The organism is Mesohalobacter halotolerans, assembly GCF_006120725.1.
Classification (GTDB): domain Bacteria; phylum Bacteroidota; class Bacteroidia; order Flavobacteriales; family Flavobacteriaceae; genus Psychroflexus; species Psychroflexus halotolerans.
In genome coordinates this window covers 403,699-519,041 of sequence record NZ_SWMU01000002.1, presented here as the reverse complement: position 1 = coordinate 519,041, position 115,343 = coordinate 403,699, and the positions used below count along the sequence as shown (strand labels likewise).

The 115,343-nt window shown below is 34.7% G+C and carries 112 protein-coding genes (2 of these 112 only partly in view); 57 read left to right on the top strand and 55 right to left on the bottom strand.

Annotated features, from left to right (window positions below; all coding sequences use genetic code 11):
• The 4 genes in view from FCN74_RS06940 to FCN74_RS06925 are tightly spaced (at most 5 nt apart) and all read left to right on the top strand, a layout consistent with a single transcriptional unit that may run on beyond the window.
• Nucleotides 1-531, top strand: partial view of a DUF349 domain-containing protein gene (locus tag FCN74_RS06940; RefSeq protein WP_138931859.1) — the end only. Its footprint begins 1,713 nt before the window's first position; the window shows 531 of its 2,244 coding nt (coding positions 1,714-2,244); its start codon lies off the left edge, out of view; it ends in the stop codon at nucleotides 529-531.
• Between the two features lie 5 nt (nucleotides 532-536).
• Complete coding sequence (locus tag FCN74_RS06935; protein ID WP_138931858.1) at nucleotides 537-1,199, top strand: class I SAM-dependent methyltransferase; 663 nt, start codon at nucleotides 537-539, stop codon at nucleotides 1,197-1,199.
• Nucleotides 1,196-1,951 carry a 3-deoxy-manno-octulosonate cytidylyltransferase gene (gene kdsB / locus FCN74_RS06930; protein ID WP_246062579.1) on the top strand — a complete coding sequence of 252 codons (756 nt, stop codon included), beginning with the start codon at nucleotides 1,196-1,198 and terminating at the stop codon, nucleotides 1,949-1,951. The genes FCN74_RS06935 and kdsB overlap by 4 nt, the downstream gene beginning before the upstream one ends.
• Nucleotides 1,952-1,954: 3 nt before the next feature.
• Nucleotides 1,955-3,013, top strand: a complete 1,059-nt coding sequence (locus tag FCN74_RS06925; RefSeq protein WP_138931857.1) for a hypothetical protein — start codon at nucleotides 1,955-1,957, stop codon at nucleotides 3,011-3,013.
• A 103-nt stretch (nucleotides 3,014-3,116) separates the two neighbouring features.
• Here the strand turns inward: FCN74_RS06925 and FCN74_RS06920 are convergent, their stop codons facing one another.
• Together FCN74_RS06920 and FCN74_RS06915 are read right to left on the bottom strand one after the other, a co-directional pair.
• Nucleotides 3,117-4,214, bottom strand: coding sequence for an acyloxyacyl hydrolase (locus FCN74_RS06920; protein ID WP_138931856.1), 1,098 nt, complete (start codon nucleotides 4,212-4,214; stop codon nucleotides 3,117-3,119).
• Between the two features lie 157 nt (nucleotides 4,215-4,371).
• Entirely contained in the window at nucleotides 4,372-6,813 is a 2,442-nt protein-coding gene (locus FCN74_RS06915) for a DUF5916 domain-containing protein (RefSeq protein WP_138931855.1), read from the bottom strand.
• A 160-nt stretch (nucleotides 6,814-6,973) separates the two neighbouring features.
• Between FCN74_RS06915 and FCN74_RS06910 the strand changes: the two genes are divergently transcribed.
• The gene (locus FCN74_RS06910) at nucleotides 6,974-8,752 is read left to right on the top strand and encodes an AMP-dependent synthetase/ligase (RefSeq protein ID WP_138931854.1); all 1,779 of its coding nucleotides are present in this window, start codon (nucleotides 6,974-6,976) and stop codon (nucleotides 8,750-8,752) included.
• A 2-nt stretch (nucleotides 8,753-8,754) separates the two neighbouring features.
• Complete coding sequence (era, locus tag FCN74_RS06905; RefSeq protein ID WP_138931853.1) at nucleotides 8,755-9,639, top strand: GTPase Era; 885 nt, start codon at nucleotides 8,755-8,757, stop codon at nucleotides 9,637-9,639.
• 231 nt (nucleotides 9,640-9,870) lie between these two features.
• Here the strand turns inward: era and FCN74_RS12345 are convergent, their stop codons facing one another.
• Nucleotides 9,871-9,963 carry a hypothetical protein gene (locus FCN74_RS12345; RefSeq protein WP_317128774.1) on the bottom strand — a complete coding sequence of 31 codons (93 nt, stop codon included), beginning with the start codon at nucleotides 9,961-9,963 and terminating at the stop codon, nucleotides 9,871-9,873.
• A gap of 7 nt (nucleotides 9,964-9,970) precedes the next feature.
• The gene (locus tag FCN74_RS12340) at nucleotides 9,971-10,813 is read right to left on the bottom strand and encodes a sugar transferase (protein ID WP_317128771.1); all 843 of its coding nucleotides are present in this window, start codon (nucleotides 10,811-10,813) and stop codon (nucleotides 9,971-9,973) included.
• 466 nt (nucleotides 10,814-11,279) lie between these two features.
• Here FCN74_RS12340 and FCN74_RS06895 point away from each other — a divergent pair, with 466 nt between their 5' ends.
• The 4 genes from FCN74_RS06895 (at nucleotide 11,280) to rpsA (ending at nucleotide 15,240) form a co-directional block, all read left to right on the top strand.
• Nucleotides 11,280-12,479 carry an alanine dehydrogenase gene (locus FCN74_RS06895; RefSeq protein WP_138931852.1) on the top strand — a complete coding sequence of 400 codons (1,200 nt, stop codon included), beginning with the start codon at nucleotides 11,280-11,282 and terminating at the stop codon, nucleotides 12,477-12,479.
• A 3-nt stretch (nucleotides 12,480-12,482) separates the two neighbouring features.
• A complete protein-coding gene (locus FCN74_RS06890) occupies nucleotides 12,483-12,863 on the top strand; it encodes a DUF4258 domain-containing protein (RefSeq protein ID WP_138931851.1) in 381 nt (126 codons plus the stop codon).
• Nucleotides 12,864-12,910: 47 nt separating this feature from the next.
• The gene (locus FCN74_RS06885) at nucleotides 12,911-13,204 is read left to right on the top strand and encodes a hypothetical protein (RefSeq protein ID WP_138931850.1); all 294 of its coding nucleotides are present in this window, start codon (nucleotides 12,911-12,913) and stop codon (nucleotides 13,202-13,204) included.
• Nucleotides 13,205-13,371: 167 nt separating this feature from the next.
• Entirely contained in the window at nucleotides 13,372-15,240 is a 1,869-nt protein-coding gene (gene rpsA, locus FCN74_RS06880; protein WP_138931849.1) for a 30S ribosomal protein S1, read from the top strand.
• Between the two features lie 128 nt (nucleotides 15,241-15,368).
• Here rpsA and dinB read toward each other — a convergent pair whose 3' ends face one another.
• The 3 genes from dinB to FCN74_RS06865 all read right to left on the bottom strand — a co-directional run bounded on the left by dinB (nucleotide 15,369) and on the right by FCN74_RS06865 (nucleotide 20,657).
• Nucleotides 15,369-16,466, bottom strand: coding sequence for a DNA polymerase IV (dinB, locus tag FCN74_RS06875; RefSeq protein ID WP_138931848.1), 1,098 nt, complete (start codon nucleotides 16,464-16,466; stop codon nucleotides 15,369-15,371).
• Nucleotides 16,467-16,537: 71 nt separating this feature from the next.
• Nucleotides 16,538-18,229 carry an energy-dependent translational throttle protein EttA gene (gene ettA, locus FCN74_RS06870; RefSeq protein WP_138931847.1) on the bottom strand — a complete coding sequence of 564 codons (1,692 nt, stop codon included), beginning with the start codon at nucleotides 18,227-18,229 and terminating at the stop codon, nucleotides 16,538-16,540.
• 403 nt (nucleotides 18,230-18,632) lie between these two features.
• Nucleotides 18,633-20,657, bottom strand: coding sequence for a dipeptidyl-peptidase 3 family protein (locus FCN74_RS06865; RefSeq protein WP_138931846.1), 2,025 nt, complete (start codon nucleotides 20,655-20,657; stop codon nucleotides 18,633-18,635).
• 200 nt (nucleotides 20,658-20,857) lie between these two features.
• Here FCN74_RS06865 and prfB point away from each other — a divergent pair.
• The 4 genes from prfB (at nucleotide 20,858) to FCN74_RS06845 (ending at nucleotide 24,210) form a co-directional block, all read left to right on the top strand.
• A protein-coding gene (gene prfB, locus FCN74_RS06860; protein WP_138931944.1) for a peptide chain release factor 2 occupies nucleotides 20,858-21,965 on the top strand; the annotation gives its coding sequence in 2 pieces (ribosomal slippage) (nucleotides 20,858-20,920 and nucleotides 20,922-21,965; 1,107 coding nt in all).
• Nucleotides 21,966-22,203: 238 nt separating this feature from the next.
• Nucleotides 22,204-23,037 (top strand): prolipoprotein diacylglyceryl transferase, encoded by an 834-nt coding sequence (gene lgt, locus FCN74_RS06855; protein WP_138931845.1) that lies wholly within the window; start codon nucleotides 22,204-22,206, stop codon nucleotides 23,035-23,037.
• On the top strand, nucleotides 23,024-23,509 hold the full coding sequence (locus tag FCN74_RS06850) for a DUF192 domain-containing protein (protein ID WP_138931844.1): 486 nt from the start codon (nucleotides 23,024-23,026) through the stop codon (nucleotides 23,507-23,509). Before lgt ends, FCN74_RS06850 begins: the two co-directional genes overlap by 14 nt.
• Nucleotides 23,506-24,210, top strand: a complete 705-nt coding sequence (locus tag FCN74_RS06845; protein WP_138931843.1) for a DUF4197 domain-containing protein — start codon at nucleotides 23,506-23,508, stop codon at nucleotides 24,208-24,210. The genes FCN74_RS06850 and FCN74_RS06845 overlap by 4 nt, the downstream gene beginning before the upstream one ends.
• Nucleotides 24,211-24,274: 64 nt before the next feature.
• Here the strand turns inward: FCN74_RS06845 and mscL are convergent, their stop codons facing one another.
• Together mscL and FCN74_RS06835 are read right to left on the bottom strand one after the other, a co-directional pair.
• Nucleotides 24,275-24,733, bottom strand: a complete 459-nt coding sequence (gene mscL, locus FCN74_RS06840; RefSeq protein WP_138931842.1) for a large conductance mechanosensitive channel protein MscL — start codon at nucleotides 24,731-24,733, stop codon at nucleotides 24,275-24,277.
• Nucleotides 24,734-24,869: 136 nt separating this feature from the next.
• The gene (locus FCN74_RS06835) at nucleotides 24,870-26,396 is read right to left on the bottom strand and encodes a SulP family inorganic anion transporter (RefSeq protein ID WP_138931841.1); all 1,527 of its coding nucleotides are present in this window, start codon (nucleotides 26,394-26,396) and stop codon (nucleotides 24,870-24,872) included.
• A 177-nt stretch (nucleotides 26,397-26,573) separates the two neighbouring features.
• Here FCN74_RS06835 and ileS point away from each other — a divergent pair, with 177 nt between their 5' ends.
• The 3 genes from ileS (at nucleotide 26,574) to FCN74_RS06820 (ending at nucleotide 30,985) form a co-directional block, all read left to right on the top strand.
• Nucleotides 26,574-29,978, top strand: coding sequence for an isoleucine--tRNA ligase (gene ileS / locus FCN74_RS06830; protein WP_138931840.1), 3,405 nt, complete (start codon nucleotides 26,574-26,576; stop codon nucleotides 29,976-29,978).
• 1 nt (nucleotide 29,979) lies between these two features.
• The gene (locus FCN74_RS06825) at nucleotides 29,980-30,369 is read left to right on the top strand and encodes a TraR/DksA family transcriptional regulator (RefSeq protein ID WP_138931839.1); all 390 of its coding nucleotides are present in this window, start codon (nucleotides 29,980-29,982) and stop codon (nucleotides 30,367-30,369) included.
• Between the two features lie 271 nt (nucleotides 30,370-30,640).
• Nucleotides 30,641-30,985 (top strand): GIY-YIG nuclease family protein, encoded by a 345-nt coding sequence (locus FCN74_RS06820; protein ID WP_138931838.1) that lies wholly within the window; start codon nucleotides 30,641-30,643, stop codon nucleotides 30,983-30,985.
• 112 nt (nucleotides 30,986-31,097) lie between these two features.
• On the opposite strand, the gene FCN74_RS06815 is transcribed toward FCN74_RS06820, so the two are convergent.
• Nucleotides 31,098-31,778, bottom strand: coding sequence for a ZIP family metal transporter (locus tag FCN74_RS06815; protein WP_317128770.1), 681 nt, complete (start codon nucleotides 31,776-31,778; stop codon nucleotides 31,098-31,100).
• Complete coding sequence (locus FCN74_RS06810; RefSeq protein WP_138931837.1) at nucleotides 31,775-32,509, bottom strand: SAM-dependent methyltransferase; 735 nt, start codon at nucleotides 32,507-32,509, stop codon at nucleotides 31,775-31,777. The genes FCN74_RS06815 and FCN74_RS06810 overlap by 4 nt, the downstream gene beginning before the upstream one ends.
• 42 nt (nucleotides 32,510-32,551) lie before the next feature.
• Here FCN74_RS06810 and FCN74_RS06805 point away from each other — a divergent pair, with 42 nt between their 5' ends.
• A complete protein-coding gene (locus FCN74_RS06805; protein ID WP_138931836.1) occupies nucleotides 32,552-33,679 on the top strand; it encodes a THUMP domain-containing class I SAM-dependent RNA methyltransferase in 1,128 nt (375 codons plus the stop codon).
• 3 nt (nucleotides 33,680-33,682) lie between these two features.
• Here the strand turns inward: FCN74_RS06805 and FCN74_RS06800 are convergent, their stop codons facing one another.
• Nucleotides 33,683-34,411, bottom strand: coding sequence for a peptidylprolyl isomerase (locus FCN74_RS06800; RefSeq protein WP_138931835.1), 729 nt, complete (start codon nucleotides 34,409-34,411; stop codon nucleotides 33,683-33,685).
• On the opposite strand from FCN74_RS06800, the gene FCN74_RS06795 reads away from it, so the two are divergent.
• Nucleotides 34,399-35,061 carry an NUDIX hydrolase gene (locus FCN74_RS06795; protein ID WP_138931834.1) on the top strand — a complete coding sequence of 221 codons (663 nt, stop codon included), beginning with the start codon at nucleotides 34,399-34,401 and terminating at the stop codon, nucleotides 35,059-35,061. The two genes, FCN74_RS06800 and FCN74_RS06795, sit on opposite strands and share 13 nt — an antisense overlap.
• Nucleotides 35,062-35,108: 47 nt before the next feature.
• Here the strand turns inward: FCN74_RS06795 and FCN74_RS06790 are convergent, their stop codons facing one another.
• The 11 genes from FCN74_RS06790 to gpmI form a co-directional block, all read right to left on the bottom strand.
• Nucleotides 35,109-36,269: a lycopene cyclase family protein gene (locus FCN74_RS06790; RefSeq protein ID WP_138931833.1), complete on the bottom strand. Its 1,161-nt coding sequence runs from the start codon at nucleotides 36,267-36,269 to the stop codon at nucleotides 35,109-35,111.
• Nucleotides 36,259-36,891 (bottom strand): carotenoid biosynthesis protein, encoded by a 633-nt coding sequence (locus FCN74_RS06785; RefSeq protein WP_171047129.1) that lies wholly within the window; start codon nucleotides 36,889-36,891, stop codon nucleotides 36,259-36,261. Before FCN74_RS06785 ends, FCN74_RS06790 begins: the two co-directional genes overlap by 11 nt.
• Nucleotides 36,888-38,354, bottom strand: coding sequence for a 1-hydroxycarotenoid 3,4-desaturase CrtD (crtD, locus tag FCN74_RS06780; protein WP_138931831.1), 1,467 nt, complete (start codon nucleotides 38,352-38,354; stop codon nucleotides 36,888-36,890). Before crtD ends, FCN74_RS06785 begins: the two co-directional genes overlap by 4 nt.
• A gap of 4 nt (nucleotides 38,355-38,358) precedes the next feature.
• Nucleotides 38,359-38,811: a sterol desaturase family protein gene (locus FCN74_RS06775; RefSeq protein ID WP_138931830.1), complete on the bottom strand. Its 453-nt coding sequence runs from the start codon at nucleotides 38,809-38,811 to the stop codon at nucleotides 38,359-38,361.
• Nucleotides 38,812-38,814: 3 nt separating this feature from the next.
• Complete coding sequence (locus FCN74_RS06770; RefSeq protein WP_138931829.1) at nucleotides 38,815-39,654, bottom strand: phytoene/squalene synthase family protein; 840 nt, start codon at nucleotides 39,652-39,654, stop codon at nucleotides 38,815-38,817.
• Nucleotides 39,651-41,120 carry a phytoene desaturase family protein gene (locus FCN74_RS06765; RefSeq protein ID WP_138931828.1) on the bottom strand — a complete coding sequence of 490 codons (1,470 nt, stop codon included), beginning with the start codon at nucleotides 41,118-41,120 and terminating at the stop codon, nucleotides 39,651-39,653. Before FCN74_RS06765 ends, FCN74_RS06770 begins: the two co-directional genes overlap by 4 nt.
• Nucleotides 41,121-41,137: 17 nt before the next feature.
• Nucleotides 41,138-42,037: a MerR family transcriptional regulator gene (locus tag FCN74_RS06760; RefSeq protein WP_138931827.1), complete on the bottom strand. Its 900-nt coding sequence runs from the start codon at nucleotides 42,035-42,037 to the stop codon at nucleotides 41,138-41,140.
• A gap of 102 nt (nucleotides 42,038-42,139) precedes the next feature.
• A complete protein-coding gene (gene map, locus FCN74_RS06755; protein ID WP_138931826.1) occupies nucleotides 42,140-42,946 on the bottom strand; it encodes a type I methionyl aminopeptidase in 807 nt (268 codons plus the stop codon).
• A 9-nt stretch (nucleotides 42,947-42,955) separates the two neighbouring features.
• Nucleotides 42,956-43,372, bottom strand: coding sequence for a BT0820 family HAD-type phosphatase (locus FCN74_RS06750; protein ID WP_138931825.1), 417 nt, complete (start codon nucleotides 43,370-43,372; stop codon nucleotides 42,956-42,958).
• 2 nt (nucleotides 43,373-43,374) lie between these two features.
• Entirely contained in the window at nucleotides 43,375-43,887 is a 513-nt protein-coding gene (locus FCN74_RS06745; protein ID WP_138931824.1) for a TlpA family protein disulfide reductase, read from the bottom strand.
• Between the two features lie 12 nt (nucleotides 43,888-43,899).
• The gene (gpmI, locus tag FCN74_RS06740; protein WP_138931823.1) at nucleotides 43,900-45,414 is read right to left on the bottom strand and encodes a 2,3-bisphosphoglycerate-independent phosphoglycerate mutase; all 1,515 of its coding nucleotides are present in this window, start codon (nucleotides 45,412-45,414) and stop codon (nucleotides 43,900-43,902) included.
• A 145-nt stretch (nucleotides 45,415-45,559) separates the two neighbouring features.
• On the opposite strand from gpmI, the gene FCN74_RS06735 reads away from it, so the two are divergent.
• Entirely contained in the window at nucleotides 45,560-48,070 is a 2,511-nt protein-coding gene (locus tag FCN74_RS06735) for a phosphoenolpyruvate carboxylase (RefSeq protein WP_138931822.1), read from the top strand.
• Between the two features lie 64 nt (nucleotides 48,071-48,134).
• Here FCN74_RS06735 and FCN74_RS06730 read toward each other — a convergent pair whose 3' ends face one another.
• From FCN74_RS06730 to FCN74_RS06695, 8 genes are all read right to left on the bottom strand, one after another.
• Complete coding sequence (locus FCN74_RS06730) at nucleotides 48,135-48,704, bottom strand: type 1 periplasmic binding fold superfamily protein (protein WP_138931821.1); 570 nt, start codon at nucleotides 48,702-48,704, stop codon at nucleotides 48,135-48,137.
• 85 nt (nucleotides 48,705-48,789) lie between these two features.
• Entirely contained in the window at nucleotides 48,790-51,198 is a 2,409-nt protein-coding gene (locus tag FCN74_RS06725; protein ID WP_138931820.1) for a TonB-dependent receptor, read from the bottom strand.
• 76 nt (nucleotides 51,199-51,274) lie between these two features.
• The gene (locus tag FCN74_RS06720; RefSeq protein ID WP_138931819.1) at nucleotides 51,275-51,589 is read right to left on the bottom strand and encodes a hypothetical protein; all 315 of its coding nucleotides are present in this window, start codon (nucleotides 51,587-51,589) and stop codon (nucleotides 51,275-51,277) included.
• 127 nt (nucleotides 51,590-51,716) lie between these two features.
• Nucleotides 51,717-52,142, bottom strand: a complete 426-nt coding sequence (locus FCN74_RS06715; protein WP_138931818.1) for a DUF6146 family protein — start codon at nucleotides 52,140-52,142, stop codon at nucleotides 51,717-51,719.
• Between the two features lie 54 nt (nucleotides 52,143-52,196).
• Nucleotides 52,197-52,823: a septal ring lytic transglycosylase RlpA family protein gene (locus FCN74_RS06710; protein ID WP_138931817.1), complete on the bottom strand. Its 627-nt coding sequence runs from the start codon at nucleotides 52,821-52,823 to the stop codon at nucleotides 52,197-52,199.
• 4 nt (nucleotides 52,824-52,827) lie between these two features.
• Complete coding sequence (locus FCN74_RS06705) at nucleotides 52,828-53,778, bottom strand: D-2-hydroxyacid dehydrogenase (protein ID WP_138931816.1); 951 nt, start codon at nucleotides 53,776-53,778, stop codon at nucleotides 52,828-52,830.
• A gap of 22 nt (nucleotides 53,779-53,800) precedes the next feature.
• Nucleotides 53,801-54,865 (bottom strand): 3-phosphoserine/phosphohydroxythreonine transaminase, encoded by a 1,065-nt coding sequence (gene serC, locus FCN74_RS06700; RefSeq protein ID WP_138931815.1) that lies wholly within the window; start codon nucleotides 54,863-54,865, stop codon nucleotides 53,801-53,803.
• 4 nt (nucleotides 54,866-54,869) lie between these two features.
• Nucleotides 54,870-55,922, bottom strand: coding sequence for an acyl-CoA reductase (locus FCN74_RS06695; protein ID WP_138931814.1), 1,053 nt, complete (start codon nucleotides 55,920-55,922; stop codon nucleotides 54,870-54,872).
• A 60-nt stretch (nucleotides 55,923-55,982) separates the two neighbouring features.
• Here FCN74_RS06695 and FCN74_RS06690 point away from each other — a divergent pair, with 60 nt between their 5' ends.
• The gene (locus FCN74_RS06690; RefSeq protein WP_138931813.1) at nucleotides 55,983-56,333 is read left to right on the top strand and encodes a 4Fe-4S dicluster domain-containing protein; all 351 of its coding nucleotides are present in this window, start codon (nucleotides 55,983-55,985) and stop codon (nucleotides 56,331-56,333) included.
• Nucleotides 56,334-56,464: 131 nt separating this feature from the next.
• On the opposite strand, the gene FCN74_RS06685 is transcribed toward FCN74_RS06690, so the two are convergent.
• The 8 genes from FCN74_RS06685 to FCN74_RS06655 form a co-directional block, all read right to left on the bottom strand.
• Nucleotides 56,465-57,343, bottom strand: coding sequence for a pirin family protein (locus FCN74_RS06685; RefSeq protein ID WP_138931812.1), 879 nt, complete (start codon nucleotides 57,341-57,343; stop codon nucleotides 56,465-56,467).
• 69 nt (nucleotides 57,344-57,412) lie between these two features.
• On the bottom strand, nucleotides 57,413-57,685 hold the full coding sequence (locus tag FCN74_RS12215) for a Crp/Fnr family transcriptional regulator (RefSeq protein ID WP_246062578.1): 273 nt from the start codon (nucleotides 57,683-57,685) through the stop codon (nucleotides 57,413-57,415).
• Nucleotides 57,686-57,748: 63 nt separating this feature from the next.
• Complete coding sequence (locus tag FCN74_RS12210) at nucleotides 57,749-58,000, bottom strand: Crp/Fnr family transcriptional regulator (protein WP_246062577.1); 252 nt, start codon at nucleotides 57,998-58,000, stop codon at nucleotides 57,749-57,751.
• Nucleotides 58,001-58,071: 71 nt separating this feature from the next.
• Nucleotides 58,072-60,081, bottom strand: coding sequence for a protein-disulfide reductase DsbD family protein (locus FCN74_RS06675; RefSeq protein ID WP_138931811.1), 2,010 nt, complete (start codon nucleotides 60,079-60,081; stop codon nucleotides 58,072-58,074).
• The gene (tilS, locus tag FCN74_RS06670) at nucleotides 60,054-61,370 is read right to left on the bottom strand and encodes a tRNA lysidine(34) synthetase TilS (protein ID WP_138931810.1); all 1,317 of its coding nucleotides are present in this window, start codon (nucleotides 61,368-61,370) and stop codon (nucleotides 60,054-60,056) included. Before tilS ends, FCN74_RS06675 begins: the two co-directional genes overlap by 28 nt.
• 48 nt (nucleotides 61,371-61,418) lie before the next feature.
• Nucleotides 61,419-62,750 carry an anthranilate synthase component I family protein gene (locus FCN74_RS06665; RefSeq protein WP_138931809.1) on the bottom strand — a complete coding sequence of 444 codons (1,332 nt, stop codon included), beginning with the start codon at nucleotides 62,748-62,750 and terminating at the stop codon, nucleotides 61,419-61,421.
• 4 nt (nucleotides 62,751-62,754) lie between these two features.
• On the bottom strand, nucleotides 62,755-63,291 hold the full coding sequence (locus tag FCN74_RS06660; RefSeq protein WP_138931808.1) for an NADPH-dependent FMN reductase: 537 nt from the start codon (nucleotides 63,289-63,291) through the stop codon (nucleotides 62,755-62,757).
• Nucleotides 63,292-63,371: 80 nt separating this feature from the next.
• Nucleotides 63,372-63,569, bottom strand: a complete 198-nt coding sequence (locus FCN74_RS06655; RefSeq protein WP_138931807.1) for a hypothetical protein — start codon at nucleotides 63,567-63,569, stop codon at nucleotides 63,372-63,374.
• A 402-nt stretch (nucleotides 63,570-63,971) separates the two neighbouring features.
• On the opposite strand from FCN74_RS06655, the gene FCN74_RS06650 reads away from it, so the two are divergent.
• The 5 genes from FCN74_RS06650 (at nucleotide 63,972) to ctlX (ending at nucleotide 70,525) form a co-directional block, all read left to right on the top strand.
• Nucleotides 63,972-67,403, top strand: a complete 3,432-nt coding sequence (locus tag FCN74_RS06650; protein ID WP_138931806.1) for a methylmalonyl-CoA mutase family protein — start codon at nucleotides 63,972-63,974, stop codon at nucleotides 67,401-67,403.
• A gap of 240 nt (nucleotides 67,404-67,643) precedes the next feature.
• Nucleotides 67,644-67,988, top strand: coding sequence for a hypothetical protein (locus FCN74_RS06645; protein WP_138931805.1), 345 nt, complete (start codon nucleotides 67,644-67,646; stop codon nucleotides 67,986-67,988).
• A gap of 6 nt (nucleotides 67,989-67,994) precedes the next feature.
• Nucleotides 67,995-68,633, top strand: a complete 639-nt coding sequence (locus FCN74_RS06640; RefSeq protein WP_171047128.1) for a peptidoglycan DD-metalloendopeptidase family protein — start codon at nucleotides 67,995-67,997, stop codon at nucleotides 68,631-68,633.
• Nucleotides 68,634-68,672: 39 nt separating this feature from the next.
• Nucleotides 68,673-69,590: a dimethylarginine dimethylaminohydrolase family protein gene (locus tag FCN74_RS06635; RefSeq protein ID WP_138931803.1), complete on the top strand. Its 918-nt coding sequence runs from the start codon at nucleotides 68,673-68,675 to the stop codon at nucleotides 69,588-69,590.
• Nucleotides 69,590-70,525 (top strand): citrulline utilization hydrolase CtlX, encoded by a 936-nt coding sequence (gene ctlX / locus FCN74_RS06630; RefSeq protein ID WP_138931802.1) that lies wholly within the window; start codon nucleotides 69,590-69,592, stop codon nucleotides 70,523-70,525. Before FCN74_RS06635 ends, ctlX begins: the two co-directional genes overlap by 1 nt.
• Before the next feature lie 57 nt (nucleotides 70,526-70,582).
• Here ctlX and FCN74_RS06625 read toward each other — a convergent pair whose 3' ends face one another.
• The 4 genes from FCN74_RS06625 to hemN all read right to left on the bottom strand — a co-directional run bounded on the left by FCN74_RS06625 (nucleotide 70,583) and on the right by hemN (nucleotide 75,380).
• Nucleotides 70,583-71,833 carry an aminotransferase class I/II-fold pyridoxal phosphate-dependent enzyme gene (locus tag FCN74_RS06625; protein WP_138931801.1) on the bottom strand — a complete coding sequence of 417 codons (1,251 nt, stop codon included), beginning with the start codon at nucleotides 71,831-71,833 and terminating at the stop codon, nucleotides 70,583-70,585.
• A gap of 45 nt (nucleotides 71,834-71,878) precedes the next feature.
• On the bottom strand, nucleotides 71,879-72,928 hold the full coding sequence (locus FCN74_RS06620; RefSeq protein WP_138931800.1) for a PLP-dependent cysteine synthase family protein: 1,050 nt from the start codon (nucleotides 72,926-72,928) through the stop codon (nucleotides 71,879-71,881).
• Nucleotides 72,929-73,179: 251 nt separating this feature from the next.
• Nucleotides 73,180-74,010, bottom strand: coding sequence for a universal stress protein (locus FCN74_RS06615; protein ID WP_138931799.1), 831 nt, complete (start codon nucleotides 74,008-74,010; stop codon nucleotides 73,180-73,182).
• 17 nt (nucleotides 74,011-74,027) lie between these two features.
• On the bottom strand, nucleotides 74,028-75,380 hold the full coding sequence (gene hemN / locus FCN74_RS06610) for an oxygen-independent coproporphyrinogen III oxidase (protein ID WP_138931798.1): 1,353 nt from the start codon (nucleotides 75,378-75,380) through the stop codon (nucleotides 74,028-74,030).
• 171 nt (nucleotides 75,381-75,551) lie between these two features.
• Here hemN and FCN74_RS06605 point away from each other — a divergent pair, with 171 nt between their 5' ends.
• From FCN74_RS06605 to FCN74_RS06550, 12 genes are all read left to right on the top strand, one after another.
• A complete protein-coding gene (locus tag FCN74_RS06605; RefSeq protein WP_138931797.1) occupies nucleotides 75,552-76,217 on the top strand; it encodes a hypothetical protein in 666 nt (221 codons plus the stop codon).
• Between the two features lie 59 nt (nucleotides 76,218-76,276).
• The gene (locus FCN74_RS06600; RefSeq protein WP_138931796.1) at nucleotides 76,277-77,107 is read left to right on the top strand and encodes an META domain-containing protein; all 831 of its coding nucleotides are present in this window, start codon (nucleotides 76,277-76,279) and stop codon (nucleotides 77,105-77,107) included.
• Between the two features lie 92 nt (nucleotides 77,108-77,199).
• Nucleotides 77,200-77,823, top strand: coding sequence for a potassium channel family protein (locus FCN74_RS06595; RefSeq protein ID WP_138931795.1), 624 nt, complete (start codon nucleotides 77,200-77,202; stop codon nucleotides 77,821-77,823).
• Nucleotides 77,824-77,944: 121 nt separating this feature from the next.
• The gene (locus tag FCN74_RS06590) at nucleotides 77,945-78,328 is read left to right on the top strand and encodes a hypothetical protein (RefSeq protein ID WP_138931794.1); all 384 of its coding nucleotides are present in this window, start codon (nucleotides 77,945-77,947) and stop codon (nucleotides 78,326-78,328) included.
• A 67-nt stretch (nucleotides 78,329-78,395) separates the two neighbouring features.
• The gene (locus FCN74_RS06585) at nucleotides 78,396-78,995 is read left to right on the top strand and encodes a hypothetical protein (protein ID WP_138931793.1); all 600 of its coding nucleotides are present in this window, start codon (nucleotides 78,396-78,398) and stop codon (nucleotides 78,993-78,995) included.
• 198 nt (nucleotides 78,996-79,193) lie between these two features.
• The gene (locus FCN74_RS06580; RefSeq protein WP_138931792.1) at nucleotides 79,194-79,745 is read left to right on the top strand and encodes a hypothetical protein; all 552 of its coding nucleotides are present in this window, start codon (nucleotides 79,194-79,196) and stop codon (nucleotides 79,743-79,745) included.
• A gap of 505 nt (nucleotides 79,746-80,250) precedes the next feature.
• Nucleotides 80,251-81,075, top strand: a complete 825-nt coding sequence (locus tag FCN74_RS06575) for a mechanosensitive ion channel family protein (RefSeq protein WP_138931791.1) — start codon at nucleotides 80,251-80,253, stop codon at nucleotides 81,073-81,075.
• 84 nt (nucleotides 81,076-81,159) lie between these two features.
• Nucleotides 81,160-82,290: an efflux RND transporter periplasmic adaptor subunit gene (locus FCN74_RS06570; RefSeq protein ID WP_138931790.1), complete on the top strand. Its 1,131-nt coding sequence runs from the start codon at nucleotides 81,160-81,162 to the stop codon at nucleotides 82,288-82,290.
• 2 nt (nucleotides 82,291-82,292) lie between these two features.
• Nucleotides 82,293-85,475, top strand: coding sequence for an efflux RND transporter permease subunit (locus tag FCN74_RS06565; protein ID WP_138931789.1), 3,183 nt, complete (start codon nucleotides 82,293-82,295; stop codon nucleotides 85,473-85,475).
• The gene (locus FCN74_RS06560; RefSeq protein ID WP_138931788.1) at nucleotides 85,426-86,871 is read left to right on the top strand and encodes an efflux transporter outer membrane subunit; all 1,446 of its coding nucleotides are present in this window, start codon (nucleotides 85,426-85,428) and stop codon (nucleotides 86,869-86,871) included. Before FCN74_RS06565 ends, FCN74_RS06560 begins: the two co-directional genes overlap by 50 nt.
• A 301-nt stretch (nucleotides 86,872-87,172) precedes the next feature.
• On the top strand, nucleotides 87,173-87,550 hold the full coding sequence (locus FCN74_RS06555) for a hypothetical protein (RefSeq protein WP_138931787.1): 378 nt from the start codon (nucleotides 87,173-87,175) through the stop codon (nucleotides 87,548-87,550).
• A gap of 189 nt (nucleotides 87,551-87,739) precedes the next feature.
• Complete coding sequence (locus FCN74_RS06550) at nucleotides 87,740-88,612, top strand: sterol desaturase family protein (RefSeq protein ID WP_138931786.1); 873 nt, start codon at nucleotides 87,740-87,742, stop codon at nucleotides 88,610-88,612.
• 59 nt (nucleotides 88,613-88,671) lie between these two features.
• On the opposite strand, the gene FCN74_RS06545 is transcribed toward FCN74_RS06550, so the two are convergent.
• From FCN74_RS06545 to FCN74_RS06530, 4 genes are read right to left on the bottom strand one after another with little or no spacing between them, the layout of a single operon-like run.
• Nucleotides 88,672-89,055 carry a DUF6695 family protein gene (locus FCN74_RS06545; protein WP_138931785.1) on the bottom strand — a complete coding sequence of 128 codons (384 nt, stop codon included), beginning with the start codon at nucleotides 89,053-89,055 and terminating at the stop codon, nucleotides 88,672-88,674.
• Entirely contained in the window at nucleotides 89,034-89,693 is a 660-nt protein-coding gene (locus FCN74_RS06540; protein WP_138931784.1) for a DUF6695 family protein, read from the bottom strand. The genes FCN74_RS06545 and FCN74_RS06540 overlap by 22 nt, the downstream gene beginning before the upstream one ends.
• Nucleotides 89,678-90,406 (bottom strand): NRDE family protein, encoded by a 729-nt coding sequence (locus FCN74_RS06535; protein WP_138931783.1) that lies wholly within the window; start codon nucleotides 90,404-90,406, stop codon nucleotides 89,678-89,680. The genes FCN74_RS06540 and FCN74_RS06535 overlap by 16 nt, the downstream gene beginning before the upstream one ends.
• Nucleotides 90,394-90,897 carry a DinB family protein gene (locus tag FCN74_RS06530; protein WP_138931782.1) on the bottom strand — a complete coding sequence of 168 codons (504 nt, stop codon included), beginning with the start codon at nucleotides 90,895-90,897 and terminating at the stop codon, nucleotides 90,394-90,396. The genes FCN74_RS06535 and FCN74_RS06530 overlap by 13 nt, the downstream gene beginning before the upstream one ends.
• Before the next feature lie 156 nt (nucleotides 90,898-91,053).
• On the opposite strand from FCN74_RS06530, the gene FCN74_RS06525 reads away from it, so the two are divergent.
• A complete protein-coding gene (locus FCN74_RS06525; protein ID WP_138931781.1) occupies nucleotides 91,054-92,679 on the top strand; it encodes an amidohydrolase in 1,626 nt (541 codons plus the stop codon).
• A gap of 39 nt (nucleotides 92,680-92,718) precedes the next feature.
• Nucleotides 92,719-94,209 (top strand): NAD(P)H-hydrate dehydratase, encoded by a 1,491-nt coding sequence (locus FCN74_RS06520; RefSeq protein WP_138931780.1) that lies wholly within the window; start codon nucleotides 92,719-92,721, stop codon nucleotides 94,207-94,209.
• Between the two features lie 48 nt (nucleotides 94,210-94,257).
• Here the strand turns inward: FCN74_RS06520 and lon are convergent, their stop codons facing one another.
• The 5 genes from lon to FCN74_RS06495 form a co-directional block, all read right to left on the bottom strand.
• A complete protein-coding gene (lon, locus tag FCN74_RS06515; protein ID WP_138931779.1) occupies nucleotides 94,258-96,708 on the bottom strand; it encodes an endopeptidase La in 2,451 nt (816 codons plus the stop codon).
• 153 nt (nucleotides 96,709-96,861) lie between these two features.
• Nucleotides 96,862-100,209, bottom strand: coding sequence for a transcription-repair coupling factor (mfd, locus tag FCN74_RS06510; protein WP_138931778.1), 3,348 nt, complete (start codon nucleotides 100,207-100,209; stop codon nucleotides 96,862-96,864).
• A 192-nt stretch (nucleotides 100,210-100,401) separates the two neighbouring features.
• Nucleotides 100,402-101,634: a M48 family metallopeptidase gene (locus tag FCN74_RS06505; protein ID WP_138931777.1), complete on the bottom strand. Its 1,233-nt coding sequence runs from the start codon at nucleotides 101,632-101,634 to the stop codon at nucleotides 100,402-100,404.
• Between the two features lie 6 nt (nucleotides 101,635-101,640).
• Nucleotides 101,641-102,147 (bottom strand): 6,7-dimethyl-8-ribityllumazine synthase, encoded by a 507-nt coding sequence (gene ribH, locus FCN74_RS06500; RefSeq protein WP_138931776.1) that lies wholly within the window; start codon nucleotides 102,145-102,147, stop codon nucleotides 101,641-101,643.
• Nucleotides 102,148-102,150: 3 nt separating this feature from the next.
• The gene (locus tag FCN74_RS06495) at nucleotides 102,151-102,927 is read right to left on the bottom strand and encodes a tetratricopeptide repeat protein (protein WP_138931775.1); all 777 of its coding nucleotides are present in this window, start codon (nucleotides 102,925-102,927) and stop codon (nucleotides 102,151-102,153) included.
• A gap of 132 nt (nucleotides 102,928-103,059) precedes the next feature.
• On the opposite strand from FCN74_RS06495, the gene recF reads away from it, so the two are divergent.
• The 4 genes from recF to FCN74_RS06475 all read left to right on the top strand — a co-directional run bounded on the left by recF (nucleotide 103,060) and on the right by FCN74_RS06475 (nucleotide 105,144).
• A complete protein-coding gene (gene recF, locus FCN74_RS06490) occupies nucleotides 103,060-104,169 on the top strand; it encodes a DNA replication/repair protein RecF (protein WP_138931774.1) in 1,110 nt (369 codons plus the stop codon).
• The gene (locus FCN74_RS06485) at nucleotides 104,156-104,578 is read left to right on the top strand and encodes a hypothetical protein (RefSeq protein ID WP_138931773.1); all 423 of its coding nucleotides are present in this window, start codon (nucleotides 104,156-104,158) and stop codon (nucleotides 104,576-104,578) included. The genes recF and FCN74_RS06485 overlap by 14 nt, the downstream gene beginning before the upstream one ends.
• Nucleotides 104,579-104,580: 2 nt before the next feature.
• Complete coding sequence (locus FCN74_RS06480; protein ID WP_138931772.1) at nucleotides 104,581-104,874, top strand: DUF721 domain-containing protein; 294 nt, start codon at nucleotides 104,581-104,583, stop codon at nucleotides 104,872-104,874.
• A gap of 93 nt (nucleotides 104,875-104,967) precedes the next feature.
• Nucleotides 104,968-105,144, top strand: coding sequence for a CAL67264 family membrane protein (locus FCN74_RS06475; RefSeq protein WP_246062587.1), 177 nt, complete (start codon nucleotides 104,968-104,970; stop codon nucleotides 105,142-105,144).
• A gap of 101 nt (nucleotides 105,145-105,245) precedes the next feature.
• Here FCN74_RS06475 and FCN74_RS06470 read toward each other — a convergent pair whose 3' ends face one another.
• Together FCN74_RS06470 and FCN74_RS06465 are read right to left on the bottom strand one after the other, a co-directional pair.
• The gene (locus FCN74_RS06470; RefSeq protein WP_138931770.1) at nucleotides 105,246-105,692 is read right to left on the bottom strand and encodes a CYTH domain-containing protein; all 447 of its coding nucleotides are present in this window, start codon (nucleotides 105,690-105,692) and stop codon (nucleotides 105,246-105,248) included.
• Nucleotides 105,693-105,694: 2 nt separating this feature from the next.
• The gene (locus FCN74_RS06465) at nucleotides 105,695-105,883 is read right to left on the bottom strand and encodes a hypothetical protein (RefSeq protein ID WP_138931769.1); all 189 of its coding nucleotides are present in this window, start codon (nucleotides 105,881-105,883) and stop codon (nucleotides 105,695-105,697) included.
• Between the two features lie 103 nt (nucleotides 105,884-105,986).
• Here FCN74_RS06465 and FCN74_RS06460 point away from each other — a divergent pair, with 103 nt between their 5' ends.
• The 5 genes from FCN74_RS06460 (at nucleotide 105,987) to FCN74_RS06440 (ending at nucleotide 108,529) form a co-directional block, all read left to right on the top strand.
• Nucleotides 105,987-106,706 (top strand): ion transporter, encoded by a 720-nt coding sequence (locus FCN74_RS06460; RefSeq protein WP_138931768.1) that lies wholly within the window; start codon nucleotides 105,987-105,989, stop codon nucleotides 106,704-106,706.
• Between the two features lie 3 nt (nucleotides 106,707-106,709).
• Nucleotides 106,710-107,108: a hypothetical protein gene (locus FCN74_RS06455; protein WP_138931767.1), complete on the top strand. Its 399-nt coding sequence runs from the start codon at nucleotides 106,710-106,712 to the stop codon at nucleotides 107,106-107,108.
• Nucleotides 107,109-107,753, top strand: a complete 645-nt coding sequence (locus tag FCN74_RS06450) for a hypothetical protein (protein ID WP_246062576.1) — start codon at nucleotides 107,109-107,111, stop codon at nucleotides 107,751-107,753.
• Between the two features lie 145 nt (nucleotides 107,754-107,898).
• Nucleotides 107,899-108,210, top strand: a complete 312-nt coding sequence (locus tag FCN74_RS06445; RefSeq protein WP_138931766.1) for a DoxX family protein — start codon at nucleotides 107,899-107,901, stop codon at nucleotides 108,208-108,210.
• A 37-nt stretch (nucleotides 108,211-108,247) separates the two neighbouring features.
• The gene (locus FCN74_RS06440) at nucleotides 108,248-108,529 is read left to right on the top strand and encodes a TIGR03643 family protein (RefSeq protein WP_138931765.1); all 282 of its coding nucleotides are present in this window, start codon (nucleotides 108,248-108,250) and stop codon (nucleotides 108,527-108,529) included.
• Here the strand turns inward: FCN74_RS06440 and FCN74_RS06435 are convergent.
• On the bottom strand, nucleotides 108,526-109,299 hold the full coding sequence (locus tag FCN74_RS06435; protein WP_138931764.1) for a S1/P1 nuclease: 774 nt from the start codon (nucleotides 109,297-109,299) through the stop codon (nucleotides 108,526-108,528). The two genes, FCN74_RS06440 and FCN74_RS06435, sit on opposite strands and share 4 nt — an antisense overlap.
• Nucleotides 109,300-109,463: 164 nt before the next feature.
• On the opposite strand from FCN74_RS06435, the gene FCN74_RS06430 reads away from it, so the two are divergent.
• The 8 genes from FCN74_RS06430 to FCN74_RS06395 all read left to right on the top strand — a co-directional run.
• Entirely contained in the window at nucleotides 109,464-110,069 is a 606-nt protein-coding gene (locus tag FCN74_RS06430) for a LemA family protein (RefSeq protein WP_138931763.1), read from the top strand.
• Nucleotides 110,070-110,077: 8 nt separating this feature from the next.
• Nucleotides 110,078-110,518, top strand: a complete 441-nt coding sequence (locus tag FCN74_RS06425; protein WP_138931762.1) for a TPM domain-containing protein — start codon at nucleotides 110,078-110,080, stop codon at nucleotides 110,516-110,518.
• 1 nt (nucleotide 110,519) lies between these two features.
• Nucleotides 110,520-111,326, top strand: a complete 807-nt coding sequence (locus FCN74_RS06420) for a TPM domain-containing protein (RefSeq protein ID WP_138931761.1) — start codon at nucleotides 110,520-110,522, stop codon at nucleotides 111,324-111,326.
• A 122-nt stretch (nucleotides 111,327-111,448) separates the two neighbouring features.
• Nucleotides 111,449-112,396 (top strand): alpha/beta hydrolase, encoded by a 948-nt coding sequence (locus FCN74_RS06415; protein WP_138931760.1) that lies wholly within the window; start codon nucleotides 111,449-111,451, stop codon nucleotides 112,394-112,396.
• Nucleotides 112,396-113,205, top strand: a complete 810-nt coding sequence (locus tag FCN74_RS06410) for a Cof-type HAD-IIB family hydrolase (protein ID WP_246062575.1) — start codon at nucleotides 112,396-112,398, stop codon at nucleotides 113,203-113,205. Before FCN74_RS06415 ends, FCN74_RS06410 begins: the two co-directional genes overlap by 1 nt.
• Before the next feature lie 29 nt (nucleotides 113,206-113,234).
• A complete protein-coding gene (locus FCN74_RS06405; protein ID WP_394348024.1) occupies nucleotides 113,235-114,563 on the top strand; it encodes a DUF819 family protein in 1,329 nt (442 codons plus the stop codon).
• Nucleotides 114,564-114,565: 2 nt separating this feature from the next.
• Nucleotides 114,566-115,267 carry a DUF4369 domain-containing protein gene (locus tag FCN74_RS06400; protein ID WP_138931758.1) on the top strand — a complete coding sequence of 234 codons (702 nt, stop codon included), beginning with the start codon at nucleotides 114,566-114,568 and terminating at the stop codon, nucleotides 115,265-115,267.
• A gap of 43 nt (nucleotides 115,268-115,310) precedes the next feature.
• Nucleotides 115,311-115,343, top strand: the beginning of a protein-coding gene (locus FCN74_RS06395; protein ID WP_138931757.1) for a hypothetical protein. The gene runs 669 nt beyond the window's last position; the window shows 33 of its 702 coding nt (coding positions 1-33); it begins with the start codon at nucleotides 115,311-115,313; its stop codon lies off the right edge, out of view.

The window sequence follows — 115,343 nt, the reverse complement described above, 5'->3', positions numbered from 1 at the left end:
AATCATTATTTTGATAGGTATCACGCCTTTAAAAATGAAGAAAATGCAGAGGAATTTGAAGCGTTTAAGACCAAAAAAGATTTACTAGATGAAATCAAAAACTTAAAACTTAAAGGAGAGAAAAAAGATGATCTCAAAACGATAAAAACCTATATCGAAAAATGGAAATCTATAGGTTTAGTGCCAAAACAAAAAAGATATATTGAAGGTAAATTCAATAAAGCTCTAGATCAATTATTTAAGCAAATTCATATAGATAAAACTGAAGCTGAATTACTCAAATATGAAAATCGCCTACAAGATCTTGAAGAATCTGATGATGACCAAAAAATTTACAAAGAAGAACAGTTTTTACGAACCAAAATAAGCGATACCAAAAGCAAAATCAATCAATTTGAAAATAACTTGCAATTTTTCTCAGAAGACGACAAAGAGAGTCCATTGGTTAAAGAAGTTTACGACAATATTGATCAACTTAAAGAAGAGCTTGAAATGTGGCAGACCAAATTAAAAAAAATTAAATCATTGTAAGTTAGATGACAAAGTCTACAAAGACGGTGATATGTCCATTATGTCATGACCAAACCCATTGGTTTTGTGATTACTTCAAAACACCAAAAACATTTTACCGTTGTCCTAACTGTAAAGCCATATTTAAGTCTTCTAATTTTTTTTTAGATCCAGAATTGGAAAAAAACCGGTATCGCTCCCATAATAATGATGTTAAGGATACGCGCTATCAAGATTTTGTAAGTCCTATTACTGATGCTATCAACAAGAATTTTTCAAAAAATGCCTTAGGCTTAGATTATGGATGTGGCACCGGGCCGGTTGCATCACATGTTTTAGAGCAACAAGGATTTTCTGTTAAACTTTACGATCCTTATTTTTATCCTGATACCTCGTATGAAAATAACACCTACGATTTTATCATTTGCTGTGAAGTCATGGAGCATTTCTATATGCCCGATAAAGAATTTAGCAAACTTAATAACTTATTAAACCACAATGGAAAACTATATTGTAAAACCAAAATGATATCAGATGATTTTACAGTAGAAGCCTTTAAAAACTGGCATTATAAAAATGACCCTACACATGTGTTTTTTTACAGTCCAAAAACTTTAAAAGTCATTTGCCAAAAATTTGGCTATAAATCTGTATATTATAATGATAAATTAATTACGTTTAGCGCATGAAAGACACCAAGTTACATACTATAGCTATGATTCCGGCTCGATTACAAGCCACGAGATTTCCCAGAAAACTTTTGCAGGACTTAGGTGGCAAAAGCGTTATTGCTCGGACTTACCTCAATACAAAAGCCACAGGTTTATTTGATGATGTGATGGTAGTAACTGACAGTCAAGAGATTTACGATGATATCAAAAGCCACGATGGTCAAGTTATAATGAGCCAAACCGAACACAGTTGCGGTAGCGATCGTATAGCAGAAGCCGTTCTGGCAATTGATACAGATATTGTCGTCAATGTTCAGGGTGATGAACCTTTTACAGATAAAACAAGTTTAAAACACTTGCTGAATGTATTTTATCAAAAAGATGCCGAGCAAATTGATTTAGCTTCACTTATGACACCACTGCAAGACGAAACTGATATTTTAAATCCCAATTATGTCAAAGTGATTGTTGATAACAATAATTTTGCCTTGTATTTTTCCCGATCTCCAATCCCATACTCAAGAAATCAACAAGCACCTACTCAATATTATCGTCACAAAGGCATTTATGCGTTTAGAAAGCAAGCAATTTTAGATTTTTCTACGTTACCTATGCGAAGCCTTGAAGCTGCAGAACAAATCGAATGTATTCGTTTTTTAGAATACGGCAAAACCATAAAAATGGTTGAAACACAAGAAAATAGTTTTGGCATTGACACACCACAAGATTTAGTTCGTGCTAAAGCCTTTTTAAACCAACAAAATCAATAAAATATGGAGGAGCAAAAGCTCATGTCACAAAAAAAGCCGTCTTTTCCCATCAACGAAACGCTTTCTAATTATTTAAAAACTTATAACCGTGAGACCAAAATACCGGTATTTTATGATGATTTGATGCGATTTTCAGGGTCTGTCGCAGTTTTTGATAAGAATGATGAAGATACTTTATGGGTGAGGTGCTATTATCCAGATTTTGAACGCGATGCAATTGACGAAAGTTTAAAAAAAGTGTATACCATTTTACATTCTGACGGTAAAACTGGTAACCTTGATTTTTTAAATATTGATGCCATTGATTTCTGTACCTTTGGGAATTCTAAACCGTTTCGCATAAAAATTAGAAATATTTTAAACGATAATTTCACTTATTTCTATGTCAAAAAAGCAGATGCTTCAAGAATTTACGGCTTAGATTTTGAACATATATTATCTCCTCACCGAATTAACTTTTTAGTTTACAAAGATACGCTGATTGAAGAGCACATTTCAGGTATTCCTGGCGATGTATTTATCAAAGAATTTTTAGAGGATTGTGATCACCTTGAAAAAACTCAAATCGCCAAGCAATTTGTCAAGTTTAATGAGCGGTGTATACTTAGACTACTTGGCGATATGCGATCTTATAATTATGTGGTCATTCCTACACACGACTTTGACCATGTCGATTACAAAATTAGGGCTATAGACTTTGACCAGCAATGTTATGAAGGCAAGCTTAATGTATATCGCCCGCACTTCTTTAAGGAAAACTATACTATGGTCAAATTGGTTGAAAAACATCTAGAAGAATCATCTATTCTACAATACAAAAAAGAAGAACGCTCACAAGTTGCCAAACGTTTAATCACCTCTGAAAAACGCTTTAGAATGTTGATTAGGAGTATGATAAAAGATCACGTCTCTACAAAAGACAACGTCAAACAATTACGAAATGAGTTGGTGGCTTATACTAGGGATATTAAATTTAAACGTGCTAAAACAATGGGTCATATTTTAAAAACAGCACTCGAATTTGTCAAGCGTAATTATCAAGAATACGATGAGGTGTTTTAAATTTTGCTTAGCTGATTGAAAAATAAACCTAGCAGTTTCCAGCAGTTTTTTTGAAAAATATTTCAAATATCAGATTTAGGTACAATTGAAGTATGAATTAAATTTAAAGCCGATAAGCAACGCGTAAATCAAAAAAATCTGCGACATTAAGGTGAGCTTTAAGACCAAAGCCAGCTTCAAATTTATCCGTAAAGCTATAACTTAAAAAATATCGTTGGTAAATATCATCGTTAATACGATAATCATTAAAGTAATAAACTCCGAGTTGTTGGGCAAACGTCACCTTGCCTAACCAAAACTCATGACCGATTAAGGCGCCAGCCTGGACAAAACTATTACTGTTTCCTTCACTTCCAATGAGTTCGCGTCTAGAATAATCTAAGATAATTTCAGTCCCGGCATTTAAAGCACTTCGTTTTCCAATCCAGCGACTATAATGACCTGTAAACCCAAATACATAAAATTTATCTTTATCACCAACCTGTGCATTACTCCAGCCAGAAAAGTGAGTCAAAGATATTCGCTCTTTATTTTCCGGCGCTTGTCTTGATTCAATTTTTTGATAGTCTGGGTAGGAAACAGGATTTAAACTTTTTGCAACACCTATACTCAAGCTCGGAAAATTTATACCTTTATTTGGCGTATTGATGCCACCGTTTGAAGTGTGATTGTATTTGGCTAACATTCTGAGATTCCACTCATTTGAAATTTGATAGTTTATCCCTATTCCAGCCATAATAACCAAACTTAAGTGCGTACTATAGGTATTGTTCAGTGGATTAGTTTGTTCATCAAACGGCTCGGTGAGATAAGTACCTCCAAGCCCTAATCTAAAAAATAGATTTGTTTTTTTCTGTGTTCTAAAATAGGGTTCAGCGTAGCCTAGAGCAATTATTCCGCTTCCAAGAATATCTCTTTTATCAAAGTCCCAATAGGATAGCTCAACACCTAATCTAGGAAAACAATTACAAAATTCCCATGCTTTTTTATTTAATAATAACTTACTCCAATCCAGGCTAATTCCAGTAGGGTAGGCATCACCTATTTCTCTTAATGAACTCGTGTGTTGTAAAATGTAGGCATAGTCAAGACTTAAGCCGATAAAGGTTGGGTTTTTGATAGTTTTATTATGTTCTGCTTGTCCCCAACTTAAATATACTAAGCCCATAAAGAATAGAAAGAGAAGAAGTTTTTTACTCATTTTTAGTCGGTTAATTAAGTAGATCTTCAGACTAGAACTCTAAATTTCGTATATAATATATAAAACAAAATATTTTGTGTTATCTTTAAGTCATTAGCATTTAAATATTAAAATTAAAGGATTAATATTAATAAACTTAAATGTTATTTAATAATTGTCATTGATTAAAAACACTGTTTTTAAAATCATTTACATCAATAAAATACTGAAGCCTCACCGAAAGAGTATGTTGAAAATTTTGTTCAAATAGATCGCTTAATGTGTTGGTGTAGTTCAGTGTTGCTCTATCATTATTTTGAAAGAGTTGTTGTCTATATAGCACTGTGAGAAAGCTACCAGGTGCAAATTGCCAAACGTAATTCAAATCTACATTCCAGGTGTTGAAATTCACATCAGGGCTATTGTCTAGTGCGGTTTTTGGTAAGTTTTCATTGATAGATATTCTCCCATTAGGGTTTAGCTCATACATCAAATCGTCATATAAAACTGTATCCCAATAGTGTCTAAGCTGAAGTGATAATCCATTATAAGAATTAAAATTATAGTTTGCTCTCAAGCTATTTTCAATGATTTTTCTATCGCGTTCACCAAAAACTGGTTGACTTTCAAAAAACGTTGCAAAACCTCGGTCATTAAGTCTATTGTTAAAATTAAATTCGTAGACCATAAAAAAATAGTCATTAAACCTCACTCTAGGCTCGATGTTAAATCTATAAGAAAAAGAATCTCTATTCTCTTCAATGAAAGTGTTTGCATTAGCACGGATATCGATTGCAAATATTCTATTGTAATTTGTAGAAATAAAGCCTCCAAGACCCAGAAAATTTTCTGTAATAAAAAATTGTCCATCAATTCTGGGTTCAAAATAATCAAATTGTTTACCAGGATTATAATCAAGGTTTAAGCCAAAGCTATCGAGATTGAGGTTGGTAGCAAAAAAATCAACATCTAGCCTTAAGCCTGTATAAGTCGATGGTTGTGCTAGACGTCTATAGTTTGCTCTAAATGAAACATTATAGGTTTGAAGCTTGTCTGTAGGTTCAAAAATTTCGTAAGAAAACCGCCCGGTCAAATTGTTAAAATTATTTCTAAATATCAAGCCTAAGTCATTGATATCGTATTGGTCATCAGCATAATCATGTTCTAGACTATATCTGTAATTCCCAAATATTTTACCAATTCTAAGGTTTGTTCTAAAGCCTGTTTGAGTATCATTATCTAAATTCAGATAACTCATTTTAGCTTCGCCGCTAACTCTGTAGGTGTTTGCCTTAGTGCGCAAATCAAATAAAGCGCCAGTTACATTGGCATCTCTAAAGTTACCTTGACGCGTAGTGTTTGTATTGATAAGGGTTACAGAAGAATTGCGATTAAATTGTTTATCTACTACAACGATATTATAGTTTGTTAAAGGTTCAACCGATACTTGTCTAGAAGTATCAGAAATGGTATCTAGAACTGTAGTATTTGTTTTTTCAGTAATGGCATTAAACACCCCTATACCCAAACCATTTTTAAGTCGTCCAGATATTTTAGTAGCATTGATTAAGTCGACTTTATCTGGTCTATTGGTTTCAACTTCATTTTCATTTAACTCAACTTTTCCTATGGGTGCATTGCCGACACGTCTAGAAAAAAATAAATCTCCTTTGTTAAACAATTCAATGCCTTCTTTAAAGAATTGGCGTTGCTCGGCAAAAGTTTGTTCAAAGGGACCGAGATTCAAAACCACGTTATCAAATCTCGCTTGACTAAAATCTGGTATGAGTGTAGCGTCTAAGGTGATATTATCAGTAATACCATACTTTAAATCCATACCCAATTTAAAATCGGTAGTAGTTTTATCGCCTTCAAGATTACCAATCGCAGTTGTAAATGGAAACAAATTGAGACGAAGAGGTGGCTCCAGATCTTTTACACCTATCAACTCTCCGTGATAAATCCCACTGTAACCCTTGGTAGGATCAATTGGATTCCAAGCATATTCAGAACGTTCACGTCTAAAAAATCGCCTGAATTGAATGCCCCAAGTTTGAATTTTGTTTTTTGGAAATCGCAAACTTCTGTATTGAATCATCATTTCCAACTGCCAACCTCTATCAGTATGTTTTACAGCGCTTTCCCAGACCGCATTCCAGCCAAAATCCCTTCCTAAGCTCGGTGATGATAAAGCATCAGCCTGTGTGCCAGAGCTAAATACAATAAACTCAGTATCATTTTGTGCATCATTATTGGGATTGATAACCACTCTAAAGAAATCGGTTTGTCCAAAATCATCACGCTGTGTGATTTGTTTCATCACTAGACTAGGCTCATCATAAAGTATAGCTGAGATGTAAATGCCTTTGTCGTTGTAAAATAACTTGACATCTGTCTTTATATCTACAGTAGCAGGGATATTAAATCCAGGTTCAAATTGAGTGAAACCAGTTGCTACAGGCAACTTTTTCCATACATTATCTGTTAAATTTCCATCTATGTTAGCTTCATTATTAAGTTTTTGAATTTGATATTGTTTGGGTTTTGAGTTTTGAGCAGTCGATTTTAAATTTAGAATAACACTAAAAACAAAAAATGAAAAAAATATTTTACGCTTCATATATTTATCACATCAACAATCTAAAAGTCTACTAATAAAGACAATCAATTGTATACAAAGTTTAAAAGCAAAGTAAAGAGATTCATGTATATGTTAAATAAAAATTAGTTTTTCATTAATAAAATTTCTATTTTGCCTATCAAATTAAACATTCTTAAAAATGAAAGCTGTTAAACGCCTTTTTGATTTTCCTTATTACCAACTAGAAAATTATCCACTAAAAGATGCTTTAGTCACAAAATATAATGGGCAATGGAAGTCACTTTCTACAAAAGATTATATAGCTCAAGCCAATGCATTAAGTAGAGGTTTGATAAAGCTGGATGTAAAACCTAACGATAAGATTGCAGTCATCTCCACCAACAATCGAACAGAATGGAATATTGTAGATATCGGTGTGATGCAAGTAGGCGCTCAAAACGTGCCTATTTACCCGACAATTTCTGAAGAAGATTATGCTTATGTGTTAAACCATAGCGAATCCACATATTGTTTTGTTTCTGATGATGAAGTATTACAAAAAGTTTTAAAAATTAAAGATGATGTAAAGTCTTTAAAAGCAGTTTATACTTTTGATGGAGTAAAATCAGCGCAGAACTGGAAAGCAGTTTTAGACCAAGGTCAAGATGAGTCACTTCAAGATGAAGTACAAAAACGAATGGAAGCTGTAAGCGAAAAAGATTTAGCCACTTTAATTTATACTTCGGGAACTACAGGCCGCCCAAAAGGGGTAATGCTATCCCATAAAAATATTACCAGTAACGCCATAAACAGCGCGACAAGATTACCCTTAGATTATGGTACAGCTAAGGCGTTGAGTTTTTTGCCTGTTTGTCATGTATATGAAAGAATGTTGCAATACATGTATCAATACAGTGGTGTGAGTATATATTTTGCAGAATCTTTAGAGACCATAAGCGATAATCTTAAAGAAGTTAAGCCCGACGTGATGTCTGCTGTACCGCGATTGCTAGAAAAAGTTTATGATAAAATTATAGCCAAGGGTGCAGATTTAACAGAGATCAAAAAAGCCTTATTCTTTTGGGCAGTCAAGCTTGGATTAAAATACAAACCTTATAAAGCCAATGGTTGGTGGTATGAGAAAAAATTGGGACTGGCCAGAAAACTCATTTTTAGTAAATGGCAAGAAGCACTGGGTGGAAACCTAAAAGTTATTGCATCTGGCAGTGCTGCACTTCAACCAAGATTGGCAAGAGTATTCAACGCCGCCAATATTAAAGTCATGGAAGGTTATGGTCTTACAGAGACCTCTCCAGTAGTGGCTGTTAATGATGAGCGCGATAGAGGCTTTAAAATTGGTACCGTGGGAAAGCCCATTTCAGATACCGAAGTAAAAATTGCTGATGACGGTGAAATTCTAGTGAAAGGACCACAAGTGATGATGGGATATTATAAAGACCAGGAGAAAACAGATGAAGTTTTAAAAAATGGCTATTTCCATACTGGTGATATAGGAGAAATAGATGCAGAAGGCTTTTTGAAAATTACAGACCGTAAAAAGGAAATGTTCAAAACTTCAGGTGGTAAATACATCGCACCTCAAATTATTGAAAACAAAATGAAACAATCCCGTTTTATAGAGCAAATCATGGTCGTTGGTGAAGGCCAGAGAATGCCTGCTGCTTTTATCCAGCCTAATTTTGAATTTTTAGAAGAGTGGGCACATCGTAAAGAAGTCGATTTTAAAGATAGAACTGATTTGGTCAATAATCAACAAGTGATTGACAGATATCAAGAAGAAGTTGATTTTTATAATCAAAGCTTTGGAAAATGGGAAAAAATAAAACGTTTTGAATTAACTGCAGAAGAATGGAGTATTGATAAAGGTCATTTAACACCTACAATGAAACTTAAACGCAGAGAAATCAAAGCCTTTTATAAAGACTTATTTGAAAAAATTTATGGCCCTCAATCTTAAGTATGACTAGACATAAAGCAGGCTTTGTTAATATTATTGGCAATCCTAATGTAGGGAAGTCAACCTTGATGAACGCTTTTGTAGGCGAACAACTCTCTATCATAACCTCCAAAGCACAAACAACTCGCCACCGTATTTTAGGTATTGTCAATGGTGATGATTTTCAGGTTATTTTTAGTGACACACCTGGAATAATTAAACCTGCTTATGAATTGCAAAATGCCATGATGAAGTTTGTCACTTCAGCCATAGACGATGCCGATATTTTGATTTACATGATTGAAATAGGAGAGAAGTCCCCCAAAAACGAAGAAATTTTTGAACATATTAAGCAGACCGATAAACCCATAATTTTACTGCTTAATAAGATTGATAAAAGCACAGAAGATCAAGTTAGAAAATCAGTTGATTCTTGGTCCAAAAAACTACCTCATGCTGAAATTTACGCCATATCAGCTTTAAATAATTTTGGTATCGAAGAGGTTTTTAAAAAAATTCTTGAAAAGTTACCAATTTCACCTGCCTTTTATCCTAAAGATAGTTTGACAGATAAGCCTGAAAGGTTTTTTGTAAACGAACTGGTTAGAGAAAAGATTTTGATGCATTATAAAAAGGAAATTCCCTACAGTGTAGAAGTGCAAACAGAAGCTTTTGAGGAGCTCGACCATATTATCAATATTAATACGACCATTGTGGTAGAGCGCAAAACTCAAAAAGGCATTATAATTGGGCATAAAGGTAAAGCTCTTAACCGAATCGGTCGAGAAGCACGTAAAGATTTGGAACAATTTTTTGGTAAAAAAATATTTTTAGACCTGTATGTCAAGATTGATAAAAACTGGCGCTCTGATGATAGAAAGCTCAAAGGCTATGGCTATCAAGCTTAATCAACCTAAATTGCCTAATTCTCGAATCGTCAAATTCTCCAATCGTCAAATTGTCAAATCGTCAAATTGTCAAATCGTCAAATTGTCAAATCGTCAAATTGTCAAATCGTCAAATTGTCAAATCGTCAAATTGTCAAATCGTCAAATTCTCAAACTAAACTACTGTCCTCTGAAAAATATTACGGTAGAAATCGCTTTGACGAAAATCCTAAAGTCTAAGTAAAGACTCCTTTATTTGATGTAATACAAATCGTATTGTAATTTTTCTAACGCATCATCTTCAGAGCTTGCATATTTGGCATTAACTTGAGCCCAACCTGTCAGACCGGGTTTAATAATATGTCTGGTTTCGTAAAACGGTATTTATCTTTAAGTTTTCTATAAATTCTGGACGCTCAGGTCTTGGACCAATAAGTCCCATGTCACCTTTAAATATATTGATAAACTGAGGTAATTCATCAATTCTGGTTTTCCTTAAAATCTTTCCAAATTTGGTAATGCACGCATCATTTTTTTTAGTCCACTTAGCACCTTCGTTTTCAGCATCTTTTACCATAGTTCTCAATTTAAATATTTTGAAAACTTTAGATTTTTGGTCAACTATATTTTGTGTATAAAACAAAGGACCTCGATTAAAAAACAGATTAATAATCACTATAAAGGGAAGTAAAAGTAACATTATAAGCAGACCAATCAAGCTTAAAGCTACATCAAAAGCTCGACAAAGCATTAGGTATAATTTGTTTTGGTTACTTCTGCTGAATGGGAAATAACAATAAAAATCATTTTCAATATCTTTTAGTAAAATCCAATTAGTGATGTCTTCGTATATTTTTGAATAAGGACGTTTAGGAATACCTTCTTTTAGCAAGGGTGTCAGGCTTTTGTAAAGATCTTGATCCACACCTTTATATGAATTGGCCACAATTATTTCACCAATATTGAGTTCGTTGACTAATGTTTTTATTTGTGAAATTTTATAACGCCTCACCGGTGATGTTTTTTGATCAGCACAAGAGTCTATATAACCTTCGATTCTTAGGTTTTGATCAAATTTTGTAAGCTCTTCAACAATCTGATTAATATCGTAATTGTGACCTACAAATAATACTTTTTTATAAAATCTAGGAGAAGTAATAAAAGAAATATATGAAAATCGCCATAAAGTAAGCAAAACAATACATCCAGCTATTAGATGAAAAATAAGCAGCCGATTGGAAGGCAGCACTGGAGTAATGTATGGCGTTAAAAGATAAAGTAATGTCGTTGTAAAAACACTTAAAATAATACCTTTAAAACGGTAAATCTCGATTCTGACTTCTTTAACACATAAAGTTCAAAAACAGTCCCAAATATTAAAAAATAACTCAAGTAAACGCATACCCATAACCAAAAATAATCGCTAAAGTAAATGTAAGTCTTGTCAAAAATGTAGTTGAGAGAAAAAATATATACACCTATAATCAAGACGCCAAATATCCTGAGCAACAATTTGCGTTCAGACATTTCAAAATGAAAAGGGGTATTATTTGACATTACTTTTTATTTTCAAAAATAACCAATATGTTTATTTCTAATGAATTCAACTTACTTATTGGCTATTTATTGCTAATTTAGTTTGGTATTAAATTATATTACTGATGCAGTCAACTCAGACCCCATTTTCTCAGCAGGAGCTCTTGCCTCAAGAAGAAATGCTTGAAATATCAAGGACTAAAAGTGAAATGCTCATTGGTTTACCCAAAGAAACATCAGATGGTGAAAAACGCATATGTTTGACACCGGATTCTGTACAAGCCCTTACGGCCAATGGTCATAAAGTCTATGTAGAACGTAATGCTGGTGAGTATGCAGGATTTTCAGATCGCGATTATAGTGAGGCTGGCGTCACTATTTGTTCAAAAAAAGAAGATATATTTTCGTGCCCGATTGTTTTAAAAGTCTCACCACCGAGTTTGGATGAAATTAAGATGCTCAATCCACAATCTATTTTAATTTCTGCACTTCAACTGAAAATGCGAAAAAAATCTTATTTTCAAAAATTAGCAGAAAAGCGCGCCACGGCCTTAGCCTTTGAATTTATCAAGGACGAACACGGCGGTTCACCTGCTGTGAGAGCGCTTAGTGAAATCGCAGGAACTTCTTCAATTCTTATAGCTTCCGAAATATTGTCAAGTGCAAAGTTTGGAAATGGACTTATGTTTGGTAATACCAGTGGTGTTCCACCAACAGAAGTAGTAATTTTAGGTGCAGGAACGGTTGGTGAATACGCCGCAAGAGCATCCCTCGGTTTAGGCGCAAATGTCAAAGTTTTTGATAGTTCATTGACTAAATTAAGATGTATTCAAGCTCAACTCAATCAGCAAATTTATACCTCGACTTTACAACCTAAAAATTTAATTAAAGCCCTAAAGCGAACTGATGTTTTAATTGGTGCAGTGAGAGGAATAAATCGCTCACCTGTGCTAGTGACCGAAAATATGGTTAAAAAGATGAAAAAAGGGGCTGTCATCATTGATATCAGTATCGATATGGGAGGATGTGTAGAAACAACTGAAATTACTTCACACGAAAATCCTGTTGTTATAAAACACGATGTTATACATTATGGGGTTCCCAATATTCCATCGCGCTATGCAAGAACATCATCTGTTTCAATAAGTAATATGTTTACACCTTACCTCTTAGATATTGGAGAAAAAGGCGGTCTTGAAAATACCTTAAGATTTGATACAGGTCTCAGAAATGGATTGTATTTTTATCACGGTGTTTTGACCAGTAAATCGGTAGCCAACTGGTTTGATTTGTCATATCGCGACCCCAATCTTTTGATTTTTTAAAATATGAGTCTCAAAAAACGTTTACTATACTTTGCTATAGGTCTATCAATCGGCCTTGTGTTTGTTAAAATTATTTTTGATAAGAAAGATGTGAGTTTTGATTATTTTCCAAATGATAGGGTCTTGAAAACATTACGCACAAAACAAAGAAATTTTGACGATAAGGCTTTAATTTTCTTTCGAGAACACACTATAGACACTTCACTCATAGAAGAATTCTTAACGAGTAGTGATGTTAATTTTAAAAAAAGTCAACAGCGTAAAAAGCCCTGTAGTTTTTATCAAATTGAAGCAAAGCATCAAAACGATCTGCTTGCAATTCAAGTAAAAAATTGTGATACTTTAGTGACAATTCAAAATGCATTTAAAATTAATGAGAAATAATTTAAAAAAATGATTCCTTTGTTTATGTTTGTTTAAAAGTTTGTGTTATGAAACGCATTATCGTTGACTATAAAAAACTCACGCCGGAAATACTTTCGTTGCTGGTAGAAAAATATCCTGACGGATATGATGATAAGCATATCATCAAATTTAAAAATGCAAAAAATGAAAGCATTGAAGCCGTAGAAGTCCGAACTGAAGACACTATTTATCTAGTCAAAATCAGCAAAAAACTAGAAGTCAGTATGGCGGACTTTGATATCGACGATTACGAAGACGATGATTTTAATGAAAATATTGTCGATATTCAAAACAGAGAAGAGGAAAGTCTCGATGATTAACCCCTAAATTTATACTTTCCTATTATATATTGGTTTTCAAAAAAATAATTGTAATTTTGCAATCCTTTAGAGCAAGTGGATTCTAAATGGAAATTTTAATCAATGTATAAATCCTTCTGTTTGAATGCATAAATCCACGACAAACAGGATACAAATTTTAATCAGCAATGGCTGAAGATACTAAACAAGAAACGCAACAAAAAGTTGCAGAAGACACTCAAAACGAAGCCAAACAGGCTTCAACTTCTGAAGACACTCAGACAACAGAAGTAAAACCTAATCCACAACAAGACCAACCTAAAGAATTTTTAGAAAATTTTGATTGGCATCGTTACGAAGAAGGAATAGAAGAAGTTGATGACGAAAAGCTAGAAAAATTTGAACAGCTTGTTGAAGAAAACTTTGTTGAAACTTTAGATAACGAAGTCGTACAAGGAAAGGTCATTAATATCACAGAAGAAGACGCTATTATTGACATCAACGCAAAAAGTGAAGGCGTTATTTCTTTAAACGAATTCCGATACAACCCCGATCTTAAAGTCGGTGACACTGTAGATGTGCTCATCGATGTTAGAGAAGATGCTGAAGGACAATTGATTTTATCTCACCGTAAAGCTCGAGTTATAAGAGCTTGGGAACGCGTGAACAAAGCCCATGAAGACGGTACAATCGTTTCAGGTCATGTTGTATGCAGAACCAAAGGTGGTATGATCGTCGATGTGTTTGGCATTGAAGCGTTCTTACCTGGTTCTCAAATCGATGTTAAGCCAATTAGAGATTACGATGCTTACGTCGGTAAAGAAATGGAATTTAAAGTGGTTAAGATCAACCACGAATTTAAGAACATCGTTGTTTCTCATAAAGCGCTTATCGAAGCTGATATTGAAGAACAAAAGAAAGAAATCATTGGCCAATTAGAAAAAGGTCAAGTCTTAGAAGGTGTCGTCAAAAATATCACCTCTTACGGTGTATTTGTTGATCTCGGTGGTGTAGACGGATTAATCCACATTACTGACTTATCTTGGTCTAGAATTAACCATCCAAATGAAGTTTTAGATCTTGATGAAAAACTCAACGTTGTCATTTTAGATTTTGATGAAGATAAAACAAGAATTCAACTTGGTTTAAAACAATTAAGCAAGCATCCTTGGGAAGCTCTTGATGAAAACCTCAAGGCTGGTGATACCGTAAAGGGTAAAGTTACTGTACTAGCTGATTATGGTGCATTTGTTGAAGTCGAAGAAGGCGTTGAAGGTTTAATTCACGTCTCTGAAATGTCTTGGAGTACACACCTACGCTCTGCTCAGGATTTTGTGAATGTTGGTGATGAAGTTGAAGCCAAAATATTATCTCTAGACAGAGAAGAGCGTAAAATGTCATTGGGAATCAAGCAAATGACACCAGATCCATGGACAGATATTACCTCTAAATATCCTGTAGGTTCTAAACACAAAGGAACTGTTAGAAACTTTACTAACTTTGGTGTATTTGTAGAACTTGAGGAAGGAATCGACGGATTGATTTATATCTCTGATCTGTCTTGGACAGAAAAAATAAAACACCCGTCAGAATTCTGTAAAGTTGGAGACGAACTTGAAGTTGTTGTTTTAGAACTTGATGTTGAAGACCGTAAACTAAGTTTAGGTCATAAACAGACCAAAACAAATCCATGGGATAAATATGCTAAAGATTTTGCAGTAGGGACTAAACACAAAGCAGAATTAACAGAAATCGTAGATAAAGGAGCAACGATAGATTTTAATGATGATGTCACTGCTTTTGTTCCAAACCGTCACCTTGAAAAAGAAGTTGGTTCTAAGTTGAAAAAAGGTGAAGAAGCAGAATTTATCATTATAGAATTCAATAAGGAATTTAAACGTGTAGTCGCTTCTCATACCTCAGTTCATAAAAAAGAAGAAGAGAAAATTGTAAAAGAAGCTGCAGCTAAAGCTAAAGATGAGGATAACAAAACAACTCTTGGTGATGCCAATGCTCAATTACAAGCCTTAAAAGATAAGATGAATGAAGACAAATAATTAGATCTCAATCTTATCATCTTAATTTAACCGCCTCAATCATTGAGGCGGTTTTTTTATAGATGATGATTAAGGTCATAGAATTTACCTTTAAGACATATCTAATCTAAAGCTTTCAATTTTGTATGTTAAAATTTAAGCTTTAATTGAGCAGATATAGGTTTTGATGCATGTAAAGAGTCCTTTTCAGTATTAAGGTTAGATAAGCTTATACCAATTAATCTTACAGAGTCTTTCAATTTTTCTTGATAGAGTAAATCTTTAGTTTTTTCAAAAATTAATTCTTCAGATGAAATATACAATTTTAAAGTTTTACTCCTTGTTTGGACTTCAAAGTTTGAATATTTAATTTTTAATGTAATGGTTTTACCAGCAACATCTTGTTTTTTCATTCGTTTTGCTACTTCATGAGCAATTTGTTTCAAACGCTCAGATAAAAAAACTTCAGAGCTAATATTATCGCTAAAGGTACGCTCTGCACCTAAGGATTTTCGAGTACGTTCAGCTTTTACCGGACTGTTATGAATACCTCTGGACACTAAATAATAGTATTTACCACTTTTGCCAAAATGTTCCTTTAGAAACCCCAATGACTTTTCTTTTAAATCTTTACCCGTAAATATACCAAGCCGATACATTTTTTCCTGAGTAACTTTACCAACACCGTAAAAGAACCTTACATCGAGCTGTTCTATAAATTCCTCTACTTCTTCTGGTAGGATTGTCTTTTGACCATTAGGTTTATTGATATCGCTGGCCACTTTAGCTAAAAACTTATTGATAGAAATACCTGCAGAGGCATTGAGTCCCACTTGAGATTTTATTTTACGACGAATTTCTTCAGCAATTTTGCTCGCACTGGGTTGTCCTTTTTTGTTATGTGTGACATCAAGATAAGCCTCATCTAAAGATAGAGGTTCAACCAAATCGGTATATTCAAAAAAAATGCGTCTGATGCGTTGAGAAAGTTTCTTATAGCGGTCAAACCTTGGTTTGACAAATATGAGGTCAGGACAAAGCTTAGTTGCTTTAAACCCACTCATCGCGCTTTTTACCCCAAATTTTCGGGCTTCATAACTCGCAGCAGCAACAACGCCTCGCTTTGAATTTCCACCCACAGCAATCGCTTTATCTTGTAAATCAGGATTGTCCATTTGCTCTACTGAAGCATAGAACGCATCCATATCGACGTGGATAATTTTGCGATGGGTGAGTTTGAGTGGCATCTAACAAAAATAGTATTTATGCAACGATTATCTCACGCAAAGTCGCAGAGACGCAAAGTTTTTGAAATAATTTAATCTCTCTTCAGCTTCTTGTATTTAATGCGTTTTGGCATGGTGTCGCCCAAACGTTTTGTTTTATTGTCTTCGTATTCACTGTAGCTCCCTTCAAAGAAATAAACTTCAGAATTGCCTTCAAAGGCTAAAATATGCGTACAGATCCGGTCTAAAAACCAACGGTCGTGAGAAATGATCACCGCACAGCCGGCAAAATTTTCCAAGCCTTCTTCAAGGGCACGTAAGGTGTTTACATCCAAATCGTTTGTAGGCTCGTCGAGCAAAAGCACGTTACCTTCTTCTTTTAAAGCCATGGCCAAATGCAATCTATTGCGTTCTCCTCCGGAAAGCTTGCTAACAGTTTTGTTTTGTTCGCTACCTCCAAAATTAAATCGACTTAAGTAAGCTCGAGCGTTCACTTTTTGATTGCCCATCATGATTAAATCCTGTCCATCAGCAAAGTTTTCGTAAATACTTTTATCGGGATTAATATTGGAATGGGCTTGATCTACATAGGCAATTTTTGCGGTTTCACCGACGTTAAACGTACCTGCATCAGGTTTAACTTCGCCCATAATCATTTTGAAAATGGTGGTTTTACCAGCACCATTTGGCCCTACAATCCCAACTATTCCTGCTTGTGGTAATTTAAAATTTAAATCGTCATATAGTAATTTGTCTCCATAAGCTTTTTTGACACCTTTAGCTTCAATCACGTTAGTTCCTAATCGCGGACCATTGGGAATGTAGATTTCCAGTTTTTCATCCAACTTCTTTTGATCCTGACTGGCGAGTTTGTCGTAATTTTTTAAACGGGCTTTTTGTTTAGTTTGTCTGCCTTTAGGTGACATTTTTGCCCATTCTAACTCGCGTTCAAGCGTTTTTTGACGTTTACTGGCTTGCTTTTGTTCGTCGGCCAAACGTTTAGATTTTTGCTCTAACCATGATGAATAATTGCCTTTAAACGGAATGCCTTCGCCACGGTCAAGCTCTAAAATCCAACCCGCGACATTGTCTAAGAAATACCTGTCGTGAGTCACCGCAATGACAGTGCCTTTATATTGTTGCAAATGTTGCTCTAGCCAATGTACCGATTCGGCATCTAAGTGGTTGGTGGGTTCATCGAGAAGCAATACATCAGGCTCTTTTAACAATAATCGGCAAAGCGCAACACGACGTCTTTCACCACCAGATAAGACGCTGATTTTTTTATCAGCATCAGGTGTGCGTAAAGCATCCATAGCGACTTCGAGTTTGTGATCGAGTTCCCAAGCATTTGTTGCATCAATTTTATCTTGTAGTTTGGCTTGTTGACCCATCAACTTTTCCATTTTATCAGGGTCAGAATAGACTTCTTCTAAGCCAAACATATCGTTGATTTTGTTATATTCATCAAGGATTTCAGTGATTTCAGAAACCCCTTCTTTAACGACTTCCATTACGGTCTTGTCTTCGTCAAGTTCGGGTTCTTGTTCGAGAAGACCAACAGAGTAGTCTTGTGAAAACACCACGTCACCAGAAAAGTTTTTGTCTTGGCCCGCTATTATTTTAAGTAATGTAGATTTTCCTGAACCGTTTAGGCCAAGAATACCAATTTTAGCACCATAAAAGAAACTGAGATAAATATTTTTTAGTACAGGGGTTTGTGCACCCTGAAAGGTTTTACTGACTCCAGACATGGAGAAAATCACTTTTTTATCGTCTGACATTTGATGTGTTTTTAAAGTAGAATTCTTATTAATTTAGCCCCACAAATGTAAGGTTTTTTCAGGATTTTTAGATGATTAACTAAACTGTAAAGTGATTTTTTAAACATCAAGCAATTAAGAGAAATAAGAATTCATCCACTTAATAATCCTTAAATTCTTAATGGTTTTTACTCTGAGCTTAGTAAAGCTTAAAAGGGTTCCAAAATAAGCGCAGACCGGCATACTCGCAAAACCATGGGTGCTGAAACGCAAGGTGAATTTTTAAATAATAAGACATTAAGAGAGTTAAGAATTCACGCCACATTTTGCTTCATACCTTAATGGTTTTTTCATATGAGTCAAAAACAAAAAAAGGGCTTTACTCAATTAAAACCCTTTTGATTTGTTCATTTATATAATCTAATTACTTGACTAAAAAACCATAGTTTTTAGCATAGTCCAGCATTTGTGCTGTAAAGCTTTCTGGCTGGGTCACTTTTACTTCAGTAATGTTACCAACATCATCAGTCTCAGGGACTAAAACCGGATTGACGAAACCGCTGTAAGGTTTAGATTTAAATTGACTATTTCTATCTAATACTTCTTTGTGTATATCTTGATCGATTTTCACCCCGTAATTTTCTACTAAATTTTTAGCGGCTTCATAGTCGCCCTCAGACTTAATGCGTTGTGTTTCTCTCAAGAGCTGTCCAAAAAGCGTTCTTAGTTTTTGGTAATCTATAATGTTGTAATAAGTCTTACCATTTTTTGTCAGTTTTTCAATGACATTGTCAGCTTCACCTTTTTCGTAAACCCATGCACTTACCCAAAAACGGTTTCTCATGTGGGCTTCTTCGACATCTTTACCTAAATCGATTCTTACAAATTGTGTCATGAGCCCGTTTCTGATGTAGTCATCATAAGCCGCCATGCCCAATTTTTCAGCATTGTCAGTTAAGCCTATTTCTTCTAATTTTTTATCCATTAAAAAATAAAGTCCAACTAAGTCTGCACGACCTTCTTCAAGGGTTGACGCGTAACTTTTTAAAGTTTCTTTTGTAGTGCCTACACCAGGGTTAAGTTGTCCTGAAGCGTGTCCAACCACTTCGTGAAGTGCAGTGTGGAGTTTGTCTGCCACTGCGCTGTATTGTTTATGTAAAGCAATTTCAGTAGAATCGTGTGCAAACTCTTCTAGTCTTCCTGAAGACCCGGCATTTTCGTATGCACGGATAATATTACCAAGCGATACTGACTTGCTACCATGTTCTTTTCTAATCCAACTGGAATTGGGTAAGTTAACACCTATTGGTGTGGCTGGCGACGCATCACCGGCTTCACCGGCAACATTAACGGTTTTGTAGCTCACGCCAACAACCTTGTCTTTTTTATGCTCATCCATAATGGTAGAATTATCTTCAAACCATTGCACATTGTTCTCCAGAACACTCATTTTTGCAGACATGTCAAAATCCTTAATTTCGACAATAGTTTCATAAGACCCACGATAACCCAAAGGGTCATTATAGACTTCAATGAAGGAGTTGATGTAGTCAATCTCACCTTCAGTAGCTTCTACCCAAGCAACATTGTATTCGTCCCAAGTTTTCAAATCACCGGTTTTGTAATAGTCTATTAAAAGTTCAAGCCCTTTTGCTTGTTTTTCATTTTCGGCTACACCCTTGGCTTTTTCTAACCATTTGATAATTTCTTTGATGGCATTGTGGTACATGCCATTCAGTTTCCAGGTTTTTTCTACTAACTGGCCGTTTTCTTTAACCAGTTTAGAATTTAAACCAAAAGCTAAAGGCTTGTCAGGATTGGGTTGTTGCATGTTTTTATAAAAATTTTCGACTTCCTCGGCAGTCACATCGTCGCCATAAAAGTTAGTTGCAGAGCCTTTCAGCAGTCCTTTAGATTTGTCAAGATTAACTTTTTTAGCATCTTCATCGTTGAATAAAACAGCTACAATCTCTGAATCTAATTTAGTATTGGTTTCATTTAAAAGTGTATTAAAATAATCTTGAGAAAACTCGGGCATCATTTTATCCATAGAGTAGTGGTGATGAATGCCATTGGCAAACCAGACACGTTTGAGGTAAGTTTCAAATGCACTCCAGTTTTCTGAAGTTTTATCACCTTCGTATGTGGTGTAGATTTTTTCAAGCGCTTGTCTAATGTCAAGGTTGTGTTTGTAGTTTTGATCCCAGATGATGTCTCTGCCGCTTAAACCAGCTTGAGTTAAATAATACACAAGTTTTTTATCGTTTAAGCTGAGTTGATCCCAGCCCGGAATTTCATATTTAAGGACTTGAATGTCTGCAAAGTCATCGACTCTTGATGAAGCTTCTTCTGTTTGTGGACTTGTTGTTGCTTCTGCTTGTTTAGGCTCTTTTTTACAACTTAAAAGAAGTGAAAAGCTTAACAAAAGAATCCAATATTTTTTAATCATGATGTATAGATTTTGTTTGTTTCAAAGATAAGGTTTTTGATTTTGGTAAATGTATAATTTTAAATAAGCTGACTTTTGAGTATTTATATAAGTTCAAATTAACACCAATCAATGGCATATAAATTTCTACAGACTAAAACTGATCCTATCTGTTGTTTAAGAATATGAATATATTTAGATTTGTTCAAAACTTTAGAAAAATGATTAATACTGATAAAATCAATAGTTTAAAGCAAAGAGTCACTGCCCTAAAACAATATCTTTGACTTAGACGCTAAAAAAGTTGAAATATCCAATAAAGAAGAAAAAACTTTAGTGCCAGGCTTTTGGGATGATTCTCAGAAAGCACAAGAGTTGATGCAGGAGATCAATGATCTTAAGTTATGGGTTGAAGATTTTAATAAAGTTAAGCTACAGCTCGAAGAGCTTGAAGTTTTGCAAGAGTTTCTCGAAGATGGCGAAACGACTGAAAGTGAAGTAGAGAAGCAGTATGAAAAAGCCATAGACAGTCTTGAAGATTTAGAGTTTAAAAACATGCTTTCCGGTCAGAGTGATAAACTTACAGCGGTTTTACAAATCACAGCTGGTGCAGGTGGTACGGAAAGTTGTGACTGGGCAGAAATGCTTATGCGTATGTATATGCGATGGTCAGAGCGAAAAGGCTTTAAAATGAAAGAGCTCAACTATCAAGAAGGCGATGTTGCAGGCATTAAAACCGTAAGTATAGAAATCCAAGGCGACTACGCATTTGGTTGGCTTAAAGGTGAAAATGGGGTTCACCGTTTAGTCCGTATTTCACCATTTGATAGTAATGCTAAGCGGCATACCTCTTTTGCTTCAGTATACGTGTATCCGCTTGTCGATAAGAGTATTAATATTGACATTAATCCTGCTGATATTAAATGGGATTTTGCACGCTCTAGTGGTGCAGGTGGTCAAAATGTTAATAAGGTAGAGACCAAGGCAATTTTGACACATCACCCCACCGGAATTGTGGTGATTAATTCAGAAACAAGGTCCCAACTTGAAAATCGTGAAAAAGCCATGCAAATGTTGAAATCTCAATTGTATGAAATCGAATTGCAAAAGCAACAAGCTGAGCGTGCTGAAATTGAGTCAGATAAAAAAGCCATAGAATGGGGTTCGCAAATTAGAAACTATGTCATGCATCCCTATAAACTAGTAAAAGACGTAAGAACAAATCATGAAACTGGAAACGTTGATCGCGTGATGGACGGAGAAATTGACGACTTTCTAAAAGCTTACTTAATGATGATGGGACAACCTGAAAAGTCAGATGAGCTTTGATTTATAGTTAATGGGTTTACAGTTTTATGAAAAAAAGAGTTTAAAGTTTATGAGCTTACCAGTCTAAAAATGTAAGATTTCATAAATAAAAATATGAAATCTCGAACAAAAAACCAGAAGTCAAAACCTCAAAAGACATCAAAGGAACAAAGTCTTCATTCGAAAACTTTAAAAAAATAACCAACAATATTCCACCAACACTTAACTTATAAATATCTTTAACCCCAAAATTACAATTATGAATATATTTTCAATAACCTGGGATCCACCATTGGGCATAGATTTAGGTGTTTTTACACTTAGATTTTACAGCTTGATGTTTCTCATTGCCTTTGTATCGGGCTGGTATTTGATGAAAGCCATCTACAAAAACGAAGGTTTGTCTATGGATAAACTAGATAAAGTTTTAATTTATACTGTCATAGGAACTTTGTTAGGCGCAAGATTAGGCCATGTGATTTTTTATCAACCGGAGTTGTTTACTCAGGATTTTTTATCTGTTTTTCTGCCATTTCAATTTGTACCAACTTTCAAGTTTACGGGATTTGCAGGTTTAGCCAGTCATGGCGCTGCTATTGGAATTGCGACTGCCATGTATTTTTATTCAAAAAAAGTACTACAAAAAAATATATTTTGGGTGCTAGATCGTATTGTGATTCCAGTTTCCTTTGGCGGTGTTTTTGTTAGAATTGGTAACTTTTTAAACTCAGAAATTATTGGAAAACCTACCAATTCAGACTACGGGGTGATTTTTAAAAAATTAGGTGAAGATTTTGCTCGGCATCCCTCTCAACTATATGAATCTGGTTGTTATTTGCTATTGTTTGTCTTTCTTTATTACTTGTATTGGAAAACCAATATTTCTAAAAAATTAGGCATGCTTTTCGGTATTTTTTTCACCTTATTGTGGTCGATTCGTTTTGTGGTTGAATATTCTAAAGAACCTCAAGTTGCAGAGCGTGCTGACTGGGTGATTAATACAGGGCAATTGTTGAGTTTACCAATGATTGTTATTGGTATTGTGATCATTTACGTCAGTCAACTAAAAGCAAAATCCAATGAAGATTTTTAAATTTAGCGTTCTGGTTTTTTTATGTCTATTTTTTGCTTGCAAAAACAACAAAGACAAAACCGTAAAACCTATAGAAATTACGTTTGAAAAGGAAGGTGAATTGTATTTTATTGATAAAAATGATACTATAAAAACTATAGCTATTGAACTTGCAAAAAGCGATTACGAACAGCAAACAGGTTTGATGCACCGATCGTCTATGGAAATGGATCAAGGCATGTTGTTTATGTATCAAGATGAACGACCACGTCCGACGTTTTATATGAAGAATACTCAAATTCCTTTAGATTTGATTTATATTAATGCTGAAAAGCAAATCGTTGAAATCAATAAAAATGCTCAACCCTACAATGAAAATCCCATTCGAGCGGAACAACCGGCTCAATATGTTTTGGAAGTCAATGCGGGGTTTGTTAATCAATATAAACTGTCTGACAGTTTAAGTGTAGAGTTTAAAATTTTAAAACAATGAAAAAATTAGTTGTATTAATTTCTGTTTTTTCAGCGCTTTCCTGTGCTGAATTACAAAGTGTTGCTGAAACTGTTCTCGAAGAAAACGCAGAAATTACCGAATCGCAAATTGGTTCGGCTTTGAAAGAAGCTTTATTAAATGGTGTTGAGCATCAGGTCACAAAATTGTCATCTCAAGATGGGTTTTATAACAATGAAATGGTTAAAATATTGTTGCCTGAAGAATTACAAAAGGTAGATAATACCTTGCGTAAGATAGGTTTAGGAGACTTAGCTGATGAAGGATTAAAGTTGATGAACGATGCAGCTTCTGACGCAGTAAAAGAAGCTACACCCATATTTGTCAATGCTGTAAAAGACATGACGTTTCAAGACGCTAAACAGATTTTAATGGGTGATAGTCAAGCCGCTACCCAATATCTTCAGCAAAAGACAACAGATGAGCTTTATCAAAAATTTTATCCCCAAGTAGAACAGTCGCTCGGAAAGGTTGGAGCCAATCAAATATGGACGACAGCCATTAACAAATACAATACTTTACCTTTAACAGAAGATGTTGAGCCTAATTTATCTGAATATGTCACTCAACAAGCCCTTGAAGGCGTATTTACAATGATAGCCGTTGAAGAAACCAAAATACGTAACGATATCAATGCCAGAACCTCTGACTTATTGAAAAGGGTTTTTAGATTACAGGATTAGGGTTGGGTTATGAGTCGTTAGTCATTCGTCTACAATCTATAGTCTTAAATCTCACACCTACAATCTAACTTCTCAAATCAGATTTTCTATTTTTCAGCAAGTCGTTTTGTTCTTGCATTAAATTTTTTAGATCAGAAAGCAATTCAATATCTTTAGGTGTGACCACGCTGACGTCATTTATATCCTGTGCTTTTTTTCGTAAGCGGTTCATAAACTTTACGATGATAAATACCACTACGCCTATGACAAAAAAGTCTAACAAAGCTTCAAATAAAGCCCCATAAGCAATAGCGACTTCAGCTGATATAATTTCTCCATTACTATTAATGAATGCTTCTCTTAGAACTATTTTTTTATCGCTTAATTTCACACCTTCGGTAAGCAGTGATAGTGGTGGCATTAAAATCTGTTTAACCAAAACATCGACTACCGCATTAAAAGCAACGCCAATAATTATACCGATAGCCATATCCATCATATTTCCTTTTACGGCAAATTCTTTGAATTCTTTGATGAGTTTCATATGTATTGAATTTAGTTTAGTTAGTCTAAATCATTACCTTTAGTTTGGCATAAAGGATTGAAAATATTTCAAAAATTTAAAATAGGGTATAGTTTTAAATTAATGAAATCAAAATACTAAATAAAAAAATCACTTATCAATTCTCAACAAGCCTATCTTCTCTCGGATCACCAACAATATTAACATTGATGATTTTATCGGCTTTGATGAGTTTTCGATGACTTTTACTGGCTAAATTTCTGATATAGACCTTTTTGCCATGTTTGTGATATCTTTCGGTTAACTTATTTAAAGCTTCAATAGCCGACATGTCTGCGACACGACTTTCAGAAAAATCTATCATAACTTCCTCAGGATCGTTTGCGACATCAAATTTGGAATTAAATACAGCTGTCGATGCAAAAAATAATGGACCAAATATTTCATAATGTTTTACACCAGATTCGTCAATATACTTTCGAGCTCTAATTCGTTTTGAGTTTTCCCAAGCAAAAACCAAAGCTGCAATAATAACGCCTACCACAACTGCAAGTGCTAAATTGTGTAGAAAAACAGTCACTAAAGTCACTAACACCATCACTACGATATCAGATTTTGGAAATTTATTGAAGGTTCTCAAACTAGCCCATTCAAAAGTTCCAACAGCTACCATAATCATCAGACCTGTTAAGGCTGCCATAGGTAATTGTTCGATTAAACTCGACCCAAACAGCACAAAAGCCAACAAAAAAATTGAAGCTACAATCCCAGACAATCTTGCTCTGGCACCGTTAGACACGTTAATTAAACTCTGTCCTAACATGGCGCAACCACCCATACCGGAAAATAAACCTGACAACATGTTTGCTGCACCTTGAGCCATAGATTCTCTATTACTTTTTCCTCGTGTTTCTGTGATTTCATCCACAATATTTAGCGTCAATAAACTTTCTATCAAACCCACACCAGCAACAATAGCGGCATAAGGTAAAATCAACATAAATGTTTCCCAGGAGTAAGCAATATCGGGAATGTTAAACGGTGGAAAACCACCTTTGATTGATGCAATATCGCCAACGGTTTTGGTATCAATGCCAAAAAAGACCACAATGCCAAACACTGCAAGTATAGCCATTAAGGAGGCAGGAACCACTTTTGTAAGTTTGGGTAAACCCCAAATAATCAGCATAGTTAATAGCACTAAACCTAAAATAATATAAAGTGACTGTCCTGTAAGCCATTGACCACTCGCATCTTTAAATTGGTCGAGCTGTGACATAAAAATGATAATTGCCAAGCCATTCACAAATCCAAATATTACCGGATGTGGCACCAGTCGCATGAGTTTACCAAGTTTGAGGAGTCCAGCTAAGAATTGAATGATTCCGGCTAAAATCACGGTAGCAAAAACATATTCCACACCATGCGTTTTGGCTAGAGCTACAATGACAACAGCAACAGCTCCAGTTGCCCCAGAAATCATGCCTGGACGACCACCAAAAATAGAAGTGACTAAGCCCATGACAAAAGCGGCATAAAGACCAGTAAGCGGCGATAAGCCAGCAATTAATGCAAAAGCCACCGCCTCAGGGACTAAAGCTAAAGCGACGGTTAAACCCGATAAGACTTCGGTTTTATAATTTACTTTTTGTTGAAAATCAAAGAGGTGTAAATATGATTTCATAAATTGATAAAAATAAGCGCGCAAAATTAAGCTTTATTACTGAAGAGAAAAGGCTTTGTTGTTTTATTTAAATATTAAAGTTTAGGCAAAAGATGATATGAATCAATTCCATTAGAAATAAAGTTTAATTTGGTATAATTTCATTAATTTCGCAAACTTTACGATTAAATCAGCATTATGGGCAAAAGCTTTCCGGAATATCAAGGCTTGAATTTGGTAGAAACTGCCAATGACATATTGGCGTATTGGCAAAAACATGATATTTTTAAAAAAAGTGTTGACCAAAAACCAGAAGACAAACCTTTTATCTTTTTTGAAGGCCCGCCATCTGCAAATGGTTTACCTGGAATTCACCATGTCATGGCAAGAACTATCAAAGATATTTTTTGCCGATACAAAACCCAAAAAGGTTATCGTGTAGATCGAAAAGCCGGTTGGGATACGCATGGCTTACCTGTAGAATTAAGCGTTGAAAAAGAACTAGGTATTACCAAGGAAGATATTGGTAAAAAAATATCGGTAGAAGACTATAACGCCGCATGCAAAAAAACCGTCATGCGTTATACTGATGTTTGGAACGACTTGACCAAAAAAATTGGCTATTGGGTAGATATGGATAATCCGTATATCACATACACGCCAAAATATATGGAGAGCGTTTGGTGGCTGCTAGCTCAAATCTATAATAAAGGTTTGATTTACAAAGGCTACACCATCCAGCCTTATTCACCAAAAGCAGGAACAGGTTTAAGTTCTCACGAACTCAACCAACCCGGGACTTATCAGGATGTATCAGACACAACGGTTACCGCTCAATTTAAAGCAGTTAAAGACACTTTGCCCGAAAGCCTTAAGACATTCAAGGGTGATATTTTCTTTTTGGCTTGGACAACCACACCATGGACGTTACCAAGTAATACAGCGCTGACCGTTGGTAAAAAAATAAATTACGTTGCTGTAAAAACCTTTAATCAATATACATTTAAACCAATCACGGTAATTATTGCAAAAGATTTAGTGTCAAAAGAATTTGGCAAAAAGTTTGTTGCCGTAGATGATGAGCAAAAGCTATCTGAGTTTAAATCAACTGATAAAAAAATCCCGTATTTTATCACAAAGGCTTTTAAAGGAGAAGATTTATTAGAAATAAAATACGAACAACTTTTACCTTATGCCAAACCTTATCACAATCCGGAGAATGCCTTTAGGGTAATTGCCGGAGATTTCGTTACGACTGAAGATGGAACAGGTATTGTTCACACCGCACCGACCTTTGGTGCAGACGATGCCATGGTGGCTAAACAAGCGCAGCCTGAAGTGCCAGGATTACTTGTTAAAGATGAGCAAGATAATCTCGTGCCATTGGTGGATTTAAAAGGAAAATTTAGACCTGAGATGGGCGAGTTTGCTGGAAAATATGTCAAAAATGAGTATTACGAAGACGGAAAAGCCCCTGAAAAGTCTACAGATGTTGAAATAGCGATTAAATTAAAAGAAGAAAACAAAGCCTTTAAAGTCGAAAAATACCTTCACTCATATCCCAATTGCTGGCGAACAGACAAGCCTATCTTGTATTATCCCTTAGATTCCTGGTTTATCAAAGTTACTGAGTTTAAAGACAAAATGGTTGAACTCAATAATACCATCAATTGGAAACCCAAATCTACAGGCGAAGGCCGTTTTGGCAACTGGCTCGCCAATGCCAATGATTGGAACTTATCCCGCTCGCGTTATTGGGGAATACCATTACCGATATGGCGAACAGAAGATGGCAAAGCAGAAAAAATTATTGATTCCATTTCTACATTAAAACAAGAAATAGACAAATCAGTAGAAGCCGGTATAATGCAAGAAAATCCTTTTGCTGATTTTAAGGTTAATGACTTTTCAGATGAAAATTATGCCGATGTCGATATTCACAAAAATATAGTTGATGACGTTATATTAGTCTCAGATCAAGGCGAACCGATGAAGCGAGAACCCGATTTAATTGATGTTTGGTTTGATTCCGGTTCAATGCCGTATGCACAATGGCATTATCCTTTTGAAAACACCAAAGAAGTTGAAAACAAAAAAAAGACCGCCGATTTTATAGCTGAAGGTGTTGACCAAACAAGAGGTTGGTTTTATACGCTTCACGCCATCGCTACACTAGTTTTTGAAGATGTGGCATATAAAAATGTGGTTTCTAATGGATTGGTTCTTGACAAAAACGGACAAAAGATGTCTAAACGTCTCGGTAATGCTGTAGATCCATTTGAAACTTTAAAAACTTACGGACCTGATGCTACACGATGGTATATGATTAGCAATGCCAATCCTTGGGATAATCTCAAATTTGACTTGAACGGCATAGGAGAAGTGCAACGTAAATTTTTTGGAACGCTTTACAATACCTATTCATTCTTTACATTGTATGCTAACATTGACAACTTTCAATATGAAGAAGTCGATGTTTTTCTCGAGCAAAGACCGGAAATAGACCGTTGGATTTTATCTGAATTGCATACGCTGATTCAAGATGTTGATGCGTTTTATGCAGATTATGAACCGACTAAGGCCACCAGAGCCATTTCAGATTTTGTGCAAGAAAATTTATCAAATTGGTATGTCAGATTAAGCCGAAGACGTTTTTGGAAAGGCGATTACGAACAGGATAAAATTTCTGCCTACCAAACACTTTTCACGTGTTTATTAGATATTTCAAAATTAATTGCCCCTGTAGCACCGTTTTTTGCAGATAGACTTTACCAGGACTTGACTTCGGTTTTAGATAAAGACGTTCCAGAAAGTGTGCATTTAGCAGATTTTCCAAAAGCTGATACTTCTATGATTAATAAATCTCTAGAAGAAAAAATGCATACAGCACAAATCATTTCATCTTTAGTTTTATCCTTACGGAAAAAAGAAAAAATTAAAGTGAGACAGCCTTTAAAACGTATAATGATACCCGTATTAGATCAAAATTTTAAAGCCGATGTTGAAGCTGTAGCAGACTTAATTAAATCTGAAGTTAATGTCAAAACCATCGAATTTATTGATGATACTTCTGATTTACTCATTAAAAGCATAAAACCAAACTTTAAAGTTTTAGGACCAAAATACGGTAAAGACATGAAGTTTGCTGTTAAAGCTGTAAATCAATTGACTAAATCTGATATTGCAAAAATTGAAAGCGATGGTCAGATTGAAGTTGAAATTAATGGCAACCCTGAAACCTTAAGTATTGATGAAGTTGAAATTACCTCACAAGACATAGAAGGTTGGTTAGTCGCTTCTCAAAATAATATTACAGTTGCTTTAGACATACATATCGACGAAAAACTTAAAAATGAAGGTATTGCGAGAGAATTGGTCAACAGAATTCAAAACCTACGCAAAGATTCTGATTTAAACGTGACGGATCATATCGATATTAGTATTCAGAATGATAACAATATCATAAACGCTGTAGAAGAAAATTTAACGTATATCAAGAGAGAAACTTTAACTGAAAACATTATTTTTGCAGACCAAATCAAAAACGGAAGAGAAATTGAATTTGACGATGTGCATACCGTTATAACATTAAAAAAGAAATAGAATGACAACGACAACTAAACAACCTGAACGATATTCAGATGCTGAGTTAGCAGAATTTAGAGTGCTTATTGAAGACAAGATTAAAAATGCTGAGAAGCAACTCAACATCTACATCGATGCTTACAAGAACGGAAGTGCTAATGATACAGAAGATACCGCGCCAACTTTTAAATCTTTTGATGATGGTAGTAGTACCTTAAGTAAAGAAGCTAATTCTCAATTGGCTATCCGTCAAGAAAAATTTATCAGAGATTTAAAAAATGCTTTAGTCAGGATAGAAAACAAATCTTACGGGATTTGCCGAGTGACGGGAAAATTAATTCAGAAAGAACGCTTAAAATTAGTCCCACACGCTACCTTAAGCATTGAAGCTAAAAACCGTCAGAATTAAGATCTGACCGTGACCTAGACCCTGAAATAAATTCAGGGTGACAGTTTTTGGCAAAACTGTCATGCTGAACTCGTTTCAGTATCTACGATAACCAAACCCAAACCTTATGTCATGCTGAATTTATTTCATCATCTCTCGATATCATAGATCCAAGACCACTTGTTTCAGCATCCACCGACAACAAAGACCCAAACCCATATGTCATGCTGAATTTATTTCAGCATCTTTTATTACCTTTACCTAAAATCAAAATTCATAATTCAAATCTGAGATGCCTAAACGACTTATACATAGGTATTGGGTATATATTATAACAAACAAACCAAAAGGAACACTATATATTGGTTTTACAGGAGGCATCGACGATAGAATGGAAAGACATAAAGCTGGTAGAGGTTCTAAGTTCGCTGCAAAGTATAACCTGAAAAGGTTAGTGTATTTAGAAGAGTTTCAATATGCCAATTATGCTATAAAACGTGAAAAACAATTAAAACGTTGGCATAGGCAATGGAAAATTAATTTGATTGAAAGTGTTAATCCAGAATGGAAAGATTTGTGGAAACCTTTAGACCCTGACCCTGATCCAGACCCTGACCCTGAAATAAATTTAGGGTGACAGTAGATAACTACTGTCATGTTGAACTTGTTTCAACATCTTTTCAGTATGTCCTGCTGAACTCGTTTCAGCATCTCACCACCATATCCTATTAAAATGGTTTCACTAAGCGTCAAAACAGCATCTGCACAACCGCAAGTCCCATCCCAATCAAAATACTGATAAATTTCTTATAATTAAATTGGTGATCTTTAGAGGTTTCAAACAAAATTGTAGAGGCAATGTGTAAGAGAATACCTACTACAATAGCTTCTACCCAGACTTTTATGTGGCCTAAATCTTGTTCAAAAACAATATGAACAAGACTTCCTAGAGGTGTCATTATAGAAAATAAGATGAGAAAAACAATCAGTTTCGTTTTTGATAATTGAGTACTCAATAAAAAACTACTTACTATTATGGCTACAGGTATTTTATGAACTAAAATGCCAATCAATAAATCTGAGTGCTGGTGAGTTGGAAAACCTTCAAAAAAAGAGTGAATAGACAAACTGATGAAAAGTAATAGTGGAAATGTATTTCCTTTTTGTTCAAAATGCACATGACCATGTTCAGCCCCTTTAGAAAAAAATTCTAAAACCAACTGCATTACAATACCGATTAAAATAAAAATACCTATTAAATCATTTTGCGCTTTGTAGATGTCAGGTAAAAGTGTCACTACAGTTACCGCGAGTAAAAAGCCACCACTAAAAGCAAGCAATAAATTCAAATACTTGGAATGGGATTTAACTTTTAATGCAATAAAAAAACCTAGAAAAACCGCAATAATAGGAAGGTATAAACTCATCATGGTTTAAAAATCAATATTAAACGTTCAGAAGTTTCAGTATTGAAGTCTTCTAAATCGTAGTTGCCAAAAACATGCTTAATTTGTAAGCCTGCTGTCTTAAAGTAAGATTTAAACAACTCTAAATCAATACATTTTAAACGTTCAGTAAAATCGAAATCTTGACCTTCAGCCTCAAACTGTATGCGTTTAAAAATATAACCGTCTTCAACCCATTTATGAATTTTAAACTCAATATCGTCAACAGTTTTGCTGTCGTGTGATTTTAGATGTTTTAGTGTGTGATGCACATTCAAAAAATCTATAACGCCACATGCATTGAGCTTCATATTGGCTTTCATCGCTTTTATGGCATTGATATTGTAATCGTCTTTTTCAAAATATCCGAAACTGGTAAAGAGATTAAAAACGGCATCATAGGTTTTACCCATGGGTTGACACATATCGTGGCGAACAAAGTTTAAGCCTTTAGTTTCAAAAGTTTTAGCATAATCTATACTGTTTTGAGATAAATCTATTCCAGTGACCTGATACCCGATTTTATTTAAATAAATGGCATGTCGTCCACGACCGCAAGCCACATCTAAAATATGTGATTTAGGTTTTAAATTCAGGTAATCTGTAAGTTGACGCATAAAGTTTTGCGCTTCCTCGTTATCTCTGTTTTTATATAAAATATGATAATACGGGGTATCAAACCAAGTCGCATACCATTTAGACGCTGTTTGTTTCATAGACTACAAAATTAGCCTATTTTTGTTTTGTAAAATAAAATTATGAGCAATAACTTTAAAATGCTGGCGACAACGCTCTATGGTTTTGAACCTTTGCTAGAACGCGAACTTCTTAAACTCGGCGCTATGGATATCAAACCCGGCGTAAGAAACGTGAGTTTTGTCGGTGATACTGGATTTATGTACAAAGCCAATTTGAGCTTGAGAACAGCCTTAAGCATTTTAAAACCTATAAAAACATTTAAATTTCACTCAGAAGATGAGTTTTATCAAAAACTCTACGAATTCAATTGGTCTAATATAATGACTGTGGATAACACATTTATGGCTTCTGCCACTACACATCAATCCATTTTCAATAATTCACAATTTGTAGGCTTAAGAACAAAAGATGCCATTGTAGATTTTTTTAGAAACCAAACCGGTAAGCGCCCAAATGTATCGACTGATGATCCTCAATTGATTTTTAATGTGCATATCAATCGAAACACTTGTACAGTCAGCTTAGATAGCTCTGGCGATAAATTGTTTAAACGCGGTTATCGTACGGTGACTAATATTGCACCAATCAATGAAGTTTTGGCTGCTGGTTTGTTGTTGCATTCAGGTTGGGACGGGCAGAGTGATTTTATGGATCCAATGTGTGGCAGTGGCACGATTTTGATAGAAGCGGCGATGATTGCTTGTCAAATTCCACCTAATCTCAATCGCAAAACTTTTGGTTTTATGCATTGGCAAGATTGGGACGAAGACTTATTTGAAGTGATTACAAAATCAGTTTTAAAAAAAATTAGACCGTTTCATTTTAAAATTACAGGTATAGATAAAGCGCCTTCAGCGATAAGAAAAGCTCAAGATAATGTGGATAAAGCTAATTTAAGCGAGTTTATCAATATTCATCACGATGATTTCTTTTCCACTTCAAAAGAAGACGAACGCCCTTTGCATATGTTGTTTAATCCACCTTATGGCAATCGATTGGATGTAAATCCAGAATTGTTTTACAAGATTTTGGGTCAAACGCTTAAAGCTAATTATAAGAATACAAAAGTATGTTTCATCACTTCAGATGATGATGCACCAAGGTTTTTAGAACTTAAAGGTTCAAAGCCAATAAAAGTTTTTAACGGTGGTATAGAGGCAAATTTATACCAGTTTAAGATTTACTAGCTATTATCTTAAAACATCAATATCCATTTGAATATTGGACAATGGCCATTCACTGGCATCTGTTTCTACTTGTGAGATTTTTTCAACAACTTCCATACCTTCTATCACACGTCCAAAAACTGTAAATTCTTTATCGAGATGATGGGCGCCATCTTTTTTGACCACAATATAAAATTCAAAAGCCGATGAGGCGTTACTCACTTTTTGACTCGGCGGTTTGGCCATGCCTACAAACCCATAATTGTTTTTATGTAAAGGATTGTACTCATTTGGAATTAAGTAATCACCAATTTTTGACCTTAATTTTTGTGTGCTAGGTTTATCACTGTTGCCACCTTGGACAACAAATCCACTATCTACACGGTGAAAGAATGTGTCATCGTAATAGCCTAATTTAGTTAAACGAATGAAATTGACACGGTGTAATTTTTCTGCAGCAAACAATTGAATTTTAAAATCACCAAATCGAGTTTTTACCTTGACTAAAGATTCAGGATTTTGTATTTCGTATTTTTCAAGATAGTCTTCTAGAGTCTCTTGAGTCAATGTTTTAATATGGGAGACATCAACATCATTTTCTCCACCTGCTGGGATGATAACTTCTGGTATTGTATCTTTGGCTTTAGTTTTTTGACTTTTTTGTGGGTATTTCCTAGGTTCAGGATCATTTTTACAGGCCCAAAACAGAGTTAATACAATAAAATATAGCGAGACACGAAATGCAATTTTCATATTTTAATCAATTTTTACCAAAAATAAAAAAAATAGATTTACCGGGTCAAAAAGCTCAAATCTTATTAGCCCCTGATTTTAGAAAAGAATCTTTAGAAATAAGCTATAATACTGATAAAGCCAAAAAAGCTGGTGTTATGGTTTTATTTTATCCCGGTCACCAAAATGAAACCCACTTTGTATTGATATTGAGAAAATCTTATAAAGGTGTGCATTCAAATCAAGTGGCTCTCCCTGGAGGCAAAGTTGAAAGACAGGATGGAAATTTAATAGAAACAGCACTGCGGGAGACAGAAGAGGAAATAGGAGTGAAGGCTACAACTGTTGAAGTTATAAGACCTATGACTGAACTTTATATTCCGCCTTCTAACTATATGGTACAACCCACTTTAGCCAAAGTTGATTACACACCAGTTTTTGAACGCCAAGTTTCTGAAGTTGAAAAGATTATACCTGTAAAGCTCAAAGATTTTATGCAACCATCAAATATAAAAACAGGGTCAATTCGTACTTCTTATGCTGGAAAACGGCAAGTGATGTCCTATCAACTTAAGGGTTATACCATTTGGGGTGCAACTGCTATGATGTTAAGTGAACTGCAAGTCATGTTAAATAATATCATATCAAGAAAAGATTTGTTTTCAAATTAGACACAATTCAAGTATATATTTAAGAGTTGTAATATAATTATACACTGCTATTTTATTTTAAACCCTTGAGCAATATGTTTGAGTAGTGCTTTTATAAAGTAAAATGATGTCATGGTAAGCATCATCTTAACCTCTCCTAGAGGCTTGGTTTGTTCGTCTAAAAATTTAAAGATTTGAGATATATCGTTGTATTTATACATTTTATAAAATAAAGTTTGACCGTATTCATTATGATTGTATAATACATCTAAAAACATTTTGTCGTAGTGTTTAAAACGCTTATCGTAGAGATGATGGTGTGGACTTTTTCCTTCTTTAATATTATTGATAATTTTTATTGAATTGCGTTCAGCATTTTTGAAAGAATAGCCCGTAGAGGCTTTAACCCAGCCTCCAGATGTGCCGATTTTGGTGATCTTTGGTCTATGATGTTTGTAAAAAGGATGACTACTCATGGGGATTACTCCTTTTTCTTCTTCATAAATTTGATATTGTGCGAGGTTGAGTTTTTCTTTTAAATAGCTTTTGATATAATGTTCGTAGGTTTCCTCATTGACTTGTTCCGGAGAGAAATACGTGAATTCTACCAAAGCTTTATTTTTGGTAAAGGGTAAAACATATATGAAGCAGGTTTTTTCATGGTCTGAGATATCATAATCCATCATACAAAATGTATCCGGATTAAAAACATTTTCTTCAGTTTTAATGAACCAACCTTTGAAATGTTGTAAGATATTGATACTGTCTTTTGGTTTGTAATTTTCTGGTAATCTGCTATCAAATATATGTTTTGCTGAATAGGTCTTGTGTTTCCCTCTTAATTGAACTGTGTCTTGATTCTCTTCACTTTTAGTGATTTCATCTTCAATCCACTGAATGTTTGATGCAGTTTTGATTTTACTTTTAGCATAAGTATAAAAGTCAATTGATTTGATCATTTTATAGCGATACTCAGCGAGATTAAGAGGAATGGTTTCACCATTAGCTTTAAATACGCCTTTATTCCAAGATTTATGGATGATATTGTCGTACAACCCTTGACCGGTTTCCCAGTAGCACCAAGTTTTGTCATTTGTAAATTTTGTCCTTTTTTCGATTATACCAATCATTTTATCATCAAAATGGGTATCTCTCAACATCGCTAAAGCGAGTTGAAGTCCGGAAGCGCCGCTTCCAATTATGATGTAATCAAAAGCTTTAGAAGACATAAAAAAGAATAAAAAATAAAACTTGGACAATATAAATATGAAAGGATATTACGGTGTCCGCTTTGGATTTGAATTTCAAAACCGCAAAACTGAAAATATAAGCCAAAACAAACCAAGTGATATAGTTTTGTAAAGGCACACTTGGTAGTTCAAATGCCCAAAAATCAAATCTTGGTGCAGACTGTTCTATAAATATATCAAAAACTAGCATTAAACCACTTGATATCAATGCTTTAAGATAAGTAGATTTCAGTTTAATTGAATCAGCAATTTCAGCAGTCACAAAACTCAATATCGCCCAATTTACACCTATTATAATGGGTACATCAGCTAGTTTAAGTCCTAAATTGTTACCATAAGTATATTCACCAAATATTTGACCGGTGGCTACACCAACAGCTTCGACTACAAAACCGCTGATGGCAATACTTGAAAATAAAATGACTTGCTTGATTTTTTTTATAGGATAAAAAAAGACTAATAAAGAAAAAATAAACCATAAATTCAATGCTGATAAAGGAAGAAAGAAATCACTGTATCCTAAATTTATCCCAATAAAGCCGGATATATGCATAAGCCATAACATGAATATCCCTGAGTATTTCAAGTTGATGTGCTTCATGATTGACGAATGTGTTTGGCTATTATTTTTGCAGACATCAAACATAAAGGAATACCACCACCGGGATGTACAGAGCCACCGCAAAAGAAAAGATTACTATAACTTTTTGAAAAATTGGGATGACGTAAAAAAGCTGAAAATTTATTATTGCTAGACGTCCCATATAGTGACCCTTGGAATGATGCAGTTTCTTTTTCTATATCTTTTGGAGTGAGAACTTTTTCAACTTCTATGTGATTTTCAATATTTGTCTTGAGATTTCTATTGATTTTATTGATAATTTTTTCTCTAATGTAAGTGGTTTGAGCTTTCCAGTCTTGTCCTTCATGTGTAGGTGCATTGACCATTGTAAACCAATTTTCAGAGCCTCTTGGAGCATCATTTTTGATATGTTTTGAAGTAATATTTATATAGACCGTTGGATCTTCATAAAAGTACTTTTTATCAAAAATATGCTCGAACTCTTTATTGTAATTTTCTGAAAATAAAATGTTGTGTAAATCTAAAGGTTTAAACTCTTTATTTATTCCCCAATAAAAAATCAATGCAGAGCTTGATCTTTCCTGCTTTAATGTTTTCTCTGGTTTTGGTGCGTTTTTTAAAATTGTATTGTAGGCTGTATATACATCCATATTACAAACTACAGTATCAGCATTATAGATTTTTCCTTTTGCTTTTATAGCTTTTACGGTTTTATTTTCAGTCATAAGTTCATCAACAGGAGCATTGAGATGAAAGCGTATACCAACTTTTTGGGCAAGTCGGGTTAGACTCTGCGAAATATCATGCATTCCTTTTTTAGGTAAATATGTTCCAAGCTGCATTTCTAAGTGTGGAATCATAGACATAATACCCGGTGTTTTAAAAGGGGAAGAACCATTATAAGTTGCAAAACGATTAAAAAACTGTATCAATTTCTCGTTTGAAAACGATTTGTGATTTACTTGATCTAAACTTTGATTGAGGTCTAACTTATGTACTGAGCTTAATGCATTTATTGTTTCCAGGTTGAAAAAAGACTTGCTTTTATGTAAAGATTTTTCTAGGAAAACCGGTGAAGTTAATTCGTATTTACGCTGACTTCGTTTAAGATAATTTCTTATAGACTCTTCAGACTCTTCAAAAAATTGACTGGCTTCTTTGACAAATCTATCCCTGTTAGCAGAAGCTGAAAAAGAAGTACCATCTTCCCAGAAATAATTGCAAATGGTTTCTTTCTGAATATAATTAAAGTGGTTCCGTGGGTCTTCATCAAAAAGTTTAAAGAGTTCATCAACAAGTTCTGGGAGTGTAAAGAGAGAAGGTCCTAAATCAAACCTGTAATCTCCTAGTTGAATCGCATGGATTTTTCCGCCGGTGTATGTGTTTTTTTCAAATACGTCTACCTCGTAACCCTGATGTCTGAGCCTTAACGCCGAAGCTAAACCAGCAATACCAGCTCCAATGACGATGGCTTTAGACATAAATTTATTTTTGATTCTTGAAAAAGCGCAGTGGTGGAACTAGCATGCCGTAGCATTCACCATCTTCCTTGCCTAAGTGTTTATGATGGATTTTATGAGCTCGTCTTATGGCTTTTGCATACCAGTTGTTTGCATTTCTAAATAACTTAAATCTTTGGTGAATAAATATGTCATGAACTAAAAAATAGGTTAATCCATAGGCAGCGATTCCTGCGCCTATAGGAACACCAAACCAATAGCCTAAACTATCTACGTAAATAAAGAAAAACATACTTACCGCAGCATAAAATATAAAAAAAAGGTCATTGCGTTCCCACCAGCTTTTATGGTCTTTTAGGTGATGGTCTTTGTGTAATGACCAGAGAAATCCATGCATGATGTATTTATGGGTAAACCATGCCATAAATTCCATAAAACAAAAGGAAACTAAAAAAACAAGAATAGAATATATAAACATAGTCTATATCAAATTTAATCTACAAGATAAGTAAGATTGAGCCAATAAACTCATTTTTTGATAATCATTAACACGTATGCGCTTGGACTTGATCTGTAAAGATGGTGTCTTTTTAAGCTTGTAAAGTAATTTTAAATAGTATACATAAGCTGTGTAAACCCCGAGCTTAGCTTCAATAGGCAACCTAGTGATACCCCTTAATCCAGCTTTAAAGTCTGCTTCAATTTCATTGATAATTCTCATTTTGGTTTCTTCATCTAGAGCTCTTAAATCTACATTCGGAAAATAAGACCTGTTTAAATCTTCATAATCAGCTTTTAAATCTCTTAGAAAATTGACTTTTTGAAACGCAGATCCTAATTTTTGAGCATCGTGCTTTAATTCGTTATACAAATCTTCGTCGCCTTTTACAAATACTTTTAAGCACATCAAACCGACAACATCAGCACTGCCATAAATATATTGCTCGTATTCTTCTACGGTTTTGTAATTTGATTTATTTAAATCAGCCCGCATGCTATTCATAAAAGCCTTATATAGATGATCTGGAATTTGATATTTATGAACGGTTTCTTGAAACGCATTGAGAATTGGATTTAAACTAATTTTGTTTTCAATGGCATCGTAGAGTTGCTTTTCAAAATCGTTAAACAAAAATTCTTTATCGTAATCATGAAAAGTATCTACAATTTCATCTGCAAACCTCACAAAGCCGTAAATATTATAAATATCTTGACGTATAGATGACGATAGGAGACGAGTCGCAGAGGAAAAAGAAGTACTGTAAGATTGCGTAACATGCTTACTGCAATGTTTGGCGATGTTGTCAAATATTAACTTCATGATTTGTCGTATTTCTCAATTAAATCGGCAACTAACTTACCCGAAATTAAAGCAGGTGGAACACCAGGTCCCGGTACTGTTAATTGCCCTGTAAAGTACAAACCTTTTACTTTATTACTTTTTAACCTCGGTCTCAAAAAGGCAGTTTGTAACAAGGTATTTGCCATTCCATAAGCATTTCCTTTGTAAGAATTATAATCTTTTTTAAAATCAGAAACACAAAATGATTTTTTAAATATAATGTTTTTTTGGACTTTTTGGTTAGTCAACTTTTCAAACCTTGTGATAATTTTTAGAAAATATTCATCTCTCAAAGCCTCTGTATCTTTAATATCAGGAGCCAGTGGAATTAAGAAAAAACCATTTTCACAATTTTCAGGAGCTGTATCTGGATCGGTAAGTGAGGTAAAGTTTGCATAAAATAAAGGTTCTTCTGGCCACTTAGGATTCTTATATATCTCATCTGCGTGTTGATTAAAATCAACATCGAAGAACAAATTGTGATGATTTATGTTTTTGAGTTTTTTGTCAAACCCAACGTAAAAGAGAAGAGAAGAAGGCGCAAAGGTTTTTTTCTCCCAATACTGTTCTAAATATTGTCTATGGTTTTGGTCTAGTAATGATTCTGTATGATGATAATCTGCGCCAGATAAAATTAAATCTGAGTCAATTTGTTCTCCATTTACTGTCAAACCCTTTACATGTTTTTGTTCATCAACGTGTATATATTCGACGTTGGCATTGGTTTCAAATGTTACTCCCAGTGAAGTTGCTAAATCTTGCATAGCTTTGACAACACTAAACATTCCACCTTTGGGATGCCAGGTACCAAGACCAAAATCTGCATAATTCATAAAACTATAAAACGATGGCGTATCTTGTGGTCTCGCACCTAAAAACAGTACAGGAAATTTTAATATCTGTTTGAGCTTAGGATTTTTAAAATTACGCTCAACGTCTTTATCTATATTGCCAAAAAATTGTCCAAGTTTAGAAATCGACTCAGGGGTCACTAATTCTAATGGAGATTCACCGGGCTTGTATACCAATTTTTTTATAGCTATATCGTAATTGGAACGTGCCTTATCCATAAATTTTTTGAGCTTTTGAGCACCGTTGTCTTCAAGTTGTTCAAAAGCATTGTAAAGCTCTTCTAAATTATCAGCAACTTTAAAACTATCATCTTTTCCAAAAACAACCTGATAACCAGGGTTGAGTTTATCTAATTTGTAATAATCTTGTGGTGTTTTGTCAAAATCTTTAAAAAATCGTTCAAAAACATCTGGCATCCAATACCATGACGGCCCCATATCAAAAGTGAAGCCTTTGTGTTTCATTTGGCGAGCTCTTCCACCAAGATTTGCGTTTTTTTCTAGAACTTTTACAGTGTATCCAGCTTTTGCTAAATAACAGGACGCTGAAAGTGATGAAAATCCTGAACCTATAATATGTACTGTCTTACTCATTTTGTGGACTAAACGCTTTAGAGGTTAAGCGTTAATTCATTAATATTTTTAAATGCACGGACTCGTTTTGGTAAAGTGTAATCATTTTCTATAATCTCGATAGCTTTTCTACCTAACAACCAATATTCACATTTATCACCTGTACAAATACTTTCTGTAAACCTTTCTAAATATTCATCGATATTTTTAGGCTTAATCGTTAAATAGGACACAAACACGGTATTGTCAAATAGTTTTGAAAGGTATGTCAAATCTTCCATTGGTAAACTTTGACCGAGGAAAATTACTTTATAACCATGTAACAATAATTCATAATTGGTATAAAATAAACCGACATCATGTATTTCCTCTTCGGGCAAAAACAAAACAAATACTTTATCTGTCTTAGAAGGTTTTTCAAACTGAAGCTTTTCGATGTTGATAAAAAGCTTCTGTTTAATTAATGTTGAAATAAATTGCTCATGAGCTGGCGTAATTGTACCGGCTTGCCATAGCATTCCAATATCAGTAAGTAATGGAATAAATACATCATTGTATATTTCTCTAAACGTATTGTGTTCTAAAAGACCGTCATAAGTTTTTAAAAACAAAGACTGGTCAAAATTCATCATAGCCACTTTTAGAGATTTTACTGCGCGGTTATAATTACTTTTACTTGTCGTTATCCGTTTAACAAGCTCACTAATCTCATTGTCAGTCATTTTTGAAATTCGGGAAATTTTATACCCATTTTCATTTAAAAATGCAATATTGAGAATTTTCTGAAGACCACTAACACCATAGGTTCTGATGTTAGTGTCAGTTCGTTTAGGTTCAAGAACTTTATAGCGCTTTTCCCACATCCTGATAGTGTGTGCTTTGATACCACTCAGAGATTCTAAATCTTTAATGCTGAAATTTTGTTTAATGTTTGCCATAATATTAATTAACAATAGCAAAAATATATAATAACTTATTGTCTTGTTTAAAATTTATAGTTAAATATTAAACAATTTTGTTAACAATTGTTAAGAATGGTTTCAGTCCATTCTAAATTTGTCTTCTTCATCTGAGGAAATCCCTAGTGCTTCGTAGATATAATCAAAGGTAGAGAGGAGTTTGGGTTTGCCATCTAACAATGCCACGTCGTGTTCAAAATGTGCACTTGGCTTATTATCAGCCGTAAGTATTGTCCATCCGTCTTTAAGTTGTTTAATTCGTTTTGTGCCTAAGTTGATCATAGGTTCTATGGCGACGGTCATTCCATTTTTAAACTTTTTACCTCGGCCTCTTTTGCCATAATTTGGCATTTCAGGATCCTCGTGCATTTTCTTTCCTAAACCGTGACCAACCAATTCTCTTACTACACCATAGCCATGGTTTTCTGCATGTTGTTGTATTGCAAAGCCTACATCTCCAACACGCTTACCAATTCTAAATTGGTCGATACCATGATACAGACATTCTTTAGTCACTTTAAGTAAAGTTTTGATTTCTGGATTTACCTCACCGACTTCAAAGGTATAAGCGTGATCACCGTAATAACCGTTTTTAATCGCACCACAGTCTATAGATATGATGTCTCCATCTTGCAGAGGCTCATCATTAGGGATGCCGTGAACTACTTGAGCATTGGGACTCATACACAGGGTGTTTGGAAAGTCGTATAAGCCTAGAAATCCCGGAACAGCATCGTGATCTCTAATAAATTCTTCAGCAATTTTATCAAGTTTTAAAGTCGTTACACCGGGTTTTACTTCATTAGCGATTACTCCAAGTGTTTTGGATACGATAAGTGCACTTTCGCGCATTAGTGCTATTTCTTCATCAGACTTAATTTTTATCATTTATGATTTTTAAGTGTTTTTAAATAGTTTCTGGAAAAGACTTTTAGGCTGTTTTTCAAAATCAGCCTCCTGATTGGTGATCATCTTATAGATTTCTCCCCAGCTGTACATGCCACCCAAGTTCCTATCGTCTATAAAAATATCGGCATCAATTTTTCTGCTGATTTTATCGTCACTAAACTCTTCCTCTGGATAACTTTTATTCACAGCGTAAAACTCTAAATCATGAGATTTACAAAAATCGACAGCCTCATTAAGTTTATGACCATGTCTGTAGGTCCATAAGATAAGCAAATAACCTTCATTTTGAAGTTTTTTGAGGGTTTCAAACACAAACAGTTTGGGTTTGCCAATGTCGGGATAACGGCTTTCTACAATGGTTCCATCAAAATCTATTGCTATTTTAGGCTTGTTACTAGAAAACATTTTTAGTCTTGATAACTGTGTTTGTAAGGTTGTTTTGAAAAAATTTTGATTAAATCCTTTTCTAAACTCTCTTGAGCGTACTCCACAAAACGGTTCAATTCTTCTCCATCTTGATATACAATGATAGTTGGTACATTAGTGATATTAAGTTTTCTTTGTTGTGCTTTTGAAACGTTTGGGACTTTTTTGTCTCTGCCAACTCCGATAAGCTCTAAGTGATTAAAATTAAAATTAGATTCTTCCAAAAGTTTAATAAGTCTAGGAACTTCTCTTTGACTATCAGAACACCATGTCCCAAAATAGACTTGAATTGAAAAGTCATTTTCATTAAACAGTTTGTTGAGCTGTTTTATTGACTGTGGTTGTGGTTTGTAGTTTTGATAATTAGCTTCAAACCAATTGCGATGGGATGTAGAGCGTATGTCTTCTTTGTTGGTTTCTCCAACAATATCCCGGTCTTGAGCTAGTGATATGTTTAATACCATCAATGCAATAAATAAATACAAAGATTTCATTATATTTTAATTTTAAATAAGTGCTTTTTGAGTCATTTCATCAGGCTGTTTGATGCCCATAAGTTTTAAAATTGTAGGTGCAATATCACCTAAAATTCCAGATTTAATAAATTTTAAATCATTGTCAACCAAAATTAACGGCACTGGATTAGTGGTATGTGCAGTATTTGGAGAACCATCAGGATTTATCATGGTCTCACTGTTGCCATGATCTGCTATAATGATAACTGAATAGTCATTTTTTTGAGCCGTGGTGACCAATTCTTTCATACAGCTATCTACAGTTTCACAGGCCTTAACAGCAGCTTCAAAAACACCGGTGTGACCTACCATGTCTGGGTTAGCAAAATTAACACACATAAAATCTGTACTTTGGTTTTTAATTTCGTTAACCACCTTGTCTTTTAATTCGAAAGCACTCATTTCAGGTTGCAAATCGTAGGTTGCAACTTTAGGTGAATTAACCAAAATACGTTTTTCACCCTTAAAGGTTGTTTCTTGACCACCAGAAAAGAAAAAGGTAACGTGTGGGTATTTTTCAGTTTCAGCTGCTCTTATTTGTGTTTTTCCTTCGTGTGCCAGGACCTCACCTAAAGTATTTTTGATGTTGTCTTTGGTGTATACGACATTTATATTTTTAAAAGTATCATCATAACGGGTCATCGTGTAATATTTAAGGTCTAAGGCCTTCATGTCTTGTTCGGGAAAGTTTTGTTGAGAAAGGGCTATAGTGAGTTGTCGCCCACGATCTGTTCTAAAATTAAAGAATATCACAACATCACCATTTTTAACAGTCGATATAGGTTCTCCATTGTTTGTATTTACAATAGGCTCAATAAACTCATCTGTTGTATTATTGTCGTAACTATTTTGAATGGCCTGCACAACATCTTGAGTCTGTGTACCTTTTCCATGAACAATCAAATCATAGGCTTTTTTTACGCGTTCCCATCGTTTATCCCTGTCCATGGCATAATATCGACCAATTACACTAGCCAATTGTGACTGGTGTTTGTCCAAATAGGCTAATAAATCTTCTATAAAGCCTTTTCCGGACTTAGGATCGACATCTCTACCATCAGTAAATGCATGGACATAGGTTTTGTTTAAGCCATAATCTGAAGCCGCTTTGACTAGACCTTTTAAATGATGAAGGTGTGAATGGACACCACCATCACTGACCAATCCCATTAAGTGAACAGCTTTATTCTGAGATTTTGCATATTCAAAGGCATCTTTAATTGCAGGTTCTTCCTTCAAAGTATCTTTCTCTACAGCCATATTGATTTTTACCAAATCCTGATAAACGATTCGTCCGGCACCAAGATTCATATGTCCAACCTCAGAGTTTCCCATCTGACCATCTGGAAGCCCTACATTCATTCCATCAGTCCTTAATGTTGCGGTAGGATATGTGTTTTGTAAATGGTCAATATATGGAGTATCTGCGGTATCAACAGCAGAAACTTCTTTGTTTGGTGCAATGCCCCAACCATCTAAAATGGCTAAAATTACTTTTTTGTTCATTGTCTAAAATTTGAATTTCAAATTTACAGACTAAATTTTAAAATAGAAGCAAATCTTGGCTTTTATAAGTTTAATTTAAAACTAACATACGAAGAGTTGATAAACATTATTTAAATTCCTAACTTAGCGAACAAACAATCAAACCATGCTTAGAGAAGAAAGACACGAATTATTTAGACAGATTATAACGAACAAATACAGCGTTTACAATAGTTTATTTCTAAATCTACCTCACAAACATTCAACTTATACAGGGATTTATATTCCACTGTTGAGAAAATTGAGTCAGGAAGGTTTTGAAGCTGCAAAATCGCCCGCCGAAATTGTAAAAGAATTTATCCAAAATCATACTGATATCAAAACACAGGATGATGAGTTTGTTTTATTGTTTAGGATAATACAGTATATAGAAAGGCAAGTTGTGTTATTTGACTGTGTCGAGGATGCCGCTTTTTTAGATTTTCAACGTCCTCAAATTGGGAGCTACTTACAACCTGAAAATGATTATTATGAAAGTTTGAAAGAACATTTAAAATCATTTAGTACCCGTTTGGTTTTCACGGCGCACCCTACACAATTTTACCCTAACGAGGTTCAAATTATCATGTATGAACTGCGTCAGGCCATTCAAAAAAATGACATTACAAAAATTGATGTACTACTTAATCAATTAGCCTATACACCATTTGTTAAACGGGAAAAACCAACACCGTTTGACGAAGCCAAAAGCATCATTTATTACATGAGATATGTCTATTACCAAACTATTGGGAAGTTGTATCACGAAATTTTTAAAAATGTAGAAGAGGATCCGGACTTTAACCCCAATCTTATAGAATTAGGGTTTTGGCCAGGTGGCGATCGAGATGGCAACCCGTTTGTAAAGTATGACACTACTCGTAAAGTCTCTCAACTCCTGAGAAACACTATCATGAAGTGTTATTACAATCACATCAAAGATTTGAGAAAAAAATTGACTTTTAAAGGTGTTGTAGAAATTACCGAAAACCTTAAGCAACGCCTATACAAACAAATTTTTCAAGATGAAGTTTGTATCACAGATCAAGAAATATTAGAAGGTTTATATAAAATCAAGAATACGCTTAAGAAAGAGTACAAAAGTTTATTCTTAGACGAAGTCAATGATATTATAGGAAGAGTCCATTTATTTGGCAGTCATTTTGCCACACTTGACGTGAGACAGGATAGTAGCAAACACCTTGAAGCAATGCAGATTATCTTTAGGCAAGCATTTAATAAAGATTACGATAAACTATCTCGTCAAGAAAAAATAAGTTATCTCACAGAAAAGTCTTTAGAGCTCAATGCAGATGATTTTGAAGATGAAACTTTGGTAGATACCATTAGAAATGTCTATCAAATTAAAGATATTCAGGAAGAAAATGGGGAGAGAGCTTTACACCGCTATATTATTTCAAATACAGAAAGTATATTTGACGTGCTTCATGTTTATGCATTATTTAAATATTGTGGGTATCAAGATGAAGATATTAAAATAGATATAGTTCCATTATTTGAAACTATGGTCGGGATGGACAATTCTCAAGATGTGATGAAAGACCTCTATGAGCTTCCTGTTTATAAAAAACATCTCGAAAAGCGCGATAATATTCAAACGATCATGTTAGGTTTTTCTGATGGTACTAAAGATGGTGGTTACCTTAAAGCCAATTGGGAGATTTTACAAACCAAAGAACGCTTAACCAAAGTGACAAAAGATCACAGTAATAAAGTTGTATTCTTTGACGGTAGAGGTGGGCCACCAGCTCGAGGTGGTGGAAAAACCCATCAATTTTATGCTTCTCAAGGTGATGACGTATCCAATGAAAAAATTCAATTGACCATTCAGGGGCAAACTATTACAAGCATTTATGGAACTCATGAACAAGCGAGTTATAATCTTGAGCAACTTTTACTCGCAGGTGCAAAACCGTTTAATAAATCTGTAAAATTAAGTCAACATTACAAAGACTTAATCTCTGAATTGGCGATGAAAAGTTACAAAAAATATACAGCATTAAAAGATGACAAGCTTTTTGTGCCATATTTAGAAAACATGACAACTCTTAAATATTATGGTGCCACAAATATTGGAAGTCGACCTACAAAGAGAAACGGCAAGTCTTCACTTAATTTTTCAGATTTAAGAGCTATACCATTTGTAGGGTCTTGGAGTACTATACGCCAAAATGTACCCGGCTATTACGGTTTGGGAACGGCTCTTGAAAGTTATGCTGATGAACCTGAAGTGATTGAAGATTTGTATAAAAACTCAGCTTTTTTCAGAACACTGATCAACAATAGTATGATGAGTATGAAAAAATCATATTTCCCTTTAACACAGTATATGAAAGATGATAAAGTGTATGGTGAATTTTGGAAAGAACTTAGAGCAGAATATGAACTGTCTAAAAAATGGGCATTAAAACTGACTGGTATAAAAGAATTGATGGATAATGAAAAGACCACACGTCTCTCTATAAGTGCTCGTGAAAATATAATTTTGCCACTTCTATGTATCCAGCAATATGCTTTACAAATGATTCAACAAGACCATCCGGAAAAAGACAAATACGAAAAGCTGGTCATGAGATGTTTGTTTGGTAATATTAATGCCAGTCGTAATTCAGCTTAAAACTAAATAAAAAGCCTTTGGAATTTCCAAAGGCTTTTTTGTTTTACAGAATTCAGGCTAATTCTTATAAAATATCAACTTCAAAAGCTGCTTCAACATCAGTTTCACCACCGGCATTTGTAGGGTCGCCTTCGCTAACACCAGCTGCGTCTTTAATAGGCTCGTGTCTTAAAATGACGGTTAATGTTCCTGAGCTCGCATCGCCTGTTGTTAATGTAAAATCTAAACCTAATGGATTGCCATTGGCGTCTTGGTCGTTGTATTGAACACTGACATTAAAATTTGAAGATGGGACGTAAAATACTTGGTGTTCTTCATCTTCCTCAGCGACCTCAGCAGTAATATCTTCAGCTGGATCTTCAAGTTGGTTTAAAAATTCAACACTACCGGTGTAGGTTGTGTTAGCATCCAGATCGTCTGCGCTGATGATGGGATCTAATGGACCATCACCATCGGCATCAACTTTAGACATGGTTTTGACCGTACCATTGTTATCAACAAGTGTCACAGTCATTGTTGTGATCACTTCTTCTTCATTAATAACTTGAGGTGCGTCATCGTCGCTACAGCTTGTAAATGCAAATGCAAATACAGTTAAAATTGCAAGCAGTTGAAAGGTTTTCATTGTTTTCATAGGTAATTGTTTTAAATTTAAGTTAGACATAAAATTTTGCGGGTTTAAAAATTGAATTGTTTTCATAAGTATTTGTGTTTATTTGTTAGTAATTAAGTTTAAGTTGTAATACAAAGTTTCTTCCGATTTCGTCGGCATAGAAGCGTTGTCTATTGAGATAACTTCTGTAGCTGGTATCAAAAATATTATTGACACTCAAAGCTACCTGAAGTTCTGTAAAACTGAGTTCAAAAGGCATTTCTGCTCTAAAATTCATTAAGTGGTAAGCCTCGGGCGGTTGGCTAATGTCAACTAAGGTTTCTTCAAAATCTCCTGTATCCGGATTCAGAATAGGGGTGGTAAAATTGTCATCAGGGAAACGCATTTGCTCAAACACCATTTGGCTGCTTAAAAGCAAACTCAGATTATGCCATTGTTGAATTTTGTAATTTAAACTGTTTTGCCAATTGACAGGAGGCATACTGATTAAGGGTCTGTTTCTTGATGTATCTTCTCCATTGATATAGGCAAAAGTTGAATTAAAGGAAGCTTCATCTGAAAATTGATAACCCACATTGACATCTACTCCAAATAATCTGGCATTGGTTTGCCTGTATTCAAATACAGGAAAAGCGCCTCTTATCGTTTGCTCTATACCACCTGGTTCCAGTAAAATATAATCGTCAATAAAGTTGTAATAGGCCGAAATGTCAAATTGCCAGCGATTAAACTGACGCTTAACCTGTGTAGAAACTTTGTAAGATTGTTCACTATCTATCCTAAGATCGCCAATTTCGATATTAGCTATACTGTGATGAAGACCATCGCTAAACAACTCTGAAGGGTTTGGTGCTCTAGAAGCCGTCCCAATATTGGTGTTCCATTCCCAAGCCTTAAAATTATATTGAACACCTAAGTTGGCTGAAAAATTATGATAGTCAAAAACGGGATTGGTCAAAAGCTGGGTGCCAAAGTCTTCAACGATAATATCTGCAAAATCATCTTGATAATTTCGCTCATCCCAACGGCTTTGAAAATAAAATTTTTGAGCATCAATATGCGTAAAATCGTAACGAATGCCAGCATTAAAAAATAAATTATCAGAATGATCATAATTGGCTGTCCAAAAGCCTGCGACCTTATACATTTCATAATCAGGTATCAGTCGTCTAACGCCAGTATCAGGATTAGCAAAATTGTCTTGATAGGTCAATTCAATTCCAACTTTAGTTGAAAAATTTTCAAACTTGTCATATTTTAATTTGGTAATCAAATTATGGGTTTGAAGTTCTAAATCTAAAGCCGGTATTCCAGAGCGATCACCTCGTCGAATATCAAATTCTTTTCTTCTGTTATTCTGATAAGCATATTGAACATCAAGTTGCCCAAAGTTGCTAAATTTTTTAAATGTATTAACTTTTAATAATTGATGAACAACGTCTTGCTTTGGTGAATTGATATCGTAAGTAAAATCATTAATAAAACTAGGCTCCTGACTGTTTATAGCTCTAACTAAATCGCTAACGTTCCCGATATGTGAAGCCCTTAAAATGCCAATTTCAGTATCAAATCTTGAATAAAAAACATCAAAACCATATTTAATTTTATTTAACCCCAATCCTATGGCCATGTTTTGTTCTTCCACACCTGTATTAGACAATATATAGTCTGGCGCCTCAAGGTCGCCCAAACGTTTAATACTGCCTTGCGCCTTAAAATACAAACCGCTTTCATAGGCTTTAATTAAATTTGTTGATAGATTACCACCACGTCCATTACTTGCTCCGGTTAGTATGGTTTTACCCATTAAGGTGTCTTTTACAGGTGCTTTTTGTGGTTCAGCAATAATCACGCCGCCAATAGCATCGCCACCATACTCCAGCGCAGAACTGCCTTTAATAACAGTAATATTTGCCGCTGAATTGATGTCGATGTTTGGCGCGTGATCTACACCCCACTGTTGATCTTCCATTCTTACATTATTGTTGATAATTAATACCCTAGAACTATGAAGCCCTTGAATTACCGGTTTTACAATTGTATTTCCTGTATTTAAAGAAGACACACCAGGCAAAGTCGATAGGGCATCGCCAAGAGTAGCATTACTAAATTGGTCAATAGTTTCGTGTGAAATTTGAGCTGAGATGGTAGATTTATCTTCTATATTATACAATTCTCCTTTGATTAAAACTTCATTTAAACTTTGTAAATGATGTTCCAGTGAAAAATTTTTTTCAGTATTGGTTTCAATATTTATTTGTTTTGTCAAGCTTTTACAATTGATGTGAGAAATTGTGACTTCATATTCTCCGGGGCAAATTCCTTCGATGATGAAAAAACCTTTGTTGTTGCTAATGGCATACAATGAGGTATTTTCAAGCTTTACAGAAGCATTTTCTAAAACGGAATTGTCATGTAAATCAATGACATAGCCTTTTAGACTCAAATTGCAATTTTGTGCATGAGTCACTAGAGAAAAAAACAAAAAAGTAGGTAAAATAAAAATTTTAATCATACATATAATTAAATAATCGCATCTAAAAACACAGTCTTATAAACAGAAAGCGTTTTTAATAATTAAAGCAAAATAATTATACGTTTTGAGGAGGTGGTTTGTTGAAATGTTGTCCTTCGAAATAGAGATTGTGATATACAACCTGATGAGTTTTGAATTCAGCTTTTAAATTCCAATTATCGAGAACAAATTGAATTTCAAAATTATCACTTATAGGTAATATCGAAATAGAAGTTTCTTGCTGTTGATGATGAAGTATACAGATTTCACATTGTTTGTCATCATCAGCAAAGTCATTTTCAAAAGCATGAGAAAGCCCATGTAAATCTAAACTGTATGAAGCTACCACAAAGAGTAGTAGTAATGCAATATGTTGTTTTAAATACTTCATTAGCGCGAATATATTGAAATATGCTAAGTTATAAACTGTTTTAATAATTATTTTAAAAAATATTGCTTTGCTGACAAGTGATACCCGTTAAATATTTTTAAACCGTACACTATGATTACGTTACTTTTTAATATCTCAAATTTTGGTTGTACCGCTGTTGAAAAAACAAAAAATAATGGTAAAGCAAATAGTTGACTTCATAGCCGTAATCTGTATTGCTGTTATACTCTATTCTAAAAGGATAAAGCAGTGGATCAAATCTTGAAGGTTGATTGACTCGGTTGTTGTATTCTGCGACTAAGATTTGATTTCTGTTTTCTAGATAATTCTGTGAATAATATCCACGTGGTCTTTGTGTTGCAAGCCAGGAGTTAAATCCAATCTCAAGTATAATGATTTTGTATTCAAGGCTATCATTTGCAATCTCAATTGTATCGTTTTCTTGAGTTTTTTGAGATTTATTGGCTTTAAATTGTTGAGGTTTTTGAGTTGCATTACAGCCTATTATGAGTAAGGCTAAACCAGTTATAATATGTAAAGACTTAAATTTCATACTCTAAAATACACTAAAACAATTATATATAATTGTGTTTTAACTAAAAATAGCTTAAGGTTCAATATCAGTAATGAAGCTATTTTGTAGAGCTTTTGGAAGTTGTCTTTTGTATTTTTCAGCTTCTTCTCGAGTTTCGAAAGTTCCAATAAAAACTTTAAATAAAGATTTTTCCTCAAATTTTTGAGCCTTAATTTTTACAGGTTCTCTAAGATTATACTTTAAGAGTTCAGTAGAGTAATTAATTGCGTTTTCTTTTTCAGAGTAACTAGCCACCTGGATGGTATAATTTCCTTTAAAATCATTAGTTTTAGGCTTAAAGTTTTTTTCGAGTTTAAGCACGCTCAACTTTACTTGCGTAATATCATTAAGGTATAAGTTTATAGAGTCACCTGCACTTTGAGACAAATCAATAATTCTGCCTTTTATAAACGGTCCGCGATCATTTATCCTAACATTAATAGATTCTCTGGTTTTAAGGTTTGTGACTTTAATTACAGATCCAAATGGTAAACTGCGATGGGATGCCACTAAACTATCATGCGAAAACCGTTCACCGCTTTTTGTCAGAAGGCCTTCGTGGGCGAGAGGTCTAATTGAGGCTAGACCTTGTTGTATTTGAGCATTGAGGCTTGTAAAGCAAAAAAATAATAAAAAGACAAACAGTGTTCTGAAATTCATGAGGTTATTGACTTAATTCAATAATTTGTTCGGCAAGCTCAGTTCCGATTCGATCTTGGGCTTGGGTTGTCGCTCCACCGGTATGTGGACTTAATGACAACTTGGGTTGCATTAATAACTTAATTTCTGGCGTTGGTTCGTTTTCAAAAACGTCAATAGCAGCAAACTGAAGTTTTCCACTTTCTAAAGCTTTTACTACAGCTTTTTCATCAATTACACCACCACGAGCTGTATTAATAACAGCTGCACCATCTTTCATTTTTTTGATTTCATTTGCCCCTAGAACGTAATCTTTCTGAGAAGGGACGTGAAATGTGATGACATCAGATTGTGCTAAGAGCTCATCAAAATCAATACTTTTGAGGTTAAAATTTAAATGCTGGCCGTTAAAAAACTCGAGTTTTACATCCACTTCATCTGTAAATTTGTCATGCACGACGACGTTCATTCCCATACCAATAGCGCGTTTTGCAGTCGCTTGACCAATACGACCAATACCCACAATTCCCATGGTTTTGCCTTTGAGCTCAGTACCTTTTGCGTAAGATTTTTTAAGGTCTTTAAATTTTGAGTCGCCTTCCAATGGCATTTGTCGATTGGCTAAATGCAGAAATCGAAAACCACTTAAAGTATGTGCCATCACTAATTCTGCAACAGAATCTGAGGAAGCTGCAGGCGTGTTTATTACTTTTATGCCTTTCGATTTAGCATAATCTACATCAATATTATCTAAACCAACCCCACCACGACCGATGATTTTTAAATAAGGGCAAGCATCTATTAAGTCTTTTCTAACTTTAGTGGCACTTCTGACTAAAATGACATCAATATTGTTATCATTTAAATAACTCGATAGTTGTTCTTGAGCGACTTTGGTTTGTATGACTTCGTGGCCTGCGTTTTCAAGCATTTCTACACCAGCTTGCGAAACGCCATCATTTGCTAATATTTTCATTTTTTATGTTTTTAATTTTTAATTATGCTTTTCGTTCCAATTCATCCATAACTTCAACCAAAGTTCCCACAGACTCTTTTGGTAAAGCGTTATACATAGAAGCGCGATAACCCCCTACACTTCGGTGACCATTTACGCCATTGATTCCTGCTTCTTTACACATTTTATCAAAACGTTCTTTTAATGAATCATCGACTAAATAGAAAGTTGCATTCATGGTAGAACGATCCGGCTTGTTGGCAAATCCTTTAAAGAGTGGATTGATATCAATTTCAGAATAAATTAATTTGGCTTTGTTTTCGTTTTCTTTTTGTATCGCTTCAATTCCTCCCTTTTCTTTTAACCACCTCAGATTAAGTAATGAGGTATAAACCGCAAAAACTGGTGGCGTATTAAACATGCTATCTTTACCAATGTGAATCTTATAATCTAACATTGAAGGAATATCCCGGCTGACCTTGCCTAGAACCTCTTCTTTTACTACAACCAAGGTTGTCCCTGCTGGTCCCATATTTTTTTGTGCTCCCGCATATATTACATCAAAATAGGAAAAATCAATTTGGCGTGAAAAAATATCGCTACTCATATCACAAACTACCGGTGCATCGGTATCTGGAAATTCTTTGATTTGCGTACCAAATATGGTATTATTGCTCGTACAATGAAAGTAGTCTATGTCTTTAGGAATATTGTAATCTTTAGGGATATAGTTGAAATTTTTATCAGAAGAACTGGCAACCACATCAACTTCAGCTAACTTACGCGCTTCTTTAATAGCTTTTGTTGACCAAGAGCCTGTATCAAGATAGGCCGCCTTATTTTCAAGTAAATTGTAAGCGCTCATGATAAACTGGAGACTTGCACCACCTTGTAAAAACAACGCTTGATAGCCTTGACCTTTTAGTCCTAAAAGCTCAATGGCTAAATCCCTAGCTTCATTCATAATATCTACAAATGCTGGACTTCTATGAGAAATTTCTAGAATGGACAATCCTGAATTGTCCAAGTCCATTACAGCTTCAGAAGCTTTTAAAAAGACTTCTTTTGGTAAAATACAAGGTCCTGCACTAAAATTGTGTTTTTTCATAATGTTATGTTGTTGTAAAGTTTTGTAAAAATTGAATGGTATCTACACCGTCAGCATAATCAGTTAAATTAGGGTGTTGAGCTTGACCAAAATCAAATTTACATAATGAATGCTGACCAATGATACATTGAATCTCTTCTCGATGTTCTTCTAAAGATGCTTTTAGAGAATCTTCACTATCGTAAATTTCATAATTAACAACACCTATTGGGGTAGAAAATTGTGTATCTTCTTTTAAGATTAAAAAATCGTTGTCTAAAAAACTTATTTCACTCATCAAATAAACCGCTTTATTGTAGTCGTAATTATTTGCGTATTTGTTGTGGTAAATATAGGATTTGAATTTTGAAATGCCTTTAAAAAATTCATCAAAATCAAAGTTTTGAGGAATAAATAATTTCGATACATTCCTGCACCCTAAACCAAAAAATCTAAAAATATCTTCACCTAATTTTTCAAAATCCTCAAGGTTTTCTTTACCTGTGACTATTGCCACCCCATTTCTATTTTTTCTGATAATATGGGGCTTATTTCTAAAATAATATTCAAAATAGCGCGCTGTGTTATTGCTGCCAGTTGCAATGACTGCGTCATAACCTTTTAGCTGATTGTCTTCAAACTTAATGTAAGATTTGAAACCTGGTTGAATTTTGATTAATTCTTCGGCCAAATAGGGCAGAAGTCGTTTATCGTTTGAGGAAAGTTTAGCAATGATATGATGTCCCGAGATTAAAATCGCGAGAAAATCATGAAAACCGACAAGTGGAATGTTACCCGCCATGACTACACCAATATTTAGAGCAGTATTATTGACTTCTAAATTATATTTTGACAACCATTTATGTAGGTGAGGTTCTTTAAGTGATTCTGCCCATTGAGCTAAGGCATAACAAATATTTTCTTCGGTAAACCACGAGTTTTCGGCCTGAGCAATTTGCAATATTTCTTCAAATTTTGAATTTTGTTTTGAAGATATTAAGAGTTGTTGATCAATTAAATTACTGATATGCTGACCAAGGTCAATAAATGCTGCTTTTCGCTGTTCAAAAGTGAGCATAAACTTGTGGAATTTTGCTTTTATGTTTAATTTTGAACAAACTTACGATAAAAGACAAACATGGCGATTAAGATAACCGATGAATGTATAAATTGTGGGGCTTGCGAACCCGAATGCCCAAATACAGCGATTTATGAAGGTGCAGACGATTGGCGTTACTCTGACGGCACCGACCTTGAAGGAAATATAGTTTTACCTAATGGAAAAGAAGCCAATGCCGAGGAAGTGCAGGAACCGGTAAGTGATGAATTTTATTACATCGTCACCGATAAATGTACTGAATGTATGGGTTTTCACGAAGAGCCCCAATGTGCTGCAGTTTGTCCTGTAGACTGTTGTGTACCAGATGAAGATCATGAAGAAACCGAAGAGGAGTTACTAGGCAAACAATCTTTTATGCATAAGGAATAAATCCTAATTTTCAAACTATTATTTTATAGTATTTTTTCAATTCACGAATCTGGTTTTATTACAAATCAGGGTGGTTATGATATTTGCTAAAACACCATCACTAAATGCTTCTAATCTTCCTGTTTTCATCATTAATCTTCTAAATGACCAAATTTACCTTCATTAAAGTCATTAAATGCTTCTCTGAGCCCTTCTCTGGTGTTCATCACAAATGGACCTTGTGCAGCAATGGGTTCATCTATGGGCTCACCACTCAATACCAATACAGTAGCATCATCGGTCGCTTCAATTTCAAATGATTCACCATCGTTAGCCATTAATGCGAGATGGTCTGTCGGTGTGTTCTCCTTACCATTTATAACTACATTGCCTTCAATAATAAGAAGTGCAGTATTGTAATGTGCTGGAAATTCAAAATCTACTTTTCCGCCTGAATTCAATTTGGCATTTAACGTATTAATAGGTGTAAAGGTTGAAGCCACACCTTTTGTATTTTTGTATCGACCCGCAATCACTTCAACTTCACCAGCATTGTTATCTAACTGATGGCGGTTTATGTTTTTGTTTGTAATGCCTTGATATTTTGGTGCACTCATTTTGTGTTTTTTAGGCAGGTTGACCCACAGTTGCACCATTTGAAAATCACCACCTGTTTTACTCCATTTTTCTTCGTGATATTCTTTGTGTAAAACACCACGAGCAGCTGTCATCCATTGAACATCTCCTTCTTCGATAACACCGCCACCGCCACTACTGTCATGGTGAGCAACTTTACCTTTGTAAGCTATTGTAACAGTTTCAAATCCACGATGTGGATGCACACCAACACCTTTGGCTTTATCTGATGGTGGAAATTTATAGGTTGAATTATAATCTAACATGATAAATGGATTCATCCGTTGCATATCCATTCGGTATCCACTTGGAATAAAATTGTGTACTCTAAAGCCATCTCCCACAAAATGGGGTGCTCTAGGACTTGCTACTAATTCTACAGTTTTTGTTTTCATCGTTTAAGTTTTTACTTTTCACAAAAATAACGACAATACCTCTTCTATCTATTGATGTATGATAAGAAGCTAATTGTTGTTTTGTGAGATTTCTTTTCGAACTCGACTTAAACTTTCTGGTGTAATTCCCAAATATGAGGCAATCATGCTTTGTGGAACTCTTAAGAGTATATCAGGATACATGGCGATAAACTGAAGATATCTATCCTTAGCAGTTGCACTTAATAATAAGTGGATTCTGTTTTGTAAATGCCGGATGTGGTTGTGAAGCAGTCTGTTATTAAAGTCTGTAAAATTTGGAATTTCTTTTGATAAACGTTGAACAAAACCTTCATCTATCATGACAGCTTGACTATCTTCTAAAGCTTGAATATAATAAGCAGACGGCTGATTAAAATATGAGCTTTATCTATCGGTTAAAAACCAATTTTCAGAAGCAAAAGTAAGAATATGTTCTTTGCCTTTTTTGTCAAGTGAAAACATTCTTAAAAGTCCTTGTTCTACAAAAAAAGTTTGTTTACAATGTTCGTTCTCACGTAAAAGAAATTGATCTTTACTGATTGTCTTTGTCTTGCAATTCTTGATTATAGATGAACTTTCCTGCTGAGTAATATTCAGATTTGAACATAAATATGTTTCAAAGTTTGTGCTTTTCATAAATAGTTTGGATTATACACCAACTGTGACAATCAAATATACAAAAACAGCAACTTAAGTTGTCTTTATTTTTAATTATTGATATTTAAGCCACTTTCAATCCATTCCAAAAATATATTTGCATCGGGTTCGTAGCCTATAGGTTGATTCAATAAATTCAAATCACTATCCATTAAAACATAATAGGGTTGCGAATTGTTCCTAAAATTTACGGTTTGAAACGTCGCCCATTTATCGCCAATCGTCTTGATTGGTTTGATGCTGCCATTAGGCTTTTCAAAATTAAATTGTTTCTCTTTCGGCAATTCTGTTCTTTTATCAACGTATAGTGAAATTAAAATCACTTCATTTTGTAAAACTTCTAAGACTTGCGGTTCGCTCCAAACCTGTTCTTCCATTTTACGACAATTGACACAGGCCATTCCTGTAAAGTCTATCAACATAGGTTTTCCAGAAGCTTGAGCAGCTTCAAGTCCTTTGTCAAAATCTTTATAAGCTTTTAAGCCTAAAGGTCCAGAACTATCCTTATCGTAAAGACTGTAATTTAATGGTGGTGGAAATCCGCTGAGAAGTTTTAAGTTAGCATAAGTGGACTGTGTTAAACCTGGTAAAAGATAGACGACAAAAGCGAGAATCAATAGTGAAATAAACACCCTGCCTTTACTCAATTTAATGTTTTTGGCATCGTGTGGAAACTTGATTTTGCCCAATAGATAGAACACAAGTGCCAAGCCAATAACAATCCAAATGCCAATAAACACCTCGCGTTTGAGTAGTCCCCAATTCTCCACGAGATCGGCGTTGGATAAGAATTTGAAAGCTAAGCCGACTTCTAAAAAACCGAGAACGACTTTAACTGTATTCAGCCAACCGCCGCTTTGTGGCATAGCTTTAAGCCAATTAGGGAATAATGCAAATAGCGCAAACGGCAAGGCAAGCGCAAGACCAAATCCGCCCATGCCAAAACTTAACTGAATCGCACCACCATCAGCAGTCAATGAGCCACCGAGTAGCGAACCAAGAATTGGTCCGGTGCAAGAAAAAGACACAATAGCCAAAGTTAATGCCATAAAAAATATACCAACAACACCGCCCAAACTCATGGCTTTTTGGTCCATGCGATTGCTCCAAGATTGCGGTAAGGTGATTTCGTAATATCCAAAAAACGAAAAGGCAAAAACAATAAATATGACAAAGAAGATAATATTTAAAGTTGTATTGGTTGAAATGTTATTTAAAATTTCTGGGTTGACGCTATCTAACAAATGAAATGGTAAACTTAATAACACATAAATTCCAAAAATAAATATCCCGTAAAGTATGGCATTAATTTTACCCATTTTGGGTGTTCTGGCTCCCTTGGTAAAAAACGAAACCGTAAGCGGAATCATAGGAAACACACAAGGCGTTAACAAAGCCAAAAGTCCACCAATAAACCCAAGAAAAAATAATGTTGTATAGGATTGTTCATCGTTAGTTGAACTGATCAATTCCGGATTTTGTAATTCTAATTTTAAGGAATTCGTCAAGTTGACATCTGTTTCATCAACTTTCAAATTCTGATCTAAATTTTGAAATGACCCATCAGGATTTACTTTTAATCTAAACGTATGTATTTCTGGTGGCAAACAGCGTTCATCATCACAGACAGAATAGGTGACATTGACTTCAATAGGTTGGTCAAATGATTTAATTTTGATTTTCTGTGTAAATGCAACTTTGTCTTCAAAGTATTTTAAATCGGTTTCAAAAGTTTCATCATAGGCTTCTATACCTTCTGGCTCGTAGGTGTCGCCAACGAGATTATAGTGGTTTTGATTTTTAAATGTAAAATCAGTTGGGATAGGCCCAATGACATCTTCACCTAATTCTATCATTGAAGGTAAATGCCAGCCGTCTTCTAATTCAGCGATAAAGGCTAAGGTAAATAAGCTATCGGTCTTAGTGACATTAGCTTTCCACTCAATGGGTTCTAAAATTTCATTTTGTGAACCAAAGTTGATTTGGGCTTCGACCTCAAAGTTTAAAAAACTCAGGCTAAATAATAAAAAGCTTATTTGAAATAGGTAATTTTTAAACATGTTGTAGTATTATCAGTAGTTTTATAGCGATTGTCAATTCTTTGGTTAACAACCCAAATGATGTTATGGTTATGGCATAGCACCCAAATTTTTGACTTGTCTTTTGTGCTTAATTTTTCATCTTTAAGAAAGTCGCTTAATTTGCGTCTACCTTGCATACCTAAGGGACAAAAATAGTCACCTCTTTCGTAAGGACGAAGCAGAAGTGAAGATTTAAGCAAATCTTTAGAAATAAAAGCAATATTTGGTGTTGCTTTATCAAAATTTTTAACGGTTTCAAAGCTTAATTTACCTTCTGCAAATGATACGGTTTTAGGCAGTTTATCTAAATTAATGGTGATGGGTTTTTTCTCGTCATTTTTTAAAACAAAAAGTTCTAAAAAACCCCTTTCTTTGACGAGTTTATGGGTCGAAGACGTCACATATTTTCCAACCTGTGCTGTGACTAAGCCATAAACGCTATCCCAATCTGTAAATCCAAAATCTTTGAGCAATTCAATCAATATATTTTTGGGATGGGGAAAGGTTTTTAAAGTTTTGATGTCAAATCGATAGGTCTCTTCAGTGGCTTTTACCATTTGTTTAAACACCATGTTGATATAATCGTCTAACAAGTCTTTTTGCCGATTGATGTTATTCTGAGTGGTTTTAAATCGGGCATGTAAATCATCCTGACGTTTATCAAAAAAAGGAATAAGGTGATGCCGGATGACATTGCGAAGATAGTGGTCAGAGGCATTGCTTTGGTCTTCACGCCACTGTATGCTTAGCTGATTGGCATAAGTCAAAATTTCATCTCGGGTAAATTTTAACAAAGGTCTTATAATGGAATCACGTTTTTGAGAAATTCCGGTTAAACCTCTAATTCCCGTGCCACGAAAGGAGTTGACGAGGTAAGTTTCTAAATCATCATCCGCGTGATGAGCAGTCATGACGGCGTCGTAATTTTCTTTGTCTAAACAATCTTTAAACCATTGGTATCTGATTTGTCGAGCCGCTTCTTGGGTAGAAAGTTGATGTTTATTGGCATAAACTTTAGCATTTTTTTCTAAAACAAAAACAGGGCAGTTGAGTCTGTGGGCTAAATCTTCTAAAAATCGTTGATCTTCGTCACTGTCTTGACCGCGCAGCTTAAAATTGACATGACAAATCCCAAATTTCATACCTAAAACATTACACAAATGAATCAAAACCGTCGAGTCTAAACCACCACTTGCCGCAATTAAAAACCTTTTGTTTTCTGCTCCAGGAACAAGGTATTGAATTTGTTTTTGAAAATGGTCTTGCATGTATTCAAATGTAGGTGTTCGCTTAAATTACAAAACTAACCAAAATCCTTAGCGTTTTGGTGTCTTAGCGTGAAAAAATTCCTTAGATACTTGCTCATTTTTTAACACTTCCATCAAGGCTTTAGCTTTTACCAAACATTCTTCATACTCATTTTCGGGAATAGATTTATGAGTAATAGCACTGCCTACCATCAAGCTAGTGTACTGTTTTAAAACATTGTGCAAAATACTCCGAATGACAACATTAAAATCAAAGTCGAAATCTGGTGTGATGTAACCTATACAACCACTGTATAAGCCACGTTTAGTAGATTCAAGTTCTTCTATAATTTGCATGGCTGACACTTTTGGAGCGCCCGTCATGCTACCCATAGGAAATGTGGCTTTTAGAATTTCTTTTAAATTAGTCTCAGTCTTAAGTTCAGCCGAAATCGTAGATATCATTTGATGCACTTGTTTATAGCTGTAGATTTTGCAGAGTTCTTCAACTTCTACCGAATTTTTTACAGCAATTTTAGACAAATCATTCCGTACCAAATCGACAATCATCACATTTTCAGCAATCTCTTTGGGGTCTTGCTGAAGTTTTAATTTATAGTTTTTATCCACTTCGGTATCGCTATGACGCCTTGCTGTGCCTTTGATAGGTTGAGAAATAATTTTTTTCCCGGATTTCTTTAAAAATCGCTCAGGACTAGCGCCCAGAGCATACAAATGCTCGTGCTTAAAAAAACAAGCAAAAGGCGGTCGAGAGATGTCATTCAAATCTTGAAAACACTGATGCGGATTCAGATCATGCTTTTCGGCATAAAACTCTTGGCAAAAATTCATCTCGTAAATATCACCGCGTTGAATGTGCTTTATGACTTCTTTGACTTTAGAAAGGTATGTTTGCTTTGAAATTTTAGACTTTAAATCAATTTGATGAAATGTATTATCTACCGATGATAGGTATTGATCTCCAATAGTTTTTAGGTCGTCTTTTATCTCTTCAGCAACCATATTTAAATAGAGGCATTCAACGTTTTTACCTTTTATTAAAAACAACTTTTGAGGTTGAAAAAAATACAAATCAGGAAATCTTAGATTGTCATCATTTTTAGATTTTAAATTTTCAATTCCATTTTTAATATCATAACCCAAATACCCAAAAATCCAATCTTGGGTTTGGTGTTGATACTCATCTAAAGCATCTAAAGCTTCAGTATAATCTGTTTGAATCGCTGTAAACGCATCTACCGCTAAAACAGCGTCATAATCAGCATTGAGGTCTTGATTAGAGTTAAGCCAAACGATGTCATTAAATTGAGCTGACCAGTGAAAAAGCTTATGTTTAAAGACTTCAATATCTTGTGGTGAAAAGGTATAGGAGGTTCTCAAAAATTTAGGCGATTGCTTTTAAAAATTGATCTAAAGCAGCTTTAAACTCTTTATTTTGCTCGTCATCTGTAATGCCATGGTCTTCAGAAAAATGATGTCCAAAAGACGCTAAAGCAAAATTTGAAACAATCTCAGCCCCGAACCTTGGCAAAATTTCAACCGCATAATCGTTGGCCATATTTGCACCACCACGACCTGGTGAGGTGCTAAGAATACACAACTTTTTATTTTTGAGAAAATTTCTGTCATTCCTAGATAACCAATCCATGCAGTTTTTAAAAAAAGCCGATAAGCCACCGTTGTGTTCATTGACAGAGATCATTAACGCCTCAGCTTGTTGTATGTGTTTATTTAGTTTTACTATCGATGCCGGAATACTCTGTTGGTTTTCTACATCAGCACTATACATCGGAATATCGAAATCCTTTAAATTAATTAATTCTACTTGATGTCTATCGACAAGTGAAGCAGCATAGGACACCAATTTAAAATTGATTGAAGTCGAACTGTTAGAGCCTGCAAAGGCAAGTATGTTTTTCATAGCTTAGAATTTTAAGCAAAAATAAGATAAGCCAAAGGAATAAAAAAACCGCCTCAAAAAGGCGGTTGAAAAATGAAAATTTAAGCATTTAGATATACCTGACACCGATTGAGCTCAGGGTTTTTATGGATAAGTGAATTGATAAAAATCCTCAATTCATCAATTTCATGAGGCAAAAGTCTCTTTACGGCCTTTTCCACTTCTCTACAAAACAATTTGACATCAAAAGAAACTTTCCTCAAGACTTCCTTTGTGTATTCAAACATTGCTCTTGCCATGATGTTTAAATTTTAAGATTAAGTAATTTTATACCATATATCAAATTTTTAGCAAGCCTAAATTAAGTAAATATTTCTAAAAAAATGTTAATAATAAACCAAACCAATTATTAAAATTTTCAATGTATTGACATTAAATTGTTTATGTGCTATTTATAACATACAGTTAATCTCGAATATCAAATAATATTCAAATTTACATCAGTGAATATTACATTTTAATGGCTAAAAAATCATTGCATTGGCTGTTGTAAATTAAGTCATTTATCGATGATTTTCATAGGTAGATTTCCTGAGGGGTAAATTGGGTTAAAAGAATCTTACTTTTAGCGTGTAAAAGACGCTTATTATTTGTAAATTCTTAAATTTACACACGTATTTTGATAAAATTTAAAATTGAGTATGCAACAGCTTAAAGTTTATAAACCCAAGCATAAAGTTAGAATTGTCACAGCCGCATCATTGTTTGACGGTCATGACGCAGCGATTAATATCATGCGTCGAATCATCCAATCTACAGGCGTAGAAGTGATTCATCTTGGTCATGATAGAAGCGTTGACGAAGTGGTAAACTGTGCTATTCAGGAAGATGCCAATGCCATTGCCATGACGTCTTACCAGGGTGGCCACAACGAATATTTTAAATATATGTATGACCTTTTAAAAGACAAAAAGGCCACGCATATCAAAATTTTTGGCGGTGGCGGTGGTGTAATTCTTGAAGAGGAAATCAAGGAACTCATGGATTACGGCATTACTCGAATTTATTCACCTGACGATGGTCGTGAAATGGGTTTACAAGGCATGATAAATGACCTTGTCAAACAATCTGATTTTGAAACACCAGCGCTAAAACAGGCTGATAAATTAAAGGATTTAATCCAACAAAAGGACGTCAATACCATTGCGAGATTAATTTCTTTAGCAGAAAACAGACAAGGAGACTTTAAAACACATTTCTCAAAATTAAATTCTAAAGGAAAAGTCCCTATCTTGGGTATTACCGGAACAGGCGGTTCTGGAAAATCATCACTTGTTGACGAGTTGGTGCGTCGTTTTCTAGTCGATTTTGAGGATAAAACTTTAGGGATTATTTCAGTTGATCCGTCAAAACGGAAAACAGGTGGTGCATTACTCGGTGATAGAATACGAATGAACGCTATCAATTCGCCTCGCGTTTTTATGCGGTCTCTTGCCACACGGCAATCTAATTTGGCCCTTTCAAAATATGTTCAAGATGCGGTTGAAGTGCTTAAAGCCGCTCAATTTGATATGATTATTCTCGAAACTTCCGGGATTGGTCAAAGCGATACCGAAATTCTTGACCACAGTGATGCTTCATTGTATGTCATGACACCTGAGTTTGGCGCCGCTACTCAACTTGAAAAAATTGACATGCTTGATTTTGCAGATTTGGTAGCCATTAACAAATTTGATAAACGCGGCGCAAAAGATGCGTTACGCGATGTCAAAAAACAATACCAACGCAACCACAACCTTTGGGATGCCAATCTAGATACGCTCCCTGTTTATGGAACCATAGCTTCTCAATTTAACGACCCGGGTATGAATATTCTATACAAAAAAATCATGGATTGTATGGAAGATAAAGCCACATCTGAGTTGAAAAGCAGCTATGAAATTTCAGATGAAATGTCTGAAAAAATCTATATCATCCCGCCTAAACGCACCCGTTATTTGTCTGAAATTGTAGAAAATAATCGGTCATACGACGAGGATGTGGACAAACAAGTGAAGGTTGCTCAACGGTTATATGGTATTTACACCACTTTAGTTTCTACGGCAAATGCCTCATCTTTAAGTTTAAATTCAAATGGAATTGATGAAGACGATTTAGAATCGTATGTCACATCAGAAAACAAAGACTTTATCAAACTACTGAAGCATGAATTCGATAGCGTTAAAATGGATTTAAATCCCTATCATTGGGAAAAAATATTAGATTGGGACAACATTCAACAGCGGTATCAAGACGATATTTACAGCTTTAAAGTTCGAGATAAAGATATCAAAATTAAAACCCATACTGAATCATTATCTCATTTAAAAATCCCTAAAGTTGCATTGCCAAAATACCAAGCTTGGGGTGATTTGTTGAAATGGATGTTGCAAGAAAATGTGCCCGGGCAATTCCCTTACACCGCAGGTTTATATCCTTTTAAACGCACTGGTGAAGACCCCACGCGAATGTTTGCCGGTGAAGGCGGACCTGAACGAACCAACAGACGTTTTCATTATGTCAGTCAGGGTTTGCCCGCAAAACGATTATCTACAGCCTTTGATTCGGTAACCTTATACGGAAGCGATCCCGACTATCGCCCAGATATTTATGGGAAAATCGGGAATGCCGGGGTTTCCATTTGTTGCTTAGATGATGCCAAAAAACTCTATTCAGGCTTTGATTTGGCAAACCCAATGACTTCTGTAAGTATGACCATAAATGGTCCAGCGCCGATGTTGCTTGGTTTCTTCATGAATGCGGCTATCGACCAGCAATGTGAGAAATATATTAAAGACCACGGTCTTGAAAAAGAGGTTGAAGCTAAAATTGAAAAAATTTATAAAGATAAAGGAACGGTAAGACCGGTTTATCATGGTGAACTCCCTGAAGGCAATGACGGTCTCGGCTTAATGTTACTGGGTGTAACAGGCGATATGGTATTGCCTCAAGAGGTTTATGAGAAAATCAAAAAAGAAACCATTTCAGTTGTTCGTGGAACGGTTCAAGCTGATATACTAAAAGAAGACCAAGCTCAAAACACCTGTATTTTTTCAACAGAATTTGCCTTGCGTTTGATGGGCGATGTGCAAGAGTCTTTCATCAAAAATAAAGTGAGAAATTTTTATTCGGTCTCAATCTCAGGTTATCACATTGCAGAAGCCGGTGCCAACCCCATCACGCAATTGGCTTTGACTTTATCTAATGGTTTTACTTATGTAGAGTATTATTTGAGTCGAGGTATGGACATCAATAAATTCGGACCCAATTTATCGTTTTTCTTCTCCAATGGTATAGATCCGGAATATGCCGTGATTGGTCGTGTAGCACGACGAATTTGGGCTAAAGCCATGAAAGAAAAATACAATGCCAACCCAAGAGCTCAAATGTTGAAATACCATATCCAAACCTCCGGACGGTCATTGCACGCTCAAGAAATTAACTTCAATGATATTAGAACCACATTACAGGCGTTGTATGCCGTTTACGATAATTGTAACTCACTGCATACCAATGCTTACGACGAAGCTATTACCACACCAACTGAAGAGTCGGTAAGACGAGCAATGGCCATTCAATTGATTATCAATAAAGAATTAGGTCTGGCTAAAAATGAAAATCCAATACAAGGTTCATTTATCATCGAAGAGTTGACAGACTTGGTAGAAGAAGCTGTTTTATTGGAATTTGACAGATTAACTGAACGAGGCGGTGTTTTAGGCGCTATGGAAACCATGTATCAGCGCAGTAAAATACAAGAAGAAAGTTTGCATTATGAGACTTTAAAGCACAATGGTGATTTTCCAATTATAGGGGTAAATACCTTTTTAAGCAGTAAAGGCTCACCAACGGTGAAGCCAAGAGAAGTAATTCGCGCCACAAAAGACGAAAAAGAAAATCAAATCACAAATTTAAAAAATTTACATAAAACTTACGAAGATAGGGCTGAAGCGCTATTAAATGAATTGAAGAAAACGGCCATTGACAATGGGAATATGTTTGACAGTTTGATGGAAGTCACCAAATATTGCTCTTTAGGACAAATTACCGAAGCCCTATTTGAAGTAGGCGGACAGTATAGGAGGAATATGTAAGCAGAGAACCAACTTTTGTATGCAAAAGATGTGTGAATCGCTTATCCCGAGCGTAGCCGAGGGATCTCAAGATCGCCAAATTTTTCAATTGAAAAGCAGAAAATTTTTGCAGGCTGCTTATTCCGACTCCATTCGGGATCTCAGAGAACTAACTTTTGTGTGCAAAAGTTTTGTTTTGTAAAACGACTCTTTTTGAATAAAGTAAATCAATTAAAATTATTCAACCAATTTAAAAAATATATGAAACTCTATACAACTTGTTCTTCCTGCTACAAAGACATCAAACTTACACAAAAAGCCACCACCAAATTTGAATTCGAAAGAAAATATGGTGAAGAAATTGAATTAAGCTGTCGTAAATGTGATACGTCAAACACCAAACATGTCAATAGAATTTTTGCTAAAACTGAGTGGTTTTGGGTTTTATTAAGTTTTGGTATTAGCGTTTTCGTTAGTCTTATTTTAATATTTTCCTTTGGAGGCTTTGGCTTCTTTGTACTATTTGCTCCTGCTGCTGTAGTATTTGGCCAGCAAAAGAGCATCAGTGCTTTCAATCGCTCAAAGGTACCCCGAAGTCGCAAATAATTAATTGTGTTTCAACCTATATTACATAGATTTCAGTCTCAGGATGATTACAAGTCAGTAGATCTGTCAAAGTCTAATTTAGATTCAAAGAATGTTGATCCTCAAAATCAGTACGAATTAACAGCGTATCTAGATAAAATTAAATCTTACAAACAGGCGAAAGTCCTCTACGGAGGATATCTTGAGAAAAGAGGTTTGTATGATAAAAAGTCACTTTTCAACGCTGCCGATAAACAGCGTAATATTCACTTAGGTATAGATTTTTGGGCAGATGCAGGTGAAGAGATAATTTGTCCTCTAAAAGGCTCGGTTCACAGTTTTGCAGATAACACCGGTTTTGGAAATTACGGTCCGTGTATTATTTTAAAACACCAGACCAATTATGTGTCGTTTTATTCACTATACGGCCATTTATCTCGAGAAAGTCTATTGAATATAAAAGTTGGTCAGTCCATAAATCAAAATCAGGTCTTTTGTAACTTAGGAGATACAAATGAAAATGGTGGTTATATCCCACATCTTCATTTTCAATTGATTAAAAATATTGGCGAATATTTTGGAGATTATCCCGGGGTCTGCCATAAAGAGGATTTAAATTTTTATAAAAAAAATATCATTTCGCCTATTCCATTTTTAGGCTTATAACGAAACGCTTTTCGTACATTTGCAATCATAAAAATAGTTATGGATTTATACGTAAATAACGAAACTTCAAGGCTTAGAAAAGTCATATTAGGTATTGCAAACAGCAATGGACCAACGCCTACTTTAGAAGAGGCTTACGACCCAAAATCAATTGAACACATTAAAAATGGGACTTACCCCAAAGAGGAAGATAAAGTTAAGGAGATGGCTGAAGTTCTAGAAGTTCTTAAAAAATATAATGTCGATGTTTATCGGCCGGAATTAATAAAGGATTATAATCAAATTTTTGCACGCGATATCTGTTTTGTAATCGAAGATAAAATTATAAAATCTAATATACTGCCAAATCGTGATCAGGAAATTGAAGCTATTCGGTATATCTTAGACCAAATCCCACAAGAGAAACTCATTAAACTTCCAGAGGAAGCTCATATGGAAGGCGGAGATGTTATGCTTCATAACGATTACATTTTTGTAGGCACTTATCGAGGTGATGACTATGCAAACTATATTACAGCAAGAACCAATGTTGAAGCTGTAGAAGAAATTAGAAAGCATTTTCCACATAAAATTGTCAAATCCTTTAATTTAAGAAAAAGTAATACAGATGCTCGTGCCAATGCTTTACATTTGGACTGTTGCTTTCAACCTGTTGGTCCTAAATATGCGATTTTACACAAAAATGGATTTCTGGAAGAAAGTGAATACCAATGGCTAGTTGATTTTTTTGGAAAGGATAATATTTTTGAAATTACAGCTGATGAAATGTACGAGATGTATTCAAATATCTTTTCAATTTCAGAACACGTAGTCATTTCTGATGCTTCATTTACGAGACTAAACGCATGGCTTAGAGCTCGCGATATTACCGTAGAAGAAGTGCATTACAGAGAAATCGCTAAACAAGAAGGTCTATTGAGATGTTCTACGATGCCACTAGTTAGAGATAAAAATTAATTATGAAACAATCAACTTCACATATTTTAATGATAAGACCTGTTGATTTTCAATTAAACAATGAAACAGCAGTCAACAATTATTTTCAGAAGAACATAAATTTATCAAAAGAAGAATTAAACCTAAAAGCTCAAAAAGAGTTTGACGATTTCGTTAAAGTCTTACGCGAATCTCATCTTGATGTTTACGTATACGATGACCTACCAGAAAATAAAACACCAGATTCAATTTTTCCTAACAATTGGATTTCTTTTCACGAAAGTGGTAACCTGGCATTATATCCAATGTTTGCCAAAAACCGAAGAAGTGAAAGGCGACAAGATATTTTAGAAGATCTTGAGCAAAAGGGTTTTGAATTTTACCAGGTTTACGACTATACTGACGCAGAAAACGAGCAGGTATTTTTAGAAGGTACAGGCAGTTTGACTTTAGATCGCATCAACAGAAAAGCTTATTGTGCATTGTCCCCAAGAGCAAATGAAGAGTTACTTATTGAGTTTTGTGAAGATTTTGAGTATCTGCCTATTCCTTTTAAAGCTTACCAGAATGTAGATGGTCAAAGGTTACCAATTTACCATACCAATGTAATGATGTGTGTAGGTACTGATGTTGCAGTGGTTTGTTTTGATAGCATTGACGATAAAGCTGAAAAAAAACTTGTGAGCAGAAGTTTAAAAGAAGACGGTAAAACTATTGTAGAAATTTCTGAACAACAGCTCGAAGCGTATGCGGGTAATATGCTTGAGGTACAAAATCAAAAGGGCGAAAAATTTTTGGTGATGAGCTCACAAGCTTACGAGAGCTTAGATTCTTCTAAAATTCAAATTATTGAAGAGCACTTGAAAATACTACACAGTCCATTAAACACAATAGAAACTTTGGGTGGTGGTAGTGCACGTTGTATGATGGCAGAAATTTTTAATCCAAAAGCATAAAAAAGCCTCAAATTCGTAATGAGTTTGAGGCTTACTAGTAATTAGATTATTGAGGCTTTAATTTTTCATGACCTCTTGAGCCATGCGTTTATAAATGCCTTTTTCAAGCTTTTCTCTGATGGCTGAAAAAGCTTCTAAAGTTTCTTCAATATCTTGCATGGTGTGTGTAGCTGTAGGAATCATTCTCAATAAAATTAATCCTTTTGGAATGACTGGATAAACTACAATAGAGCAGAAGATACCGTAATTTTCTCTTAAATCTTTTACTAAAGCCATAGCTTCTGGAATGCTTCCTTTTAAGTAAACAGGCGTGACACAGCTAGATGTTGTACCTATGTCGAAGCCGCGTTTTTTAAGTCCGCCTTGAAGCGCATCCACATTTTCCCATAGCTTATCTTTAAGTTCTGGCATGCGTCTCAACATATCTAAACGTTTCAGCGCGCCTTCAACTAAGGACATTTGTAAAGATTTAGCAAACATCTGTGAACGCATATTGTATTTTAAATAATCAATAATTTCTTTATCACCTGCGATGAATGCCCCAGTGCTCGCCATAGATTTAGCAAATGTAGCGAAGTAAACATCAATACCATCTTGAACGCCTTGCTCTTCACCGGCACCGGCACCTGTTTTACCAAGCGTACCGAAACCGTGTGCATCATCGACTAGCAGTCTAAAGTTGTATTTTTCTTTCAGCTCAACAATTTCTTTAAGCTTACCTTGTTCGCCTCTCATGCCAAAAACCCCTTCAGATATAAAAAGTACACCGCCACCTGTTTGTTCAGCAAGCTTCTCTGCACGAGCTAAATTAAGCTCTATACTGTCTAAATCATTGTGACGATAAGTGAATCTTTTACCTAGGTGCAAACGAACACCATCTATAATACAGGCGTGGGCATCAACATCATAAACAATCACATCATCTTTACCGACTAAAGCATCAATTGTTGATAAAATCCCTTGATAGCCAAAATTTAAAACATAAGCCGATTCTTTTTTTACAAATTGAGCTAACTCATCTTGTAGTTTTTCATGTAACTCAGTGTGGCCGCTCATCATTCTGGCACCCATTGGATAGGCACTTCCATACTTTTTTACAGCTTCTTCATCAGCTTTTCTAACTTCAGGATGATTGGCTAAACCAAGGTAGTCATTAACACTCCAAGTAATAACTTCTCGACCCTGAAATTTCATACGATTACTGATTTGGCCTTCAAGTTTAGGAAACACAAAATAGCCTTCCGCCTGGTCGGCCCATTTTCCTAAAGGTCCTTTATCTCTGTAAATTTTCGAAAATAAATCTCTCATGTGCATTTGGTTTTCAAACTAAATTTCTAATTTAATTATTTATTTCTATATATTATTAAGTTCTTTAATTTTTTTGTCTTCTTTATTAGACACAGTATCAAAAAAGCCTTGCGCTTTCATCCACTCGTCGCTGTATATTTTGCTCATATATCTTGACCCATGATCAGGAAATATAATGACAACATAACTGTTTTGGTTAAACTCTCCTTCGGCATTGAGTTGAAAAGTCCCTTGCATTGCTGCACCACTTGTATATCCAACAAACATTCCTTCGGTGACTGCAATTTTACGGGCCATCAAAGCACTTTCTTTGTCGGTGACTTTTGTAAACTTATCTATCACATTAAAATCGGTCGCTGTTGGAATCAAGTTTTTTCCTAAGCCTTCAATTTTGTATGAATAGATTTCATTTTCATCTAATTCACCGGTTTCGTGATATTTTTTTAAAACCGAACCATAAGCATCAATACCGAGAATTTTGATGTTTGGATTTTGCTCTTTAAGATACCTGGCTGTGCCGGAAATCGTTCCACCAGTTCCACTACAAGCGACAAGATGTGTAATTTTACCTTCAGTTTGTTTCCATATTTCTGGTCCTGTAGATAAATAATGGGCCTCAGTGTTTAATGCATTAAAATACTGATTGATGTAGATCGAGGGTTTTATGGTTTGATGAAGTTTTTTGGCCACTTCGTAATAAGAGCGCGGATCTTCAGGAGCAACGTCTGAAGGGCAGACGTGAACTTCAGCACCCATAGTTTTAAGAAGGTCTATTTTGTCTTGAGATGATTTTGAACTTACGGCCAGTATGCACTTGTAACCTTTGATAGTGGCAGCCATTGCGATACTAAAACCTGTGTTTCCACTTGTGGTTTCGATAATAGTATCACCTGGTTTTAATAAACCGTCTTCTTCAGCTTTGTTAATAATATGTAATGCAATTCTATCTTTTGAAGAGTGACCAGGGTTTTGAGCTTCATATTTGACGTAATATTGACCCTGTAATGATTGAGAAATGCGATTGAGTTTAACAATAGGTGTGCAACCAATTAAGGATAGCAAATTGTTGTGTTTATTAAGATAATCATTAGCCATGATATCGATTTAAAGTCAGCCCTAAAAGCAAGCTGCAAATTTAAAAAAAATTTATCAATTAGCTTAAAAGCTTGACGTATTATAGGCTAAAGTGCTGTTTAAGAATACGATTTTCATAAAATATATTGACAACAATGTATTATTCTAAAAGATTTAGTAATTAGATTAATAGATTGTCGCTTAAAGTCTAAATATTTATCAAATAAAAAAGCCCCTTAAAAGAGGCTTTTTGTATTAAATAATCAGCTTTTTTAAATTTTAAAAGTAATGACCGGCATTGTAGAATGATTCACTACATCTTCACCTATACTTCCATTAAAAAAATGTGATAAACCTTTTCTTCCGTGCGTTGGCATGGCGATAAGGTCGGCTTTTAGAGCTTTGGCTCCATTGATGACACCCAACTCAATGGTGTAATCATTATAAATTTTGACGTTATCAAAATCTGACATGCTGGCTTTCTTTAAAAAACTATTAATTTGTTGTGTAATCTCTTCAGAGCTATAAAATTGGTTACCCGGCAAATTAACATAGAGCAAGTGCAGTTTTGCATTGAAACTTTTAGCGAAAGATTGTGTTCTCTTAAATGCATTTAAGTTTTCTTCATCAAAATTTGAAGCAAAAACAATGTCATTAATTTCTAATTGATCAAGCTCTTGCTTTACTACCAAAACAGGAACATCAGAATGTCTGACCACCTTTTCTGTATTGGAACCGATAAGAATTTCATCGATGCCACTTGCTCCATTTGAACCCATTACGACAAAATCTATGTGCTCTTTCTCGATGAGTTCTTTGATGCCCATTGTTGGAGATCCTACTTCGACGCTGTCTATTACTTTTAGTCCTTCTAAAAATGGTTTATCCAAAAATTTGGCGAAGCGCTTTTTAGCCATTTTCATGAAGAAGATAATTTGTTCATCATTGACGTTAAATTGCTCTGTGCCAAATAAAGTTTCGGCCATTTCAACAACGTGAAGTACGTAAAGTTCAGCGTTATTCTCTCTTGCCAATTGAGCAGCAACTCTAAGAGCATTCTCAGATGGCTTTGAAAAATCGACAGGTATTAAAATTTTTTTCATTGTATTAGGATTTTAGGTTAAATAGTCATTGAAAATAATCGTGTGTCTGGTTGTTTTCTTAAGAGTCTTAAATCAAAAGCCATACAGATATTTCTAATAAAGGCTTTAGACTTGTCATAGACTTTAATTTTTTGATTGTTTATTTCTATCAAATCGTCATTTATAAAGGTTTGAAGGTTGTGATGTATTTGTTGTAATGTTTTGACATTTAAATTGGTTTCACTCAAGTCTGTCTCAAATTTAGTCATTAAATTTAAAATATGCTGGCGAATTTCAAGATCTTTAGTTGTTAAAATATGACCTCTGAACACTGGGATTTTATTTTCTTTTAATCGCTCATAGTAATCTTCTAATTGTTTTTCATTTTGGGCAAAACCAAACCACGCGTCGCTAATGGATGATACGCCAAGCCCAATTAAGTGATGAGTTTGTTGCGTGGTATATCCCATAAAATTTCTATGTAAAGTTTTGTTTTGACGTGCAATACTCAATTCATCCTGAGCCAAAGCAAAGTGGTCCATACCAATTTCTTGGTAGCCGTTATCTTCCAGCATCTTTTTGCCTAGTTCATACTGCAATCTTTTGGTTTCAGCATTAGGTAAATCTGAATCTTTAAAGCCACGCTGGCCGTTGCCTTTTATCCATGGCGTGTGGGCATAGCTGTAAAATGCAATGCGGTCAGGGCGCAGTTCAATGGTTTTGTCTATGGTGTTGAGAATATGGTCAACTGTTTGAAACGGCAAACCATAAATTAAATCGTGGCCTACAGAGGTATAGCCAACTTTTCGAGCGGTATCTGTCACATATTTGACATTGTCAAAACTTTGAATACGGTTGATGGCCTTTTGCACAGTCTCATTATAATCCTGAATGCCATAACTTACGCGGTTAAAATGATAGTCGTTTAAAACTTTTAAATGCTCATATGTTGTATTGTTGGGATGACCTTCAAAGCTAAATGCAGCATCTTCTGCAATAAAAGTGCGTTCTAAAATGCCTTGTAAAAGTTTAGCTAAGTTTTCTGGTGAAAAAAAAGTAGGTGTACCACCACCGAGGTGAATATCTTTAACAGTTAGTTTAAACCCATATATATTTGTATATAAATCTAACTCTTTTAAAAGTGCTTTGATATAGGGTTGTTCTACCAAGTGTCTTTTGGTAATTCGTTTGTTGCAGGCACAAAATGTACATAAACTTTCACAAAAAGGTAAATGAATATAAAGGCTAATCGGCTTTTGAAGTATAGCCGAATCTCTCACTGTCGATAGCCATCGGTTGTATGAAAACGATTCGTCACCCCAATACGGTACGGTAGGATAACTGGTGTATCTCGGCCCCGCTACATTGTATTTTGTGATAAGATTTTGCATTGTAGTGTTGTTTGTTACAACAAATTTAGCTTAACATTAGACTTTTAAAAATGATTTTCCTCATATAAACTAAAGATATATAGACAGCCAAAAACATCAATTAAAATTTATATAATTTAGCTAATTAAATTTATATAATTTCTTTATTATTGTCTTAAATTAGGACTAATTATGAAAACCACTTTAAAATTTGTAGGACTTCTAGCGTTAATAGTTGTAATCAATAACTGCTCAAATGTTAAAGTACTTGCCTCATGGAAAGCAGATTATGCTACAGATGTTCTGGATAATAATATATTGGTTATTACCAGAACTGAAAATACTCAAGCTAGAGTCGATTTTGAAAACGAAATTTCAAACCGATTGAATGAAAGAGGTACAAATGCTTCACCGAGTTTTACAGTTTTACCTGAAACTCTAAATATAATGGAAAAACAAACTGATAAATCTAAACAAGCGTTTAAGCAATTTATAGAATCCAAAGGGTTTGATGGAGTCGTTTTAAGTGTCGTTAAAGATCAAATAGAAACTACCAAAACTTATACAGATGGCGGATATTATGCCGGTGCAACTGTGCCCTTTTACCCCGGATATTATAACGGGTTTTATTCTTACTACTACCATCCTATGACTTATGCTTCTACAGGGACTTATGTTGAGCCAACCTCAACAACGACGACCTACAGAACGTATGTGTTGGAAACAGTTGCTTATGATTTGACCAAAGAAGAAGGTAAAAGGCTTGTAAGTGTTGTGACAACCAAAATAGAAAACCCACAAGATATATCAAAATACGCTAAAAAGTACACAGAAAAAATAATTAAAGCCCTAAAGTAGTTGTTTTTACCTCTAGATTCATTACCGATATCTTAGATATTTCATCTTAAATTATTAATATGCCTTTAAAAATTTTCAATTATTATCTTATCGTTATGCTTCTGGTAATGACCGGTTGTAAAAAAAAACCGGAAAAAGAGCAATCACTTTCAAACGAAATCAATTCTAAAACCCAAGTTGAAGAAAAACAAGACAGTTTAAGTGAACTCGAAACTAAACTTTTAAAGCAAGGTATTAACTTTTATGCCAGAGGTCATGAGCCATCTTGGTCACTTGATATGGATTTTGATAGACAGTACCATTTTGCCACACTTAATGGCGAAGAAATGTATGTGCCTAATGTAACAGGTGAAAAAGCTATGGATGCCAATATAACTAGATTCTATGCACATGTTGAAAAAGGAAAACTGGTTATAACCATAAATAAAGAATCATGCCAGGATAGCATGGCAGATAAAACTTTCGACTATAGCGTCAATGTACAATTTAAATATGGTGTTGATGATGAGTTTAAAGAATTTAATGGATGTGGGAGATTTTTACCGGATTTAAGACTACATGATATCTGGGTGTTAGAAGCGATAGATGGAAAATCTCTTAAACTAAAAGAAAATCAACAACGACCAAGATTTGAATTCTTTCCTCAAAAAAATGAAATTTTGGGAAATGCAGGTTGTAATAATTTTAAAACCAAGTTTTTTATAACAGGTTATCAGGAAATCCAAATTGAATCTGCAAAAATGACAAAAAAGTCATGCGAGGGTTTAGAATACGAAAACCTTTTGATTAAACATGCCTTTGGTAAAAGGCTAAAATATTCTAGAGATGGCTTGACATTGTATTTAAAAGCTTACAACGGTACTCAATTTCAGTTTAAAAAAATAGATTAGTTAGAGCATATGATAACTCACTTTCAAAACATAGCCTAAACGACCTCAAAAGATGTTTATACGTTCACACCTTCTAAACTAGAATTTATAGCGTGGTTACAAAATTATTAGTCTTACTTTTTTCTTTATTTAGCATTATAATATTGGCTTATAGCCTGTTCTTGCCTGAAGATTCAGAAATTTATAGGCTTCTGTGGTATTTTGATCTTGTTTTGTGTTTGTTTTTTTTATACGATTTTTTTAAACAACTTTACGAAACAAAAAATAAGTTTAAGTATTTGTATACCATAGGTTGGTTGGATTTCATTTCTTCTATTCCGGTTATAAGTGAAATGCGCTTATTTAGATTTCTTAGAATCATAAGGATTTTTAGAATAATAAATAATATCGGATCATTTAAGTCTATAATACGATTTGTAAAACAAGAACTTAGACGAAGTATTTTTGGGTTGATTGTCTTTATGCAAGTTACAATCCTATTTTTGTCTATGCTTATGGTGCTTTATGTTGAAAAAGGCGTAGGAAATATCAATACAGCTGAAGATACAATATGGTGGGCCTTTATTACAATAACTACTGTAGGCTATGGAGACCTTTACCCCGTTACAAATATTGGTAGATTCCTTGCAGTTATACTAATATTTACAGGTATTTTTTCATTTGGAGCTGTAATTTCTTATTTGAGCAACTTATTTAAATCTATAAATAATAATTAATTTATCCATCAATTATTTGATTTTCAATCTAAAAAATGCCAAAACTTAAATTATATAAATTTAAAATTAGCATTTCGATAAATGTTTAATATATTTACCTCAAATTTTTAAAAATTTAATGATGAAAAATACTTTTATTTTACTGTGTTTAGTTTTTTCGTTTAGCTTAAATGCTCAAGATTTAAAATCGCTCACAAAATCAGCCAGCGAAACAACAGAAGAAGTTGGTAAAACTTCATTTATAGAAAAATTTGCCGGTGATCAAGTAAAGCAATTGGCCAGAAAGCTTAGCCTTTCAGACAAACAACAGGCAATGGTCAGTGATTTGGTTGTTTCTCAATTAAAAACTGAAAAGTTTCAAAATTTAATAAGTAGTTTTTCACCCTCTCAGCTCATGGGTAGTAAAGCACAAACCAAAATAGCTAACAGTCTTATGAAATCTGAAGGTTTTAATTCTGGTTTGGATAAGGTGTTAAGTGATGAACAAAAGAAGATGTTGCATTAAGACATTTGAGATTTTCTTCGGTTTCAAGGTTTATAAATCAATAATTTTACTCAATTAATCTTTAAATATGAGACTTATACTACCACTTTTGGCAACAATATTTTGTGTGATAGTAAGCTGTGGTTCTCAAAACAGTAGCTCTTGGAAATCACCTGATTACGAAAAACAGAACTATCGAAAAGTAATGGTACTCGCAAAAACTTCTGATGAATTGGCTCAAAGACAGCTGGAAGAAGCCACAGTAAAATTGCTAAAAAACAAAGGTGTAAATGCTATAACCGCATATAACAGCATAGAGCCCAAAGATTTAAAAAGTGAAAATACGTTTATAAAAAAGGCAAACACCTTGCAAGTAGATGCTTTAATTGTTTATAATTTTGGAAAAGTGAAGTCAGAGTATAAAAGAAAACCCTCTATAGACGCAAATATTGGTGTTCCTGTAAAATTAGGAATTTTTAGAGGTTTTTTAGGTACCGATATTCCTTTGGCTGGTGGCAATAGAAGGGTAGAAACCGTAAATGCTCAAGTCTCTTTTTATAATAGAAGCTCTTCTTCGATGCAATGGAGTCAATCTCTATCAGGTGATCTGAAAAATGGTACTCAAAATTTAGCCTCAAGTTTTGCTTCAAAATCAGTAAACAAAATGTTTGAAGATCTTCTCTTCTAATATTTCATTTTACATGGCAATAACATTTTAAAATATACAAAGCATACCATGTAATAAATAACTGATAAATTGAGGTTTAAGTCTAATTAGGTTTTTACAAACCAACATTACAACTATTAGCTTCAATAAGTTTAAAGTTTAAAGCTGAAAAAAGTATTTTAATTAGGAAAAAACTGAATTATAATAAAAAGAAAAATAATGAAAAATATATTTATTTATGCATTAATTAGCTTTTCAGTAGTGGTGAGCTGTAATAAAACTAATAAAGGTAAAAGCACAACAGAAAGTGACAATCAAAATAAATCCAAAACCAATGAATTGGTTGATATATTCCCTAAATTTAGCAATACCACATCTTCAAACACCATTAGAAAAACCTCTGACTCAATTGTAAAAAAAATAAATGCAACACTTTCTGAATTGAAAAAAGAGGAAAAAAAAATTACAATCTATGGAACGCCAAATACACCTGTCACCGTGTGGTATTCAAATTCTAATGTCCCAGTTAAAATAGAGCATGCTGTTGTGAACGATTCAGGTGTGTTTAATGGTAAATTTGAATATTACTTTATAGGTGGTAAGCTCTGGTATTCGAATCAGATATTTGCTAGGTATATTTTTGATAAAAACAACTTAAAATATTGGCTGGATGAAAACTGGAAAATAAATGACATACCTGAAAATAACTTCAAGGAAAGGGAAAAAACAATTAAGAAAAATACTAATAAACTATTACAGAAAAATAACTAAAGAACGCTTAATAATATGTTTACTTTAACCCAATATATGCTGTAAAGATTCTTTATAAATTTTATACTCTAGCATACATACAAACCATTTAAAAATAATTAAAAATTCAATTATAATTTATTTAGGCTCAAACGACTTAAGTATACATCACTCGCGACACTATCGCAATATAATTTAAAATGAAATGCGTATTTGTAAAAAAAACAATACAACTATAAATAGATACTAGATGTTATTTTTTGAACCCGCTGCAAAACTGTCACTACAAATATAATTTCTATGGAATGTTTTAGACTTTTTTTAAAGTAGGAAAAAGAGCACGTCATTGAAAAAAACACACAAGAAAAACATATGGAAGTTTCTATTTTTAATTGCCAAAAACTATGTATTTTTTTGGCGAAAATTTTTTTAAAAAATTTGTTTACGATTACACTTTGAAAACCCAAATGGTTTATAATTCAATCTTGACATATACAACTTCTGTTTTTGAACATAAATTTTAAATATGGATTCTTTTAATTTAGAACGACTTAAAGAAATTATACTAAATGGCTTGTGGGCTATAGCTCCAAAAGTAATATACTCTATAGTAGCTTTATTGATAGGTATTTTGCTTATCAAGTTGATTATGAAATTATTAAAGATTGCTTTTAATAGGTATAAAATAGAGTTATCATTACAATCTTTTCTAGAAAGTCTATCTATCTTTATTCTTTATGGAGTGCTTTTTGCTGTAATAGGTCTGATAATAGGCGTAGAGGCAACGTCTTTTTTAGCAATATTTGGTGCTGCTGGTATCGCTATAGGTCTAGCCTTACAGGGTAGCCTAGCCAATTTTGCCGGTGGTATTTTAATACTTGCTTTTAAGCCTTTTAAGGTCGGAGACTTAATCAATGTCAATTCCAATACTGGAATTGTTGAAAAAATAGATATCCTTTACACCAGATTAAAAACTTTTGATGGAAGAATCATAACCATGCCTAATGGAAATGTAGCCAATAGTGATGTAGATAACAGGACGATGGAACCTATTCGAAGAATCAATTTAGAATTTAAGTTTGCCTTCGAAATTAAAATGGATCTGGTAAGGCCTATTATTCTAGAGGCTTTGAATGCACATCCCAAAGTAGAAAAAAACCCTGAACCCGATACTTGGTTGGACAGCTTGGGAGAATCCGATTTTAAAGTTATTGCTAGATGTTGGGTGAAAACTGAATATTATTGGCCAACATATTGGGAGCAATTAGAAGCGGTTAAAAAAGCATTAGATGAAAATGGTATTGAAACGCCTGTACCTCGAAGAATTATTTACGATGGCGGAAAGTATTAATATTTTTACTTTAAAAATATAATATTGAATAAGCATAAGTTATGATAATTTACTTAATATTGTAAAAGAATTTATATTGATATCATGTCAAAAATAATTAATCTATTCATTTTTTCCTTTTTATTATTATCCTGTAATACAGAAGAAACCGCTACACAATCATCACCGCCTAAAGTTCAGGTTGTAAGTTTAGATCAGCAAGAGGTAACTCTTGAAAAGGACTTTGTAGGTCAAGTCTATGGATACAACGACATCCCAATTCGTACACGTGTTGCCGGTGTTCTCGAAAAGATAGCTTTTCAAGAAGGAAGCTACGTCAATAAAGGTGATCTGCTTTATGAAGTAGACCCTGATTTGCTTTTAGAATCTTTAAATGCCGCAAAAAGTGATTTGGCTAGAAGCCAGGTCAATCAAGATAAAGCCATAAGCGATTTGAACCGTATAAAACCACTAGCTGAAATTAATGCAGTGAGCCAGAGAGATTTAGATGCGGCCATAGCAGCTAAAAAAAGTGCAGATGAAATGGTAAAAGCGGCTCAAGCCAAATTAAGCTTAGCCCAAATTAGATTAGACTACGCTAGTATAGAAGCACCCGTAGATGGTATAATAGGAAAATCTATGGCCGGTGTTGGCGAATTTGTTGGCAAAAACCCAAACCCAGTTGTTTTAAATACCGTTTCAACCATTGATTCTTTACGGGTTGAATTTTTTGTCACCGAAAATGATTATTTAGACTGGCAAAACCGTGATCTGTCTAAAGATGATAAAACTATAAAAGTTCCTCTAAAATTAGTTTTGTCTAACGGTGAAGTTTTTCCCCACAAAGGCAAAATAAATTTTATCAATCGAGAAGTTGATAACGTTACAGGAACAATATTGGTTCAAGCCCTATTTCCTAATCCTGACAGACTAGTTCGACCTGGACAATTTGCTCGAGTTAGAGCAGCTGTTCAATCTATTCCTGATGCATTACTCATTCCTCAACGTTGTATAAACGAAGTTCAGGGTAACTATTTCGCAATGCGTGTGGATAAAGAAAGCAAGGTAGAACAGGTTCCCATTCAACTTGGTCAGGATTACAGAGATTATTTTATAGTTCAAGATGGATTGTCGCCCGGTGATAAGGTTATAATAGCTGGTTTACAACGTGCTAAAAGTGGGAGTAAAGTTCAAGCTGAAAGTGTCGAGTTCACCTCTCAATATAAAGAAGACTAGTGATGAGTGAAAATCAAGTAAAGAAAGATCAAAAAGATATTTTCTTTGTAAGACGACCAATAGTAGCCATTGTCATCGCTATATTTATGGTAATCATAGGTGGCGTCTCTATTTTGGGATTAGCTGTTGAACAATATCCCAATATTACTCCACCAGTCGTAAGGGTTAGCACATTTTTTACAGGAGCAAATTCTACAACTGTCGAGAACTCTGTAGCCGCACCATTAGAACAGCAAATCAACGGTGTAGAGAATATGCTCTACATGAAATCTACCAATGCCAATGATGGTAGTATGAGTCTTGAAATAACCTTCGATCTGGGTACAGACCCCGATATGAATACCGTTTTTACTCAAAATAGTGTGGCAACAGCCACGCCAAAGCTTCCCGAAGCTGTAAAGCGTATAGGAGTAACCACAAAAAAATCAATGAGTAGTATTTTGATGCTTCTTTCTGTGACATCTCCAAATGGCACCTACGATAAAGATTTTCTAGGGAATTATTCCATTATTAATATCCAAGATCAATTGGCTCGAATAAAGGGCGTTGGACGTGTACAAGTCTTAGGATCTAGTAACTATTCAATGCGTATATGGGTAAAACCCGATAAATTAGCAAAACTAGACATATCTATACCTGAAATCATGAATGCCATTCGTGAGCAAAATGTGGTCTCTCCCGGTGGTCAAATTGGAGCAGAGCCGGCACCCAAAGGCACAGAATTTACCTATACTGTAAGACTGCCTGATCAACTTGTTGATGAGAGCGAATTTGAAAATATAGTGATACGTACAAGACCTGATGGGAGCCAGCTTTTGATGAAAGACATCGCCGAAATAAAATTAGGTACTGAAAATTATAATTCTCAATCACGAACTAACGGTAAAGATGCTGCAGCAATTGCAATATACCAATCGCCTGGTACAAATGCAGTTACCCTTGCAGAAGAAGTTATATCTGCTATGGATAATATGGCAGAAAGTTTCCCTGAAGATATTACCTATGATGTTTCATTAGATGCTACAGAACCCATCATGGCTGGTATTCATGAAATTATAGAAACACTTATCATAGCTTTAATTTTGGTAATTCTGGTTGTATTTCTATTTATTCAAGATTGGCGAGCCACTTTGATACCCACTTTGGCTATCCCTGTGTCGCTGATTGCAACATTTATGTTTTTCCCAATTCTAGATTTTACAGTCAATTCCTTGTCCCTACTTGGGTTGGTACTGGCCATAGGTATTGTGGTAGATGACGCCATTGTAGTTGTGGAAGCCGTTCAGGTTAACATTGAAAAAGGCATGAACCCAAAAACGGCAACTACTGCAGCGATGAAAGAAGTTAGTGGTCCTATCATCGCTACAACCCTTGTGATGATCGCAGTTTTTGTACCTGTGGCAGCTATGGCTGGAATTACCGGAAGTCTATATCAACAGTTTGCTATTACTATTGCAGTATCTGTGGTATTTTCATCGATTAATGCGTTAACTTTAAGTCCGGCATTGTGCGCTCTAATCATGAAAAAGCCAACCGAATCAAAAGGGGCGCTTGCTAAATTTTTTAACAAATTCAATAAAGTTTTTGACCGAGGAACACGAAAATACGGTAAAGCTACAGCTGCAATTTCGGGAAAACTAAAACGTGGTGTAGTTTATTTATTTATAACTGTTATAGCTTCAGGTATATTTGGTTTTCTGGTGCCTGGTGGGTTTTTACCAGAAGAAGATCAAGGCTACTACTTTGTAAATGTGCAATTACCTAACGCTGCTTCATTGCAAAGAACAGATGCCGTAGTCCAAGATATTGAAGACCTGCTTATGGATGATGAAAATGTAGAATATGCAACAGCAATTTCAGGATACAGTTTGTTGTCAGGTGCTATGATCCCAAACAATGCTTTTATATTTGTGAAGCTGGTCAATTGGGATGAACGGGAGCTTACAGCAAATGAAGCTATTGCTAAAACTAATGCTACATTAAACAAAAAGATTTTAAGTGCTCAGGCCATGGCCTTTGGACCACCGGCTATTCCAGGTTTGGGTAACGGATCAGGGTTTAGTATCATGATTCAAGATAAAAAAGGACAGTCACCGGCATATTTGGCAGAACAAACCTATAAGTTTATTGCAGAAGCTCAAAAACGGCCAGAAGTTGCTTCAGCGTTTACAACCTTTCAAGCTAAGGTCCCTCAGCGCCGTATGATTCTCAATAAAGATAAAATATTAAAGTCAAACGTCGCTCTAGCCGATGTTTACAATACATTTGCAGCTTTTCTGGGTGGTGCCTATGTCAATGATTTTACTAAATATGGTCGGTCTTATAAAGCATACGTTCAAGCCGAACCCGAATACAGACAAAGCGAAAAAGGCTTAGAATTATTTTATGTTCAAAATAAAGATGGGGTCTCTATTCCTTTATCTACATTTGTTGATGTGGTTCCTGATTCAGGTCCGGATTATACTACAAGATTTAATTTATTAAGAGCAGCAGAAGTAACTGGACAACCGGCTTCAGGTTACAGCTCAGCTCAAACGCTTACTGCCTTAGAAGAAGTTGCCGATGAAGTTTTACCTTCAGATATGACCTACAGTTGGAATGCAATGAGTTATCAGGAAAAGAAATCTTCAGGTCAATTGTCTATTGTGTTTGCATTTTCACTCTTTTTTGTTTTTCTAATTCTGGCGGCACAGTATGAAAGTTGGAGTATGCCTTTGGCTATTCTCTTAGGAACACCTTTTGCTTTGATGGGTGCTTTTGGGTTTTTATACATTGCAAGATTGTTTAGTGAAAGTTATTTAACCAATATTTTCGCCCAAATTTCTTTGGTGATGCTAATCGCTATGGCGGCCAAAAATGCAATATTGATTGTAGAATTTGCAAAAATAAAATTTGATGAAGGTTTAAGTCTATTTGATGCTGCGGTAGAAGCTGCGATTTTACGTTTTAGACCAATTTTAATGACCACTTTTGCCTTTATTTTAGGAGTTTTACCACTCTTATTGGCTAGTGGAGCCGGAGCAGAAGCCAGAAAAGTTATGGGTGTGGCTTTACTTGGAGGAATGGGCGTTGCAACAGCTATTGGCGTACTGATGTATCCCATGTTATTTGTGTTGATCGGCAAATTAGCGGGGTATGAAAAAAACAGAAATCTTCAACCTAAAAACGATAAGCATGCAAAATAGGTTTATATTAATCGTTTTATGTAGTACACTTTTGATAGGTTGTAAAGCTGGCAAAAATTATAAAGGTGCAGAAGTTAATGTTCCAGACCGTTTCTATTTTGATCAGCAAACAGATGCTCCTGTTGATACTTTAATTAATACATTCGATCTATCAAAAGACAGTATTTCTGGTTTAGAATTTTTCAGTCTCTTTAAAGACCCGGTTTTGGATAGCTTAATTCAAAAATCAATTGAATTTAATCAAGATTTGAATATTGCAGCAGAAACCATCATCCAGGCCCAAGATGGAATCGTCGTTCAACGATCTGCAATGCTTCCAAACTTTGGGGTTGAAGGTCGAGCAACTAGAGGAAATTTTCAGGGATTTCAACTTCCGAGTACGCAAAATACATTTTCTGCTGTAGCTTTTGCTAATTGGGAAATTGACTTTTGGGGTAAATTCAGAAGACTGAATGAAGCGGCTAGAGCAAGATTACTTCAAAGTGAAGAGGCTTTCCGGGCAACAAAACTTAGCCTCGTCACTTCAGTAGCGACAAATTACTTTTTACTGTTAGATTATAAAAAACGACTTGAGATTTCAGAACGCAATTTAGCTCTTAGAGATAGTGTACTTAACATTATAAAACAACGATTTGACAAAGGTATAGTTGCGGAAATTGATGTGAATCAAGCTCAGATTAAACGGGCTGTAGCTGCCGAAGCAATTCCGGTATGGAAAAGACTAATTGCACAAACCGAACATCAATTGAGTTTATTGGCTGGTGCAAATCCCAGTAGGATTGTTACTGAAAGCAAACTTTTAGAAATTGATACAACTTTTACTATTCCTGTTGGTTTGCCAAGTGAATTACTCCTAAGACGACCAGATGTGATGGCTGCTGAACAAAATCTAATAGCTCAAAATGCCATCACAGGTTCAACTAAAGCCAATCTTTTTCCCAATATTAGTTTAACGGGTTTAGTAGGTGGCGCATCAAATGAATTATCAACATTAACAGATGGGCCCTTGGCATGGAATGTGGGTGGTTCTATTCTTGGACCACTTTTTAATTTTGGTCGTTTACAAAGACAACTTGATATCGAACAAAGCAAAACACGTCAAGCGGTATTGGCCTACGAAAGAACAGTACTTAATGCCTTTAGGTCTGTAGAAGACGCCTTAGTAGAAATCAAAACCTTAAAAGAACAACTTGTAGCCAGAGAACAACGCTTAGAAGCTTCACTTAATGCTCAGTTTCTTTCTGGAGAACGCTATGATAAAGGGGTGACAAGTTATCTGGAGTTTTTAGAATCACAGCGACAAGCTTTTGAATCTGAATTGAACTATGTAGAAACCCGACAGCAACTCTTGAATGCCTACGTTAATCTCTATCGGGTTTTGGGTGGAGATTGGTAAGCTTAATAGTTTAATTGTATAGTCTTTTATTATTATATTTAGGTGTTTTAATTGTGTACACACAGTCGGTATAAATGAAGAAGGCCTCTTACAAGCGATCAAAAAAAGAAAACAAAAAAACTACAGAATCATTAGTTTCTTTAATCTATTATTTTGCTAAGGATTGGATGAAGCCCTCACCTAAACATCCACTTATACTACAGGTCCTTATTTTTATTATCAAGTTACCTGTTTTAATCTTATTTCTTGCCTTATCTCCAGTCATCTTTATTGTTTTATTTATCACACTTGTAGTCGGATTATGAAAAAAGAAACGCCAGTTATCATTTTAGTTTCGTTTTCAGGAATCCTTTTCTTGATCCATCAGTACATTCAGATGCAAACTCAATTCAATATAGCTATATTAGATAATTATTTAGACCCTTTAGTTCTTATGCCGTTAATTTTATATGCTTTAGTTTGGGAACGTAGGATACTTTTACAAAATAAAAACATAGACTTGCCCCATTCCCATATTTTGGGCTATTTTATACTAATTGTCCTCATTGGAGAATTCATTTTTCCACTGATAAGTGAAAACTTTACAACAGACTTTTGGGACATTCTAGCTTATGCATGCGGTACACTCACTTATGTCTTAATGAGAAAATTCCCCATATCTTCAAATTCAAAAAACTGAAAGTCAGGTGTTTGAATCTCAATTGAACTTTGTGTAAGCGATTAAATAGCTTACGAATGCCAACGTCAAACATTAAAGTGTTTTGGAGGTGATTGGTAGCTCTAGGCTTAGGATTAGACGCTTGTTAAAAACTAAAGTTTTGTAACATCGGTCACAATTTTGTTGATCAAAACCACTTATTTTTGCAAGATGCAAAAGTATGTCGACATATTTCTAAGCTCTTTCGAGGGTTATTTTAATTACCTCGTCCAAGAAATTACCAATCCGCAGTGGACGGGTTATTTTTACTGGCTCATTGGACTTTCACTTTTGGTGATGCTGGCAGAGGTCATTTTTCCCTGGCGAAAAAACCAGAAGTTCTTTAGAGATGGTTTTTGGTTAGATCTGTTTTATATTTTCTTCAACTTTTTCTTATTTTCATTGATTGGCTATAATGCGGTTTCCAATGTGTTTGTCAATTTATTTAATGATGGCTTGGCAGCTGTTGGTATTGAAAATCTGGTCGCGGTCAATATTGCGGAATTACCAGCATGGTCGCAGTTGCTTATCATGTTTATTATCGCTGATTTCATTCAATGGAATGTACACGTGCAATTGCATAAACGCGATTGGCTGTGGAAGTTTCATAAAGTGCACCACAGCGTTAAAGAAATGGGCTTTGCCGCACAATTTCGGTTTCATTTTATGGAGACCATCATTTATAAATCCATTCAATATCTTCCATTAGCGATGATTGGATTTGGCATTCAGGAATTCTTTTTAGTACACATGTTTGGGGTGTTTGTTGGTCATTTGAATCATGCGAATGTGGGCTGGGATTATGGTGTTTTTAAGTATATATTTAATAACCCTAAAATGCACATCTGGCATCATGCGAAGGTTTTGCCACATGAACGCAAAAAAGGCGTCAATTTTGGATTGACTTTAAGTTTATGGGATTATATCTTTGGAACCGCATATATTCCAAAAGACGGTAAGAATATTGAACTTGGTTTTGAAAAAGATGAAAATTATCCGAAAGGCTTTTGGGGGCAGGTAGTCAGACCATTCAGAGATAGATAAATTTTACTCACGCAAAGGCGCGGAGACGCAAAGTGTGTATAAAAAGACTTTATCTTGTTTTAAATCTTCTTTTTAATCTTGCTTATCCTTTCACCAAAAACTTGGTGCCTTAGCGTCTTAGCGTGAGGTTTCATTCTGATTAACTTAAAAACCTCATCGCCCTGTTCAACATGCACAAATGCACAATGACTAAGATGAACAAACTTATAATCCTTTTTGAGGTTTAAAGACTTCTGAGCATTTTCAACTTCAAAAATCCCCTGACATTCTATTTTTCCTTTTGGGCTATAGCGTGTGATTTCAAATGTGTTGTTTGGTGGTGCAGTATCTATTACAAACCAAGAACCTGCACCTTCACCGGATAACCACTGTGCATGAATTGGCAAAAATTCAGGACGTTGGGGTTCGGGTAAGGTTGGGCTTAAGTTGTTAGAATTTTGCACTGCTCTATATTTTCTTGAGTTTCAATTTCTTTATTGAATAACTTAGCTTTTCGCTGAGATTTCAAATTCTTTACAATTCCAATAGGAGTAGGACTCAAAGTCCTTGTAAAAGTGAGTTTAAGTTTAAGAAATTTTGAAGAGACGGCATTAAACAAAACACTGCGAACAAACCTTGAACAATTAGTACCGTTTAAGACAAAAGGCCCGTACTCAATAAAATCTTGATCTTGCAAATATTTACACCTCCTTAATGCCTTTTCAAAATTAATTTGAATCAAACCAGCAAAGAGCTGACCGTTACCATGACAAGACGGTTTGGATTGAATTTCGTCTATAATTTCTTGATAATTTATCAATTCTAAAGAATCTGAGAGGTCAGCTTTAGTGTAAATCTTTAAATCGTGATCCGTGACTTCATCTCTTACTCTACCATAGCCCTTAGGCGCGTGATAACGCCCAAAATCAAAATAGTGGCATTGTTTAGTTTCAGGATTGATCAATACGATGGCAGAATGCCCAACTTTATAATAATGATTCTTGCTGATTCCCAAAAATTCTGCAGGCTTATCATACCAAGCACCAGTTTGTTTACAACGGGTCTCGGGCCAGGCTAAAGCTATAGCTATACTGTTTGGCATAATGTGTTAAGGTTTAGAACGTAATCTTTATTTTCGACTAAATCTTTATAAATAAATTGTTTTTGGGTCGAGTTTATATCAATTTGCGATACACTTATCGTTTTCAATTCCTGATCTCTTTGCATCAGCATATCATTTGATTTATCATCCGTAAAACTTCCTGTATGAAAATTCAGGATATCCTCAGCATTGATTATATCATGATTATTCAAAAATTTTTGAAACCATATTTGTCGATTTTTGAGTTGTTCGTCACTGTATAAAGTTGCTGATGCCCAAATGTGATTTTGTGTTGTGTCTACAGTTTTGCAGTGCTTTTGATTTCCATCCCAAACCAAAACTTTAAAGTCCAATTGATCTGCGTGGTCAATCATTAATAACGTAAACGGTTCAACATTATTCAAATCAACTTTATGAATAAATTCGCTATTCGATTGAAAAGCAAAGCGCTCTTTTAAAACCTGTCCACGACTTCTGTCGTAAGGTAACTGACGCATATGTTTTTTGAATGCGCCATTCAACAAACAGACCGATATGTTCTGTTCTGATGAAGCAATCCAAGTGCCGCCAGCCTTTTGGTCTTTTGGGTAAACCAAATTTTGTTGATACTCTTCATAAACTTGTGGTGGAAATGTTGGACGAGTAGCTTGTTCATCTCGATTAGAAGTTAAACTAAAACCATCTTGATGCTTTATAAATGTTACTGTGCACATTGACTTTGATTTCTTAAGGTTGAAGGTGCTACGCCAAAACTTTGATCTACGAGATGTAAACAATCTAACTCTTTAAGTCCTGTTTTAACTAAAGCTTGATGATGAACACAATGCTCTAAACAAAACCCTAATTCTCTATAAAGCGACGAATGCATACAAACTTCATCATTTTCATTTGAAGTGTAGTTGGCTTTGACTTCTAGGTTTTGATTTGATAACACGGCTTTAAGTTGATTGATGATTTTGTTGATCTCCTTTAACGCAATTTCAGGCTGAGATTCAAGGTCGTGTTGACGTTCGCGTTCATCATAATTTACAATATTACTTTCAAGCCCTTTAAATAGACAAATATAAAATTCTAGAGAGTGCCTAATGTGCTGTCCAATACTAGAATTAAATAAAGTACGACAAGAATGCCGATATTCAGCTTCTGAAATATTTTGGGTTAAGTCTTTGATTTGTTTGAGGTTATCAATACAGTTTTCTACCATAGTTTAATTTATCTTAACAAAAATATAATAATATGTTTATTATTCAATAAATATAGGACTTAACCTCAAAACAACGCTCTAGAAAATTTGTCGATTAAACTCAAAAGAGTTTACAATTTATTTATATTAGTTGCACAATTCACAAATTTAATTACGATGAAAACATGCTACTCCATAGTGTTTTTGGTCTTGTTAATCTCATGTCAAAAGCCAAAAACTGTAGATTTAGTAATATATAATGCAAAAATTTATACTGTTGATAGCTTTTTTTCTGTTCAAGAAGCCATGGCTATTAAAGACGGTAAGATTTTAGATGTGAATTCTACAGAACACATACTAAATCGTTACCAAGCCGACAACATGCATGATTTAAAAAATAAGTATATTTATCCCGGTATCAACGATGCGCATGCGCACTTATACGGTTTAGGTCAAAACCTAAGAGGTGTAGACTTGAAAGGCACAAATAGTTTTAAAGAAATAGTGCATCGTATTGTCGATTATAAAGAGAAGTTTAATTCTGAATTTATACTAGGTCGTGGCTGGGATCAGAACGATTGGAAAGTTAAGGAATTTCCAACTAAAGATACTTTAGACATGTTATTTCCAAACACACCAATAGTATTGACTAGAATTGATGGGCATGCCATGTTAGTCAACCAAAAGGTGCTTGATTTGGCTGGTATCGATGACAATACAAAGGCTGAAGGTGGTGCGATTTTAAAGAAAAATGGTCAACTTACCGGAGTACTAGTCGATAACCCTATGGAAATGGTAGAAGGAGTCGTTCCACCTTTAGACAAAGCGGAAATAAAAAAAGCATTGACCAAGGCTGAGGCTATCGCTATACAAAATGGTTTAACCAGTTTAACCGATGCGGGTTTATCTAAAAAAGTAATTTTGACCATCAAGGAAATGCACCAAAACAACGAATTGAAAATTCGTATCAACGCCATGGTCAGCAATACCCAGGAAGACATAGATTACTTTCTCAATAAAGGTGTTATAAAAACACCACGTTTGCGTGTTGGTTCAATAAAAGTTTATGCCGATGGCGCATTAGGTTCACGAGGCGCTGCTTTAAAAGCACCATACACAGACCAGGCAAACCACTATGGAGCTATGGTTATAGGTTTAGATGAATTTGATAGTTTGGCTCATGAAATAGTCAAATCAGAATATCAAATGAATACCCATGCTATTGGTGATTCTGCTAATGCAGTGGTTTTAAGAACGTATCAAAAATATTTAAATGACAAATCCAATAGACGCTGGCGGGTAGAACACGCACAAGTTTTAGATCCATCTGAATATGTCTGTTTTTCTAAAAATATCCTGCCATCAGTGCAGCCAACGCACGCTACCAGCGATATGTATTGGGCGGAAGATAGGCTAGGAGAGAAGCGTGTAAAACATGCTTATGCCTACAAACGACTGCTTGAAGAAGCTGAAATATTACCTCTGGGCACTGATTTTCCGGTAGAAAAAGTTAATCCGATGTTGACCTTTTATGCAGCTGTTAGTAGACAAGATGCTGAGGGATATCCAGATGAAGGTTTTCAACCTCAAAATGCATTGACGCGCAAAGAAGCCTTAAAAGGCATGACCATCTGGGCCGCTTATGCGGCTTTCGAAGAAAATGAAAAAGGCAGTCTTGAACCTGGAAAGTATGCAGATTTTATTATTTTGAATGAAGATTTGATGACTATTGATATAAAAAAAGTTCCTGATTTAAACGTCCAAAAGACTTATATCAACGGGGAGTTGGAATATGAAAAATAAATAGTAAAACCTTAGCGCCTTAGCGAGAGACAAAAATAAATGAAAATCCTAACGCCTTCACAACTTCATAAAGCCGATCAATATACGATTGAGCATCAGAAAATATCATCTTGGGAGTTGATGGAACGCGCTTCATTAGCAGCAGTTGAGAAAATTAAAGCTATTTTAAAAGCTCCAAAACCTGTTACTGTCCTTGCCGGAAGTGGTAACAATGGCGGTGATGGTTTAGCCATTGCTTTTCATCTTGATCAACTTGGTTATGAGGTTGAAGTTTTGGTTTTAAAGTATACGACTGAATATTCAAAGGATTGCAAAATAAATTTTGACCGGCTTCAGGCTAAAACTGAAATTAAAGTTGAAGAATTTACGGAAGATTCAAACATTGAAAGTTTGAATTTTAAACCGGTAATTATAGATGCCGTATTTGGTATCGGATTAAATCGTGCTTTACCTGAATTCGTAGAAAAGGTCATCAAAAAAGCCAACCATGCTCAGGCACTTCGAATAGCTATAGATGTTCCCAGTGGCTTGTTTTTAAGTAAGTTGACGCCACCACAGAGCATTGTTTTTGAAGCTGACTATACCTTAACTTTTCAATGTCCAAAATTAAACTTTTTCTTACCCGATTATGGAAATGCCTTGGGCAAGATTCAAGTGATTGATATTGGTTTAGATAAGAGTTTTATTAATAAACTTGATTCTGATTTTGAGTTTGTCAATAAAAAGTATATTGATGGCTTCTATAAAGTACGCCATAGATTTTCTCACAAAGGCGATTACGGACATTTACTTGTAGCTGGCGGTCAATATGGGATAATGGGAAGTGTAAGTTTAACGGCAAAAGCAGCACTTAAATCAGGTGTTGGAAAGGTGACTGTTTTGAGTCCTCAATGTGGTGTTGAAATATTACAACACTCCGTACCAGAAGCTATGGTGATACCTTCAGATGATATAGAACAAGTAAGCCCAAAACATCTGAATTTTAAACCCTCAAACATTTGTATTGGCATGGGTTTAGGTCAAAGCAAGCTGGCCGTAAAATCGTTAACATATTTTATACGTCTATCTAAACAGCCAATACTTATTGATGCAGATGGCCTCAATATTTTATCGAAAAATAAAAATTTGTTCGAAGATTTACCTGATCAAAGTATTTTAACCCCTCATCAAGGGGAACTTAAGCGATTAATAGGCGAGTGGGGCGATCAGTACGATAAACTTGACAAAATGAAGAAGTTTTCTCGTCAATACAATATCATTTTGGTTTCAAAGGATGCTTACACATTTACAGTCTATGATGATCAAGTCTACATAAATTCTACAGGAAATTCTGGTCTAGCCACCGCCGGGAGTGGAGATGCTTTAGCGGGTATTATTTCAAGTTTTTTATGTCAAAACTATTCACCTCTTGAGTCCTCAATTTTAGGGGTCTACATACATGGAAAAGCAGCAGATTTTTACACTACTTCAAACAGTGAATTATCACTCACGGCTTCAGATGTTATAAACTGTTTAGGAAAAACATTATAAATCAAACCCCAAAAGCTAGGAATATTCTAGAAAAGATGCTAAAGCACTCTACAATACTTTAGCATCCTTTACTTTTTGGTTGGTAATAGCAATATCCAAAACTTCTGACATGTCTTCAACGTAATGAAAACGAAGTCCTTTGAGGTATTCTTCTTTTATCTCGTCGATGTCACGCTTGTTTTCATGACATAAAATGATGTCTTTAATTTTAGCACGTTTAGCCGCTAATATTTTTTCTTTGATGCCACCTACGGGAAGTACTTTACCTCTCAATGTAATTTCCCCGGTCATGGCTAATTTTTGCTTTACCTTTCGTTGTGTGAATAATGAAACCAAACTGGTGAGCATCGTTATTCCTGCACTTGGACCATCTTTGGGTGTTGCGCCTTCTGGTACGTGAATATGAACATTATACTTGTCGAAAATTTCGGAGTTGATGCCAAATTTTTCTGCATGAGACTTTATGTATTCCATCGCAATGGTTGCAGATTCTTTCATCACTTTACCTAAATTCCCCGTAATGTTTAACTGACCTTTACCTTTAGATACTGTAGATTCAATGAATAAAATATCTCCGCCAACTGAAGTCCAGGCTAATCCGGTAACGACTCCAGCAACCTGATTGTTTTCATAAACGTTGGCTTTGAGCTTTGGTGCGCCCAAGATTTCAATAACATCTTCACTTTTTAGTAAAGGTGTAAACTCTTCTTCCAAAGCAATTTTTTTAGCCACGCCACGGATGACTTTAGCGATTTGCTTTTCTAATCCACGAACACCAGATTCTCGGGTGTAACCTTCAATGATGCTTTGAATTTCTTTTTTATGTAATTTGACATCTTTTTTTGTTAAACCGTGTTCTTCAATTTGTTTTGGGATGAGATGCCTTTTGGCAATTTGAATTTTTTCTTCTACTGTATAACCGTTTACACTTATAATTTCCATACGGTCTCTAAGTGCTGGTTGAATGCTTGATAAATTATTTGCGGTAGCAATAAACATGACTTTAGACAAGTCATATCCCATTTCTAAAAAGTTGTCGTAAAACGAATTATTCTGCTCAGGGTCTAAAACTTCTAAAAGGGCAGAAGAAGGGTCACCTTGATGTCCTTGCGCCAACTTATCAATTTCGTCTAAAACAAACACCGGATTTGAGGTGCCGGCTTTCTTGATGTTTTGTACAATACGTCCCGGCATCGCTCCAATATAGGTTTTTCGGTGTCCTCTAATTTCTGCTTCATCTCGCAAACCTCCTAAAGACACTCTGACATATTCTCTACCTATGGCTTCAGCAATAGACTTGCCTAAAGACGTTTTTCCAACTCCAGGAGGTCCATAAAGACATAAAATAGGCGATTTCATGTCATTTCTCAGTTTAAGGACTGCGAGATATTCTATAATTCTTCTTTTAACGTCTTCTAAACCGTAATGGTCTCTGTCTAAAACTTTTTGTGCTTTTTTAAGATCAAATTTGTCTTTGCTAAATTTTTGCCACGGCAAATCTAAAAATAACTCTAAGTAATTTCTTTGAATAGAATGCTCAGGAACTTGAGGATTCATCCTTTGCAGCTTAGCCAATTCCTTTTGAAAATGCTCATCAACATCTTTTGACCATTTTTTGGTCTTCGCTTTTTTTCGCATCTCTTCTATCTCATTTTCTTGAGAGACGCCACCTAGTTCTTCCTGAATGGTTTTCATTTGCTGGTGAAGGAAGTATTCTTTTTGCTGTTGACTGATATCGCTTTGTACCCGCGATTGAATATCATTTCTAAGTTCAAGTTTTTGATATTCCAAATTCATGTGCCTTAATGTTGCTAATGCACGCTCTTTAAGGTTAGATATTTCTAATAATTTCTGCTTCTCTTTGACTTCCAAACTCATATTTGATGAAATAAAATTGATCAAAAATGATGAGCTTTCTATGTTTTTTACAGCAAAAGAAGCTTCTGAAGGGATGTTTGGGCTTTCTTTTATTATTTTTAAAGCCAAAGCTTTAAGTTCTTCAATGATTGTTGAAAATTCTTCGGTCATGACATCATTGACGTCTTCTGAAAATTCAGAAACCGTACATTTGATATAGGGTTTATCGGTAATAGATTGTTCGGCTTTAAAGCGCTTTTTACCTTGTATTATTACCGTCGTATTTCCGTCTGGCATTTTTAAAACGCGTAAAATTTTGGCGACAACACCAATTTTATTGATATCATTAAAACCAGGATCTTCGTCTTCTTCATTTTTCTGAGACACAACGCCAATCACCTTTTTTGAATTATTGGCGTCGTTAATCAATTTAATAGACTTATCTCTGCCAGCAGTAATAGGAATTACGACGCCCGGAAAAAGCACTGTATTTTTTAAGGGTAATACAGATAGTTCTTCCGGTAATACTTCTGAGTTGATCTCTTCTTCGTCTTCTGTTGTCATTAAAGGAATTAATTCTGCATCTTCATCAAATTCTTGTGATGACAAATTGTCAAGATTTAATATTTTTGAATTGCTCATAGTTATTTTTTAGTCATGATGTCATATCATTATGGCTTGCGCATTGACTGAGACCACATTTTAATCAATTGACATCTGTTTCGTCTAACAATACTAATATAACCCAATTCCTATGCCAAAAGAATAATACTTATCAAAATAAAGACTAAGATTTTAAAACTGGTTTAGCTTTTTTGTGGCTTCTTTAATATTTTTTACTTCACCAAACTTGAGTAAAAGCCTTAAGCCATTTCTTGTTTTCTTTTCTTTTAATGCTAAGTCTTTTGGGTTTTTTTGAACTTTAAGCAGGATTTGTTTAAAGACTTCACTTTGGTAGAATAAGGATTCTTGATCGGCGATAAAATAGCCAATCATTTGATTGTGTTTTAGAACCAACTTTTCTAAGCCTAGCTTTGAGGCTTTCCATTTCAATTTTATCGTTTCTAAAAGGTCAATGGCCTGTACGGGCAATTCACCAAATCTGTCTTTTAATGCTAAGTGAAATTTTTCCAGGTCTTTTTCGCTTTTAAGCTCGTTCAGTTTGGTATATAAATTAAGGCGTTCTGCTATATTGTTGATATAATCGTCTGGGAATAAGGTTTCAAAGTCGGTATCAATTTGAACATCTTTTACAAAATCGTTGGTATCTATAGTTTTGTCATTCTTGTCGTAAAGGTCTTTAAATTCTTTTTCTTTAAGTTCATCGATTGCCTCATTGAGTATTTTCTGATAGGTGTCAAAGCCTATTTCATTGATAAATCCACTTTGCTCACCGCCCAGTAAGTCACCGGCACCTCTTATTTCAAGATCTTTCATTGCAATCTTTATCCCACTCCCTAAATCTGAAAATTGTTCAAGAGCTGTAATTCGTTTTCTTGCATCCGGAGTCATGTGTGTCAAGCCTGGTGTGATAAGGTAACAAAAGGCTTTTTTGTTGCTTCGACCCACACGTCCTCTCATTTGGTGAAGATCTGAAATACCAAAGTGGTTAGCGTTATTGATAATAATCGTGTTGGCATTTGTAATGTCTAAGCCACTTTCAATAATTGTTGTAGACACGAGAACGTCAAACTTATTATTCATGAAATCCAGCATGAGATTTTCAAGTTTTTTTCCATCCATCTGTCCATGTCCAATACCGATTCTAGCATCAGGGACCAATCGTTGTAATAAACCGGCAACTTCTTTGATATTTTCAATTCTATTATTGATAAAAAATACTTGTCCACCGCGCTGAATTTCGTATGAAATAGCATCTCTAATAATATCTTCAGAAAAACGGATCACTTGGGTTTCAATTGGGTAGCGATTGGGTGGTGGTGTACTGATTGTAGACAAATCTCTTGCCGCCATTAAACTGAATTGAAGGGTTCGAGGTATTGGTGTTGCCGTTAGGGTTAAGGTATCAACATTAGTTTTTATGGTTTTCAATTTGTCTTTAACTGATACGCCAAACTTTTGTTCTTCATCGACTACGAGCAGACCTAAATCCTTAAAGTATTCAGGTTTGTTGACCAGCTGATGCGTTCCAATAATTATGTCTAGTTTACCTGCTTTGAGGTCACTTAGGGTTTCTCTTTTTTCTTTAGCCGTCTTAAAACGATTCAAATAATCTATAGTGACTGGAAAATCTTTTAAGCGCTCAGAAAATGTTTTATGGTGTTGAAAAGCCAGAATAGTCGTGGGAACCAATACAGCAACTTGTTTACCATTATCTACAGCTTTAAAAGCTGCTCTAATGGCAACTTCTGTTTTACCAAACCCAACATCTCCACAGACTAGGCGATCCATGGGTTGCTCACTTTCCATATCTTTCTTGACCGATGCTGTAGCCGTACTTTGGTCCGGAGTATCTTCATAAATAAAAGAAGCTTCTAACTCATGTTGTAAATACGAATCCGGTCCAAATTGGAAGCCTTTTTTGAGTTTGCGTTTAGCGTACAGTTTGATTAGGTCAAAGGCTATTTTTTTAACCCGAGTTTTGGTTTTTTGTTTGAGTCTTTTCCAGGCTTTACTTCCAAGTTTGTAGACTTTTGGGGCTTGACCATCTTTGCCGTTGTACTTGGAGATTTTATGAAGGGCATGTATACTCAAATACAAAATATCGCCTTCACCATAGACCAATTTTACAGCTTCTTGGGTGTTGCCATCGACATCTATTTTTTGAAGTCCACCAAACTTTCCAATACCATGATCGATATGTGTGACGTAATCACCACGCTCCAGCTGCGTGAGCTCCTTGAGCGTAATGGCTTGTTTTTTTGAAAATTTGTTTTTGAGTTTGAATTTGTGGTAACGCTCAAAAATTTGATGATCCGTATAACAGACTAACTTGCTTTTATGATCGATAAAGCCTTCATGAAGCCCGAGAATCATGGTTTTATAGTTAGTAAAACCCATATCCTCAAAAATGTCATGAAAACGTTTGGCTTGTTGCTGATTAATACAACAAATCAAATTCGTATAACCCAGGTCGCGATATTCTTTTAAATTGTCTATGAGCAAGTCAAACTTCTTATTAAATGCAGGTTGAGGTGCTATTTCACATTTAAATACAGGTGTTTTATCGGGTTTTAAATATTGTTGTTGACCAAACTCTATGCAATTAAAATCCTTGAGCTGACTTATGATTGTTTTACCATCAGAAAATAGTTCTTCAGGTTTTGAATAATTGACATTTTGAGATAGATTTTTAAAATCAGAAACCGCTTTTTTATATAATACATCCAGATCTGTTTTAAGTAATTCCGGATGTTCTGTGATGATCAAGCTTTTTGAATTTATATATTGTAAAAAGCTCTGTCGTTTTTCCTGAATGTGTTTGTTTTCTACATTCGGCATGATGGAAGCCTTACGAAGCGTTTCATGAGATAGTTGAGTTTCTATATCAAAACTGCGTATGCTTTCAACCTCATCATCAAAAAACTCGATTCTAAAAGGTTCATCGTTGCTAAACGAAAAAATGTCTATAATACCACCTCTAACAGAAAACTCCCCGGGATCAGTGACAAAATCAACACGTTTAAACTCATATTCAAACAAAGTTTGATTGACAAAATCCAAATCCAGTTTATCACCGACTGAAATTTTTAAGGTATTGCGTTTGAGTTCACTTTTAGTGACGACTTTTTCAAAAAGGGCATGGGGATAGGTGACAATAAGTGCCGGTTTTTTTCTTGAATTTAATCGGTTTAAGACTTCGGCCCGAAGTAAGACATTAGCGTTGTCTGTTTCTTCAATTTCATAAGGTCTGCGATAACTTCCCGGATAAAACAAGACCTGATCTTTGCCGATAAAATCTTCAAGTTCATTGAGATGATAGGCCGCAGTTTCTTTATCTTTTGAAATGAAGACCAGTGGCCGATTACTCGTGTTGAAAAGTTGGAGAGTGTAAAGTGATTTGGATGATCCAACCAGTCCTTTGATAAAAAAACTTTTAGGAACGTCGCCCTCTATTAAAGATAATAATGGTTGTACTGGATTGGCCTTAGAAAAATGATTTATAAGATCTGACTTGGTCATATATGCAAATCGAAATGCAAAAGTAAATTATATTTTCAGAAACCAACATGTAGTCTTTAAATATTCAGTTTTTGGTAAGAGTTTTTTGAGTATGAAGATGGTTGAATGAATTTAAAGTATTTTAATTGAACAGCCTCCATAGACGTTATGTCATTTAGATGGCTATTAATCTCTATAAATTTGATAATTTTATCATCTATTAAGGTTTTGAACCCTTTGTAATAAACTTGGATGAGAGTAGTGCACTTTGACATAAAGCGGATGCGGCGTTAAATTGCTTAAACTTTTTTGAGATAACTTTTTTAGAGAACTGATCAGATATTGTCCTGCATAAGTATTTTTAGCAAAATTATCAGCTTGATATTCAAATTTTCGTGATAAAATATTCATCAGAAAACCTGTGAGTGTCGAAATGGGTGTGTAGAGCAATCCAAACGCAATGAGTCCGATATGAAACCCTTGTTGTTTTACACCTAAAGCCTCATAAAGTATTGGATTTCCAACCATTAGCGATAGCAACCATAGTGTTAGACCTGTACTGATAATAGAAAGCGTAAGATTATAAACAATATGTTTATGTTTATAATGACCAACTTCATGGGCTAAAACCGCAACTATTTCTTCGTCGTCTAAATCTTCAATTAAGGTATCGAAAAGCGTAATGCGTTTTTGCGAGCCAAAGCCAGAGAAATAGGCATTGGCTTTTGTGCTACGCTTAGAACCATCAATCACAAAAATATTGTCTAACTGAAATCCTACCTTTTTTGCGTAAGCTTCAATTTTATCTCTTAAGCTGCCTTCTCCAAGTGGGGTTTGTTTATTGAACAATGGCACAATGAGTTTGGTATAAAACATATTCATAAACAAACTGAATACGCTGATAAGCCCCCAAGCATATATCCAAAACGTATTTGGGAATAGAAGGTAAAACCAAATGATAAGACTGAGCAAAGCACCACCTATGAGGGCACCTAATAACCAACCTTTTAGTTTATCTATCCAAAAGGTTTTTGGAGTCATTTTATTAAAACCATACTTTTCTTCAATCACAAATGTAGAATAGTAACTAAATGGCGTTGAAACAATATCACTGGCTAACATTAGGATGCCAAAAAAGATCAAAGCAATTGTTATTGGGTGATTGGCCAAATCTCTAGCAATACCATCGATAAAAGCAAAACCATCTAAAAGGAGAAAAATGAGAATTCCTATAAATGATACCCAATCGCTGAATAGACTTAATTTATTTTTATCAGCCTTGTAGTGTTGTGATTTTTGATATTCGTCAGTATCATAGACATCTCGGAGTTCATCTGGAATGGGGTCGTTAAAGTGTTTAGTATTAAGATAATCTAATAGCTGATCAAAAATAAAGCTGACAACAACAATACCTAAGATGATATAAAACAATACCTGAGCTGACATATATTGTTAGGGTTTGTAAAATTTGGCGTCTTGCCTTAATTGCGCCATTTTGATCGCTGCAATGGCAGCTTCGGTGCCTTTATTACCGTGTTTACCACCAGAACGGTCAATTGATTGTTGTTTGTTCTGATCGGTTAGTACACAAAAAACGACGGGGATATCAAGCTCGACATTAAGTTGAGCAACACCATTTGAGACGCCCTGGCAAACAAAGTCAAAATGTTTAGTCTCGCCTTCTATGACTGAACCTATGACGATAATCACATCTAACATATCGAAGCTTTCTGCCATTTTTTTAGCGCCGTAAATGAGTTCAAAGCTCCCGGGTACATTCCAGCGCACAATGTTTTCTTTTATTGCACCATGCGACATAAAGGCATCAAAAGCCCCTTGAAATAGATTTTGTGTGATGTCTGCATTCCATTCTGAAACGACTAAACCAAGCTTAAAGGTTTTGGCGTTTGGGACATTCTCTGCATCGTATTCTGAAAGATTGTTTCCAGCAGTGGCCATAATTTATGATTTCATAGCTTGGGCTTTACCGAGGTAAGGCGCAAGTTTCTTGGCTTCTTCAGAATCGGGGTACTTTTCTTCAATAGTTTCTAAATATTCAACAGCTTTATCTGCTTTATCAAGTTGAATGGCGGTTAATGCAGCTTTAAATAAATATTTAGGTGTGGTATAGTTGTTGTCTTTTCGCTTTGCTGCTTTTTCAAAATACTCTAAAGCATCTTCCTCTTGTTCCAGCTGTAAGAAAGCATCTCCAATCGCCCCAATCGCAAAGGTTGCAATGATTTCGTCATCAGCACTAAATTTTTCAAGATATTCAATGGCCTTTTGGTATTCACCAATATTTAAATAAGAAATTCCGGCGTAATAATTGGCGAGGTCACCAGCTTTTGTCGAGCTGTATTCTTGGGCTATATCGACAAATCCAAACTTGCCTTGAGCACCATTTATGGCAATGTTAAATAAAGAATCGCGTTCTACAGGGTTAGTAGATTCTAAAGCCGTATCAAAATAAATTTGCGATTGATTTAACTCATTTGAAGCCTCTTCTTGTTGAGGCTGAATAATAAACTTGTTGTAGCCTAAAAAACCTAAGATAACTAATATCACCACAACTATAACACCAACGATAACATTTTGGTATTTTGAAACAAACTCTTCGGTCTTTGATGCTTTTTCATCTAAGGTATTGAAGACTTCTGCAGTTGTTGACTCTTCCTCAATCTTGTCTTGTTTTTCTTTTTTTGTTTTGGGTTTACCACCGCGTTTTTGATATGTAGCCATTTCTTATTTTTATTCAACGTGCAAAAGTATAATTTTTATTGATAACCTCAGCCTAATTTTTTAAAATTTGAAATCCCAATTGAAATTGAATGTGTAGATTTGAATAAATTATTATAAACTTCGGTATTCTTTATGATTTTAAAATCCTTGTCTTTACTCCATTATAAAAACTTTGACGCCTTCGAGTTTGAATTTGATGCTAAAATCAATTGTATTGTTGGTGAAAATGGCAAAGGGAAAACCAATATTTTAGACAGTATATATCATCTAGCCTACACCAAGAGCTATTTTAACCCCATTACAAGTCAAAATATACAACACGGACAGGATTTTTTTGTCGTTGACGGCAAGTTTGAACGTCAATCTAAAACAGAAAACATTATTGTGTCTTTTAAAAAAGGACAGAAAAAAATTGTCAAACGCAATGCCAAGACTTATGATAGACTTAGCGAACATGTTGGCTTGATTCCTGTTGTTATTATTTCTCCAACCGATAGAGACTTAATTTTAGAAGGCAGCGATGTGAGACGTAAATTTATGGATACTGTTATTTCTCAGGTTGATAAAACGTATTTAAACTATCTGATGAAGTACAATAAAGTATTATCTCAACGTAATGCGTTGTTAAAATACTTTGCCGTAAATCATACTTACGATAGCACTACTTTATCAGTTTACAATGAACAAATGCAAGATTTGGGACAATATATCTATAATTCAAGACAACAGTTTATCGAAGACTTTACACCAATTTTAAAGCAACGCTATCAAGAAATATGTCAAAAAGACGAACCTATTCAGATCACATACAAAAGTCAATTGCACGAGCAGAATTTAGGGGATTTGTTTGAAAAAAGTTTACAAAAAGATATGGCGCTTCAGTACACAAGTACAGGTATACATAAAGATGATTTAATACTTGACATCAAAGGTTATCCTGTTAAAAAATTCGGATCTCAGGGTCAGCAAAAATCTTACCTCATTGCTTTAAAGTTTGCCCAATACGATTACTTAAAAGATAGTCAAGGCCTCAATCCTATTTTACTTTTAGATGATATTTTTGATAAATTGGACGAAAACCGCGTCAAGCATATCGTCAGTATGGTTACCCAGCAGGATTTGGGGCAAATGTTTATTAGTGATACACATCCAGATCGCACAGAAAATGTGGTCAAAGCTAATGCAGAACAGTATAAAATGATTAATTTAAACGAATTCAATTTTAGCCATGAAAGTGTTTAGAATATTACTTGTTTTATCATTTGTTTTTGTCTCCTGCCAAAAAGAAAAACACGAGATCGATATTAAACACTTAGACGGCTATTGGGAAATTGTTCAAGCTCAAAATCCTTATGGTAAAAATGTAATTTACAGTGTTAACACGCAAGTTGATTATTTTGAACTCGCTGATTCAATAGGGTTTAGAAAAAAACTTAAACCTGATTTAAGTGGAAATTACAAAACCTCAAAAGCTTTAGAACAATTTAAACTTATCAAAGAAAACGATAGTGTAAAGCTTCACTACCAAACACCTTACGACTCTTGGAAAGAAACCATAATAAGTCTTACCGACAGTTTGATGCTGATTAAAAACGAAAAAGACTTTCTTTATACATATAAACGTTTTGAAGCTATAAACATCAATGAGTAATTATGGACAACGAATACAACACCAAGAAGCTGAGCGAACTCTTGAAAATTTTCACAGACAAAAAAGGTTTAAATAAAGGCTTAAATCAAATTGAAGTCCAACGGGCATGGAAAGAGCAGATGGGTCCAGCCATAGAAAAGTATACAACAAAAATACATTTAGACAAAGGCACTTTATTTGTGAGGTTATCTTCAGCGGTTTTACGAGAAGAATTAAGTTATGGTAAATCACAGATTATCAAAAATTTAAATGATAGCCTTAATCAAGACTTGATCAAAAAAATTGTTTTAAGTTAGTCAGGCATTCTCTTTAAACTGAAGATTATAAATTTAATCCTTACATTTGCTTAACTTTAATTTGACATTAAATATACATTATACATGGGAATGATGAATAAAAATACGGTTTTGAGTTGGGCGACATTAATCATGATTATTGTTGGCTTAGGTCTCATTGCTTTAGGGGCTTTTAAATATGAAGATGTTGCTGGATGGGGGTTTGCTGCGGTTGGCGTTGGATTTTTTGCTATTGCTTGGGTGTTTGATGCTTTAAAAGGAAGGGTTTGAAATAATGATTTTTGAATGATGAGTTTTGAATGATGAGTTTTGAATGATGAGTTTTGAATGATGAGTTTTGAATGATGAGTTTTGAATGATGAAAACTATTTTTATAGCTGTGAATTATAATACGCTTTATTTCCTGTGACTTCTTCGCCTAACCAATCAGGTTTTATGAAATTTTCCTTTTGATGTTGCAATTCTATCTCAGCGATAATAAGGCCTTGATGTTTACCTTTAAATTCATCGATTTCAAAGGTGTGTTTTCCCACTGTAACTTCATGACGAGTCTTGTAGATTATAGGCATTTCACAAAGATCAAGTAATTCTTGAGCGTCCTTTAAGTCGATTTCTTTTTCCCATTCTAAACGCGATAAACCATCTTTAGAAGATAAACCCTTTACAGTGATAAAACCTTTCTGGTTTTTTATTCTAATTCTTACCGTGCGTTGAGGGTCACGGTTTAAAAAGCCTTGTTTAATATCATAAAATTGATGTGCATCTTTTTTAAAACCATCAGATTTCACCAAAAATTTACGTTCAATTTCAGTTTGCATCCTTAAGATTTTAGAAAAGTTTTCATCAAAAACAAAATGAGCACAAAGGCTAAAAACCCGAGCAAAATATAAAAGCTGCCTTTGTAATATTTTTGGTGTAAAACCTTATCTTTTTTGTAACTAAGAAGCATTAAAACTATAAAAGCCACCACAAAAAACGCTGCAAATATCCATTGTCCGGTTGTAAACATAATTATCAAATAAATTACAAAAATAAGCTTTTCAAGTCTTGAAAAATATAAACACTTTATAAAATTAATTATATTTGACTCAACCTTAGTAAACCCTATAAAATTGAAAGAAAAACTAAGAACAATTATCGAAAGTTCGGACACTAAAGCAGGTCTTTATTTTGATTTTTTTATTCAATTTTTAATTTTGAGCTCTTTAATAGCATTTACTGTTGAAACTTTTCCGGATAATTCGCCCCAAACTCAAAATTTGTTGTGGCATTTTGAAGTGTTCTGTGTAGTTATATTTAGTATCGAGTATATCTTGAGAATTTATGTCGCTGATAAACCGCTTAAATATATTTTTAGCTTTTATGGTATTATAGACTTGATGGCAATTTTACCATTTTACATCAAAACTTTTTTAGATTTAAGAGCGCTTCGCGTATTTAGAATATTCAGGATATTTAGAATTTTTAAACTTGTACGTTATAACAAAGCCTTGCGAAGATTTCATATTGCTTTTAATTTAATTAAAGAAGAATTGGTCTTGTTTTTAATGTTGACGAGTATTTTTTTGTTTATTGCCTCTGCTGGGATTTATTATTTTGAACACAAAGCCCAACCTGAATATTTTTCTTCGGTTGTCGATAGCGGTTGGTGGGCGGCTGTGACTTTAACTACAGTCGGTTATGGCGATGTATATCCAATAACAGCAGGAGGTAAAATATTTACGTTATTTATATTGTTGTTGGGTGTTGGTATCATTACTATTCCAGCTGGTTTAATAGCAAGTGCTTTGTCTAAAGCGCGAAAAATGGAAGAAGAAAATTTAAAGAATTAAAGTATGATGTCACAAGATTTAAAGTTCAACTACAAAACTAAATATTTAAAAAGCATACTTATTTTAGGTATCATGTATGTGATTCTTGGTGTTTTATATATATTCTTAATTGAGGAGAGTAATTTTTTAACTGTATTGATATTTTTTGGCTTTATCTCTTTAATTTATGTATACCTATGGAAATCGAGAGGCTATGTTTTTCTAAATGACAAAGGGATTTATATTAATCGTTTATGGTCAAGGCATATAGCCTGGAACGATTTTAAAGGTTTGCGGTATTATAATCACGCGATAAAGCTATTATATAAAAATAAAAGCATTAATATCGATAAAAATTTTTTAAGCGAAAAAGATGTCTTAATTCTGGAAAAAGAAATGAAAAAAAGACTACACAATAAATAAATGATGCTTCAATACGATAAAAATAAATATAAAGCCTATAATTCCAAACACTGGATGATTTTGCATTGGAAAATCAATCCAGGATTATTTATCAACGAATTGATTTTAGGGCAACGCTTGCCTAAACTAAGCCTAGTCGATAAAACCTCTTCTAAACCACTCATAGAAAGAAGCTTGATACCTTGCCCGCATTGTAAAACCTTTCATGATGCTAAAACTTGGTCAGCTCAAAATGGCACCGCTTTTAAAAATTGGTTTGGCTTGTATTGTCCAAATTGTGGAGAGATTATTCCCTGTATTTTCAATTATACCAGTTTAGTGATTTTAGCTTTATCTTATCCCATTTGGTTTAGTTTTAAAAACAAATGGAAACAAAAATGGTTAGCCAAACAGCCCGAACGTTACAAAAACTTAGATCTAACCAGCAAACCCAATCCCTATGATGGTTGGGGCTGGATAAGAATCGGTTTAGGTTGGGGTAGTGTGATGTTTGTCATTATGAGTATATTGTATCCATATTTTATTGAAGGAGACTTCAGGTGGGTTAAAGTTTTTATTGGCATTCCTGTTTGGACTATAGGCGGACTAGCTTTTGGATATATGATGAAAGTATTAATGGGAAAACCAGGTAATAAAACCGCTTAAGGGATATAAATTTAATAAACGGAGTCGCGTTCATTGAGCGGAGTCGAAATGAACATTATAGTTTTGATAACAACTATTATGATTCACCTCTTATTATAGTTTTATTTGCAAAAAGGGGCAACGCAAAATCTAGAATCTTAACCTTATGACTTGGCACTTTATTTTAATGGCGATAATGTACATCTTTGCTGGATTGATGCACTTTATCAAACCTAAAGCTTACATCAAAGTCATGCCTGATTATTTTAAACATAAAGCCACATTAGTCTATCTAACCGGTGTGGCAGAGATTGTTTTAGGGGCTGCCTTATTTTTTGAAACATTGAAAGATTTTGCCATTTACGGCATTGTTTTGATGCTCATAATCTTCTTTACAGTTCACATCAATATGTTAAAAGGTAAGCGAGAAGCCCTTGGAATTCCAAAAATCATCCTTATTTTGAGAATTCAACTATAGTTTTTACTCATTTGGTGGGCCTTATATTACTTATAAAATGGAAGACAAAAAATTTACTGAACGCGAATTAGACCGTATCATCGAAATGGCTTGGGAAGACCGAACCACTTTTGAAGCCATTGAGTTTCAATTTGGATTAAAAGAAGAAGAAGTCATCAATATCATGCGGCGTCAAATGAAACCTTCCAGTTTTAGGATGTGGCGAAAACGCGTTCAAGGACGATCAACCAAGCATCAAAAGTTACGTAACAATAAAAAGGGACGATTCAAGTCAACTCGGCAAAAAAACATCAGCGGTAATAAAATTTCAAAACGCTAACCAAATATACCATTCAATACCTTTGCTAATCGAATGCCGGCTTTATGCAATTGCAGGTTTAAAGTGTCATACCAATCATACATATAGCGATAACCTAGATTTTCGCGTTGCTCGGCAGATTCATAGACTTTTTTGGTAAGCTGTCGAGTGTCTTCAACCCAATCAATTAATTCGCCTTTAGCGTAACTTTGAATTTCATCAGGAGATAAAACCGTTTTATTTTTAGCCATTTCAGTATAACTCATCCCATAGGAATCTATCATTTCTGAGTCCCAAACCCGATGAAAATTAGAATTTTCTCCAAACCAACCGACATTAAAATCATTAGCACCGCGGTCTTCTTTTAGCCCAAAATGCAAGGGTTGATGCATGTCACCCACCAAATGAATCAAAATTTTGAGATAAAAGGCTTTGTCTTCTTCACCACTTGCGGGATCTTTCAATACATTGATACAATACTGAATGCCAACCACAATATCACCATCTGTATTTTTTTTAGCTTCGAGATAAGTCTTATCGAATGGCACATTGGCATAATGCCAAGCTTTAAACTCATCAAATTCTTCGTCAGATTTAATTTCATCAGCATAAGTTGAGGCTACGGCAAGACTTTGTCCGTGCAAAAGTAACCTGATGTTAGCTTTGGCCTTGTCGCTCAAATAATGGTTTGCTATTTCTGCTACAGCACGATGTCCCGTTTTGCCCCAGTTATCGCTACAAAACCCTTGAACAATCACAAAAAAACACAATGCAGTCAATAATGATTTCATCTTTTATTTTTTTGCAAAAATAGCCTTTTAGATAAAGTGAGAAGCCAAACAATATGAATAAAATGTTATCAAACATAAATGGGACATGTAACATATTCATGTGCTCAAAGACTTATTAATCGATGAATTAAACTTAAATTTGTAAATCACTAAATCAATTAAAAATGAGAAAACATTTAAAATGGATCATTCCAGTAGGAATCATTGTAATTCTAGGGATTATTTTATACAATATGACAGCTGGTTTTAATAATAAAGCCGTAACCCTAGAAGAAAATGCCCAAACCGCTTGGAGTAATGTTGAAAGCTCCTATCAAAGGCGAAACGATTTAATCGGTAACCTGGTAAAAACTGTGCAAGGTGCAGCCGATTTTGAACGCAAAACCTTGACTGAAGTCATTGAAGCGCGGTCCAAAGCAACATCTGTCAATGTGGATGCATCAAACCTTAACCCAGAAAGTATTAAAGCTTTTGGCCAAGCACAAGGTGGTGTAAGCTCAGCTTTATCAAGATTATTGGTCAGTGTAGAGCGTTACCCCGATATCAAAGCCAATCAAAATTTTCTCAACCTACAAGCACAACTGGAAGGCACAGAAAATCGTATTAACGTGGCTAGAAATCGCTATAATGAAGCCGTAGGTGATTTTAATATTTTAATTCGTAAATTTCCCAATAATCTTTTTGCAGGTATGTTTGGATTTCAGCCTTTAACACGATATGAAGCCGATGCCGGAGCTGAAAATACCCCTGATGTAGAATTTGAATTTTAAATAAACTTATGTCAAAACTCACAGATTATATTTCAAAAAATGACGAAACTGAAATTGTTGATGCTATAAAAGCGGGCGAAAAACAAACTTCGGGCGAAATTCGTTTACATATCGAGATGAAGTGTCCACTTGAAGATCCCTACGATAGAGCTTTAGCAGTCTTTGAGGAACTCAATATGCATAAAACCGAGTTAGCCAACGGTATTTTACTCTATGTTGCGCTTGAAGACCATAAACTCGTGTTATGTGGTGATAAAGGCATCAATGAAAAAGTAGGTCAAGGCTTTTGGGAATCTACTGTCGAGATCATCACCTCGCATTTCAAAAAAAACCAATACAAAGAAGGCTTAATTAAAGGCATAACTGAAGTTGGACAAAAGTTGAAAGAATACTTTCCTTACCAAAGTGATGATACAAATGAACTTAAAGATGATATTTCAAAAGGATAATATGACATTGAACAAAACAGTATTGACGGGCTTATTGCTATGCTTGAGTTTAATAAGCTTTGCACAAAAAGACATTCCGCCCCAACCTGACAAGCAAAAAGCGGTTTATGATAGTGCAGATATGCTTTCAAATGAAGAGGAAAGTGCCTTAAGACAAAAGTTAGAAACTTACGCAGACACCACCTCAACGCAAATTGTTATAGTGACTTTAAAATCTCTTGAAGGCGAATATATTGCTACATTCGCCACTGAATGGGCAGAAGAATGGGGTATTGGTCAAGACAATAAAGACAATGGGGCCATTATTATGGTAAGCCAGGATGATAGAAAAATCACTATTCAAAATGGTTACGGTCTCGAAGAATATCTGACCGATTATAACAGCAAAACTATCATCGACCAGATTATTCAACCTGCATTTAAAAAAGGCAATTTTTATGAAGGCTTGGATAAAGCAACCAGCGCCATATTTCAATTGCTTGCTGGTCAATTTGATGCTGAAGCTTTAAATCAAAAATCGGATAAGAAAAATAATATTTTAGGCTATGTCATACCTATTTTAGTGATTATATTTTTTATCATTTTAGTGGTGAAAAGGCGTCGTGGTGGTGGTAATGGCAGTGGCGGTATGCGCCGGGGCAGACCAGATTTATTTGATATTTTAATTTTAAGTAGCCTTGGCGGAAGTCATCACAGCGGTGGTTTTGGCGGCAGTTCATCAGGTGGAAGTTTTGGTGGTGGCGGCGGATTTAGCGGTGGCTTTGGTGGCGGTAGCTTTGGTGGCGGTGGTGCTGTTGGAGGTTGGTAAAGCTGTAAAGCTGAAAGCAGAAAAGCATAAAACTTTACTTAAGTTAAAATCTTTTCAAATTCAAGACTGTAAATAAATAATTCAACATATTCATCTCATTAAAATCATATAATTTCAGATACATGAAAAAAATATTTTTTACGGTGTTTTCGGTTTGTATGATAATTAGCAATTATGCTCAAAATCATATTATAGAAAATCTTGAAATCAATGATTTTATTGATGGGACATTGCTACAACCTGAAGAAAAAAAATCTAAAACTTTAGCCATCATCATTGCTGGGTCAGGATCAACCGATCGCGATGGTAATCAAATTGCGATGAAAAACAACAGCCTTAAACAACTGGCTTATTTTTTGGCAGATCAAGGAGTTGCCAGTTTTAGATACGATAAACGCATCATTAAATTATCGAGAAATCAAAAATATATCCAATCTCAAATCCGCTTTGAAGATTTTGTAGACGATGCAGCAGACGTCGTGAATTACTTTAAACTTTTTGAGGGTGCAAAATATGGTTTTGACAAGTTTATTCTAATAGGTCATAGTCAAGGGGCTTTAGTTGCCCAATTGGCCAGTCTCAAAACTGCCGTTAATGGTTTAATTTTACTGTGTGGCACAGCAAAACCCATCGATGAAGTGATGGTAAGTCAAATCAGCAAACAAGCACCTTTCTTATATAAAGATTTAAAAGAAGCTTTTGATTCGATAAAAAAAGTTGGATATGTCAAAGCATACAACCCTTTATTAAAAACCGTATTGAGAGAAGACACACAGGCCTTTTTACAATCTTGGATGCAGTATAATCCTAAAGCAATTGCAAAAAAAATTACTGAATCTACTTTAGTGGTTGGAGGCACAACCGATATTCAAGTACCAGGCGAAGAAGCTAAAATTCTTTCAGAAAGTTTTCCAAATGCTGATTATGCAATCATAGACAATATGAACCACGTATTAAAAGAAGTCAAAAGCATAGGGCTTGAAAATCAAAAAGCTTACAATAATCCTAATTTGCCACTGCATCAAGATTTAAAGTCTGAAATTGAGATATTTCTTCAAAATTTTAAATAATGTATAAACTTATTGCTATAGATATTGATGGAACGCTTCTGGATAAAAATAAAAGCGTTTCTCAGAACACTATTAAGTGTATTCGCGCTTTAAAACAAGACTACAAAATTGTTTTAATCTCAGCTCGTATGCCGAAAGCAATGCGGCATATTCAAAGTGATTTAGGAATCAAAGATTATCCTATTGTGGCTTACAATGGCGGTCTGGTTTTACATCAAAACAAAATTTTATCACACACAGGTATAGATTTTCAAACCTTCAGTGAAGTTTTAAAAGCTAACCATGATTTGAATTTGCATCTCAGTTTATATCATAACGATGAATGGTTTGCACCACAAGAAGATCACTGGAGCAGGAGAGAAGTGGCTAATACAAAAGTAGAACCTGAGTTTAAATCAAACGAAGCTGTTTTAGAAGACTGGAAAATGTATAATAAAGAGCCACATAAAATTATGTGTATGGGCGATGAGCCTAAAGTTGAACAATTTTATCAACGCTTATCTCAACAACATAATGATAAATTACATCTTTACCGTTCAAAACCAACCTATATAGAGATGGCGCCTATGCAAATCTCTAAATTGTCTGGGCTACAAGTTCTATTGCAAAAAATATATAAAGACATCAAATTGGACAATATTTTGGCTTATGGCGATAATTATAATGATGTCGAGATGATAGACAAAGTTGGTCTCGGCGTAGCTGTCGACAACGCCAAAGATGAAGTCAAAGCTGTCGCTGACGATTTTACGCAAAGCAATATAGAAAACGGTGTTGCAAACCACCTTCAAAAATTATTTAATTTATAGCCTTAGGTTCTTTTGTAATCTCTATTTTTATGCCAAAATTTATTATGGAGAACCTGAGACCTGAACCCTTTTTTACTAATGACGCTGTAGTATTAGGACTTCTATTATTGGTTTTGGGCATAATCTTCTATACCTCAAATTTAAAACATAAATTTTGGTCTCGTTTTTACAAATATGTGCCTGCGTTGTTGTTGTGTTACCTCATTCCAGCCGTCCTAAATTCTTTGGGTTTAATTTCGTCTGAATGGGATGTTGTAGATACAACCGGGCAAGTGACTAAAGAAAAATCACAATTGTATTTTTTTGCTTCAAGATACTTATTACCAGCATCTTTAGTCTTATTAACTTTAAGTATAGATTTAAAGGCAATTGCCAACCTCGGTTGGAAAGCTTTACTGATGTTTTTTGTTGGAACTTTGGGTATTGTAATAGGTGGTCCATTAGCAATACTAATCATCTCCTATATTTCACCAGAAACATTAGGAGGAACAGGTTTTGATGCCATCTGGCGTGGGTTATCTACCCTAGCAGGGAGTTGGATTGGTGGTGGAGCCAACCAAGCTGCTATGCTAGAAATCTTTGAATATAACCCTAGAAAATACGGCGCTATGGTTTTGGTAGATATTGTCGTCGCCAATCTTTGGATGGCATTAATTTTATTAGGCATAGGTCAACGTAAAAATATTGATAGATGGCTAAAAGCTGATAATTCTGCCATAGACGATTTAAAAGAGAAAGTCTCTGCCTATGAAAAAAGTGTGTCACGTAAATCAACACTTTCTGACATGATGATAATTTTAGCGATTGGGTTTACCGGTGTAGCACTCGGACACTGGTTTTCTAAAGAAATTTCAACTTTCCTAATTTCAAATTTTGAAGTGTTTAGTGATAAATCTTCAGCCTTGAGTTCCTTTGCCGGTCAATTTTTCTGGATGATAACTATTGCTACGGCATTTGGTATTGCGTTATCATTCACTAAACTCAAACGTTTTGAAGGCGTTGGCGCTAGCAAGATAGGTTCTGTATTTATCTATATTTTAGTCGCTACTATTGGGATGAAAATGGATTTAACCACCGTTACCGAAAATCCGGGCTTAATTGGTATTGGCCTGATTTGGATGAGTATTCATGCTGGACTATTAATTTTAGTGGCAAAGCTTATTAAAGCGCCTTATTTCTTTTTAGCGGTTGGTAGTCAAGCAAATGTTGGCGGTGCGGCGTCAGCACCTGTGGTCGCCTCGGCATTTCATCCGTCTTTAACAAGTGTTGGTGTGCTTTTAGCAGTATTTGGGTATGCTGTAGGGACTTATGCGGCGATAGCTTGCACAATTTTAATGGAAATGGCATCTAAATTTTAAATATGAAAATTAAATTATTATGCTTAGTTGTTTTTATCTCAACCTTGAGTTGTGAGACAAAAAACCCTGATTTAACCATAACAGGTGAAATCTCAGGATTAAAAAAAGGGAAACTATACCTTCAAAAAGTCAAAGATTCTGCTATCATTAATATAGACTCTTTAGAGCTATATAATACCAATCAATTTCAGTTTGATGTGCAGCTCAATCACCCTGAAGTGATGTATTTGCAACTAGAAAAAGATACCTTAGAGCGAGCTGATAATTTCATTGCTTTTTTTGCCGATAAAGGTCATTTAAATGTCAATGCAGAATTGGATGCATTTATGTATGCCAAAATCAAAGCGGACTATAAAAACCAACAACAATTTCAAGAATACAGTCAAAACATTAAGCGTTTTGGAGACCAAAAGCTAGAATTAATTAAAGCCGAACTCGAAGCTAGAAAAGCTAATAATCAGAATCGTCTTGATAGTATTAATCAAGCTTATAACAAAATGTCAACTAGGCGGTATTTGTATGCCATTAATTTTGCGATGAATCATCCTGATTTAGAAGTTTCCCCCTATGTTATTTTAAATCAAGCCCAATATATTAATACAAAATACTTAGATTCTGTTTATCAATCTTTTGATAAGTCTATTCAAAAATCTTATTACGGGCAAGAACTTAACAATTTGGTAACGCAACGCCATTCAAACTAAAGCACCTTATCAATGTATAAGTGTGTCTAAAAAATTTTATCTTTTGAAAACATATTTTAATTTTTTTTGTTTGCTG

Excerpts from the sequence above, each read along its gene's own strand:
- FCN74_RS06935 (WP_138931858.1), top strand. The coding sequence starts at position 537 with ATGACAAAGTCTACAAAGACGGTGATATGTCCATTATGTCATGACCAA.
- kdsB (WP_246062579.1), top strand. The coding sequence starts at position 1,196 with ATGAAAGACACCAAGTTACATACTATAGCTATGATTCCGGCTCGATTA.
- FCN74_RS06925 (WP_138931857.1), top strand. The coding sequence starts at position 1,955 with ATGGAGGAGCAAAAGCTCATGTCACAAAAAAAGCCGTCTTTTCCCATC.
- FCN74_RS06920 (WP_138931856.1), bottom strand. The coding sequence starts at position 4,214 with ATGAGTAAAAAACTTCTTCTCTTTCTATTCTTTATGGGCTTAGTATAT.
- FCN74_RS06915 (WP_138931855.1), bottom strand. The coding sequence starts at position 6,813 with ATGAAGCGTAAAATATTTTTTTCATTTTTTGTTTTTAGTGTTATTCTA.
- FCN74_RS06910 (WP_138931854.1), top strand. The coding sequence starts at position 6,974 with ATGAAAGCTGTTAAACGCCTTTTTGATTTTCCTTATTACCAACTAGAA.
- era (WP_138931853.1), top strand. The coding sequence starts at position 8,755 with ATGACTAGACATAAAGCAGGCTTTGTTAATATTATTGGCAATCCTAAT.
- FCN74_RS06895 (WP_138931852.1), top strand. The coding sequence starts at position 11,280 with ATGCAGTCAACTCAGACCCCATTTTCTCAGCAGGAGCTCTTGCCTCAA.
- FCN74_RS06890 (WP_138931851.1), top strand. The coding sequence starts at position 12,483 with ATGAGTCTCAAAAAACGTTTACTATACTTTGCTATAGGTCTATCAATC.
- FCN74_RS06885 (WP_138931850.1), top strand. The coding sequence starts at position 12,911 with ATGAAACGCATTATCGTTGACTATAAAAAACTCACGCCGGAAATACTT.
- rpsA (WP_138931849.1), top strand. The coding sequence starts at position 13,372 with ATGGCTGAAGATACTAAACAAGAAACGCAACAAAAAGTTGCAGAAGAC.
- dinB (WP_138931848.1), bottom strand. The coding sequence starts at position 16,466 with ATGCCACTCAAACTCACCCATCGCAAAATTATCCACGTCGATATGGAT.
- ettA (WP_138931847.1), bottom strand. The coding sequence starts at position 18,229 with ATGTCAGACGATAAAAAAGTGATTTTCTCCATGTCTGGAGTCAGTAAA.
- FCN74_RS06865 (WP_138931846.1), bottom strand. The coding sequence starts at position 20,657 with ATGATTAAAAAATATTGGATTCTTTTGTTAAGCTTTTCACTTCTTTTA.
- lgt (WP_138931845.1), top strand. The coding sequence starts at position 22,204 with ATGAATATATTTTCAATAACCTGGGATCCACCATTGGGCATAGATTTA.
- FCN74_RS06850 (WP_138931844.1), top strand. The coding sequence starts at position 23,024 with ATGAAGATTTTTAAATTTAGCGTTCTGGTTTTTTTATGTCTATTTTTT.
- FCN74_RS06845 (WP_138931843.1), top strand. The coding sequence starts at position 23,506 with ATGAAAAAATTAGTTGTATTAATTTCTGTTTTTTCAGCGCTTTCCTGT.
- mscL (WP_138931842.1), bottom strand. The coding sequence starts at position 24,733 with ATGAAACTCATCAAAGAATTCAAAGAATTTGCCGTAAAAGGAAATATG.
- FCN74_RS06835 (WP_138931841.1), bottom strand. The coding sequence starts at position 26,396 with ATGAAATCATATTTACACCTCTTTGATTTTCAACAAAAAGTAAATTAT.
- ileS (WP_138931840.1), top strand. The coding sequence starts at position 26,574 with ATGGGCAAAAGCTTTCCGGAATATCAAGGCTTGAATTTGGTAGAAACT.
- FCN74_RS06825 (WP_138931839.1), top strand. The coding sequence starts at position 29,980 with ATGACAACGACAACTAAACAACCTGAACGATATTCAGATGCTGAGTTA.
- FCN74_RS06820 (WP_138931838.1), top strand. The coding sequence starts at position 30,641 with ATGCCTAAACGACTTATACATAGGTATTGGGTATATATTATAACAAAC.
- FCN74_RS06815 (WP_317128770.1), bottom strand. The coding sequence starts at position 31,778 with ATGATGAGTTTATACCTTCCTATTATTGCGGTTTTTCTAGGTTTTTTT.
- FCN74_RS06810 (WP_138931837.1), bottom strand. The coding sequence starts at position 32,509 with ATGAAACAAACAGCGTCTAAATGGTATGCGACTTGGTTTGATACCCCG.
- FCN74_RS06805 (WP_138931836.1), top strand. The coding sequence starts at position 32,552 with ATGAGCAATAACTTTAAAATGCTGGCGACAACGCTCTATGGTTTTGAA.
- FCN74_RS06795 (WP_138931834.1), top strand. The coding sequence starts at position 34,399 with ATGCAATTTTCATATTTTAATCAATTTTTACCAAAAATAAAAAAAATA.
- FCN74_RS06800 (WP_138931835.1), bottom strand. The coding sequence starts at position 34,411 with ATGAAAATTGCATTTCGTGTCTCGCTATATTTTATTGTATTAACTCTG.
- FCN74_RS06790 (WP_138931833.1), bottom strand. The coding sequence starts at position 36,269 with ATGTCTTCTAAAGCTTTTGATTACATCATAATTGGAAGCGGCGCTTCC.
- FCN74_RS06785 (WP_171047129.1), bottom strand. The coding sequence starts at position 36,891 with ATGAAGCACATCAACTTGAAATACTCAGGGATATTCATGTTATGGCTT.
- crtD (WP_138931831.1), bottom strand. The coding sequence starts at position 38,354 with ATGTCTAAAGCCATCGTCATTGGAGCTGGTATTGCTGGTTTAGCTTCG.
- FCN74_RS06775 (WP_138931830.1), bottom strand. The coding sequence starts at position 38,811 with ATGTTTATATATTCTATTCTTGTTTTTTTAGTTTCCTTTTGTTTTATG.
- FCN74_RS06770 (WP_138931829.1), bottom strand. The coding sequence starts at position 39,654 with ATGAAGTTAATATTTGACAACATCGCCAAACATTGCAGTAAGCATGTT.
- FCN74_RS06765 (WP_138931828.1), bottom strand. The coding sequence starts at position 41,120 with ATGAGTAAGACAGTACATATTATAGGTTCAGGATTTTCATCACTTTCA.
- FCN74_RS06760 (WP_138931827.1), bottom strand. The coding sequence starts at position 42,037 with ATGGCAAACATTAAACAAAATTTCAGCATTAAAGATTTAGAATCTCTG.
- map (WP_138931826.1), bottom strand. The coding sequence starts at position 42,946 with ATGATAAAAATTAAGTCTGATGAAGAAATAGCACTAATGCGCGAAAGT.
- FCN74_RS06750 (WP_138931825.1), bottom strand. The coding sequence starts at position 43,372 with ATGTTTTCTAGTAACAAGCCTAAAATAGCAATAGATTTTGATGGAACC.
- FCN74_RS06745 (WP_138931824.1), bottom strand. The coding sequence starts at position 43,887 with ATGAAATCTTTGTATTTATTTATTGCATTGATGGTATTAAACATATCA.
- gpmI (WP_138931823.1), bottom strand. The coding sequence starts at position 45,414 with ATGAACAAAAAAGTAATTTTAGCCATTTTAGATGGTTGGGGCATTGCA.
- FCN74_RS06735 (WP_138931822.1), top strand. The coding sequence starts at position 45,560 with ATGCTTAGAGAAGAAAGACACGAATTATTTAGACAGATTATAACGAAC.
- FCN74_RS06730 (WP_138931821.1), bottom strand. The coding sequence starts at position 48,704 with ATGAAAACAATGAAAACCTTTCAACTGCTTGCAATTTTAACTGTATTT.
- FCN74_RS06725 (WP_138931820.1), bottom strand. The coding sequence starts at position 51,198 with ATGATTAAAATTTTTATTTTACCTACTTTTTTGTTTTTTTCTCTAGTG.
- FCN74_RS06720 (WP_138931819.1), bottom strand. The coding sequence starts at position 51,589 with ATGAAGTATTTAAAACAACATATTGCATTACTACTACTCTTTGTGGTA.
- FCN74_RS06715 (WP_138931818.1), bottom strand. The coding sequence starts at position 52,142 with ATGAAATTTAAGTCTTTACATATTATAACTGGTTTAGCCTTACTCATA.
- FCN74_RS06710 (WP_138931817.1), bottom strand. The coding sequence starts at position 52,823 with ATGAATTTCAGAACACTGTTTGTCTTTTTATTATTTTTTTGCTTTACA.
- FCN74_RS06705 (WP_138931816.1), bottom strand. The coding sequence starts at position 53,778 with ATGAAAATATTAGCAAATGATGGCGTTTCGCAAGCTGGTGTAGAAATG.
- serC (WP_138931815.1), bottom strand. The coding sequence starts at position 54,865 with ATGAAAAAACACAATTTTAGTGCAGGACCTTGTATTTTACCAAAAGAA.
- FCN74_RS06695 (WP_138931814.1), bottom strand. The coding sequence starts at position 55,922 with ATGCTCACTTTTGAACAGCGAAAAGCAGCATTTATTGACCTTGGTCAG.
- FCN74_RS06690 (WP_138931813.1), top strand. The coding sequence starts at position 55,983 with ATGGCGATTAAGATAACCGATGAATGTATAAATTGTGGGGCTTGCGAA.
- FCN74_RS06685 (WP_138931812.1), bottom strand. The coding sequence starts at position 57,343 with ATGAAAACAAAAACTGTAGAATTAGTAGCAAGTCCTAGAGCACCCCAT.
- FCN74_RS12215 (WP_246062578.1), bottom strand. The coding sequence starts at position 57,685 with ATGATAGATGAAGGTTTTGTTCAACGTTTATCAAAAGAAATTCCAAAT.
- FCN74_RS12210 (WP_246062577.1), bottom strand. The coding sequence starts at position 58,000 with ATGAAAAGCACAAACTTTGAAACATATTTATGTTCAAATCTGAATATT.
- FCN74_RS06675 (WP_138931811.1), bottom strand. The coding sequence starts at position 60,081 with ATGTTTAAAAATTACCTATTTCAAATAAGCTTTTTATTATTTAGCCTG.
- tilS (WP_138931810.1), bottom strand. The coding sequence starts at position 61,370 with ATGCAAGACCATTTTCAAAAACAAATTCAATACCTTGTTCCTGGAGCA.
- FCN74_RS06660 (WP_138931808.1), bottom strand. The coding sequence starts at position 63,291 with ATGAAAAACATACTTGCCTTTGCAGGCTCTAACAGTTCGACTTCAATC.
- FCN74_RS06655 (WP_138931807.1), bottom strand. The coding sequence starts at position 63,569 with ATGGCAAGAGCAATGTTTGAATACACAAAGGAAGTCTTGAGGAAAGTT.
- FCN74_RS06650 (WP_138931806.1), top strand. The coding sequence starts at position 63,972 with ATGCAACAGCTTAAAGTTTATAAACCCAAGCATAAAGTTAGAATTGTC.
- FCN74_RS06645 (WP_138931805.1), top strand. The coding sequence starts at position 67,644 with ATGAAACTCTATACAACTTGTTCTTCCTGCTACAAAGACATCAAACTT.
- FCN74_RS06635 (WP_138931803.1), top strand. The coding sequence starts at position 68,673 with ATGGATTTATACGTAAATAACGAAACTTCAAGGCTTAGAAAAGTCATA.
- FCN74_RS06625 (WP_138931801.1), bottom strand. The coding sequence starts at position 71,833 with ATGAGAGATTTATTTTCGAAAATTTACAGAGATAAAGGACCTTTAGGA.
- FCN74_RS06620 (WP_138931800.1), bottom strand. The coding sequence starts at position 72,928 with ATGGCTAATGATTATCTTAATAAACACAACAATTTGCTATCCTTAATT.
- FCN74_RS06615 (WP_138931799.1), bottom strand. The coding sequence starts at position 74,010 with ATGAAAAAAATTTTAATACCTGTCGATTTTTCAAAGCCATCTGAGAAT.
- hemN (WP_138931798.1), bottom strand. The coding sequence starts at position 75,380 with ATGCAAAATCTTATCACAAAATACAATGTAGCGGGGCCGAGATACACC.
- FCN74_RS06605 (WP_138931797.1), top strand. The coding sequence starts at position 75,552 with ATGAAAACCACTTTAAAATTTGTAGGACTTCTAGCGTTAATAGTTGTA.
- FCN74_RS06600 (WP_138931796.1), top strand. The coding sequence starts at position 76,277 with ATGCCTTTAAAAATTTTCAATTATTATCTTATCGTTATGCTTCTGGTA.
- FCN74_RS06590 (WP_138931794.1), top strand. The coding sequence starts at position 77,945 with ATGAAAAATACTTTTATTTTACTGTGTTTAGTTTTTTCGTTTAGCTTA.
- FCN74_RS06585 (WP_138931793.1), top strand. The coding sequence starts at position 78,396 with ATGAGACTTATACTACCACTTTTGGCAACAATATTTTGTGTGATAGTA.
- FCN74_RS06580 (WP_138931792.1), top strand. The coding sequence starts at position 79,194 with ATGAAAAATATATTTATTTATGCATTAATTAGCTTTTCAGTAGTGGTG.
- FCN74_RS06575 (WP_138931791.1), top strand. The coding sequence starts at position 80,251 with ATGGATTCTTTTAATTTAGAACGACTTAAAGAAATTATACTAAATGGC.
- FCN74_RS06570 (WP_138931790.1), top strand. The coding sequence starts at position 81,160 with ATGTCAAAAATAATTAATCTATTCATTTTTTCCTTTTTATTATTATCC.
- FCN74_RS06565 (WP_138931789.1), top strand. The coding sequence starts at position 82,293 with ATGAGTGAAAATCAAGTAAAGAAAGATCAAAAAGATATTTTCTTTGTA.
- FCN74_RS06560 (WP_138931788.1), top strand. The coding sequence starts at position 85,426 with ATGAAAAAAACAGAAATCTTCAACCTAAAAACGATAAGCATGCAAAAT.
- FCN74_RS06555 (WP_138931787.1), top strand. The coding sequence starts at position 87,173 with ATGAAAAAAGAAACGCCAGTTATCATTTTAGTTTCGTTTTCAGGAATC.
- FCN74_RS06550 (WP_138931786.1), top strand. The coding sequence starts at position 87,740 with ATGCAAAAGTATGTCGACATATTTCTAAGCTCTTTCGAGGGTTATTTT.
- FCN74_RS06540 (WP_138931784.1), bottom strand. The coding sequence starts at position 89,693 with ATGCCAAACAGTATAGCTATAGCTTTAGCCTGGCCCGAGACCCGTTGT.
- FCN74_RS06535 (WP_138931783.1), bottom strand. The coding sequence starts at position 90,406 with ATGTGCACAGTAACATTTATAAAGCATCAAGATGGTTTTAGTTTAACT.
- FCN74_RS06530 (WP_138931782.1), bottom strand. The coding sequence starts at position 90,897 with ATGGTAGAAAACTGTATTGATAACCTCAAACAAATCAAAGACTTAACC.
- FCN74_RS06525 (WP_138931781.1), top strand. The coding sequence starts at position 91,054 with ATGAAAACATGCTACTCCATAGTGTTTTTGGTCTTGTTAATCTCATGT.
- FCN74_RS06520 (WP_138931780.1), top strand. The coding sequence starts at position 92,719 with ATGAAAATCCTAACGCCTTCACAACTTCATAAAGCCGATCAATATACG.
- lon (WP_138931779.1), bottom strand. The coding sequence starts at position 96,708 with ATGAGCAATTCAAAAATATTAAATCTTGACAATTTGTCATCACAAGAA.
- mfd (WP_138931778.1), bottom strand. The coding sequence starts at position 100,209 with ATGACCAAGTCAGATCTTATAAATCATTTTTCTAAGGCCAATCCAGTA.
- FCN74_RS06505 (WP_138931777.1), bottom strand. The coding sequence starts at position 101,634 with ATGTCAGCTCAGGTATTGTTTTATATCATCTTAGGTATTGTTGTTGTC.
- ribH (WP_138931776.1), bottom strand. The coding sequence starts at position 102,147 with ATGGCCACTGCTGGAAACAATCTTTCAGAATACGATGCAGAGAATGTC.
- FCN74_RS06495 (WP_138931775.1), bottom strand. The coding sequence starts at position 102,927 with ATGGCTACATATCAAAAACGCGGTGGTAAACCCAAAACAAAAAAAGAA.
- recF (WP_138931774.1), top strand. The coding sequence starts at position 103,060 with ATGATTTTAAAATCCTTGTCTTTACTCCATTATAAAAACTTTGACGCC.
- FCN74_RS06485 (WP_138931773.1), top strand. The coding sequence starts at position 104,156 with ATGAAAGTGTTTAGAATATTACTTGTTTTATCATTTGTTTTTGTCTCC.
- FCN74_RS06480 (WP_138931772.1), top strand. The coding sequence starts at position 104,581 with ATGGACAACGAATACAACACCAAGAAGCTGAGCGAACTCTTGAAAATT.
- FCN74_RS06475 (WP_246062587.1), top strand. The coding sequence starts at position 104,968 with ATGAATAAAAATACGGTTTTGAGTTGGGCGACATTAATCATGATTATT.
- FCN74_RS06470 (WP_138931770.1), bottom strand. The coding sequence starts at position 105,692 with ATGCAAACTGAAATTGAACGTAAATTTTTGGTGAAATCTGATGGTTTT.
- FCN74_RS06465 (WP_138931769.1), bottom strand. The coding sequence starts at position 105,883 with ATGTTTACAACCGGACAATGGATATTTGCAGCGTTTTTTGTGGTGGCT.
- FCN74_RS06455 (WP_138931767.1), top strand. The coding sequence starts at position 106,710 with ATGATGTCACAAGATTTAAAGTTCAACTACAAAACTAAATATTTAAAA.
- FCN74_RS06450 (WP_246062576.1), top strand. The coding sequence starts at position 107,109 with ATGATGCTTCAATACGATAAAAATAAATATAAAGCCTATAATTCCAAA.
- FCN74_RS06445 (WP_138931766.1), top strand. The coding sequence starts at position 107,899 with ATGACTTGGCACTTTATTTTAATGGCGATAATGTACATCTTTGCTGGA.
- FCN74_RS06440 (WP_138931765.1), top strand. The coding sequence starts at position 108,248 with ATGGAAGACAAAAAATTTACTGAACGCGAATTAGACCGTATCATCGAA.
- FCN74_RS06435 (WP_138931764.1), bottom strand. The coding sequence starts at position 109,299 with ATGAAATCATTATTGACTGCATTGTGTTTTTTTGTGATTGTTCAAGGG.
- FCN74_RS06430 (WP_138931763.1), top strand. The coding sequence starts at position 109,464 with ATGAGAAAACATTTAAAATGGATCATTCCAGTAGGAATCATTGTAATT.
- FCN74_RS06425 (WP_138931762.1), top strand. The coding sequence starts at position 110,078 with ATGTCAAAACTCACAGATTATATTTCAAAAAATGACGAAACTGAAATT.
- FCN74_RS06420 (WP_138931761.1), top strand. The coding sequence starts at position 110,520 with ATGACATTGAACAAAACAGTATTGACGGGCTTATTGCTATGCTTGAGT.
- FCN74_RS06415 (WP_138931760.1), top strand. The coding sequence starts at position 111,449 with ATGAAAAAAATATTTTTTACGGTGTTTTCGGTTTGTATGATAATTAGC.
- FCN74_RS06410 (WP_246062575.1), top strand. The coding sequence starts at position 112,396 with ATGTATAAACTTATTGCTATAGATATTGATGGAACGCTTCTGGATAAA.
- FCN74_RS06405 (WP_394348024.1), top strand. The coding sequence starts at position 113,235 with ATGCCAAAATTTATTATGGAGAACCTGAGACCTGAACCCTTTTTTACT.
- FCN74_RS06400 (WP_138931758.1), top strand. The coding sequence starts at position 114,566 with ATGAAAATTAAATTATTATGCTTAGTTGTTTTTATCTCAACCTTGAGT.